This is a genomic window from Aeromicrobium sp. Leaf289, assembly GCF_001423335.1.
Classification (GTDB): domain Bacteria; phylum Actinomycetota; class Actinomycetes; order Propionibacteriales; family Nocardioidaceae; genus Aeromicrobium.
In genome coordinates this window covers 1,229,267-1,341,773 of the sequence record NZ_LMNK01000002.1, presented here as the reverse complement: position 1 = coordinate 1,341,773, position 112,507 = coordinate 1,229,267, and the positions used below count along the sequence as shown (strand labels likewise).

Genomic DNA, 112,507 nt, shown 5'->3' with positions numbered 1-112,507 from the left:
TCACCTGATGGGAATCACGAGCTCCCCCTGGTTCTTCCTCGCTGACCCTGGAGGGAACACCGAGGTGAGTGGGGGATTCCCATCACCTGATGGGAATCGTGGGACTGCTCAGACGAGGCCGGCGGCCTTCATGTCCTTGCGCAGCTCGGGCGGGAGGGCGAAGGTGAGGGTCTCGTCGGCGGTGCGGACGGCGGCGGCGTCGGGGTGGCCGTGCTCCGAGAGGTACGTCAGCACGTCCTGCACGAGGTCGTCGGGCACCGAGGCGCCGGACGTGACGCCCACGGTCTCGACGCCGTCGAGCCAGGCCTCGTCGAACTCGCTGATGTCGTCGATCCGGTACGACGCCTTGGCGCCGGCCTCGAGCGCGACCTCGACGAGGCGCACCGAGTTGGAGGAGTTCGACGAGCCGACGACGATGACCAGGTCGGCGTCCTTCGCGATCTCCTTGACCGCGACCTGACGGTTCTGGGTGGCGTAGCAGATGTCGTCGGACGGCGGGTCCTCCAGCTGCGGGAACTTCTCGCGCAGCCGGCGCACCGTCTCCATGGTCTCGTCGACGCTCAGGGTGGTCTGCGACAGCCACGACAGCTTGGTGCCCTCGGGGAACTCGAGGTCGTCGACGTCGGCCGGGCTCTGCACGAGCGTGATGTGCTCGGGAGCCTCGCCCGCGGTGCCCTCGACCTCCTCGTGGCCCTCGTGACCGATGAGCAGGATGCGGTAGTCGTCGGCGGCGAACCGACGCGCCTCGTGGTGCACCTTGGTGACCAGCGGACAGGTGGCGTCGATCGTCTTGAGGCTCCGCTCGGCCGCCTCGGCGTGCACCATCGGCGACACGCCGTGGGCGGAGAACACGACCGTGGCGCCCTCGGGCACCTCGTCGAGCTCCTCCACGAAGATCGCGCCACGGTCGGCCAGCGTGTTGACGACGTGCTTGTTGTGCACGATCTGCTTGCGCACGTACACGGGGGCGCCGTAGAGGTCGAGCGCCTTCTCGACCGTGATGACGGCGCGGTCGACGCCTGCGCAGTAGCCGCGCGGGTCGGCGAGGAGGACGCTCCCGCCGACGGGGGGCATGCCGAGGTGCACGTTGGTCGTCATGACCTCATCGTAACGACCGGGGGCAGACGTCGAGGACGTCCGCCGCCGCCTCCGGCCTCGGAGGTAGGTCTCGCACCTCATCGGCCGTCGACGAGGTGCGAGACCTACCTCCGGGCGAGCCGTTCGGTGCGTCACCTACCTCTGAGGGCTCGTTCGGTGCGTCACCTGCCTCCGACGGGCCGGGACGGGGAGGGCCGTGGGTGGCGCGGAGCGTCGGGGCGACCTCCTAGGGTGTGGGCCATGGCCCTGGACACGAGCGCGGACTCCCCCGCGCCGCTGCGCCAGGTCTCCACGCTCATCGGGCAGTGGGTCGGCCGGCTCGGGCCGGTGTGGGTCGAGGCCGAGGTCGCCCAGCTGACCCGTCGTCCCGGCATCTGCTTCCTCGTCCTGCGCGACCTGCGCGCCACTCTCTCGGTGCGCGCCACGTGCCACGCCTCGGTGCTCGACGCGTCTCCCGCCCCGGTCACCGAGGGCGCGCGGGTGGTCGTGCACGCCAAGCCGGAGTTCTACGAGCCCAACGGGTCGCTGACCCTGCAGATCCGCGAGATCCGGCCCGCCGGCGAGGGCGAGCTGCTCGCCCAGCTCGAGCGCCGCAAGCAGCTGCTGGCCGCCGAGGGCCTGTTCGACGCCCGGCTCAAGAAGCCGCTGCCGTTCCTGCCCGGCACCGTCGGCCTGGTCACCGGCCGCGCCTCGGCGGCCGAGCGCGACGTGCTCGAGAACGCCCGGCTGCGCTGGCCCGGGGTGCGGTTCGAGGTCCGGCACGCCCTCATGCAGGGCAGCGGCTCGGCCCGCGCCGTGGCCGCCGCCGTCGAGGAGCTCGCGTCGCAGGTCGACGTCATCGTGGTCGCGCGCGGCGGCGGGTCGCTCGAGGACCTCCTGCCGTTCTCCGACGAGGCCCTGGTGCGCACCGTCCACGCCTGCCGCGTGCCGGTGGTCAGCGCCATCGGCCACGAGCAGGACACACCGCTGCTCGACCTCGTGGCCGACGTCCGCGCGTCCACACCCACCGACGCCGCCAAGCGGGTGGTCCCCGACGCCGCCGAGGAGAACGACCGGCTCGCCGGTGTCCGCGCCCGCCTGCGCCGGGCCGTCTCGGGCTTCGTCGCGCACGAGGCGCACGCGCTGGCCCAGCTGCGCTCCCGGCCGGTGCTCGCCGCGCCACTCACGCTCGTCGACGCCCAGGAGGACGCCCTGGCGCACCTGCGCGAACGCACCCACCGGGCGCTCGGGCACCGGCTCGACCGCGAGCACGACGCCGTCGGCCACCACCTCGCGCGAGTGCGGGCCCTGTCGCCACTGGCCACGCTCGAGCGCGGCTACGCCGTGGCCCAGACCGCCGACGGGCACGTGCTCACGTCGGTCAACGACGTCCCCGACGCCTTCGTCGTGCGCCTGGCCGACGGCAGCGCCCACGTCACCACCGACCGCACCGAGGAGACCCGCCATGACGACTGACCCCGCCCCCGAGACGGAGCCCGACGGGCAGGAGCTCTCCTACGAGCAGGCCCGCGACGAGCTGGTCAGCGTCGTCCAGCGGCTCGAGAACGGTGGCGTCGGCCTGGAGGAGTCGCTCGCCCTGTGGGAGCGCGGCGAGCACCTGGCCGCCGTCTGCCAGCGGTGGCTCGACGGCGCCCGCGCGCGGCTCGACCGTGCCGCCGGCCACCACGACGACGAGGACGACGAGGCCTGACCGGGATCGACCGCCCGGCTCAGGCGAGGGACGCGAGGTACTGCTCGAGCGTCGCGCGGTCCACGTCGCTCGTCACGACGGCGGTGGTGCGCTGCTCGGGACCCTCCACCTCGCGCGAGTAGGTGCTCTCGCCGTCCGGTGAGGTCCAGCGGGTCCAGGTCTCGCCACCGACCTGCACGTCGTCCACCCGCTCGCTGCCCTCGGCGTACTCGTCGACGGCGGCGTCCTCGCCCTCGGGTGCCTGCGTGAGCCCGATGAAGTCGGTGTCGGACGTCAACGTCCCCAGGCTCCACACGCCGTCGCGCACCCGCGACGACGTGACCTTCCAGCCCTCCGGCAGCGACGTGGGCGCCAGCAGGTCGGCCCCGGTCTCGCGCTCGGCGCCCGGCAGCACGGCGGAGTAGTCGACCGCGGGCACGTCAGGCGTCTCGGGCGTGCTGCCGAACAGGAGCTGCGTCGCGGCCCAGACCAGCAGCAGGGCTGCGCCGAGGACCCCGACGGAGCGGAGGATGTCCCCCAGCTTGGGATTGCCTCGACTGGAACCGGCCATGCGTCCTCCGCTGCTCTGTCGTGCCGCACCTGCGGCTGGTTCGTCGGTGTTCCGCCGCGAGTGCGGCTAGGCTCCGGTCATGGTCGTGCACAGGCTCTCCGACGCCGCCGCGCTCGTCGGCGTCAGCGATGACACCCTACGACGCTGGCAGCAGCAGGGCCGGTTCAACCCGGTCGACGCCGACGGCCGGGCCGGCATCGAGGGGGTCGACCTCGCGAGGCTCGCCGCCGACCACGCGGCGACCCCCGACCACGGACCCGAGCACACGAGCGCGCGCAACCGGCTGCGCGGCATCGTCACGCGGGTCACGGCCGACACCGTGATGGCCCAGGTCGAGCTCGTCTGCGGGCCCTACCGCGTGGTCTCCCTCGTCAGTCGCGAGTCCGTCGACGCCCTCGGCCTCGAGCCCGGCGCCATCGCCTGGGCCACCGTCAAGTCCACCAACGTCTCGCTGGAGGTCACCCCGTGAAGCGTCTCGCCCTGCTCGTCCTGACCCTCCCCCTGGTCCTGTCCGGCTGCGGCAACAGCGACGCCGTGGACCCCCGGGCCGACGTCGACAGCACGCTCACCGTGTTCGCGGCGGCCTCGTTGAAGGGTTCGTTCACCGAGCTCGCCGACCGCTTCGAGGAGCAGAACGAGGGCGTGACCGTGGAGCTGAGCTTCGCCGGGTCGTCCGACCTCGCCGCGCAGATCGCCGAGGGCGCCCCGGCCGACGTGTTCGCCTCGGCCGACGAGAAGAACATGACGACGCTCGTCGACGAGGACCTCGTGGAGGGCGAGCCGCAGGACTTCGCCACCAACACGCTCGTCATCGTCACCCCACCGGACGACCCGGGCGACGTCACGTCGCTGGCCGACCTGGGCAACCCCGACCTCGACGTCGTGGTCTGCGCGCCCCAGGTGCCGTGCGGTGCCGCCTCCGAGAAGCTCGCGAAGAAGGACGGCGTCACGCTGGCTCCCGACAGCGAGGAGCAGTCGGTGACCGACGTGCTGGCCAAGGTCGCGGCCGGCGAGGCCGACGCAGGCCTCGTGTACGTGACGGACGCCGAGGCCGCGGGCGACGACGTCGAGACCGTCGAGGTCCCCGGCGCCGAGGACGTGGTCAACACCTACCCGATCGCAGCGCTCGCGGACGCCCGCCAGCCCGGGCTCGCACAGGACTGGGTCGAGTGGGTCACGAGCGACGAGGGTCAGAAGGTGCTGGACGACGCCGGCTTCGGCCCGCCGTGACCACGCCGACTCCCGCGCAGGCCCCCGCTGGGCGGCGCGGGGCAGGGGGGCGGGGGGCGGGCTGGCCCCGCGGGGACCGCTCCCCCACCTCCGGCGACCTGCCCGGCTGGATCTGGGTGCCCGCTGCGGCCGGCGCCGCCCTGGTGGTGCTGCCGCTCGTGGCCCTGCTGGCTCGCGTCGAGTGGACCGACCTGCCGTCGCTGCTGACGTCGGAGTCGGCGCGGTCGGCCCTCTGGCTGAGCCTGCGGACGGCGGCGGTGTCCACGGTGCTGTGCATCGTGCTGGGCGTGCCCATGGCCTTCGTGCTGGCGCGCGCCCGGTTCCCCGGCCAGGCGCTCCTGCGCGCGCTCGTCCTGCTCCCGCTGGTGCTGCCACCGGTCGTGGGAGGCATCGCGCTGCTGGCCACGTTCGGTCGGCGGGGGCTGCTGGGCGAGTCGCTGGACGTGCTGGGCGTCCAGGTGGCGTTCTCCACGACCGCGGTGGTGCTGGCGCAGACGTTCGTCGCTCTGCCGTTCCTGGTGATCAGTCTGGAGGGCAGCCTTCGCACGGCGGGTCGGCGCTACGAGGTGGTGGCCGCGACGCTCGGGGCCCGCCCCACCAGGGTCCTGCGCCGGGTCAGCATCCCCCTCGTGCTCCCGGGTCTGCTCTCCGGCGCCGTGCTGGCGTTCGCCCGCGCGCTGGGCGAGTTCGGCGCCACGATCACCTTCGCCGGCAGCCTGCAGGGGGTCACGCGCACGCTCCCGCTCGAGATCTACCTGCAGCGCGAGACCGATCCCGACGCCGCCGTCGCGCTGTCGCTGCTGCTCGTCGTCGCGGCGGTCGCCGTGATCGCGCTGGTCCGCGGACGGGGGTCCTCCCTGTGAGCGTGCAGCTGGTCGTCGACGCCCCCGACCGCGGCGTCATGCTCGAGCTCGACGTCGCGCCGGGCACCACGCTGGGCCTCGTGGGGCCCAACGGTGCCGGGAAGTCGACCGTGCTCGCCACGCTCGCCGGCACGCTGCGTCCGCAGCACGGTCGCGTGGTCGTCGACGGCGAGGTCCTGCTCGACACCGCCTCCGGCACGTGGTGCGCCCCGCACGAGCGCGGCGTCGGCCTGCTCGCGCAGGAACCGCTGCTGTTCCCGCACCTCGGCGTCCTCGACAACGTGGCCTTCGGCCCACGCAGCGCGGGCGCCTCGAGGGCCGCGGCACGGGAGACCGCTCGCGACCATCTCGACGAGCTGGGCTGCGCGGACCTGGCGGACCGTCGGCCCGGCACCCTGTCGGGCGGTCAGGCGGCTCGGGTCGCCCTGGCCAGGGCACTGGCCCCCGACCCACGTCTGCTGCTGCTCGACGAGCCGATGGCCGCCCTCGACGCGGGCACCGTCCCCCTGCTGCGCTCGGCGCTCGCGCAGGTGCTGCGCCGACGTCGGCAGGACGGCGGGACGGCCGTCCTGGTCACCCACGACGTGCTCGACGCCCTGCTGCTGACGGACCGGCTCGCGGTCGTCGAGAACGGCCGTCTGGTCGACGTCGGCCCCACCGCGCGCGTCCTGGAGCAGCCACGGAGCAGGTTCGCCGCCGACCTCGCCGGACTCAACCTGGTGCGCGGCACCGCGACCGGCCCGGGCCTGCACGGTGACGACGGACTGGTGGTGCACGCCGCCACGGCCGCGCTCCCCGACGGCAGCCCGGCCGTGGCCGTCCTGGACCCGGCGGCGGTCGCGGTGCACCTCGACGCCCCCGTCGGGAGCCCGCGCAACGTGTGGCCCGCCACCGTCACGTCGGTCGAGCCGCGCGGCCGGCGCGCGCTCGTGCGGACCGACGTCGTGAGCGCCGACGTGACCGTCGACGCCGTCGCCGAGCTGCGGCTGGAGCCCGGCCGACGCGTCCACCTGGTGGTCAAGGCGAGCGAGGTCCAGGTGCACGGGCTCTGAGCGACGCCCGTCGCCGGTAGGGTGCACTCGTGGACAGCCTGCAGCCCGCCGCCCAAGCCCCGGACCGCAACCTCGCCCTGGACCTCGTCCGAGTCACGGAGGCCGGCGCCATGGCCGCCGGCCGCTGGGTCGGACGCGGGGACAAGAACGGCGCCGACGGCGTGGCCGTCAACGCGATGCGGAGCCTCATCAACACCGTCGCGATGGACGGCGTCGTCGTCATCGGCGAGGGCGAGAAGGACGAGGCCCCGATGCTGTTCAACGGCGAGCACGTCGGCGACGGCACGGGCCCGGAGTGCGACGTGGCGGTCGACCCGATCGACGGCACGACGCTCTGCGCCAAGGGCATGCCCAACGCCATCGCGGTCATGGCCGTCGCGCCCCGCGGCTCCATGTACGACCCGTCGGCCGTCTTCTACATGGAGAAGCTCGTGGCCGGCCCCGAGGCCGCCGATGCCGTCGACATCCGGCTCCCCGTGGCCGAGAACATCGCCCGCGTGGCCAGGGCCAAGGGCATCAGCAACAGCGACGTCACGGTCTGCGTGCTCGACCGACCCCGCCACGCCGACCTCACGCAGCAGATCCGTGACGCGGGCGCGCGCATCAAGTTCATCAGCGACGGCGACGTCGCCGGGGCCATCGTGGCGGTGCAGCCCGACTCCGGGGTGGACCTGCTCGTCGGCACCGGCGGCACGCCCGAGGGCATCATCACCGCCTGCGCCATCAAGGCGATCGGCGGCGTGATCCAGGGCCGCCTCGCCCCCACCGACGACGACGAGCGTCAGCGTGCGATCGACGCCGGCCACGACCTCGACCGCGTGCTGCTCACCGACGACCTCGTGGTCGCCGACGACTGCTTCTTCGTGGCCACCGGCATCACCGACGGCGAGCTGCTGTCCGGGGTGCGCTACTCGGCCGGCAAGGCGTTCACCGAGTCGATCGTCATGCGCTCGCGCAGCGGCACGATCCGCAAGATCACCAGCGAGCACCAGCTCACGAAGCTCAAGGCGTACTCGTCGATCGACTACGAGCACTGAGCCTGCCCTGAACCGCCGCATGGCCGACGATCGGGGGATCCATGGAGACGTCTGACGAGGGACGCGCCCGTCACGTGCGCAGCGTCGACGACGTGCTGGCCCTCATGGACACCCTCTTCGACTCGACCGCCGACCGGTGGTCCGACGGGGCGGGCCGGTCCTGGTGGGACGACTTCTACACCGACCGGTCGCGCCCGGTGCCGTTCTTCGTCGACAAGCCCGACGAGAACCTCGTCGCGTGGCTCGACGCCGGGCTGGTGCCTCCGGGACGCGCGCTCGACCTGGGCTGCGGCGCAGGGCGCAACGCCCGTCACCTGGCGTCGCGCGGGTTCCAGGTCGACGGCATCGACCTGTCGCAGACCGCCGTCGCGTGGGCCCGCGAGCACGCACCCGCTCAGGAGCCAGCCCAGGAGCCGGCACCGCGCTTCCACGTCGGCGACGCACTCGGCGAGGCCGGCGCGACCCTGACGGGACCGTACGACCTGGTGTACGACTCGGGCTGCCTGCACCACCTGCCGCCGCACCGACGCATCGCCTACCTGCGCCTGATCGACCGCGTCCTCGCCCCGGGCGGCGTCCTCGGCATCGTCTGCTTCGCCGACGGGCAGATGGGCACGAGCGTCCCGGACGCCGAGCTGTACCTGCGCGGCGGGCTGGAGGGCGGGCTGGCGTTCACGCCGGAGTCGCTGCGCTGGATCTTCCAGGACCTCGAGCCCGTCGAGTCCCGGCCGATGCTGGCCCAGGACCCGGAGGCGACGCTCTTCGGCGAGGAGTTCCTCCTCACCGCGCTCTTCCGCCGCCCGTGAGGTGCCGTCAGCGCGGTCGGGGCAGGCCCGCGGCGGCGAAGATCCGCGCGTAGATCTCCCGCACCACCGTCTGCTTGCGTGCGTTGTACTGCATCACGTGCTCTCCCGCCTCGGCCGCGGCTGCCGCCGCCGCTCGCTTGGCCTCCGCGTACAGCTCTCGATCGTCGGGGTGGTTGCGCAGCCAGTCGCGGAACATCAGCATCCGCTCCGCCTCGGCCGAGTCGCGCTCGAGGACGTGCAGGTTGGTGCGCGGCCGGCCGTGGCGCAGCAGCCGGTGCCCGTGCCACCACGGCTCGCGCACCGTCAGGACGAAGCCCTGCTGCTCCAGCGCCGGGACGTAGGCGTCCTCGTCAGCGGGATCGGGCACCACCAGGAGAAGGTCGATGATCGGCTTGGCTGGGAGCCCGGGCACCGACGTGGACCCCACGTGCTCGAGGCTCACGACGTTCGGCCCGAGCGCGGCGCGCACGGTCGCGACCAGGCCGGCCGCCTGCTCCGGCCAGGTCGGGTCCGGGTCGACGACCGCCACCTCGCGGCCCGGTCCCGCACCACCGACCCAGGGGCTCGATCCCGGCGGCGGCTCGGCGTCGTCGAACCGGACGATCTCCTCGGAGGTGGCCATCGTCCGACCCTAGACCGCCGGACGGACGACCGGGCGACCGTCCGTTCCACGGGCCCGGCTGGTCCCGAAACCGTACGATCGGGTCCATGGCCGGTTCTGGAGAACAGTTCGCGCACCTGCCCTCGGGCATCGACCTCTGCTTCGAGACGTTCGGTGACCCGAGTGATCCACCCGTCCTGCTCGTCATGGGGCTGGGCGGGCCGATGGGCTGGTGGGACAGCGAGTTCTGCGAGCGTCTGGTGGCCCGTGGCTACTTCGTCGTCCGCTACGACAACCGCGACACCGGCCGCTCCACCAAGCTGCGCCAGCACCGGGTCAGCCGGATCGACATCCTCAAGGCGGTGGCGGGCCTGGCGAAGGCGCCGTACTCCATCGGCGACCTGGCCGCCGACGCCTTCGGCCTGCTCGACCACCTCGGCATCGACGCCGCGCACGTCGTGGGCGTGTCGATGGGCGGGATGATCGTGCAGACCATGGCCGTGGCCGAGCCCGACCGCGTGCTGTCGCTGACGTCGATCATGTCGACCACCGGCAAGCGCACCGTCGGGTACCAGAACCCCAAGATCCTGCCGGCCCTGCTGAGCAAGGCCGGGCACACCCGCGACGAGTACGTGGCCCGCTCGCTGCGCGGCACGTCGATGATCTCGTCCCCGGACTTCCCGACCGACGAGGAGTTCGCCCGCAACCGCGCCTACGAGACGTACGACCGCGGCTGGTCGGCCGGCGGCGTCACGCGCCAGCTCATGGCGATCCTCACGCAGCCGGACCGCACCACGGACCTCGAGGCGCTCGACGTGCCCTCCACCGTGATCCACGGCCTGAAGGACCCGCTCGTGCACCGCTCGGGCGGCCGCGCGACGGCCGCCGCGCTCAAGGGCTCGGAGCACCTCGAGATCGCCGGCATGGCCCACGACCTGCCCAGCCAGCTCTACGACACGATCATCGACGCGGTCGTGCGCACCACCGAGCGCGCCTCCGCGCGGCACTAGTCGTCCCAGGGCCGGGGCTCAGGACTCGCTCCACACCCCGAGCCGATTGCCCGCGGGATCGGTGAAGTGGAACCGCCGCCCACCGGGGAAGGCGAAGATGTCGTCGACCACCGAGCCGCCGGCGTCGAGGACCACCTGGCGCGTGGCCTCGAGGTCGGCCGACCACAGCTGCACGAGCGGGCCGCTCGTCCCCGGGGTCCCGGCCGGGTCGAGGCCGCCGACCTCACCCTCGCCGTCGAGCGCCTGGATGCCGACGTAGGCGGGGTCGTCTGCCGGGCCGTAGTCGGTGAAGGACCAGCCGAAGGCCGCGCCGTAGAAGGCCTTCGCGGCCTGCAGGTCCGGTGCCGGGAGCTCGACGTAGTCGATGCCGTGGTGGGTGTGCGTCATGGCGCGACGCTAGCCCCGACCACCGACACCCCTGCCCACGACGACCGTCCTAGGCTGGCCGAGTGGACGACGAGGTGGTGGTGCGGACGCGTGCCGACGGCGCCACGGAGCTGCGCGTCAACGGCGTCTTCGTGATGGACGACGTCGAGACCTCCTCCGAGCGGGTGCTCGCGGAGCACGCGCTCGACGCCGGAGCCCGCGAGGTGCTCGTCGGAGGCCTCGGACTCGGGTTCACCGCCCGTGCGCTGCTCGAGGCCGACGGTGGTCGACGCGTCGAGCGGCTGGTGGTGGCGGAGCTGCACGATGCCGTGCTCCGGGCGGTGCGCGAAGGAGCCGGCGCCGGTCCCGAGGTCCTCGACGACCCGCGCAGCACCGTGGTCGTCGGCGACGTGCTCGACGTCGTCGCGACCCAGCCCGCGGCGTCGCTCGACGCCGTGCTCCTCGACGTCGACAACGGACCGGACTTCCTCGTGCACGACGCCAACGCGGCCGTCTACGACTCCACCGGGGTGCGCGCGTGCGCCCGTGCGCTGAGGCCGGGCGGGACGCTGGCCGTGTGGTCGATGGCCGACTCCGAGACCCTGCGCGAGCGGCTCGGCGAGGTGCTGGACGACGTCCGCGCCCTCGCCGTGCCCGTCGACCTGCAGGGCCGCGCCGAGCACTACTGGGTCCTCACCGGCCACGCCCGCTGACCCGGAACGCTATGGTCGCCCCGTGGCAGCCGCAGACTTCCTCTACTCCGACCTGCTCCCGACCGGGCCCGACGAGACTCCCTACCGTCTCGTCACCACCGAGGGCGTCTCGACGTCCGAGGTCACCCTGCCGGACGGCAGCACCCGCACCTTCCTGCACGTGGAGCCCGAGGCGATCCGCCGGCTCACCGCGGAGGCGATGCACGACATCAGCCACTACCTGCGGCCCGCGCACCTCGCCCAGCTGCGGCGCATCATCGACGACCCGGAGGCCTCCGGCAACGACCGGTTCGTGGCGCTCGACCTGCTGAAGAACGTCAACATCTCCGCCGGCGGCGTGCTGCCCATGTGCCAGGACACCGGGACCGCGATCGTCATGGGCAAGAAGTCCGAGGGCGTCCTCACCGGCGCCGACGACGCCGAGGCCATCAGCCGGGGCGTGCACGACGCCTACACGACGCTCAACCTGCGGTACAGCCAGCTCGCTCCCCTCACCACGTACGAGGAGAAGAACACCGGCACCAACCTGCCGGCGCAGATCGAGCTGTACTCCACGCCCGGCACCAAGCCCACCCCCGAGTACTCGTTCCTGTTCATGGCCAAGGGCGGCGGGTCGGCCAACAAGTCGTTCCTGTACCAGGAGACGAAGGCGATCCTGAACCCCACGCGACTGCTGGAGTTCCTCGACGAGAAGATCAAGAGCCTCGGCACCGCCGCCTGTCCGCCGTACCACCTGGCGGTCGTCATCGGCGGCACGTCGGCGGAGTTCGCGCTCAAGACCGCCAAGTACGCCTCGGCGCACTACCTCGACGAGCTGCCCACCGAGGGCTCGATGAGCGCGCACGGCTTCCGCGACGTCGAGCTGGAGCAGCAGGTCTTCGAGCTGACGCAGTCGTTCGGCATCGGCGCCCAGTTCGGCGGCAAGTACTTCTGCCACGACGTCCGCGTCGTGCGCCTGCCCCGCCACGGCGCCTCCTGCCCCGTGGCCATCGCCGTGTCCTGCTCGGCCGACCGCCAGGCCCGCGCCAAGATCACCCCCGAGGGCGTGTTCCTCGAGCAGCTCGAGACCGACCCGGCGCAGTACATGCCCGACGCCGGCGTGGCCGAGGACATCAGCGGCGGCGAGGTCGTGCAGGTCGACCTCACGCGACCGATGGACGAGATCCGCGCGCAGCTGTCGCAGTACCCCGTCAAGACGCGGCTGTCCCTCACCGGTCCGCTCGTCGTGGCTCGCGACATCGCGCACGCCAAGATCGCCGAGCTGCTCGACGCCGGGAAGCCGATGCCGCAGTACATGAAGGACCACCCCGTCTACTACGCCGGACCGGCCAAGACGCCCGAAGGCATGGCGTCCGGGTCGTTCGGTCCCACGACGGCCGGCCGCATGGACTCCTACGTGCGCCGCTTCCAGGAGGCCGGTGGCTCCCTGGTCATGCTCGCCAAGGGCAACCGCAGCAAGCAGGTCACCGAGGCGTGCGACGCGTTCGGCGGCTTCTACCTGGGCTCCATCGGTGGCCCGGCCGCCCGTCTGGCCCAGGACTGCATCCGCAGCCAGGAGGTGCTGGAGTACCCCGAGCTGGGCATGGAGGCGGTCTGGAAGATCGAGGTCGAGGACTTCCCGGCGTTCATCGTGGTCGACGACAAGGGCAACGACTTCTTCACCGACCCGTCCGGTGCCGTCACCGTGCCGGTCACCGGGCTGCGCGTCCGCTCCGCCGAGTAGCCGTCCGACGGGCCCGCGCTAGCGTGGTCGCATGACCGAGACCGACACGACCTGGCGCATCGAGCACGACACCATGGGCGAGGTGAAGGTGCCCGCCGACGCCCTCTGGCGTGCGCAGACCCAGCGCGCCGTCGAGAACTTCCCGATCTCCGGCACCCCGATCGAGCCGGCCCAGATCAAGGCCCTGGCCCAGATCAAGGGCGCCTGCGCGAAGGCCAACGCCGAGCTGGGCATCCTCGACGCCGACGTCGCCGAGGCGATCGTCGCCGCCGCGGCCGAGGTCGCCACGGGCGCCCACGACACCCAGTTCCCGATCGACGTGTTCCAGACCGGGTCGGGCACGTCGAGCAACATGAACACCAACGAGGTCATCGCCACCCTCGCCACGCGCTCGCTCGGCAAGGACGTGCACCCGAACGACCACGTCAACGCGTCGCAGTCGAGCAACGACGTGTTCCCGACGTCGATCCACGTGGCGGCCACGGCCTCCACGGTCAACGAGCTGCTGCCCGACCTCGACCACCTCGCACAGGCCCTGGAGCGCAAGGCCGACGAGTTCGCCGAGGTCGTGAAGTCCGGCCGCACGCACCTGATGGACGCCACCCCCGTGACCCTCGGCCAGGAGTTCGCCGGGTACGCGGCCCAGGTGCGCAAGGGCATCGCCCGCATCGAGCGCGCCCTGCCGTCGGCCGCCGAGGTCCCTCTGGGCGGCACCGCCGTCGGCACGGGCATCAACACCCCGGTCGGGTTCCCGCAGCGGGTCATCGAGCTGCTCGCGGCCGACACGGGCCTGCCGATCACCGAGGCCACCGACCACTTCGAGGCCCAGGGCGCCCGCGACGGGATCGTCGAGCTGTCCGGGGCGCTGCGCACCGTCGCCGTCAGCCTCACCAAGATCTGCAACGACCTGCGCTGGATGGGCTCCGGACCCCGCACGGGTCTCGGCGAGATCAACCTGCCGGACCTGCAGCCCGGGTCGAGCATCATGCCCGGCAAGGTCAACCCGGTGCTGCCCGAGGCCACGCTCATGGTGTGCGCGCAGGTCATCGGCAACGACGCGACGATCACGTACGCGGGCGCGTCGGGGTCGTTCGAGCTGAACGTGCAGCTGCCGGTCATCGGCCGCAACGTCCTGGAGTCGATCCGGCTGCTGGGCAACACCTCGCGCGTCCTTGCCGACCGCTGCGTCGACGGCATCACGGCCAACGTCGAGCGGTGCCTCGAGCTCGCCGAGTCGAGCCCCTCGGTGGTCACGCCTCTCAACCGCCACATCGGCTACGAGAACGCTGCGGCCGTGGCCAAGAAGGCGGTCAAGGAGCGCAAGACGATCCGCGAGGTCGTGCTGGAGGAGGGCTACGTCGAGCGTGGCGACCTCTCCGAGGCCGACCTCGACGCCGCCCTCGACGTCATGAGCATGACCCACCCCTGACGGCGGTCATCTCGGGTCGTCCAGCGAGCCCTCGTCTTCTCGGCGTCGAGCGTCGGCAGGTCAGTCGCGTCGGGCCAGCTGGTAGCCGTCGGCGTCCCAGACGGTGACCCAGGAGCCGCCGAAGGTCTCCTCGGCGTAGGTGCGGGCGTCCGGCGGCGAGCCGACGCCGGCCAGCTGGTCGAGCAGCACGTACTGCGGGTCGCCGGCGGGCATCGGGCCGTTCCCGACCGTTCCCAGCCAGTACACGTCGCGGTCGGTCGCGAGGTGGGTGATGAGACCGATGTCGGTCACCACCGAGGCGCCGTCGGGCACCAGGTCGACGACCTGCTGGGCCACCTCGGCCCGAGGCGGGACCTCGTAGGTCTGCGGCTCGGTGAGCGCCCACAGGGCCGTCGACGGCAGCATCACCGCCGTGAACGCGAGGGCCGGCAGGGCGAGCCACCGAGCGACGGGGAACCGGCGCATGGTGTCGACCGCCGCGACGACGACGATGGTCATGAGCAGCAGCGAGTAGTGCCAGTCGGTGCCCCAGTAGAACGGGTTGTCGCCGACGAAGCGCCACGCGAACGTGGGCAGCACCAGCAGCACCCACGGCGACCCGAGCGCCGCGAAGCCGGTGACCGCGAGCGTGAGCACCACGGTCCAGGCCTTCCTGCCCGGCTCGTCGAGCAGCGTGGCGAGCACGCCACGGTCGCCGCCGACGCTGGACGCGTAGTCGTACACGCCGCCGGGGTTCACCGACGGCAGCACCACGAGCACCACGAGGGCCGCACCCACCACGCCGACGGCCGCGAGGAGCGTGCCTCGGCGGCGCTCCCCCGCCAGCATCAGCACGAGGCCGATCATGAGGACGGTGGCCCCCATGTCCTCCTTGACGAGCAGGAGCGGCAGCGACCACCCGACCACGGCCCGCCACCGACGGTCCACGTAGGCGGCTCCCGCGAGCGCCAGGAGCGGAGCCCCGAACGCGACCTCGTGGAAGTCCGACCTGACCGCCGCGGACACGCCGAAGGACAGCCCGTAGGCCACGGTGAGGGCCCCTGCCGCCCACGGCCCGACGTGGCGCGACGCCAGCCTGCCGACCACCAGCACCGAGACGCCGAGCAGCAGCGCCTGCCCCACGAGCAGCGTCTGCGCCGACGGGAACACGGCGTAGAAGGGCGCCAGCAGCGCGGTGATCGGCGAGAAGTGGTCGCCCAGGACGTTGAAGCCCGGCCCCTTGATGTCGACGATCGGCCAGCCCAGGCCGGCGTAGCCCCGCACCGCCTGCTCGAAGATCGCGTTGTCCCACGACGTCGGCTCGAACCGGCGGAACCGCAGCAGGGAGAGGGCGGCGTAGGCCGCGGTGCACCCGAGGGCCCACAGGACGGGCAGCACCCAGCCGCCCGGCGACAGGCCACGCACCGAGGCACCCCCACCCCCGGGCGCCGCCGAGGCCTTCGGTCCGTCGAGCGCCGGCTCCCGACGGTTGACGTCGTGGTCGGTCACGACGTACGGAGCCGGGCGCCGGTCTCGACGTCGAACAGCAGCACGCGCTCGCGCGGCACCACGAACCGCACGTCCTGGCCGGCGGAACGGCGGTCGGTCGAGGGCAGCTCGGCCACGAAGAAGTTCTGGAACAGGTCGAAGTCGAGCCGGTCCTCGATCTCCTCGAGCATCACCTCGACCTCCTCGTCGAGGTCGTAGCCCACGTACACGAGCTGGGTGCCGCCGCGCCACTCCGCGTCGTCGACGCGACCGGCCACCGTCACCTGTCGACCCGCCTCGGCCTGCGCGGCGATGGCGCCGGCCGTGAGGGGCTCGCCCGCCGACGCCGCAGCGGGGGCAGGATCGGTCGAGGGCTCCTGGCAGTGCTCGGGTCGGATGCCGACGATGACGGTGGCGCGCTCGCCGATCGCGGCCCGCAGGGCGTCGTCGAGCGGCACGGAGGCCACGGGCGTCTCCACGTGCGTGTCGCCGACCGTGGCCGGCAGCAGGTTCATGGGCGGCTGCCCGAGGAACGCGGCCACGAAGAGGTCGTCGGGATCGGCGTAGACCTCGTCGGGCGTGCCGGTCTGGTGGACGGTGCCGCGGTGCATGACGGCCACGCGGTCGGCCATGGTGAGGGCCTCGTCGGCGCGCGAGGTGGTGAACAGCGACGTGCGCTGCTCGTCGCGCTGCCACTGGGTGGTCACCGACCGCACGTGCGTGCGCACGCGGTCGGCCTGGGCGCTGAACGGGTCGTCGAACAGGTAGCCGAGGGCGTCGCGCACGAGCGCCCGGCCGATCGCCACCCGCTGGCGCTGGGCCGGCTCCAGGTCGGCCGGCTTCGCGTCGAGCATGGAGTCCAGCGCCAGGAAGGCCGCCACCTCGTCGATCCGCTCGGCCAGCTCGACCTTGTCGTGACCGCGGCGCAGACGGGTCGCGAAGGCCAGGTTGTCGTGCACGTCGAGGTGGGGGTGCAGCACGTAGTCCTGCAGCACCAGGGCGAGGTCGCGGGCCCGGGGGCCGACCGCGTTGACGACGATGTCGTCGAGGAGCACGTCGCCCTCCGTGTGCTCCTCCAGGCCCACCAGGACCCGCAGGACGGCCGACTTGCCGGCACCGGCCGGTCCGCACAGCACCGTCGTGCTGCCCTCGGGGACGACGAGGTCGAGCCCGTCGAGCACGGTCGTCCCGTCGGGGGCGTCCAGGTGGACGCCTCGCAGCTCCATGGAGGTCATCGGTGGTCCCTTCCGATCAGGCGACGGACGCGACGGGGTGCGATCGCGACGAGGGCGAGCACGGGCAGCAGCCACAGCAGCCCGATGGCGGCAGCCTGGGACGGCTCGACCGAGCCGAGCAGCAGTGTCGCCGGCAACGTGCGGGAGTCGTCGGTGGGCCCGAGCGCCGCGCCCAGGACGGCGTCCTGCGCAGCGACCACCCACACGAGGGCCGCGACGACGAGCAGGTCGGGCGCCAGCACGGGCACCACGAAGGCACGCAGCTCCTGGCGCCGGGTGGCGCCGTCGCTGCGGATCGAGTCGCGCAGCGACCACGGCGCGTCGCGCAGCACGGGGATGCTCAGCCAGACCGCCAGCGGCAGCGCCACGAGCAGCAGGACGGGCGCCACGCTCCAGCGCGAGCCGAGCACACCCAGGTCGGCCGCCGTCACGGACCACGGTCCGGCGAGGGCGACCAGCGGCGCAAGCAGCACGGCCACGAAGGAGACCACCACGACCCGACCTCCCCGCACCCGACGTCGGGTGAGGGCGTAGGCGGCCGGGACGGCGAGCAGCATGGCCACCGCGGTGGCGACGGTGGCGGCGGCGACGCTGGTGAGCGCGGCGTCGCGCAGGACCCCGGCCCCCAGCACGTCGCCGAACACCGACCACCGGGGGTCGGCCGGCAGGAGCGAGTCGGCCGTCGTGTCGGCGGGGGTGAGCGCGACGGCGAACGTCCACCACAGCGGCGCAAGGGTGGCCACGACGAACAGCTCGAAGCCGAGGACCGCCCAGAGCGAGAGTCGCCGTCCGGTGTCGGCCACGAGCACGCCGACGGCGCCGGTGATCATCAGCACCACGGCGGTGGCGAGCCACAGCCAGCGGTCCGCCCCGGTGATCAGCAGGATCCCGACGTTGGCGATGACGAAGCCGGCCACGAAGGCGGTGCCGGCGGCCCAGAGGCGTGAGCGGACGGTGGGTCTCATGCGTTCCTCCCGGGCCGGAGGACCGCGACGAGGGCGCCGGCCACGAGAGCGGCGAGCAGCAGGAGCAGGACGGCGACGGCCGATGCGAGCCCGACCTCGAACGCCCCGAACGTGGTGTCCCACAGCAGCACGGGCACGGTACGCAGCCCGTCCCTCGGGTCGGCCAGCAGCGGGCCCTCGAGGGCGCGCAGGGCGTCGAGCGAGCGGTAGAGCACGGCGACGGCCACGGCAGGACCGGCCGCGGGCCAGGTGACCCGACGCAGCCGCTGCCACCACGTCGCTCCGTCGGCGATCGCGGAGTCGAGCAGCACGCGGTCGACGCGCGAGAGGCCGACCAGCAGGATGAGCGCCGTGATGCCGGTCCCCCGCCACACCTCCGAGCCCACGACGGCCAGCGCCGACGCCGCGGTGGCGCCGCCGTCGTAGCCGAACCAGGCCGGTCCGACACCGGTGGTCAGCGCGTCACGCCAGATCGTCGCCGAGAGCACCGGCAGCAGCGCGAACGGGACGAGCAGGAGGACGGCCACGACCGCAGCCGGGACGGCGAGCCGTCGGACGGCGGCGGCGACGATCGAGCCGAGCAGCAGCTGCAGCAGGACGGCGGACGCCACGAGCAGCAGGGTGACCGAGACGGCGACCCACCACTGGCGGTCGCCGAGGAGTCCGGTCAGGTTGTCGAGCCCCACGAACGTGTCGTCCCGGACCGTCAGGGAGGAGCGCCGCAACGACGACCAGACCGCGAGTCCCAGCGGCCACAGCGTCAGGCCCAGCAGCACCACGAGCGACGGCGCGAGCATCGGCCAGCCCGAGCGTCGACGGCCGGGCGGCACGGCGCCCTGACGTCGACGACGGCGACGGCGGCTGGGCGGCGCTCCGATCGGCTCGAGGTCGTGGCCCTCGGGCTCCTCCGCGTCGTCCTGCACCACGTCACCGACCGCATCGTCGGCGGCGGTGTCGGGGTCGGTGTCGACGGGGTCGGTGTCGACGGGCTGCTCGGCGTCGGGCACGTCGGGGCCGGGACGGTCGGTGCTCACGGCAGACCTCCCGCGACGGCGGACCGCACGGCCTTCTGCGAGAGGTCCGGGGTGGAGGACCCGACCGCCGACAACGGGGTCCAGGTCTTCTCGAGCGCCGCCCTGACCCGCATCCAGTACGGCGTCTGGGGCAGCGCCAGCGCCGTCTCGAGGGCGGGTCGGGTGACGTCGGCCAGCGGGTAGCCGGCCACCACGTCCTGCGCGTCGTAGGTCGTGGCGCGCGCCGCGCTGTGCCCTGAGCCGGTCATGAGGGCCGCGAGCGAGTCGGCCGACGTCAGGCAGGAGACCGCCTCGTACGAGAGCGACGTGCTCGGCGCGTAGAGCGGCACGGCGAGCGCCGCCCCCGTGGCGGGGGCCGCGGGGGTGTCGGCCACCTGCGGGTACGGCGCCCACTGCAGGTCGCCCGCCACGGTGGCGACGTCGGGGTCGGAGACGAACGAGCTGGGCGCCACGACGAACCCGCCGCGTCGGGCCAGGCCCGCACCGGCCTCGGCGGTCGGGTCTCCGCCGAGGCGGGCCTCCGCGAGGTACTCGACGATGCCGGCGGCCTCCTCGCCCGCGGCGGAGTCGAGTCCGACGTCGGGCGAGCGGCCCTCACCCTCCAGCAGCGTGCCGCCGGCGCCGACGACGAGGGCGTTGACCCACGCGGCGAGACCTTCGCCGTCGGGGTCGTCCACGAGCACCTGACGGCCGCTCAGCTCCGCGCCCGCCAGCAGGTCGTCCCACGTGATCGGCTTGGTCGTGTCGAGCCCGGCCCGCTCGGCGGCGTTGCCCCGCCACCACAGCAGCCACGGGTCGAACGTCCACGGTGCGGCCACCAGCAGGCCGTCGACCGTGGTGGCCTCGAGCGCGGCGGGCACCACGTCCTGGGCGAAGGGCTGCTTGAGGTCCTCGGGCACCGGGGCGAGCACCTGCGCGGCGGCCAGCTCGGCACTCCAGGCCATGTCCATGCTGAACAGGTCGATCGAGTCGTCACGGGCCAGCAGCCGCCGCACCAGCTCGGCGTGCCGGTCCTCGACGTCGTCGGGAAGTCGCTCGATCTCGATGCGGTACCGCCCGCCCGAGGCGTCGGAGCACGACTCCGCGAGGGACTCGACGTCGGCGCGCTCGGGCCCGACGTACCAGCTCAGCGTCGTCGGCCCGGGCTCCTCCGCGGGACCGGCGCAGGCGGCGACGAGCAGCATCACGGCAGCGACGAACGCCGCGGACACTCCCCTCCTCGTCACGGGGTCACTCTGCCACAGCAGGGGGCGTGCCGGACGGTGTTCGCCGCGCGGCACGCCCCTCGCGACCGGGCCGTCGGACGACCCGGTCGGCGTCGCTCAGACGCCCACGTCCTCCAGCATCTCGGTGACGAGCGCCGCGACCGGCGACCGCTCCGAACGGGTGAGCGTGATGTGCGCGAACAGGGGGTGCCCCTTGAGCTTCTCGACGACGGCCACCACGCCGTCGTGCCGGCCGACCCGCAGGTTGTCGCGCTGGGCGACGTCGTGGGTGAGCACCACCTTGGAGTTGGCGCCGATGCGCGAGAGCACCGTGAGCAGCACGTTGCGCTCGAGCGACTGCGCCTCGTCGACGATCACGAACGCGTCGTGCAGCGAGCGTCCGCGGATGTGGGTCAGGGGCAGCACCTCGAGCATGCCGCGATCGACGATCTCGTCGACGACGTGCGGCGACGCCACCGCGCCGAGGGTGTCGAAGACCGCCTGCGCCCAGGGGCCCATCTTCTCGTCGGAGCTGCCGGGCAGGTAGCCGAGCTCCTGGCCGCCGACGGCGTAGAGCGGACGGAAGACGACGACCTTCTTGTGCTGGCGACGCTCCATCGTGGCTTCGAGGCCGGCGCAGATCGCGAGGGCGGACTTGCCGGTGCCGGCGCGGCCTCCGAGCGAGACGATGCCGATGTCGGGGTCGAGGAGCAGGTCGAGCGCGATCCGCTGCTCGGCCGAGCGGCCGTGCAGGCCGAAGGCGTCGCGGTCGCCCCGGATCAGCTGCACGCGCTTGTCCGCCGTCACCCGGCCGAGTCCGCTGCCCTTGTCCGAGAGCAGGACCAGGCCGGTGTGGCAGGGCAGGTCGCGGACGGTCTCGTCGTCGAGGAGCGCCACGTCGAGGCTGCCGTCCTCGTAGAGCGTGTCGAGGTCGACGGCGTCGACCTCGACCTCGCGCATGCCGGTCCACCCGGACTCCAGCGCCAGCTCGGCGCGGTACTCCTCGGCCGCCAGCCCGACGGCCGACGCCTTGACGCGCATCGGCAGGTCCTTGGACACGAGGGTGACGTCACGCCCCTCGTCGGCCAGGTTCTTCGCCACGGCGAGGATGCGGGTGTCGTTGTCGCCGAGCCGGAACCCGGCGGGCAGCGCCTCGGGGTTGGTGTGGTTGAGCTCCACCCGGATGCTGCCGCCCTCGTCGCCGATGGGCAGGGGGACGTCGAGCATGCCGTGCTTGACGCGCAGGTCGTCGAGGAAGCGCAGGGCCGTCCGGGCGAAGTAGCCGAGCTCGGGGTGGTGCCGCTTGCCCTCGAGCTCGGTGATCACCACGACGGGGATGACGACCTCGTGCTCGTGGAAGCGGGTGACCGCACCGGGGTCGGCCAGCAGGACGCTGGTGTCGAGGACGTAGGTGCGGACGTCGGCGTCGACCTCGGCCGACTCGTTCGCGGCGGACACGCTCTTCTTGACAGTCATGTCTGACTCCCTGCGAAGAACCCGCGCGCCCCTGCGCCGGCCCTTCCCTACTCGGTGGGGGTGGGGCGGCTGGGCTCCGGGGCGAGCATCAACACCCTCGCAACGTACGTCCGCCCCCGCCCCCGGGCGTGGCGACACGCGGGTGTGCGTGTAACGCCCAGATGAACTCTGCGAGGCCCTCGCGCTGCAGCGCTGCGCTGCGTCGGCCGGGGGCTCGTGTGGTGCTGTGCTGCTCCGGCTGGGCCTCGACCTGCGGCTGCGCTGCTCCGGGTGGGTCGTGCCTTGCGGCTGCGTCGCTGTGGCTGCGAGGCGACCTGCGCTCCGAAAGGGCCTCGACCGGCGGTCGGGTCTGGGCTCGGGTGAGTTCTCGGAGAGCGGGTCGGGGGACGCAAGGTTCTGCGTTCGTGCGTGAAGGGGCGAAGGATGCTGCGTTCGTGTTCGGATCCCGTCATCAACGCAGCATCGTTCGGGCTTCCGCGAGCGAAGGCAGAATCCTGCGTCCGCCGGGGGGTTCGGCGCGCGGTGGGTGGGCAGGGATTCTCCTTTTGCGTGGGACGGTCCACGCGAAGGAAGAACCGTGCGTAGATCACGCGCAGATGGAGAATCGTGGCCGCGCCCCGCAGACCCACCCGAGCCCAGACCCCCCGCTCCGGTCGAGGCCCTCTCGGAGACCACCTCGACTCGCAGCCACAGCGACGCAGCCGCAGGCGAGATCCCAGCCGCACCCCGCAGACCCACCCGAGACGAGACCCACCGTCCGGTCGAGGCCCCTTCGAAGACCACCCCGCTCGGGACCCGCGGCGACGCAGCAGCGAGCGAAGGCCCGGCCGGGAAGGAGCAGTCGTAGCGGAAGGCGACGCCTCAGGCGCCGAAGCGACGCTCACGCGCGGCGTAGGAGCGCATGGCACGCAGCAGGTCGACGCGGCGGAACGCGGGCCACAGCACGTCGGAGAAGTAGAACTCGCTGTGCACGCTCTGCCACAGCAGGAAGCCCGAGAGGCGCTGCTCCCCCGAGGTGCGGATGACGAGGTCGGGGTCGGGCTGGCCCTTCGTGTACAGGTGGTCGGCGATGTGGTCGACCTCGAGCGTCGAGGCGACCTCCTCGAGGGAGCGACCCTTGGCGGCCTCGGCCAGCAGCAGGGCGCGCATCGCGTCGGTCAGCTCCTGACGTCCGCCGTACCCCACGCACACGTTGACCTGCATGATCCCGTCCGTGTCGGGCGACGCGGCGGCCGCGCGCTGCAGGCGCGCCGACGAGTCGTCCGGCAGCAGCTGCAGGTTGCCGATGAGCCGCACGTGCCAGCGGCCGTCGTCGGCCAGCCGCCCCACGAGCGCCTCGACGGCGTCGAGGATGCTGGTCAGCTCGGCCTCGGGTCGCTGCAGGTTGTCGGTGGAGAGCACCCAGAAGGTGACGGTCCCGACGCCGAGCTCGTGGCACCAGTCGAGGAACTCGTCGACCTTCGCCGCACCCGCGCGGTATCCCTGCTCGAGGTCCATCCGGGCGTCCTTGGCCCAGCGCCGGTTCCCGTCGACGATGGCGCCGACGTGCCGCGGCATCCGGGACGGATCCAGGTGCTTGAGCAGTCGGCGCTCGTAGACGCCGTAGGCGACGTGGCTGAGCCCCATGATCCTCATCCCACCACACCCGGCCGGTCAGGTCGGGAGGGCTACTCTGTCCCCCATGTCCCGGACCGATCACGACTCGTCGACCGACGAGGTCACCGACCGCATCCGCGACAACCTCGTCGAGCTCAAGCCGAAGCTGCGCGGGTGGCTGCACGCTGCCACGGCGCCCCTGAGCTTCTTCTCGTTCCTCGTCATGCTGGTCATCGCCGACGACGTCGTCGTGCGCGCCGGCGTGGCCGTCTTCATGGTCTCGGCGCTGCTCCTGTTCGGCACGAGCGCGCTGTACCACACCCGCACGTGGTCCGACGAGGCTCGCGTGGTCTGGAAGCGGCTCGACCACGCCAACATCTTCCTGCTGATCGCCGGGTCCTACACGCCCTTCAGCCTGCTGCTGCTCGACACGAAGGAAGCGACGATCATGCTGTCGCTCGTGTGGGGTGGCGCCTTGGCCGGCGTGGCGTTCCGCGTGTTCTGGGTCGGCGCCCCGCGGTGGATCTACGTGCCGCTGTACATCCTGCTCGGCTGGGCAGCGGTCCTGTACTGGAGCGAGTTCGAGGAGAACGCCTCCACCGCGGTGCTCGCGCTCATGGTCATCGGTGGCGGGCTCTACACGATCGGCGCGCTCGTCTACGGCTTCAAGTGGCCCGACCCGTTCCCGCGCTGGTACGGCTTCCACGAGGTGTTCCACACGCTGACGATCGCGGCGTTCATCGTCCACTACATCGGCGTCAGCCTGCTCGCCTACCAGCAGCGGTGAGCCCGGGGCTGTCGGTTCCCGACGGGGCCTCGCCGGACGACGTCTTCGACGCGTTCGGCGCTTGGGTCGAGGGACGCGGCATCACGCTGTACCCAGCGCAGGAGGAGGCGGTGCTCGAGCTGCTCTCGGGCTCGAACGTGGTGCTCGCGACGCCCACCGGCTCGGGCAAGAGCCTGGTGGCCACCGCCGCCATCGCCGGCGCCCTGGCCCGCGACGAGTGCGCCGTGTACACCGCACCCATCAAGGCGCTGGTGAGCGAGAAGTTCTTCGACCTGTGCGACGTCTTCGGCGCCGAGAACGTGGGCATGCTCACCGGCGACGCGTCGGTGAACCCCGACGCGCCGGTGGTCGTGGCCACGGCCGAGGTGCTGGCCAACCTCGCCCTGCGCGAGGGCAGCGCCGCCGACGTCGGCCTGGTGGTGATGGACGAGTTCCACTTCTACGCCGACCCCGACCGCGGCTGGGCGTGGCAGGTGCCGCTCGTGGAGCTGCCACGGGCGCAGGTGCTGCTCATGTCGGCCACGCTGGGCGACACCACGACGCTGCGCGAGGACCTGGTCCGGCGCACGGGTCGCGAGACCGCGCTCGTGGCGTCGACCGAACGGCCGGTGCCGCTGGTCACGGAGTACGTCACGTCGCCGGTGCAGGAGGTCGTGACCGAGCTGGTGGAGACCGGCCAGTCCCCCGTCTACATCGTGCACTTCACGCAGGCGTCGGCGCTGGAACGGGCGCAGGCGCTCAGCAGCGTCGCGCTGGCGTCGCGGGCCGAGCGCGACCTGATCGCGGAGGCCATCGGTGGCTTCCGGTTCACGTCGGCGTTCGGCAAGACGCTGTCGCGCCTGGTCCGCATGGGCATCGGCGTGCACCACGCGGGCATGCTTCCGCGCTACCGCCGTCTGGTGGAACGGCTGGCGCAGCAGGGTCTGCTCAAGGTCGTGTGCGGCACCGACACGCTGGGCGTCGGCATCAACGTGCCCATCCGGACCGTGCTGTTCAGCGGGCTCACCAAGTACGACGGGCGTCGCCAGCGCCAGCTGCAGGTGCGCGAGTTCGCGCAGATCGCCGGGCGGGCGGGTCGGGCCGGCTACGACACCGTCGGGCACGTGGTGGTCCTGGCGCCGGAGCACGACATCGAGAACGCGAAGGCGATCGCCAAGGCAGGCGACGACCCGAAGAAGCTCCGCAAGGTGCAGCGCAAGAAGGCGCCCGAGGGCCACGTCTCGTGGAACGAGGCCGTGTTCGACAAGCTCGTGAACGGCACGCCGGAGCCGCTCGTGCCGCGCATGCACGTCACCCACGCGATGGTCCTCGACGTCGCGCAGCGTCCCGGCGACGCGATCGCCGCGCTCGACCGGCTGATCGAGGAGAGCGTGGTCCGTCCCGAGGACGTCGAGCGGCTGCAGACCCGGGTGCGCGACATCGTCGAGGCCCTCGTGGCAGGCGGGGTGGTCGAGAGGCTCGACCCACCCGACGCGGAGGGTCGCACCCTGGTCCTGACCATCGACCTGCAGCGCGACTTCGCCCTCAACCAGCCGCTGTCGCCGTTCGCGATCGCCACGCTCGAGCTGCTCGACGTGGAGTCCCCGGAGTACCACCTCGACGTCGTGTCGGTCGTCGAGGCGACGTTGGAGGACCCGCGGCCGATCATCTCCGCCCAGGTGTTCCGCGCGCGGGGCGAGGCGGTGGCGCAGATGAAGGCGGACGGCATCGAGTACGACGAGCGGATGGAGCTGCTCGACGAGGTCGAGCACCCGAAGCCGCTGCGCGACCTGCTGGAGGCGGCCTACGAGACGTACACCCAGGGACACCCGTGGGTGCGCGACCACGAGCTCCGCCCGAAGTCGGTGGTGCGCGAGATGGCCGAGCGGGCCATGACGTTCTCCGAGCTGGTCTCGGACTACGGGCTCGCGCGCTCGGAGGGCATGGTGCTGCGGTACCTGTCCGACGCGTACAAGGCGCTGGAGCGGACGGTGCCGGCGTCGGCGCGCACGGAGGAGCTGACCGACCTGACGGCCTGGCTGGGCGAGCTGGTGCGCCAGACCGACTCGAGCCTGCTCGACGAGTGGGAGAAGCTGGTGAACCCGGCCGACCCGGCGAGCCTGGACCGGGCGCAGGCCGTGGCCGACGGCGAGGAGACGATCCGCCCGGTCACCACCAACGAGCGCGCGTTCAGGGTGCTGGTGCGCAACGCGATGTTCCGTCGGGTGGAGCTGGCTGCGCTGGGCCGGTGGGACGCGCTGGGCGAGATGGACGGCGAGGACGGCTGGGACGCCGAGGCGTGGCGCGAGGCCATGGCGGCCTACCGCGAGGAGTACGACCACCTCGGCACCGGCCCGTCGGCCCGTGGCCCGGCCTTCATCGACCTGCAGGTCCAGGGGAGGACGTGGCACGTGCGCCAGACCTTCGAGGACCCGGAGGGCCACCGCGACTGGGGCATCTCCGCCACCGTCGACCTCGACGCCAGCGACGCCGCCGGCGAGGCCGTCCTCACCGTCACCTCCGTCGGCCCCGCCTGACCCCACCCTCCCCCCATCGGTGGATCCTCAACATCTGTCCCGCCATCGGTGGATCGTCAACGTCAGCGACGCTGCTGCGGTTGAGGATCCACCGATGCGGGGCCGGTTCAGAGCAGGGCGTGGTCGGTGACCGGCAACGCGCAGACGTGGTCTCGGCAGACGTAGGCGGTGGCGCGACCGTCGACGGCCACCCGGTCGGCGAGCAGCGGCACGGCAGGATCGGCCGACGCGGCCGCGACGACGACGGCCGGCGACGTGCGCAGCAGGGCGGCTCGATGCATCCCCGCGCGTGAGTCCGCGTCGGGTCCGACCACGGCGATCTCGTCGGGCCCGGCCACCAGGGCCTCGGCGGCGGCGAGGGTCCACCCGGCGAAGCGCGGCAGCTTCTCCCCCAGCTGCGCGGCCGAGCGCACCGCGCGCTCGGCGGCCTCGCGGTAGCGCGGGTCGGCGGTCACGGCCGCGGCGGCGACGAACGCGTGCGCGGCGGCCGACGTGCCCGACGGGTACGCGTTGTCCGACGCGTCCTGCGGACGGACCACCAGGTCGGACGCGTCGTCCGCGGTGTCGAAGAAGTCGTCGCCGTCGGATGCCGCGAAGTGGTCGAGCACGCGCTCGAGCACGGCCCGGGCACGCTCGAGCCACACCGCGTCGCCGGTCACGCCGAGCACCGCGACGAACGCCTCGGCCACCGTGGCGTGATCCTCCAGGACACCGTCGTGGACCCCTGCCACGCCGTCGCGCGACGCCCGCAGCACGCGGCCGCCGTCGCGCAGGTGCACCTCGGCGAGCAGCGTGGCAGCGCGCACGGCGGCGTCGGTGAACCGCGGCTCCTCCAGCAGCACCCCCGCCTCGGCGAGGGCGATGACCGCCAGGGCGTTCCAGGCGGCCACGACCTTGTCGTCACGTGCGGGTCGGGTGCGCTCGGAACGAGCCGCCAGGAGCGTCGTGCGCACCGACGCCCACCGCTCGGGGTCGTCGGGGTCCTCGCGCAGCTGCAACGTCGAGAACCCACGCTCGAACGTGCCCGGGCCGGTGACGCCCAGCAGCTGCGCCGCCCACGCCCCGTCGGAGACGCCGAGCAGCCGCATCAGCTGGTTGGGGTTCCACGCGTAGAACGCGCCCTCGTGGACCTCGCCGCGCGGGTCGGCGCTGTCGGCGTCGAGGGCCGACGCGAACCCGCCCTCCGGCGTGGCCAGCTCGGCCAGCAGGAACTCCGCCGTCTCGGTGGCGACGCGCCGTGCGAAGGCCTGCCGCGCGACGTCTCCGGTCGCCAGCTCGGCCCGCCACCAGTGCAGGTAGACCCGCAGCAGCTGGGCGTTGTCGTAGAGCATCTTCTCGAAGTGCGGCACCTGCCAGTAGCGGTCGACGCCGTAGCGGGCGAAGCCACCGGACAGCTGGTCGTACATCCCGCCGCGCGCCATCGCGTCGCAGGTGGTGCGGACCATCTCGAGGGAGCGTTCGGTGTCCGTGCGCGCCCAGTGCCGCAGGCACGCCTCGAGGACCATCGACGGCGGGAACTTGGGGCTTCCGGCGTAGCCGCCGGCCTCGTCGTCGTGCTGGCCCGACAGCACCGTCTGCGCCGCGTCCAGCGCCTCGGCGTCGAGCGCGGAGCCGCCCGCGTCCACCACGTCGCGCAGGTGCTCGAGGACGTCGGCACCGACCTTCGTCACCTCGTCGCGGCGGTTCTGCCAGGCGTCGGCGAGCGCCTGCAGGATCTGCGTGAACGCCGGCTGCCCCTGCCGCGGCTCGGGCGGGAAGTACGTACCGGCGAAGAACGGCTCGCCCGTCGGCGCGAGCACGACGGTCATGGGCCATCCGCCCTGGCCGGTCATCGCCTGCGTGGCGCGCATGTAGACCGCGTCGACGTCGGGCCGCTCCTCGCGGTCGACCTTGACGTTGACGAAGTGGTCGTTCATGAACTGCGCGGTGGTGGGGTCCTCGAACGACTCGTGCGCCATCACGTGGCACCAGTGGCACGCGGCGTACCCGACGCTCAGCAGGATCGGCCGGTCGAGCGACTGCGCGAGCGCGAGCGCCTCGTCACCCCACTCCCACCAGTCGACGGGGTTGTCGGCGTGCTGGAGCAGGTACGGGCTGGTCGCTGCGCTGAGTCGGTTCGGCACCCCTCCACCATGCCAGCCCGGCCGCGGGACGCTCGTCGGTCCGCCGTCCCGGCCGCTCATCGGACACACTGGCGCCATGAACCTGGTGGCCATCGCGTTCTCGACGGGCTGGGCGAGCGGGGTGAACGCCTACCTCGTCGTCCTGACGCTCGGGCTGGCCGACCGGCTCGGCGGGTTCGAGCAGATCCCCGACCAGCTGGCCCGGCGCGACGTGCTCGTGGCGGCCGGTCTGCTCTTCGCGATCGAGCTCGTCGTCGACAAGATTCCGTACCTCGACTCCACCTGGGACGTCGTGTCCACCGTGCTGCGCCCCACCGTGGGCGCGGCCCTCGGCGTCCTCATGGCGGGCGACGCAGGCGCCAGCGAGGCCGTCTACGGCACGATCAGCGGCGGCAGCGCGCTGGCAAGCCACCTGGTGAAGGCCGGCACACGCCTCGCGGTCAACGCCTCCCCGGAGCCGTTCACCAACATCGGGGTCAGTGTCGGCGAGGACGTCACCGTCCTGGGCGTCGTGGCACTGCTGCTCGCCAACCCGTGGCTGGCGTTCACGCTCACCGCGGTGCTGCTGGTCGCCGGGATCGCGATGCTCGTGCTCCTGGCGCGCCTCGTCCGACGAGGTCGGGCTCGATGGCGACGCCGACGGTCCGGGCCATCAGGGACGGTGAGCCCGTGACGCCACGGCAGTACTGGCGCGCGGTCCTCGGCTCGGCGGTGCTCGCCGTGGCTGTCGGCACCGGCGGTCTGTTCTTCGTGTTCTTGCTCGCGTACGGCTTCGCGGAGACCATCACACCGGTGCACCACGTCGCCTTCCTGCTCGGGACCGCGGCACTCATCCAGGTGTCGACGGTCCTGTCGGCCTCCGCGCTGCGCTCCGAGATCGTGGAGCCCGGCCTCACCCGCGGCCTGGCCAGGTCGGCGACGCTCGTCGTCCTGCTCCCGGCCCTCGCGGTGGGCGTGGTGGTCAGCCTGACGCACGAGGACCAGAACTCCGTGACCGCTGATCAGCCCGACGTCCCGTTCGTCGCGATCGTCGTGCTCTGCTCGTTGGCGGCGGTCGGCGCTGTCGTGTCGCTGGTCCGGACGTACCGGAACCGCGTCAGTCGCGGTTGACGCGCTCGTCGTCGGAGCGGTTCTGGAGCGGCGCGTCGTCGGCCTGGTCGCCCTCCCAGGGCTGGGCGGCCTTCTTGGTGTGCTTCGCGAAGGACTTGGCCAGGAAGAACACGGCCACCGCGAGGGCGGCGACGATGCCGAGCGCGAGCCAGCCGGGACGCACGATGTTCGGGTCGAGGCCACGCGGCCTCTCGGCCGTGACCAGGATCGTCAGGAGCTCACCCATGGCCCCAGCCTACGCCTGCGGTTCCGGGGTCCGCCGGTCGGCCGGGTCAGCGCAGACCGGCGAAGAGGTCGTCCTCGGGCAGCGACGTCTCGACCTTGGAGTCGACCAGCTGGTAGTCCTCGGTGGGCCACGCCTCGGCCTGGACCTCGTTGGGGATGGAGAAGAACCAGCCGTCGGGGTCGATCTGGGTGGCGTGGGCGAGCAGCGCGGCGTCGCGGACGTCGAAGTACTCGGCGCACTCCACCCGGGTGGTGAGCCGGGCCTCGTCCTCGGGCTTGCGCTCCCACTTCTCCATGCGCTCGGCGTAGGGGTTCTCGAGGCCGTGCCGCTCGACGGCCGCGGAGATCGCCTCGAGCTTCTTGAAGTTCCAGCCGAGGTGGTAGTAGAGCTTGCTGACCTGCCAGGCCTCGCCCAGCTCGGGGTGCCAGTCGGGGTCGGCCGCCTTCTCGTAGGCGAGGACGCTGACCTGGTGGCACATGATGTGGTCGGGGTGCGGGTAGCCGCCGTTCTCGTCGTACGTGGTGAGGACCTGCGGCTTGAACGAGCGGATGAGGCGCACGAGCGGGATCGCGCCCTCCTCGACCGGGACCAGGCCGAAGCACCCCTCGGGCAGCGGCGGCTTGGGGTCGCCCTCGGGCCAGCCGGAGTCGACGAAGCCGAGCCAGTCCTGGGTGACGCCGAGGATCTCGCGGGCGCGATCCATCTCCTCGCGACGGATCTCGGTGATCAGCTCGGGGTTGTCCTCGATGCCCGGGTGCTGGAACTGCGGGTTGAGGATGCTCCCGCGCTCACCCCCGGTGCACGTGACGACGTGCACGTCGACCCCCTCGGCGACGTACTTGGCGGTGGAGGCGGCACCCTTGCTCGACTCGTCGTCGGGGTGCGCGTGCACGTGCATGAGGCGCAGCTTCTCGGTCACCGCCCCAGTGTTCCACCGGTACGCACACCCGCACGGACGGGGTTCACCAGGCAGGACGCCACCGTCAGGACCGACCTGGGAGAATCGTGGCGTGAGCACCCTCGACGAGCGCTACGGCCGCCGCACCACGCGACGCTGGGTGTGGCCGACGATCACCGCCGTCGGGGTGGCCCTGGGCATCGTGTGGGCCGCCTGGGTGGCCCTCGACACCGAGCCGGTCACGGCGGAGGTCCACGGCTACGCGGTGGAGTCGCCCGCGCGGACCGTCGCGACCATCGAGGTCCGACGTCCGGAACCGGTCCCCGTCCGCTGCACCGTCTACGCCCAGGCCCTCGACCACTCCGTCGTGGGCGAGCGCACCGTCGACGTGCCCGCCGGCACCCGCGAGCGGACGCGCGTCGAGGTGCCGATCAGCACCGAGCGCGAGGCCGTCACTGCAGTGCTGAGGACGTGCCAACTCACCGACTGACTGCTAGGCTGCACGTTCGACCCCAGGCTCGATGCCTGGGGTTCCGCTTGTTTTCCAGGAGGTTCGAACATGTCTCAGTCCAGCACCGAGACCATCTGGGTCACCCAGGAGGCGTACGACCGTCTGAAGGTGGAGCTGGCGAATCTCAAGGACGTCGTCATGCCCGACATCACCGAGAAGATCGCCGCCGCCCGCGACGAGGGTGACCTCAAGGAGAACGGTGGCTACCACGCCGCCCGCGAGGAGCAGGGCAAGGCCAACGCCCGCATCCAGCAGCTCGAGGACATGCTGCGTCGCGCCGAGGTCGGCGAGAAGCCTGCCGACGACGGCATCGTCGAGGCCGGCATGGTCGTCGGCGTCACGTTCGCCGGCGACGACGACGTGGAGCGCTTCCTGCTCGGCTCGCGCGAGCTGCTGAGCCTCGACTCGGCCGTCGACCTCGACGTCTACTCCCCCACGTCGCCGCTCGGCGCAGCGATCTTGGGCAAGAAGGTCGGCGACGACGCCTCCTACGAGGCGCCCAACGGCAAGACGCTCACGGTCTCGATCGTGGAGGCCAAGCCCTTCTGAGCGACCGTTCCTGACGCGGCCCTCGAGTCCGCGGCACGAGGCATGACGAGGCCCCGGGACCCGATGGTCCCGGGGCCTCGTCGCGTCCGACGCTCAGACGAGCAGGTGGCCGAGCTCGCCCAGGCGCCGACGTGAGGCCTCGGCGTGGTCGGGTCCGCGGGTGGCCGCCTGGACCGCGACCTCGACCTCGCGCACCCCGAGCGACTCCGCGGAGCGGTCGTGGGCCACGTCGAGCACGTTGACCTGCAGGTCGGCGAGGTCGGTGAGCAGCCGCATCAGCTCGCCCGGGCGGTCGGAGAACCGGACCCGCAGCTGCATGAAGCGACCCGCGGCGGACAGGCCGTGGCGGATGACGTCGAGCAGGAGCAGCGCGTCGATGTTGCCGCCGGACAGCACGGGGACCACAGGGCCCTGGAACCGTCCGGGGTCGTCGAGCAGGGCAGCCACGCCGGCGGCACCCGACGGCTCGACGAGCATCTTGGCGCGCTCGAGCAGGCCGATGAGGGCCGCGCTCATGGCGTCCTCGCTGACGGTCACCACGTCGTCGAGCTGCTCGGCGATCACCTCGAAGGGGATGAGTCCCGGCTGGGCCACGGCGATGCCGTCGGCCATGGTCGGACCCATCACGCCGGTGACCGGGTGGCCCTCGGCGAGCGAGGTCGGGTAGGCGGCGGCGTCGGCGGCCTGCACGCCGACCACGGAGACGTCGGGTCGGCGTTCGCGCAGCAGGGCGATGCCCGCGGCGAGCCCACCGCCACCGAGAGGCACGAGCACGGTGCGCACGTCGGGCAGCTGCTCGATGATCTCGAGGCCGACGGTGCCCTGCCCGGCGAGGACGTCAGCGTGGTCGAAGGGGTGGATGAGCACGGCGCCGGTGCGCTCGGCGAACTCCTGGGCGTGCACGAGCGCCTCGGTGACGCCGGTGCCGGCAAACTCGATGTCGGCGCCGTAGCCGCGGGTGGCGGCGATCTTGGGCAGGGCCGCGCCGTCGGGCATGAAGATGGTCGCCTTCGCGCCGAGCAGCTGCGCGGCGAGGGCGACGCCCTGGGCGTGGTTGCCGGCGCTGGCGGCCACCACGCCACGCGCTCGCTCGGCGTCGCTCAGCCGCGCGATGCGCACGTAGGCGCCGCGGATCTTGAACGACCCGGTGCGCTGGAGGTTCTCGCACTTGAGGTGCACGTCGGTGCCGACCCGTTGGCTCAGCCACCGCGAGTGCGCCATGGGAGTGCGCTCGACCACCGGCGCGATCAGCTCACGCGCCGCCTCGACGTCTCGCAGGTCCACCACCCTGCTCACCCTAGACGGGCTCCCCCACGCTCCGCGTCCGCCGGTCGTGGCCGTGAGAGGTAGGTGGCGCGCGGAATGCCGTCGAGCGGTAGGACGCCCGCGGATTCGACCCGCGTATCCGCGGCACACCTACCGACGACCCGTGACGAAGCGCGGTGCACCTACCGCCGATGCAGCGCGCCGACGGTCTCAGGCCGGCTCGGGCTCGGCGTCGGAGTCGGCGTCGGGAGGTATGTCCTCGGGTAGTCCGTCCTCCTGCAGCGGCGCACCGGCCTCGGCGGCGAGGTGACGCACGATGCCGTTGAGGCAGGCCACGAGCGGGACGGCCACGAGGGCGCCGACGATGCCCGAGACCGTGATGCCGGCGGCGATGGCGATGATGATCGCGAGCGGGTGCACGGCCACGAACCGGCCCATGAGGAACGGCTGCAGCACGTGCGACTCCAGCTGCTGGACGGCCACGACGGCCGCGAGCATGAACAGGGCCACGATCGGACCCTGGGCCACGAGGGCCACGAGCACCGCCACGAGACCCGACAGCAGTGCGCCGATGATCGGGACGAACGCACCGAGGAACACCAGCACGCCGATCGCGAGGGCGAGGGGCACGCCCAGCAGCCAGGCGGCGACGGCGATGCCGATCGCGTCGGTGAGCGCAACGAGCACGGTGGCCCGGACGAAGCTGGTGAGGCTGTGCCAGGCGGTCTCGCCCGACGTGTGCACCTTCTCGCGCGCGGCCTGCGGGAACAGCGCCACGAAGAACGCCCAGATCCGGTTGCCCTCGTAGAGGAAGAAGAACGACGCGAAGAGCGCGATGAAGAAGCCGGTGACGAAGTGCGTCAGGGTGGTGCCGACAGCGGCCAGCTGGTCGACGGCGGCGGTCTCGCCGAACGTGCGGATCGCGTCCTGCACCTGGTCGACGTAGCGCGTCAGCTGGCTGTCGCTGAGTCCCAGCGGACCGTTCTGCGACCAGTCCTGCACCTGGGAGATGCCCTCGATGACCTGGGCCTTGAGGTCGTAGAACTGGGTGGAGAGCTGTTGGCCCACGAGCGCGATGAGCCCGAAGAACAACGAGAGCATGGTGAGCACGACGATGGCCGTGGCCAGCAGACGCGGCAGGCCCCTGCGCTCCAGGAAGTCGACGGAACCGATGGTCAGGGCGGTGCCGAGCAGCGCGATGGCGATCGGGACGGAGACCTCGGAGAAGAAGCTGAGCAGCCAGTACAGGCCGTAGCCGGCGGCCCCGATGACGAGGAGTCGCCAAGCCCACGCCGTCGCGATCTCGACGCCGACCGGAATCTCTGGACGCGTGCTCACCTGCGTGGTTCCCTCACTCGGACGACACTATCGGGAACAGCGCACCGCGCACGGTCGTTGACACGCGTGGACCCAAGGAGTGTGACCCGATGATCTTCGGAACCCGCAAGACCGAGCTCCCCGACGCGCAGAGCGCCCTGCCCGGCCGCGCCGATCGACCCTTCGCCGTGGGCACCACGCACCGCGTGCTCGGCACCCCCATCGAGACCCCGCTCGACGCGGGCGTCGTCCCCGACGGCTTCGAGGTGACCGTGGTCGGCCTCGGCTGCTTCTGGGGCGAGGAGAAGACCTTCTGGGAGGTGCCCGGCGTCTGGTCGACGTCGGTGGGCTACGCCGGTGGCATCACCCCGAACCCCAGCTACGAGGAGGTGTGCACCGGCCGCACCGGCCACGCCGAGGTCGTGCGGATCGTCTTCGACCCGTCGAAGGTCACGTACGCCGACCTGCTCAAGGTGTTCTGGGAGAACCACGACCCGACGCAGGGCATGCGCCAGGGCAACGACCGCGGCACCCAGTACCGCTCGGTCCTGCTCACCACCACCGACGAGCAGCAGCGCCAGGCCGAGGAGTCGCGCGACCGCTACCAGGAGCAGATGACCAAGGCCGGCTACGGCCGGATCACCACGGCCATCTCCCCCCTGGGCGAGTACTACTACGCCGAGGAACCGCACCAGCAGTACCTCGCGAAGAACCCCTTCGGCTACTGCCCGCTGCACGCGACGGGCGTCAGCTACGCCTGACCCGGCGCACGCCGGGAGCCCGTCGGACCACCGGTCCGGCGGGCTTCGTGTGTCACTCCTCGGTCCGGGCCGCCCTGTCGTCCGCCGAAATTGCCTCGGCATCCCGCATCCTGCGCCGCTCGATCTGCTTCAGCGTCGGGTTCTGTCGAAGCCAGATGAACGCGTTGGCGGCCAGGAAGATCGCGCAGGCAACGAGCAGCGCCACCGGCCTCGACAGGCCGGTGATGGCCGCAACGGAGCCTCCGGCGCCCATCAGCGCGAACACGGCCCAGACGCGATGACTCCTAGGCGCGTCCTTCATGTATTGCTCATAGGTCTTCATCGGTGCCGCCACATCAGTTCGTCCGTCCCGACAGCGTAAAGGTGCGCAGGCTCTTCCTCCCCGAGTGGACGAGGGACTCCTCACCCTCACGAGACATCCGGCTCGATCGTCGGTATCCCTTCCACACGCCGTCTTTTCCGCTGCGCATCGACCCTGACGCGGTGTAGAACGGCACCGTGTCAAGAGAGGACGTCGAGCGCCCGGGAGGCGGCGCGTCCTACTCGTCCTTTAACGAGCCCGTGCCGTTCGACCTCGAGGCGGAGGCTCGCGACGCGACGGGTGCGACGTGCCACGTCTGCGAAGCACCGGCGACCGTGATGGTCGAGGTGCTCCGGCGCACGGACAGGAACGGGAGCGCCGTGGTCCTGTGCGACGAGGATCATCGCCTGGCCTCGGGCGGAGAGCTCGAGGTGCTGGCCCAGCGCATGGCGCAGGACGGGATAGGTGACGTCGACGACCACCGCAGAGTCGCCCGGATCCTCGTCACCGACCTGGGCAGATCCACCCCGATCCCCCCGTAGCGGTTGGCGCTGACCAGCGGCCCGACCCAGCATGGTGTTCTGACGCATTCGCGTCGATCCATGCGCGAATAATCGTCGCCAACGCGTCAGAACGCGAATGGGGCCGGCGCGGTTCGCAAGGATGGGGAATGCAGACGCCACCGAAGGCGTTCGAAGCAGTGGTGCCGATGGACCCGTCCGCGCGCCGCGACCAGCCGCCCGAGAGCCGCGGAGGACACCGTGACCACCATCAAGCCGACCCAGCGCTGGGCGTTCGGCATGCTGCTCGCCCTCGTGGCCGTCGCGCTCGGCGTCTCGGGTGCACCCGCACCGCTCTACGCGCTGTACGCGCAGGAGTGGGGCTTCGAGCCCATCACCACCACCGTCGTCTTCGCGGTCTACGCCGTCGCCGCGCTCGGTTCCGTGCTGGTCACGGGGTCGATCTCCGACCGCTACGGACGCCGGCCCGTGCTCGTCGCCGCCGTCCTGCTCATCCTGGTGGGCCTCGGGCTCTTCATCGCGGCCGACTCCGTGGCCTGGCTGCTCGCGGCGCGGGTGGCGCACGGGCTCGGCGTCGGCGCCGTCGTGGTGGTCGCGTCGGCTGCGCTGCTCGACCTGCGACCCGACGACGGTGAACGCACCGGTCGCCTCACGGGCGTGGTGTTCAACGGCGGCATCGCCGTCACGCTCGTCGGTGTGGCCCTGATCGTCGACATGGGCCCCGCGCCGACCGTGCTGCCCTACGCGGTGCTCGTCGCCATCATGGCCGCGCTGCTGGTGGCCGTGCTGTGCATGCGCGAGCCGCACACCGACGACCGCGCCGTCACCCTCAACATCGCGCGACCGCGCGTGCCGGCCTCGATCGCCGGACACTTCCGGTTCTCCGCCCTCGGCGTCATGGCCGCGTGGTCGGTGCTCGGCGTGCTGCTGTCGCTGTACCCACGGATCGCGTCGGAGGCCATCGGGGCGACGTCGGTGCTGTTCGGCGGAGCGGTGGTCGGTGCGTCGGCGGCAGCGTCGGCGCTCAGCCAGGCGGTCGGTGGCCGCTGGCCCGCCCGACCGACCGCCATCGTCGGCGACCTGGGCACCGCGGTGTCGCTCGTGCTGTGCGTGCCCGCGGTGGCCTGGGGTCACGCCTGGGCGATCGCTGCGGCCTCGACGTTGGTGGGCCTGTTCTTCGGCCTCGCGTTCGGCGGGTCCCTGCGCCACCTGAGCCAGCACGTGCCCGCCGCGCACCGTGGCGAGGTCATGTCGGCGTTCTACGTGCTCGCCTACGGCGCCATGGCGGTGCCGACCGTGCTGGCCGGCTGGGCCGCCACCGTGTGGAGCCCCCAGACCATCTTCGCCCCGTTCATGGTGGCGGTGGCCGTGGCCTGCACCCTCGCGGCGCTCCTGGGGATGCGCACCCAGGAGGAGACCGTCGACGAGCCCGTCGCCGCCGCGTCGTGACCGAGCCGCTCGACGACCTGCCGGAGGTGCCCGACCTCGCAGGTCCCGGGATGCGGCTGCTCCTCGTCGGGATCAACCCCAGCCCCATGACGGCGCGCACCGGGTTGCACTTCGCGCACCCCGGCAACCGCTTCTACCCCGCGCTGCGCGTCGCCGGGATCTTGCCCGCCGACGCGACCACGCCCGAGCTCGCCGCGCCGGTGCTCGTGCAGCGAGGGGTGGGCATCACCAACCTGGCGCCTCGCCCCACCGCCCGCGCCGACGAGCTGACCGACGACGAGGTGCGCGCCGGGCGCGACCGTGTGGCGGCCGTGGTGCGTGCCCACCGTCCGCGCGTGGTGGCGGTCGCAGGGATCACCAGCTTCCGCACGGCCTTCGGCGACCGCCGTGCACGGGCCGGTCGGCAGCCGACCGACCTGGAGGGCGCGCAGCTGTGGGTCGTGCCCAACCCCAGCGGACTCAACGCGCACGCCACCGTCGAGACCCTCGCCCGCGACTACCTCGAGGTGGCCCTCACGGCCGGAGTGACCGTCGAGGACAGGGCGTGATTCGTTGTTCGCCGACGGCGAACTGACATACACTCACTCATGGGAATTGAGTCGACTAGACTCAGGTTTAACTGGATGTCCCGGTCGCGGTGGCCGGGCCGAACGATCCCCCAGGAGGACACCATGAGCAACGTTTCCGTCTTCACCCGTCGCGATCCCTTCGCCGAGTTCGACTCGCTCGTCCGGAACGCGTTCTCGCCCAGCGGCAGCACCTCGCGCCTCGACTTCACCCCCGCCGTCGAGACCGTCCGCGACGGTGACGACGTGGTCGTGCGTCTCGAGCTGCCCGGCATCGACGTCTCGAACGACGTCACGGTCGAGGTGACCAACGGCCGCCTCGTCGTCAAGGGCGAGCGGCGCGACGAGCGCGCGGAGAGCAAGGCCGGCGAGTCCGGCGAGCAGCCCACGCGTCGCATCAGCGAGATCCGCTACGGCTCCTTCGAGCGCAGCTTCGGGCTGCCGGGCCACGTGACCGCCGAGGCCGTCAGCGCCTCCTACGACGCCGGCATCCTCGCGGTCCGCGTCGCGGGCGTGTACGCGGGCACCGAGCCCACGCGCATCGAGATCAGCCAGGGCTGACCCGCACGACCACAGGGCCCCGTCACCCAGCGGTGACGGGGCCCTGTCGCGTCTCGGTCAGAGGCCGAACCGACGGCCGGCGGCGGCGAACACGCCCTGGTAGCGCGAGCCCAGGACCCGCACGGCCGCGTCGAGCACACGGGCGTCGTTGCCGATGAGGACGCGAGGGCGGCCCTTCTCGACACCGCGAAGGATCACCTGCGCAGCCTTCTCCGGCGACGTGCGGGCGAGCTTGTCGAACGAGCGAGCCAGCTCGTCGTGGTCGCGCCCCTCGGCCTGGTCGGCGTTGCGAGCGATGTTCGTGGCGATGCCGCCGGGGTGCACGCACGTGACCTTGACCGGGTGCTTGGCCAGGACCATCTCCTGACGCAGCGACTCGGTGAAACCACGGACCGCGAACTTGGCCGCGTTGTACGCGCTCTGCGACGGCATCGAGAAGATGCCGAAGATGCTCGAGACGTTGACGACGTGGCCGTCGCCCGACGCGATGAGGTGCGGCAGGAACGCCTTGGTGCCGTGCACGACGCCCCAGAAGTCGACGTCCATGACCTTCTCGACGTCCTTGTACGACATCTCCTCGACGTTGCCGGTGAAGGCGATGCCGGCGTTGTTGAACACCAGGTTCACGCGGCCCAGGTCGGTGGCCACCAGCTGCGCGTACTCCTCGACCCGCTCGCGCTCCGCGACGTCGATGACGTCGCCGCGCACCCGGGCGCCCGTGGCCTCCACGAGGCGCTGGGTCTCGGCCAGACCCGCGGTGTCGACGTCGCTGATGGCCAGGACGGCGCCCCGGCGGGCGAGCTCGACGGCGAGTGCGCGACCGATGCCCGAGCCGGCGCCGGTGACGACGGCGACCTTGTCGGTGAAGTGGGTCATGGGGGATCCTCTCGACGACTCAGATACCGACGGTATCCGAGTTGAGCGTAGAGCACGACGCTCGCTGGGACAAGACAATGCCTGCATTCCCCGCCGTCCCGGGACTTTCGCCCGTAGGCTCAGGGGCATGAAGACCCTCGTGCTGCCCTCCGGCGTGCGTGACGCGCGCCCCGAGGACGTGGGCACGATCGTCACGATGGTGCGAGAGCTGGCCGAGTACGAGCAGGCCGCCGAGCAGGCCACGATGACCGACGTGCAGCTGTACGAGGCACTGTTCGGCACCGACCCGCCGGCCTCCGCACTCGTGGTGGAGAACGGCCACGGGTCCGTGGTCGGCTTCGCACTCTGGTTCCGCACGTTCTCGACGTGGGACGGCGTGCCCGGCATCCACCTCGAGGACCTCTACGTGCGCGCGTCGCGCCGCGGCGCGGGCTTCGGCCGCCGCCTGCTCATCGGGCTGGCGCGCATCGCGACCGAGCGCGGGTACAGCCGCATCGAGTGGGACGTGCTGCGCTGGAACTCCCCCGCGATCCGGTTCTACGAGTCGCTCGACGCGACCCCGCAGGACGAGTGGCTGGCCTACCGGCTCACCGACAAGGCGATCGAGCTGCTCGCCGAACCCTGATCGACACCGCTCGGAGCGTGCCCTGCCCTCAGGTGCCCCGCTCTTGGTTGCCCGCCCTCAGGACAGCATGGCGGTGCGCAGGCGGTCGAGGGTGCCTGCGTCGCCGCCGACCGAGGAGTACCAGCCCTCGACGCCGCCGGGGTGGGCGTCCCACCGGTCGATGACGTGCTCGATCGCGTCGCGCGGGACCATGAGGAACGCGGCCGGCACCGGCGGGTGGTCGGAGCCGGGATGGCGAAGCCGGGCATCGATCTCGGCGGTGGCCCGCTCGGTGAGCATGTAGTCGGCGACGACGTCGGGGCGCTGCACCCCGAGCAGGCTGAGCACGAGCGCCACGGAGATGCCGGTGCGGTCCTTGCCCGCCGCGCAGTGGACGAGGGTGGACCCTCCCGTGGCGGCGGCCTGGGCGACCTCGTCGACCAGCTGCGCCAGCATCTCGCCGGCGGTGTCGAGCACCTCGCCGTACAGGTGCTTGAGGGTCGGGGTGTCCTCGTGCCAGCCGGGCCGCAGCGCCTGCAGCAGCGAGAGCGTGACGACCCTCGGACCCAGCGGGGTGAGCGGGTGCGGGCCACCGTGCTCGACGGCGGACCGCAGGTCGAGCACCAGGGAGGGCGGCCACGGGGTGCCGTCGGGCACGACGTCGGTGGGCTCGGGCACGCCGCTGCGCAGCAGCAGACCAGGCCGGACGGAGGCACCGTCGAGGCCGGTGACACCACCGACGTCACGGAAGTTGGGGATGACGACGCTCACGCCGCTCATCGTAGGTGTGAGGACCCACACTCCCTCCGGGCCGGTTCTGGGGCGGCCCTCTCAGGCGGGTGGATCTAGCATGGCGTCGTGAGAATCCCCCGCAAGATCGCGTCCCAGGCCGCGATCGGAGGGGCAGCCGCCGTCACCGGCTACTACGGCGTCATCTTCAGCGAGCTGATGGTCGCGAAGCGGGCGATCGGCATCACCGACGCGCGTCCACCGAGCGCCGACGGCCTGTACGGCGAAGAGCTGCCCCGTGAACCCGTGCGCTGCCTGGTCCTCGGCGACTCCGCAGCCGTCGGCTACGGCATGGCCCGTGCCGACGCGACTCCTCCTGCCATGCTCGGCATCGGCCTGGCGCACGTGCTCGACGCCCAGGTCGAGATCCGCTCCGAGGCCGTCGTGGGCGCGCAGACCCACGACCTGCGCGACCAGATCGAGGCAGCCGGCGACTTCGATCCCGACCTGGTCGTCATCGTTGTCGGCACCAACGACGTGACCCACCGCGTGCCCGCCTACCAGTCCACCCGGCTGCTCGGCTCGGCCGTGAAGAAGCTCGTCGACGGCGGCGCCCAGGTGGTGGTCGGCACGTGCCCCGACCTCGGGACCGTGCGACCCCTCCCCCAGCCGCTGCGCTGGATCGCCCGGCGCAAGAGCCGCTCGCTCGCCCGCAAGCAGACCGTGGCCACGGTCCGCGCCGGCGGTCGCGCCGTCTCGCTGGGCAGCCTGCTCGGCGTGCTGTTCACCGAGAAGTACGACGTGATGTTCGGCGAGGACCGGTTCCACCCCTCCGAGACCGGCTACGCCAACATGGTCTCGGTGCTCGTCCCGTCGCTGGCGGCCGCGTGGCGCGAGCGCGACCGCGACTTCGCCGTGGCGCACTTCGGCGGCTCCCCCGGCACGATGTCCCTCACCGACGCCGCAGAGAAGGCCGCGCTGCGCGAGGGCACCGAGGTCACCCGCGACGGCCGCTGGGCCCGCATCCTGCGCCGCCGCTGACCCACGATTCTCCCTTCGCGCGTCCGCGGACGAACGCTTCTTCCTTCTCGTGGACCGTTCCACGAGAAGGAAGAATCTCTGCCCCCATGGCCGGGGTCGCGGTCCAGCAACGACGACGGCCGGCCACCCCGTGAAGGGTGGCCGGCCGTCGTGTGGAGTGGTGTCAGTCCGAGCCGCGCAGGATCGCGAGGATGCGCAGGATCTCGATGTAGAGCCAGATCAGCGTGACCGTGAGGCCGAAGGCGGCGCGCCACGACTCACGCTCGGGCAGGCCGGCCTCGACGCCGCGCTCGACGAAGTCGAAGTCCATGATCAGCATGAACACGGCGAGCACCACGGCGATCGCGGAGACCACGAGGCCGAGGCCGTCCATGCCGCGCAGGCCGCCACCCTCGAGGACGCCGGTGATGCTGAGCACGAAGTTGACCAGCATGACGCCGACGAAGGCGAACATCGAGATCGTGACGATCTTGCGGAACTTGTCCGTGACCTGGATGTTGAAGAACTTGTAGGCCGCCAGCGTGGCGCCGAACGCGACCATGGTGGCCAGGACGGCCTGGAAGACGATCGTCGGGTCGCCGACCCAACCGGCCACGACCTTGGAGAAGGCGCCGACGAAGACGCCCTCGGCCACCGCGTAGGCGAGGACCAGCGCGGGGCTGATGACCTTCTTGAACGAGTTGACCAGCGAGAGGCCGAAGCCGACGATCGCACCCGCGAACGCGAAGCCGAAGGCCTTCTGCACCGCCGCCTGGTCGGTGGCGATGTCACCGATGAGGAACCATGCTGCCGCGGCGGTCGCGATGACGACGCCCAGGGTGAGGGCGGTCTTCTCGACCGTGGACTCGATGGTCATGACGCCCGTGCCACGTCCGGTGGACGTGTGCGTGGGGCCAGGCTGCGAGGTCGAGCCGTCGAGGTCGATCTTCCACTGCGAAGGATCGGTGGCGCGGGCCGTGCTGGTGCCACGGCCGTTGAACCCCTCGGATCGGTTGAAGACGGGGTTGTTGCTCTGCATGGTTCCCTCCGGGAATCAGTACTCAGCACTACTGAGGAAGTCGATGTGACCTCACCCTACATAACGTCCGAGAGGCGCGATTGTTTCCCGACACGGACTGGTTTCGCAGGGAAACCAGTCCGTGTCGGGTGGATCAGTCCGGCGCGTCGGTCGGGGCGGTCGACGGCGCTTCGGACGGGCTCGTCGACGCCTCGGGAGCAGGGGCCAGTGCCGGCACCTTGAGGAACGGGGCCTCGGGAACCTTCGCCTCCCCGATGACGGCCGACGAGGCCGAGCCGAGCTCGTCGAGCACGTGCTGCACGACGGACAGCGGGTAGACGTTCATGACGTCCTGGCCGGTCTCCAGCGTCGCCGGCGACCACGCGGTGCCGTCGGCGGCGATGCCGTCGGTGCAGCCGTTCGCGCACTCGTCGCGCACGGTGTTCAGAGCGGGGGCCAGCGCGCGACCGTCCTGGTCGAACAGCTGCACGCCACTGAGGGGGCGGCCCTGCGCGTCATAGGGGTAGATGTTCGTGATGCTGGAGCCGTCGAGGGACATCCCCGCCGGGTCCTCGGAGCCGACGTAGGTCATCTCGTAGGTGCTGGTCTCCCAGGACTGCGCCGTGGCCACCACCGGAAGGAGAGCGACGGCGGCGACGACGTTGCCGAGCACCAGGAGCGGGCCGATCCGTGGGGCACCCCAGAGGCCACGACCCCACTGGACGCTCACCGTCACGAAGGCGGCGAGGAGGATCCACGTGCCGAGCGTCGTGGGGGCGAAGCCGGACTCCCAGCCGAAGAACGCCGCGACCAGCCACGAGGCCAACCAGGCCCGGGTGACCCACCAGACCGGCTGCAGCACGGACAGGAAGTCGAGGACGCCCCGGCCGACCGGGCTCCGACGCAGGGCCAGGGTCACGTCGCGCCACGTCTCGCTCGCCCCCTGGCGCAACGAGTCGAGGCCGCCGGCCAGGCCGGAGCGCTGGTCCTCCTTGAGTGGCAGGCCGGCCGCGGCGCGCAGCTCGGCGGCGTAGGCCACGGGGTCGGGGAGCTCGCGGGCGAGGTCCTCGGCGTAGGCCTCGGCCAGGTCGGCCTCCAGGCCCTCGGTGAGCTCCTCGAGCTCGTCGGCGGGCAGGTCGGCCAGCTGGGCGCGCACGCGGGCGGCGAAGGCGCTGATCTCGGTCGGGATGGTGGTGCTCATGCGGCGTCCCCCGTCAGGAGTCGGTTCATGGTGTCGGCGAAGTCGGCCCAGACCTTGCGCTGGGCCGCGAGCATCGAGCGCCCCTCGGGCGTGACGCCGTAGTACTTGCGGTGCGGCCCCTCCTCGGAGGGCACCACGTACGACGTGAGCGCGCCGGCCGCGTAGAGGCGCCGCAGCGTCCCGTACACGGAGGCGTCGCCGACGTCCTCGAGCCCTCCGGCGCGCAGGCGGCGCACGACGTCGTAGCCGTACCCGTCCTCGGACTCCACGACGGCCAGCACGGCCACGTCGAGCACGCCCTTCAGCAGCTGCGTTGCATCCATGCGGTGGACAGTACCACGCACTGCGCAGTACCTCGCAGAGCACGACACCGGGTCCGCGTGTCGCGCTCCGACTAGCCGTCGACGTCGGCCAGGTGGTGCGCCACGTCGTGCCAGAAGTACTGGGCGAAGGTCTCGACGGTGAAGACCGAGCCGTCGCTGCGCAGGCCGACGCGGCCCCACGCGTCGGACGGGACGGCGTCGAAGGCTTCGGCCAACTGCTCCCCCGCCGCGGTCAGCTCGCGGGCCACGACGCCCGGGTCCTGCTCGGCGTAGCGCTGCTCGACGGCGGTCGCGTCCTGGTCCCAGTTGGCGAAGCGGGCCTCGCCCTCGTCGGCGGTGAGCATGAGCCGGAGCCGCTCGGCGAAGAGCACGAGGACGTCGCGCACGTGGCACGCGTACTCGAGGTCGGACCAGACGTCGGGGCGGCGCCGCACCGCCGCATCGGGACGAGCGAGCACCTGCTGCCAACGGGGCAGGCAGGCGCGCACCATGTCGGCCACCCCGCGCGGGTCGACGTCGTCGGCGCGGAACCCGCACTCGGCGCACGGCTCCTGCAGGACCCACGTCCAGTCCTTGTCGTCGGGGACGATGCTCTCGTCGACGGTGCTCATGCACCCGATCGTGGCCGACGATCTAGGGTTCGAGCCATGCCCGACGCTGCCGACCAGCCGCGAGATCCCGCCACCGCCGAGGACCCGCCCCGCTTCCGCCGTGAGCCGGTCTCGTTCACCCGTCGCGGAGGACGCCTGACCGAGAAGCAGCAGGACGCGTGGGACGCGATGGCCGAGACGTACGTGCTCGACGTCCCGCGGGCCGGGACCGACACGTCGGTGACCCCCGACTGGCGGGTGGAGCCGGAGCGCGTGTTCGAGCGCACCGCGCCGCTGGTGGTGGAGATCGGCAGCGGACGCGGCGAGAACGTGGTGGCCGCGGCCCAGCAGCACCCGGAGTGGGACTTCCTCGCGATCGAGGTGTGGGTGCCGGGCGTGGCGACGACGCTCCTGCAGGCGCGCGCGGCAGGCGTCACGAACATCCGGCTCGCGGTGGCCAACGCCACCGAGATGCTGGGAACGGCGCTCGAGCCGACGTCGGTGCACGAGCTGTGGACGTGGTTCCCCGACCCGTGGCACAAGAAGCGTCACACCAAGCGACGCCTGGTCACGGTGCCGTTCACCGAGCTCGTCGCGCGGGTTCTCGAGCCCGGCGGGACGTGGCGCCTGGCCACCGACTGGGCCGACTACGGCGAGCAGATGTCCGAGGTCATCGCGGCCAGCCCCCACGTGAGCGGCGGCCCCGTGGACCGGTTCGAGGGTCGCGTGCTGACCAAGTTCGAGCGCAAGGGCCTGGACAAGGGGCGCGTGATCCACGACTTCGCTGCGCAAGTTCTGCAGCACTGACGTCCTACACTGGCCGGATGGACGGCACCGCCACGGCAGACCTGCTCGGCATCACGGACGGCTTCCGCGTGTGGGTCGTCGGCGAGACCGTGGAGGAGCGCTCGCTGCTCGACCCGCTGCCCGAGGGCGTGGAGACGTTCGACGAGTACGTGCACTCCCTCGACGCCACCGTGGTGATCACCGACGACGTGACCGCGTTCGCCGAGCAGGTCGACGAGGTCTTCCCGCAGCTCGGTTCCGTGCCGCTCGTATGGGTGTGCTTCCCGCCGCACGACCTCTCGGCCGACGAGGTCGCCGAGGTGGTCCACGAGTTCGGCTGGGGCGCCACGCCGCCGGTGCTGCTCGACGACGCGTGGATGGCCATGCGGCTCGCGCAGGACTGAGCCCCCAGGCCTGATCGACACTCAGGCCGAGCCGGCCGCCTCACGTCGCTCGAGACGTCGACGATCGGCGTCGTGAGCATACTGCGCCAGCTCGATCGCTCGGTCGACCGTCTTCTCCCCCGGGTTCACGACGGACACCCAGCCGTACGCGCCGTAGATCGGGTGCGGGACGAACGTGTCCGTGGCGGCGTGGTCGACGTCGGCCACGCTGAGCTGGCCCGGCGGGTGGCCGAAGAGGTCGGCGTAGGCGTCGGCACCGACGTTGAGGTTCAGGCGCCAGCGGCCCGGCTCGTCGAGGTTCGAGACGGTGTCGTCGGGGTAGTTCTTCGTGACGATCGTCGTGTGCGGCTGCCGGTTGGTCGGCACCTCGCCGTTGGGGGCGTAGTAGAAGAAGTGGTCGCCCCACGAGATCTCGGGGTGGTTGCTGCCCTCCTCGGGCGCGAGCTCGAGCGCGCCGGGCAGGCTCCGCAGCGCGGTCAGGACGTCGTCGATGGCCATGCGGTCAGTCTGCACCCCGCGGGTCGCCACCGACCCGGTTTGGCGACCTCATCGCGGCACGATCAATGTGAGGCAGGCGTACAAGCTCGAGCGGCGCATCCAGGGCTCTGCCGTTAGCGTCTGAGCCATGTTCAAGCACGGGCCGAAGCACTACCGAGCGTTCTACCTGTCAGGCTTGTGGGCACTCGTGATGGTGCTGGTGGTGATGGTGCTGCAGTTCACGGGTCAGACGATGGCCGCGAACATCGCGTTCTCCATCGGAGCCGCGGGTTCCGTCCTCGGCCTGCTGATCACCGCGATGTACTACCGCCTCTCCAAGCGCGAGCGTCGCCCCAAGTGATCTCGGTCCTTCGGGCAATCGGTCACGGTCAGTCGGGACGCTGGGACGCGATGACCGCCCGGTAGGCCTTGAAGGAGTCCTTCGGCGTGCGCACGAGGGTGTCGTAGTCGACGTGCACGAGACCGAAGCGCTGGGAGTAGCCGGCGGCCCACTCGAAGTTGTCGAGCAGGGACCAGTGGAAGTAGCCGCGCACGTCGACCCCGGCGTCGCGGGCGTCGAGCACGGCGGCCAGGTGGTCGAACAGGTAGCGGGTGCGGCGCTCGTCGCGCACGTGGCCGTCGCTGCCGGGCGCGTCGGCGTAGGAGGCGCCGTTCTCGGTGACGTACACGGGCGGGAGCGCGTCGCCGTAGCGCCCCTTCAGGCCGACGAGCACCTCGGTGAGACCTTCGGCCACCACGGGCCAGCCGAAGTCGGTGCGCTCGCGGCCGTCGATCTCGTGCAGCGAGAACGGCAGGTCGGCCGGCAGCGGGAGCCCGTCGCTGGCGGCTTCGCTGCTGGCACCAGGGGGTCCGACGAGCTGCGGGTTGTAGTAGTTGACGCCGAAGAAGTCGAGCGGGGTGGCGATGACGGCGAGGTCGTCGTCGCGGTAGCCGCTGAACCCGGCCTCCATGCCCTCCCAGGGCCAGCGGCCGAGGAGCACGGGGTCGACGAAGAGGCGGTTGTAGAGGTCGTCGAAGAAGGTGGCGGCCTGCTCGGTCTCGTCGGTGTCGTCGAGGCGCCACACGGGCACGTGGTTGTTGACGATGCCGACGGGCCCGGTGCCGGCGGCGCGCAGGGCCTGCACGGCACGGCCGTGGGCGAGCAGCTGGTGGTAGGCCACGGGGAGGGCGTCGAAACCGAGGGTCTTGCCGGGGGCATGCACGCCGGCGCCGTGGCCGAGCAGGGTGACCACGACGGGCTCGTTGATCGTCATCCAGCGGGTCACGCGGTCGCCGAGACGGGCCGCGACGACGGACGTGTAGTCGGCGAAGCGCTCGGCGACGTCGCGGTTCTCCCACCCGCCGAGGTCCTCGAGCCACTGCGGGGTGTCCCAGTGGAAGAGGGTGGCCGACGGCTCGACGCCCGCGGTGAGCAGCGCGTCGACGAGCCGGTCGTAGAAGTCGAGGCCCTCGGGGTTCACGGCGCCACTGGGGTCGGGCTGGATGCGCGACCACGAGAGCGAGAAGCGGTAGGCGTCGACGCCGAGGGAACGCAGCAGGCCGACGTCCTCGAGGTAGCGGTGGTAGTGGTCGCAGGCCACCTCGCCGGTGTCGCCGTTCTCGACGCGACCGGGCTGCGCGGTGAACACGTCCCACGTGGACGGGGTGCGTCCGCCGACGTCGACGGCGCCCTCCACCTGGTACGAGGCGGTGGCCGTGCCCCACGTGAAGTCGGAGCCGAAGGCGCCGGCAAGGCGGCCGAGGGACAGGTCGATGGGGTCGGTGTCGCTCACCCGTCCAGTCTGCCCCTGGATCGGGTCGGTCGTCAGGTGCGGCGACGTCGGCTGAACGCCTCGGCGAGGTCGATCGCGCCGACGATGGCCAGCACCAAGCCGAACGGTCGGCCCTGGAACCAGAAGAGCTCGGTGTCGGAGAAGGCCAGCGCCAGCACCGCGCCGGCGACGACGAGCACGACGCCGAGGGCCAGCTGGAAGGTCGGGTTCATGCCCTCACGCTAGGCAGGCCCGCTCCCCCGCAGCATCGGCCGAAGGGATGAGCCGCGGGGTTCTTTCGACGTCGGCTCAGGGCGTCTGGCGCTGCTTCTCGATGAACGTCATGACGTGGAAGACCACGAGCGCGGCGATGGTGCCGAGCGCGATGCCGTTGAACACCATGTCGCCGACCTTCAGCTCGGGGTTGCCGATGCCGATCACCAGGGCGATGCCGGCGGTGAGCTGGTTGACCGGGAGGGCGAAGTCGACGTTGTTGTCGATCCAGATCTTGATGCCGACGATGCCGATGAGGCCGTAGAGGGCGATGGTGACGCCGCCGAGCACGCCGGTGGGGATGGTGTTGATGAGGGCGCCGATCTTCGGCGAGAACGACAGCAGGATCGCGATGGCACCGGCCACCCAGTAGGCGGCGGTGGAGTAGACGCGGGTGGCGGCCATGACGCCGATGTTCTCGCCGTAGGTGGTGGTGCCGGATCCTCCGCCGGCTCCGGCGATCGTCGTCGCGAGGCCGTCGGCGAACAGCGCCCGGCCGGTGCGCTCGTTGATGGACTCGTCGTCGGTCAGCTGCGCGACGCTGCGCACGTGGCCGACGTTCTCGGCGATGAGCACGAGCACGACGGGCAGGAAGGCGGGGATGAACACCCAGCTGATCTCGGGGGTGCTGAACGCGGGCAGGCCGAGCAGGTCGGCCTTGCCGACGGGGTCGAAGTCGAGCGCACCGGTGACCCCGGCGTAGACGTAGCCGGCGACGACGCCGACGATGATCGACAGCCGACCGATGAGGCCCTTGAACACGACGATGGTGAGCACGAGGACGACGAGCGTGATGACCGCCATCCACGGCCCGGCCTTCGCGTTGTTGACTGCCGTGGGCGCCAGGTTGAAGCCGATGAGCGCGACGATGGAGCCGGCCACCACCGGCGGCATGAGGGCGTTGATCCACCCGATGCCGGTCTTCATGACGATCGCGCCGACCGCCGCGAGGATCACGCCCGTGACGACGATGCCGAACATCGCCACCTCGATCGACGCCCCCGACGCCGCGACCGCGCCGATGGGCGCGAGGAACGCGAACGACGACCCGAGGTAGCTGGGCAGCCGGTTCTGCGTGAGGACGAGGAACAGGATCGTGCCCACGCCGGAGAAGAACAGCGTGGCGGTGACCGGGAACCCGGTGATCGTCGGCACCAGGAACGTCGCACCGAACATCGCCACCACGTGCTGCGCACCCAGCCCGATGGTCCGCGGCCACGTCAGCCGCTCCCCCGGTCGGACGATCTCGCCGTCCCGGATCGTCTTGCCGTCGTGGTGCAGGTTCCAGTTCAGGGGCATGGGGGGATTCTGGCGGAATCAAAACTCCCGGCAGACATCCGGTCCAAGAAGACCGGTGCCATCTCTTCCGGACACCCGACGAACGCGGAGCGCTGGACGACGCTCCCACAACCACAGAAACTCCCTCGTCCTCGTCCGCGGCTAAAGTATCGGCGTGGAGCCCCCAGTCACCGGTCCCGGCTCCAGGTCGGGCAGGTTCAGCACGCGCAACCACGGAAGTTTCTACACACCCGACTCGGTCGCCCGTGTGATGGCCGAGTGGGCGTCGCGCGCGCGCCCGCTCGGTACCTGCAAACTGTTGGACGCTGGCGCCGGCGGCGGCATCCTTGCCGAGACGGCACTGAATCTGATGACGCGGTCCTCCGACCTTGAAATACACCTGGTGGAGAGCGATCCTGTCATGGCGCGCCTGCTCGAAATTGATTCCCGCGACTGGTCGGGGGCTGAGCAAGCCCAGATCGTCACCCATGACAGGGACTTCTTCCGGTTTGCTTCCGAGATGCTCGATCGCGGCAGGCGCTTCGACATCGTCGTTACCAATCCGCCCTACCAGCAACTGAACTCCAGCTCAGCCGAGTGGAAATTCCTCCGATCGCTCGGAATCAAGGTATCGAATGCCTATGCCGCTTTTCTCTGGCTTTGCACAGATCTCCTTGCCGACGACGGAACTCTAATCGCACTTGTTCCACGCAGCTTCTTTAATGGAAAGCAGTTCGAGGCCTTGCGTAGACACATATTCAACAGAACCTCCCTTACTCGAGTCCACACGTTCGAGAGCAGGTCAGCCGTCTTTAAGCGCGACGATGTACTTCAAGAGACAGTGATAGTGGAGATCCGGAAGTCAATTCACTCACCGCCAACGATCAGACTCAGTTCGTCAAGCGGCCCCGACGTGAGTGATGATCAGGGCCGGCTGTTGCCAACGGATCAGGTCCTCTGGCCGAACGAGTACGGGCGAGTGATCGCAGTGCCCACTCAAACAGACCCTCCCGATCGCTCCTCATGGCCACTTCTTCCGAAGGCGTTTCCGACCCTATCGATCGCGACCGGCAGCGTCGTCGACTTCCGATTTCCACATGCCATCCGCCCCCATGGACAAGCAACAGACGGCTTCGTTCCCCTGATCGATGCCAACTTTGGGCATCTTAGAATCCGCGATAGTTCGCGGCGCCCACCCCGAGAGATCACCGTGAGCGACGAAACGCAACGCCACATTTTCCCCCCAGGCAACTACGTCGTCCTCAGGCGCTTCTCACCGAAGGAACAACGTCCGCGGTTGCGCCTGCAGGTGATTCGAGAATCTGACTGCTCGACCGAGGGCGTCGCCTTCGAGAACCATGTCAACGTGCTGCATTCGATGAAGCGGGGTCTGACCGATGAGACCCTGGAAGGGTTGCTCCCGTTTCTGCAAAGCGAGGACGCAAACTTGCAGTTTCAAGCAATCAGCGGATCGACGCAGGTCAACGTCAGCGACCTCAAGTTGCTTCGCGTGCCACCAAGAGATGGCAACATCTAACCACCAGTAGCGGACAAGGGAGCAGAGTGTGTCGGAGTCAGGGCAGACCAGGGTTGAGCGCAGGCCTACTACGCAGGACGTTTCTTGGTTCCTTGACTTGTCCCGGAACGGGCAATTGAACCTTGACCCGTCGTATCAGCGTCGAAGCGTTTGGACCGCCGGGGACCGCCGCTACTTTCTGGACACTATTTTCCGCAACTACCCTTCGCCAGCCATCTTCCTACATAAATCCATTAGCGACGACGGACAGGCCACATACCATGTCGTGGATGGGAAGCAGCGCCTGTCCACAATCCTTCAATTCGTCGCGAATAAAGTCTATCTGCCCAAAGATTTCGGTGACGACCGCCTGGATGGAAAGCGCTGGCGGGACCTCACGCCCGAACAGAAGAAAAGTTTGTGGGACTACCCAATCCCCGTGGAGCTTATCGATTCTATCGAGGCTCCGGTTATCAAAGATGTGTTCGCGCGACTCAACAAGAACTCGAGGAAACTGACGCGCCAGGAGCTGCGTCATGCTCGTTTCGACGGATGGTTCATCACTTTCGTCGAGGAGGAAGTCCGAGATGATCTATGGAAGGACCTGAAAGTTCGAACCAGCGCCAAAGAGAAGCGCATGATGGATGTACAGAACCTGAGCGAGCTTTGTGGCGTCGTTATCAAAAAGGACGTCACCGGTTTCGACCAATTTGCACTGGACGAGTTGTATGCCGACCACGAAGAGGCCGATGACGAGGCATCGAGTTTCGATCCCGAGGATTTCGGACACAAATTCCAGACCGCCAAAGATGCCCTTCGAGCACTCAATGAGCACGAACAGGCCGCGACTAGATGGGCGCAGCCGTTCGTTCACCTCTACTCTCTCTGGGCTCTCATCGTCCTCGAGCACATGTCGGACGATGATGCCCGCGCTTTCGCGCCGAAGTACGTCGCCTTCATGCAGCAGGTCGCGCAGTTCGAAATGCTGCCAGAGACTACCGTTGACTCACTCGTCGATGACGGATCCCTAGATCCCTCCCAAACTCACAGCGACGACGCGATCAGCTCTCTCCCCGAAGTTGCAGAGGGCCTGACAGGGGCGGATCTGAACGTGGCTCGATACAAGGCGTCCTCCGTCGGCGCATCGACAGAGCTTCCTCAGCGCCGAGAACGCCTCGAGACACTGCGACGGCTACTGAAGAGCTCGTGAAGGTAAGCCCGAAGATCCGGGCTGCGTTCGAGCAGCAGCACCGCATCAACAGCGAACTCGAGACACGCGTTTCGAGTGCGGTCGGGAGCCTAAAGGCCAAACACTGGCACTACGAGTCTCGGCTCAAGCAACTTGAGAGCTTCGCCGTGAAAGTGGAGTCAGGCATGGCCAAGGATCCGCTAGCGCTCGAAGATTTCCTAGCGTGTGTTCTGGTCGTGCCCAATTTGGCGGATCTTGCCGAAGCGGAGGAATTGATACTGGGTCGTTTCGAGCTTCGCGATCGACGTCCCACTGTGCACAATCGAACTTCGAAGAAACCTTCCGACTTCCCTTTCGACGACGTGCGGTTGTACCTTCGGTTCGGCACCGACGAAACGTTGCCTCCTACCGAAATGGACACGGTTGTATTTGAACTTCAGATCCGTACATTCCTGCAGCACGCTTGGACGGTGGCAACACACGATGTCGTCTATAAAACCGATAGATTGAGCTGGCCACGCGAACGGGTCGCCCACCAAGCGAAAGCCATGCTAGAGCACGTTGAGCTGGCGGTCACGAACCTCGAAGTGCTTGAGAATAGTCCGCCCTTCCCAGTAGACACCGACCATTTTGATGCCATCAACAGTATGATTGACGTGCTCGAAGAAAACTGGTCCGGCGATCAGTTGCCCACAGACAAAAAGCGATTGGCGACGTCACTCCTATCGACGGCGAAGAACGTTATCGGTGGGGATGATTTCGATGCCGTAACACGCACGTCCGAGATTCTCTCGACAGGCAGGGCCGCCCGCGGCGGAAGTCACAACCTTGATTGGTCTCCAGCACGCACTGTCCTCGAGTATCTGGCCGATGAAGAGTCGACCAAGTTGAAGAAGCGGTTGAAGAAGAACTCCCGCTCGAAGCTATACGTGCCAATCGATCTTCTTGAGCGACTGGGTCTGAGTCCTGCCGATGCCCCCGGGGCGACAACGATTGTCTGAAGGTCAGAAGTCGTGGCTTTCGTCGGCGGCGAACCGTCCTCAAAGACCTCCCCGTCATCCGCGATCGCACACAGTTGCGTCGCAAGACGGGAGCATGGGGGATGAGCGAGATGAATTCATCACGACACGTGGCTGCTCACCGTCCCCGGCCTCCCTTCTCGAGGCGTCGGGGTCACTAGGCACACTGCATACGTGTCTGACCCGCTCAACAGGCTGCTCGCCGCACCGCCCGACCTGCCGGTCGTCGCGGGACTGCCTGCGCTCGCCGACGCGCTCCGCAGCCGCGGGGTCGCGGTGGTCCAGGCTCCGCCGGGCACCGGCAAGACGACGTTGGTCCCGCCCGCGGTCGCTGTTGCCGTCGAGGGGAGGGTTGTCGTCACGCAGCCCAGCCGCATCGCCGCCCGCGCCGCTGCCCGTCGGTTGGCAAACCTGCTGGGCGAGCCCGTCGGGGAAACGGTCGGGTACTCCGTGCGCGGAGACCGGAAGACCAGCCGACGGACGCGCGTCGAGGTGGTCACCACCGGCCTGCTGCTCCGGCGGATCCAGCACGATCCCGAGCTGGCCGGCGTCGGGGCGGTCGTGCTCGACGAGGTGCACGAGCGCCACCTCGACGCGGACCTGACCCTGGCGCTGCTCATCGACATCCGCGCCAACCTGCGCGACGACCTGACGCTCGTCGCGATGTCGGCGACCATCGAGGCCGAGCGGACGGCTGCACTGCTCGATGACGAAAGCGCGGCGGCCCCGGTCATCGACGTCCCCGGCGCTCTTCACCCGGTCGAGTCGGTCTGGTGCCCGCTGCCTCCTGGCGCGCGCCGCACCGACGACCGCGGCATCACCCCGGCCTTCCACGACCACGTCGCGGCGACCGTCCGACGTGCGCTCGCCGAGCTCGAGGGCGACGTGCTGGTCTTCGTGCCGGGCGTGGGTGAGGTCGAGGCGACCATCCGACGTCTCCGAGATGTGCCAGCGGACGTGCACCCGCTCCATGGACGCCTGTCCGGCGCTGAGCAGGACCGGGCGCTCAGCGAGGGTCCGCGTCGTCGCGTGATCGTCTCGACCGCGGTCGCCGAGTCGTCGTTGACCGTGCCCGGCGTGCGGGTCGTGGTGGACGCCGGCTTCTCGCGCGAGCCGCGCACCGACCACCGCCGCGGGCTGTCGTCGCTGGTCACCGTCTCGGTGAGCAAGGCGGCCGCCGAGCAGCGGGCGGGACGAGCCGGCCGCCTGGGCCCTGGCGCCGTGCTGCGCTGTTGGTCGAAGGAGGAGCACGCGCACCTGGCCGACCACCCCGAACCCGAGATCGCCACCGCCGACCTGACGGCCTTCACCCTGGAGCTGGCGTGCTGGGGCAGCGACGACGTGCGCGACCTGGCGCTGCTCGACCAGCCGCCTGCCCATGCCCTGGAGACAGCGCGGCAGGTGCTCCTGGACTTGGGAGCGATCGACGAAGACGGACGGGCCACCCCACGCGGACGGGTGATGGCCGGCGTGCCGGTGGACCCACGGCTGGCACGGGCCCTCATCGACGGGGCCGGTCTCGTCGGGGCGAGGCGCGCGGCCGAGGTGGTGGGGATGCTCAGCGAGGACGTCCGCGCTCCCGGCGGAGACCTCGTCGCGGCACTCCGCTCGCTGCGCAACGGAGACCGGTCCGGCTCGTGGCGCACCCAGGTGAAGCGGCTCGAGGTGATTGCGAGAGAGCATCTCGACGGCAAGCGCGGTGGAGACGACGCACGAGCCCTCACGGACGACGTGGCGGTGGGCCTGGTGGTGGCCCTGGCCCACCCCGACCGGATCGCGCGCAAGCGCCCCGGCGGATCGAGCTACCTGATGACGGGCGGCACGGGCGCCGCCTTCGACCGCCGCGACTCCAGCTCTCTCGCCGGGCTCGAGTGGCTCGCCGTCGGCGACGCCGACCGTCGGTCCGGCGAGCGCGAGGCACGCATCCGGGCGGCGGCCCCGCTCACCGAGGACCTGGCGCTCGAAGCGGCCGGTTCACTGTGGACCGAGGTGGACGACGTCACCTGGTCCGACGGGCGAGTGCTGGCCCGACGACGCACGATGCTCGGCGCGATCGAGCTCGCGTCCGTCCCCATCACGAACCCGCCGACCGAGGCGGTCACCGCGGCCATCGGCGAGGCCCTGGAGAGCGAGGGCATCGGGCTCCTCAGGTGGTCGGAGGCGGCCACGGCGCTGCGCACCCGACTCGACTTCCTGCACCGTGCGCTCGGCGACCCCTGGCCCGACGTCAGCGACGAGGCCCTGACGACGAACCTCGACGCATGGCTGGGGCCGCAGCTCGCGCGGGTCCGCTCGGCGCAGGACCTCCGACGCATCGACGTCGGCGCGGCCCTCCGTGCTCTCCTGCCGTGGCCCGAAGCAGCCAGGCTCGACGAGCTGGCGCCCGAGCGGGTCGAGGTTCCCAGCGGCTCGAACGTGCGGATCGACTACGCCCAGGAGCAGCCCGTGCTCGCGGTCAGGCTGCAGGAGGTCTTCGGCTGGACCGCGGCGCCCACCCTCGCAGACGGCAGGGTCCCGCTCCTGCTGCACCTGCTCTCCCCCGCCCGACGGCCGGCCGCCGTCACGGCCGACCTGGACTCCTTCTGGGACAACGGCTACCCGGGGGTCAGGGCCGACCTGCGCGGTCGCTACCCGAAGCACGCGTGGCCCGACGACCCGCGCACGGCGCCGGCCACCCGACGGACCAACGCGTCCCGCGACCGACGACGATGAGACGTGAAGACATTCGTCCCAGTTTCACCCCCGGCGACCGCCGGGCTCGACTAGCCTGACCACGTCGACGCGCTCCATCGGGGACCGTGATTCGTCACGAACCCTGCACCACACGTCGACCTCCGCACGCACGATCGTGGGCCGAGGGCCGGTACCAACGATCGGAACCATGCATGAAGCAGCGCCGGGCAGTCTCCAGGACGGCCGCGCTCGCGGTCGCCGTCGTCACCTCGACCATGACGTGGATGGCGCCCGCCCAGGCCGCCCCAGCGCCACGACCTGTCGCAGCCGCCGTGGCCCCGGTGGCGGCCGTCCCGACCGCCAACCCCTGCGGCGCCACGGGCACCGACATGAACGGCACCGGATGCCGGTACGCCACGGTCGGCACCGACACCTTCAGGGCGCCGTACTACCAGCCGAACGTCACGTTCACGACGTACGGCGCAAGGTCGTCCGGCACCTTCCGCGAGTCCCGCGACTGGGGAGGCATGGCGCGGGGGACGCTGAGGCTGACGCCCGGCGCCGACTACCAGGTCAACGTCGGCGGACCCGCACGAGGTGACACGAAGCAGCTCGGCGGATTCAACGGCGGTGGCAACAGCGGTCGCACCTCCATCGAGTCCGGCTCACTCCTCACCGGCGCGCAAGGCGGAGGAGGCGCGTCCGACGTTCGCGAGGGCACCTACGGCCTGCTCGACCGCCTCATCGTCGCCGGCGGCGGAGGCGGCTTCAGCGGCTGCACGACCGAGGGATGCATCCAGGGCGGTGCCGGCGGCGGCGACAGAGGCTTCGACGGCGACAGCGGGGTCGGCTCGTCGGGCGGCGGGGGCGGCAGCCAGACACAGGCCGGCCGGTCCCCCGGCGCAGCAGGCAGCGCCGGTCGGGGCTTCGGTGGGTCGGGCGCCTCGGGACCGCTCGCGATCTCCGACCCTGGCGCCGGGGGAGGCGGCGGCTACTTCGGCGGCGGTGGAAGCGACGTGGTCTTCGCCGTCAACCCCTCGGGCGGCGGCGGAGGCAGCGGCTACATCACGCCGCGCGCCACCGACACCTCGTCCAAGACCGGTGGCCAGGTGGACGCCTATCCCCTCCCGACCGACCGTCTCGACATCCAGGGCGAGAAGGACGGCCGTGGCCTCGTGACCGCCACGTGGCCGGGCGGTCCGGTCTCGGCGAACGTCACGGTGACCGCGAGCCCCAGCGGTCCGGTCGACCCCGACACGATCGTGACGTTGACCACCACGGTGACGACCTCCACGGGCGTCACGCCGGTGGGCAACATCCGCTTCGTCGACTACACCAAGGCCAACGGATCGACGAGCCCCGACGCGCCCGGAGCCTGCCCGTGCTCCAACATCACCGGCGACTTCATCGACAGCACCCAGAACGGCACGTACGTCAAGCGCGTCCGGGCCGGTTCGCTGCCCTACGGCACCGACCACGCGATCGTCGCGATCTTCGACGACCGGTACGGCGAGATCCCGCAGACCAGGTCCGCCCCGGCCACCTACTCGGTCAACGTCCCCCCTCCCCCGGGCGTCGATCTCGGCCTGACGCTCACCGGAGCTCCCAACCCGGTGAAGTCCGGCTCCGACCTCACCTACACGCTCGACGTCAGCAACTACTCGACCACCGCGGCGACGTCGGTCAAGCCCGACGTGTTCGTGCGCAACGTCTTCGGCAACGACGTCGTCCTCGACCTCGCCAAGACCTCGTCGTTCTGCCGGACGACGATCGACGGCGCCACGGCCGTCACCTGCGACTTCGGCGACCTCGCCGCCGGCGCGACCGAGAGCGCGACCATCGTGGCGAGACCGCTGAAGGTCGGGGACCAGGTCGCCTCCGCGAGCCTCTTCCGGCCCGCTCAGACCGACCCGAACCCGGACAACGACTCCATCGAGATCTCGACCGTGGTCGAGGCGGCCGACCCGCCGCCGCCGACCGACCCCTCGGCCGACCTGTCGGTCTCCGTGCAGGCCCCCACCCGGGTGGACGACGGCGACGGCTTCCTCTACAAGATCGGCAGCTACAACGCCGGCCCCGACACCGCGAGCGACGTCACCATCACCGACGTCCTGCCCGACGGGGTCACCTTCGACCCCGACACGACCTCGCCGGAGTGCACGAACGACGCGGGCACCGTCACCTGCGACGCCGGTGACTACGAGCCCGGACGGATCAAGAACGTGACCATCGGCGTCACGGCCGACCAGGTCGGCACGGTGTCCAACACCGCGACGATCCAGGGCGACCTGGACGACCCGAGCTCGGCCAACAACTCCTCCACCGCGACCACGGTGGTCCGGACCCCGCCGCCGACGACGGACCTGTCCATCGTGAAGACCGCGCCGTCGCGGGTGGTGTATCGCGCCGACCTCGTCTACGAGATCGCCGTCACCAACAACGGGACGGATGCTGCGGCCGAGGTCGAGGCGACCGACGTGCTGCCGGAGGGGACGCGCTTCAAGTCCGCCGGGACGTCGTCGGCCTGCCAGCCTGACTTCCTGCAGCGGGTGGTGACGTGCGACTTCGGCACCGTCGCCGCCGGCGCGACCGAGACGGCCGAGATCGTCGTCGTCTCCGACGTGTTGCGTCGGGTCTCCAACACCGCGACGGTCGCTGGCGATACCGCCGACCCGGACCCGACGAACAACTCCTCCACGACGTCGACGCTCGTGCAGGACCCGAACTCCCCGGCCGACCTGTCCATCAGCAAGTCCGCGGGTGTGCTGCAGGCGGAGGTCGGCGACGACATCACGTACGAGCTCGAGGTCGGATACGCGGGGCCGGCCAACACGGCGGCCTTCAGGGTGACGGCGATCGACGAGCTCCCCGACGGGGTGACCTTCAAGCGCGAGGGCACGTCGGACGCCTGCACGGAGGTCTCGGGCACCGTGACCTGCGACCTGGGTCAGATCTTCGGCGGGACGTCGAAGATCGTCGAGATCGTCGTCACCGCCACCCGGGCGGGCACGGTGTCGAACACCGCCACCGTCGAGGGCCTCGGCGTCGACCCCGATCCGACGAACGACGAGGCGACGGCGGTCGTCCAGGTGACCGCACCGCCGGAGCCGGGCGCTCTCGGCTTCGCGACCTCGGACGTCGAGGTCGACGAGGGCGGCACCGCGACCGTCACCGTCGAGCGGACCGGCGGGACCGACGGCTCCGTGAGCGTCGACTACGCCACCAGCAACGGGACCGCCGGATCGAGCGACTACACCTCCTCCGCCGGCACCCTCACGTTTGCGGACGGTGAGACGACCAAGACCTTCACGGTCGCGACCACGCAGGACACGGCGGTCGAGTCCGACGAGACCGTCACCCTGACGCTGTTGAAGCCCACCGGGGGCGCCACCCTCGGCGGCGACGACGCGACCGTCACGATCATCGACGACGACGAGGAGCCCGAGCCCCCCGTGGAGCCGGGAACCGTCGGCTTCGCAGTCACCAACACCGACGTCGACGAGGGCGGCACCGCGACCGTCACCGTCGAGCGCACCGGCGGATCCGACGGCGAGGTGACCGTCGGCTACGCCACCAGCAACGGGACCGCAGGGTCCGGCGACTACACGTCGGCCTCGGGCACCCTGACCTTCGCCGACGGTGACACGACCAAGACCTTCACGGTCGCGACCACCCAGGACACCTCCGTCGAGTCCGACGAGACCGTGGACCTGGAGCTGCCGAACCCCGGCGGTGGCGCCACGCTCGGCGACGCCGATGCGACCGTCACCATCATCGACGACGACGAGGAGGAGCCCGAGCCCCCCGTGGAGCCGGGGACCGTCGGCTTCGCGGTCACCAACACCGATGTCGACGAGGGCGGCACCGCCACCGTCACCGTCGAGCGCATCGGTGGCACGGACGGCGACGTGACGGTCGACTACGCCACCAGCAACGGGACCGCCGACTCCGACGACTACACGTCGGCGTCCGACACGCTCGCCTTCGCGGACGGTGAGACGTCGAAGACCTTCGAGGTCGACACCACGCAGGACACCCGGGTGGAGGCCGACGAGACCGTCGACCTGACCCTGTCGAACCCCACCGGCGGCGCCACCATCGGCGACGGCGACGCGACCCTGACGATCACCGACGACGACGAGGAGGAGCCCGAGCCGCCGGCGGAGCCGGGAACCCTCGGCTTCTCGGCCCAGGACTACCCGGTCCAGGAGGGTGAGGCAGCCACGATCACCGTGACCCGCACCGGCGGGAGCGACGGCAGCGTCTCGCTCACCTACGCGACCGACGACCCGACCGCCGGGGCAGCTCGAGCCGCCGGGGCAGACGGGTACACCCCGACCACCGGCACCCTCACCTTCGCCGACGGCGTCACCTCGCGGACCTTCACGGTCCAAACGACCGATGACGACGTCGACGAGCCGGACGAGACCATCGAGCTCAGCCTGACGAACGCCACCGGCGGCGCCACCCTCGGTGACGCCGCCGCGACCATCACGATCACCGACGACGACCCCGCCGTCACCGATCCGGGCGACGGCACGGATCCCGGCGACGGCACGGATCCGGTTGACGGTGGCGACGGGACTGATGCTGGAGCCGGCGGTGCGGGCAGCGGCGTCGGCACTCGCGGCGACCCCGCCGCCTCGGCCCTCCCCGAGACCGGTGGCCCGAACGTCGCCCTCCCAGTTCTCGGCGCCCTGCTCATGCTCGCCGGAGCCGCCTTGACCGTCGGTCGACGTCGGCGGGACGCGTAGCCGACGGGTCCCACGCCGACTGCGGGCCCTGTGAGGGCCAGAGCTCGCTGAGCAGGAGCCGGGTCTCGGCCGTTCATCCCACCGCCGGCAGATCGTTGCCGGAAAGGACTTGCGCTCCGATGAAACATGTCCGTACCATCGAATGGAACGGTACCGTTCCGTTTCATCCATGTTTCGTCGCGCACCAGGAGCACCATGACCCCGGCAGAAGCCGCAGCCGCCGCCCGTCCGCGCGTGGAGGGCGAGCGTGAGCACGAGATCCTCGAGGCTGCGCTCGACGTCCTCGCCGACGTCGGCTACGACCGCCTGACCATGGACGCCGTGGCCTCGGCCGCTCGGGCATCGAAGGCCACGCTGTACCGCCGGTGGGAGACCAAGGCGAGCCTCGTCCTCGAGGCGGTCCTCGCCCAGAAGGGCCCTCTTCCCGCCCTTCCCGACACCGGCACCCTGCGCGGCGACCTCATCGCCTCGCACTGCGGCCGCGGAGGCCTGACCGACGAACGTCAGATCGCCATCTTCAGCGGGGTGCTCACGGCTCTCGGCCGCGACGCCGAGTTCGCCGACGGCTTCCGCACCCGGTTCCTCGGCCCCAAGGTCGAGGCGACCCAGGAGCTGTTCGCCCAGGCCCGCGAGCGCGGCGAGATCCGCGACGACGTCGACCTCGACATCGTCGGGTCGGCCCTCGCCGGCATCGTGCTGCACCGCGAGTTCGTCATGGGCGAAGTGCCCACCCCCGAGAGGATCACCGCCGTCATCGACCAGGTGATCCTCCCCGCCGTCCTGCGCCACTCCCCCATCCAGACCCCGAAGGACCCCTCATGACCGACACCACCCCCGACGCCGGGAATCACGTCACAGAACCGGAGGACCTCGCGCCTGAGACCAACCGCAGGCTGGGCTGGGCGCTGGTCATCATCTGCATCGCGCAGCTGATGGTCGTGCTCGACGCGACGATCGCCAACATCGCCCTGCCCTACATCGCAGCCGACCTGCGGATCGGCGAGGCGAACCTGCAGTGGATCGTGACGGGCTACGCCCTCGCATTCGGTGGCCTGCTGCTCCTCGGCGGCCGCCTGGCTGACCTCTACGGACGGCGCCGGATCTTCATCACCGGCCTCATCGTCTTCGCCGTCGCCTCGGCGCTCGGTGGCCTGGCCCAGAACGAGCCGATGCTGCTCGCGTCGCGTGGGCTGCAGGGCATCGGCGCGGCCATGGCCGCGCCCGCCGCCCTGGCCTTGATCACCACCACCTTCCCCGCCGGACCGCTGCGCAACCGGGCCTTCAGCGTCTACGCCGCTCTGTCGGGCGTGGGCGCGGCGATCGGCCTGATCCTCGGCGGCTGGCTGACCGGGCTGGAGCTGGGCAGCCTCGAGGGCTGGCGGCTGACGTTCCTCATCAACGTGCCGATCGGCCTCGTGGCCGCGTTCCTCGCGCCGCGGTTCCTGCCCGAGAGCAAGCCGCAGCGCCTCGCCCTCGACATCCCGGGCGCGCTCAGCGGCACCCTCGGCCTGGCCGCGCTGGTCTTCGGCCTCTCCCGGGCCGGCGACGAGCGCTACGGCTGGGGTGACACCTCGACCATCGTGTCGCTGGTCGTCGCGGCGGTACTGCTCGTCGGCTTCATCGTGATCGAGCGCTCCGTCAAGAGTCCGCTGCTGCCCCTGAGCATCTTCGCCAGCCGCGCCCGCTCGGTGGCGTTCGCCTCCATGATGATCACCCCGGCGGCCATGTTCGCGATGTTCTTCTTCCTGTCGCTGTTCGTGCAGAACGTGCTCGGCTACAGCCCGCTGCACACCGGCTTCGCGTTCCTGCCGTTCACGGTCGGCATCGTCTTCGGCGCCACGCTGTCGTCCAAGCTGATCGCCCGCATCGACCCCCGGTTCATCGCCGGAACCGGCACCGTCCTGGCTGGCATCGCCCTGTTCGGGTTCTCGCGGATCAGCGTCGACGACAGCCCCGCCAACCTGCTGCGCATCGCCGGCGGCAGCGGATCGCTGAGCGACGACGTGAACTACTGGACGGCCATCGCACCGTTCATCGTCCTGATGGCCTTCGGCATGGGCCTGGTGTTCGTGACCATGACCCTGGTGGCGGTGCACGGCATCCCGTCCGAAGAGTCGGGCATCGGCTCGGGGGTGCTCAACACCATGCAGCAGGTGGGTGGCGCCATCGGCCTGGCCGCCCTGTCGACGGTGGCCCTGCACTTCTCTACCAACCGTGGCGAGGAGATCGGCGGCGCCATCCAGGCAGCGTCCGGGTCGAGCGGCGCGCCGGCGCCCGACGTGGCGGAGCGCCTCAACGAGCTGATCGGACAGGCCGCCTTCACCGAGGGCGCGACGAACGCGTTCCTCGTGGGCGCCTTCATGATCTGGACCGCCTCGGCCATCATCTGGATCCTGCTCAACGTCAAGCACGACGAACTCGCCACGGACGGGCCGGAGGGCGTGGCGGTGTGAATCTCGGACGTAGGTCGATCTCAGACGAGGGCACATCGGTACTCCCGGTGCGTTTCGAACCTCACTGAGTCGGTCCCATGCCGCGCCGCGCGCCCCTCAACTTCATGCGCCGCGCACTTGGCGACCCCCAACCCAGCAAAAGCGATGAGGCACCGGCGCCCCGCGCCAGACCCAATCGGCGATCCGACACGCTCCGCCTAAGAAGACATAGCAATCTTTGCTGAGTCGACTAGGTCGAGCGGGCTTATAGGCTGCGTTGTCCCGCACTCGCGCCGCGCGCCGGAATGGGTGCCCCGCAGCCCAGCTACGACAGAGGAGGAGGCTTGGTCGCTTCTCGCTCAGCCTCGCGGGCTGGTCAGCAGGAACCTTTGAGCCCGATCCTGCAGCCGCTTACTGGTGAACGGATCTTTTGCCACGCGCTCGAAAAGAACCTCTCCTTTCCGCTCGGCCACGTACCGAAACTCTTCGCGAACTAGACTGAGCAGCTCTCGGAACCGACGGTCTGACGGGATTTCGAGCGATTCAGCGAGGTCCGAAGGCTTGGGAACCATCTTTCGCGTCATTGCGACTGCAGCGAACATCGCGAGATGGAAAACAAAGTTCTCCGAATCGGCCCGGGTATCGGGGGACGATTTGAGGAACTCTTCAGTTCTGCGCAAGAGTGTGATTGCGACCGAGTACATCTCGATGGGATGGTTGTTGTCAAAGACGGAGTAGTAAACCTCATCGGAGAAGATGCTTGAAACTTCGCCGCGAGCAATATGAGGGACTTGGACGAGTATCGACATCACTGCCTGCCCCATTTGATCAATCGATACAAGTTTGTTGAGCGGAATACTACGATTATGGTAGTAATTCTTCCGGCGCTCGTAATAGAGGCCCTGACTGCGAAGATGCTCCTCAATCTGCCGCTGCACCTTATCCGTGGCGCGCAGCGCACTTGTCCCCAGCGCTGTCTGACTGTTCGTCGCCTGAATGATCCGATCTCGAACACCGTCGTCGGCAGCTTGGATGACCTTGACGAGAGAACACTTCGATTCTCGGTGAATCCGTGAGCCCCGCCCCGCTTGAATATCTCGTGTGACGTCTGCAGACCGTTAACAACTTGAGGTGACTCGAGTTTCAGCAATTTGCTCGCAGGCTGAACCATGTCGGCAACGATGGTGACCCCATTGTTCAGCCACCAGAAGTCGACGTCCTTGTCTTCGTGTTCCAGCGTCGACTGAATACTACGATTGACCCCCGTCTCGCCTTCGTAGTCTCGAACGTTCGCCTCGAAAAGCGAGGCATCTAAACGCCCAGAGGGATCGGTGATGAATCGCTGATACTCGTCGAGCCTTACCACCCCGATGTACCCGCCAGCCGTATCCGTCGAAATCGGATTCTCAGCCAAAGCCAGCTCACGCGATGTTGGCACTCGCTCTCGAGCCATGTCTGCCACTTGCGCCGCCACGAGGAAATGCGCCGCGGGCGTGCACCCGCCGAAGCATTCAGTCAAGATCCTATTGAGCCGTTCACCCTTCTCCACGACATTCGGGTGAACTTCGTCAGCCTTCAACGATGCGAAACCGCAGTAAATGCTGAGACTGGGCATCTCAAGAGCGCGGTAAGCCGTCAGAAAGCGCCGCGTGATTTCGATAACGCGCCCATTAAATCGTCGAGCCAAGGCGGCCTCGTCGCGCTCGAACTCAAGCAGTTCAGGAAGATGAACGATCATCTTCTCCACCGCCGATTCGGAGAACCCGCGAGTGTTCTTGATCTGTAGAAGCACCAAATCCAGTTGCGCGTTCCTACCAAGCGCCGACAGATCCGTATCGTCGCGCACGCAGTACCCGTTCACGAAGATGTGGATCGAGTCCAGCCCGCCGTCATTCGCTCCGTCAACGATCCCCGCCAATAGATCATCGTGACTAGGACGATACTCACGAAGATAATGCTTCGCGACAAAGTAGGCCTCTTGAGAAGCATCGTCGAGTCCCGTTGATTCCGAGCGCGACCTGTCGATCATGTCTTGGAGTAGAACTACATCGTTCGATGCCATCAAATGCCCTCTCGTCACGAATTAAGCGAGCCTAACGGACGAGGAGCCCCGCGAACGCTCGGTTTCGCCATTACCGAAGCAGTGCTCCCGGTGGGGGTCGAACCCACACTGGGGCGGGTTTAAGCCGCCTGCCTCTGCCATTGGGCTACGGGAGCGCGGGGCCAGCCTAGGCGGGGGCGCGTCAGTCGACGCCGAGCCAGGCGAAGAACTCGTCGGCCGAGATCACCGGCTTGCCGTACTCGCGGGCCTTGCGCGCCTTGCCCGACTGGGTGCCGACCTCGGCGACCACGAGGAGGTCGCACTTCGTCTTGGTCACGTTGGCGACGGGTGCAAGTGCGGCATCGCGGGCAAGGCGCTCCATTGCGTCGCGCTCGTACATCCGACCCGACGGGGAGGTGGCCGTGCCGGTGAAGCAGACGCGGGCACCTGGCTGGAGCACGTCTGGCGCCGAGGGGTTCGCCTCTGCGACTGACGCGACGAGGTCGTCGACGAAGGACTCCCCCAGTAACGACTCCACGGTGCGGAGGCGCTCGACCAGAGCGTCGGAGAGCCGCGACGCCTTCGTGGCGACGTTGGCCAGCCGCGCCACCATCGCCTCGGCAACCACGGTCGGGGGCGAGCCGGCGCCTGAGTGGTCCGCGCCGTCGAGGAGGGCGGCGCTGATGCTCGTGCTTGCCTCCACCAGTGCCGAGAGCGTCGGGAGTCGGTCGGTCGAGGGCGGGGCGAGGCCGGGATCGCGGGTGAGCAGGTAGCTGGGGTCGGGCAGGCTCTCGGCCGGCTCGAAGGGCGTCGACGACGCGAGCGCGACGCCGGACTCCCGCAGCCGCACGAACGCCGCGAGCGTCGCGCGGGCGCGATCGGCAGCACAACCCGACGACTCCGCCATGCGCTCCTCCGACGACAGCGCGCCGTACGGCACCTCCACACCGAACGGCATGGGCACCACGTGCTGCAGCCGCTTGAGCTCGAAGTCGACCTTGGCCAGCGCGTCGTCGACCCGCACCCCCACCGGCGTCACGCCCTCGAGCAGCGGGGCGAGCACCGCCCACGCCTCGGGCAGAGTGGGCGCGAGCAGAACGTCGTCGGCGGTGATGCCAAATCTCGCACGCGCGTCGGCCAGGTCGCGTTCGGGGTTCACGAGCGTGCTCACCGCGGTGCCGTCGTCGAAGGCGACGGCCAGCTCGATCGGACGCGGCCGCGAGAACGTCCCCTCGTCGCCGACGAAGCAGACGCCCAGCCCGGCGAACCGGTCGGGTGCGGAGCGGGCCACTGAGCCCGACAGGAACCGCGTGACCCGGCGGTCGGTGCGCAGGTGGCGTGGCTCGATCGGCTTGCGCAGCACCAGACCCGCCATCGACGTCGCGCGGCTCAGCGCCACGTACACCTGGCCGGTGGCGAACACGCCGCCTGTGAGGTCGACGACGAGCCGGTCGAGCGTCTGCCCCTGGCTCTTGTGGATCGTGATCGCCCACGCCAGCCGGCACGGCAGCTGCGTGTAGGTGCCCACCACCTCGCGGCTCAGCGAGCCGCCGTCGACCACCGGGCGCGTGACCTCCCACGTGTACGCGCCGACCGTGACGACGGAGCCGTCGGCCAGCTCCACGTCCAGCTCGCGCTCACCGTCGACCACGGCCATGTCGACGACGCGCCCCAGCGTCCCGTTGACCCACCGGTCGCTCGGGTCGTTGGTGAGCAGCATGATCTGCGCGCCGACCTTGAGGTGCAGCACCGCGTCGGTGGGCGGGTCGAAGCCGCCGACGTCGCCGCTCTCCCGCGCGACGTGCGCGACGGCCTCCCCCGGCAGCCGCTCCAGGCGCTGGCGGTTGCGCGACGTGACGATCGAGTTCGACGGCGCGAGCGTCAGCCACAGCTCGTCCTCGGGCGGCTCGAAGTCGGCGTCGACACGGGTGTTCAGCTCCGCCCGCGCGGACTCCAGCAGCACGCCCTCCCGCACAGCGTTGAGCAGGGAGGTGAGGCGGTCGTCGCCCAGCTGACGGAAGACCGTGGTGAGCGCGACCGTCGGGAACGCGTCGCGCTCGAAGCAGTGCGCGGAGTAGAAGTACTCGGTCTCGTAGTGCGTGCGGAAGAACTCCGTCTCGCGGTCACCCACGATCGGTGGCAGCTGCAGGAGGTCGCCGACGAGCACGACCTGAACGCCACCGAACGGCTCGCCCTCGCAGGGACCGAAACGTCGGAGCGCCGCCTCCACCATGTCGAGGACGTCGGCCCGCACCATCGACGCCTCGTCGACCACCAGCGTCTGCAGACCCCGGATGGCCTTCGTGAACCGACCGGGCCGGTAGGTGCCGGAGCGCACGTCGTCGAGCGTCGTCGTCGGACGGAAGCCGAAGAGCCGGTGGATCGTGTAGCCCTCGACGTTCAGCGCCGCGATGCCCGTGGGCGCGGCCACCACCACGCGCCGCTCGGTGGTGGCGAGGAAGTGCCGCACCAACGTCGACTTGCCCGTCCCCGCCTTGCCGGTGAGGAACAGGTGACTGCCCGACTCGAGCAGCTCGAGCGCGCGCTCGATCTCCGGCGTGATGGTCAGGTCGGGCACGGGGTCAGGGTGTCATGGACCGGTCCTGGGCCCACCGATACTCGGTCAGCACTACCTACTGCTTCGCTCCCTGGCTGTAGCGAGCCACCTGCGCCTCCGCGAGCTCGATGGCGAGATCGGCGTCGGCGGACGCCAAACCACCACCACCCGCGGAGATCATCACCGGTCCCACGAGGACGAAGTTCTGCAGCAGCGTCGTGCCGTCGGTCTCGATCTTCACCCCCGCGGATGCGTCTCCGACCTTCGGTGCCGACATCGGCGTGTAGGTCAGCTCCGAGCCCTCGTAGACCTCGCTCTTGCAGGTCTTCAATGCCTTCACGAGCGCGTCCCACGACGCCTTGGCGTCCTCGACCGACTCGAACTGCCGGATGGCCACGCGTGCCAGCTCCGCCGACACGCCTCCACCCTTCGTGAAGTCCCGGCTTGCTCGGAACTTCTCCTCGGCCGGCGGGTCATAGTCGCAGAAGTACTTGTTGCCCTCGTCGGTCGGCGGGTCCTGGCTCCACCCGGCGGGGAGGTCGTCGATGCCGAGCAGGAGGTCCTCCAGCTCGTCCTTGGACTTCACCTTGTACGTCGGAGCAGCAGGCGATTCCGAGGCCGACGCGCTCGGCGTTGCCGACTTGTCTGCGCCTCCCTGCTCTGGCTCAGCGCTGCCGCTGCACGCAGCGAGCACCACGAAGATCGCGGCGGCGCCGAGCAGGCGAAGTCGGGGAACGCTCATCACGCTTCGTCGACGGTTCCGGCGGCCGGCGCGGCGGGCGGCGTCTCCTTGGCCAGGCTGAGCTGCCACGCCGCGCCCACGACCCAGGCCACGCCCGCCAGCAGAGTCAGGTAGAGACCGATGGCTGCTGCGCCGTTCATGTCCAGCAGCCCGATCAGCGCAACGAGGACCGCCAGCACCAGGAGGACGATCTGAGAGGCCTTGCCCGGCGTGCGGGGCTCACCGAAGAGACCTGTCGTCGCAGCGAGGATGCCCGCACCCGCGCCGGCCATCACCAGGGTGATGACACCGTCGCCCTCGATGCCGAGCGCACCGAACCCCATGATCGACACCCACGGCAGGAATGCAGCGATGAAGACGACCAGGATCGCGACGGCAGAGATGCGCTGAGGAGTAGAAAGCCGTTCAAGATTCATCTGCGCAGCCTAGGCACGGCCACGACGCACGTCTCGCGAACGGTGCGAGTCGGGACGAACGGCTCGACACGATCGATCGTTTCTGGCGCGCAGGCGAGCTGATGGTCGGGACCACTAGCCTCGCGGCATGGACTTCGCGTCATGGCTCAGTCTCGGCACGCTCGTCACCCTGGCCATCGGGCTCGGCGTCCTCGCCTGGCACGCTCGGGGGCAGAGACGGATGCGTCGAGCCGAGTACGGAAACGTCTACATCCAGCGCCACTGGCAGATCGAGGACGACGTGCTCGTCGCGGACGAGGGTTCCCCGCAGCACCAGATGCACCTGCAGCGCTACCTGCGCCTGCTCGAGGACGAGTTCGACGCCGCGACGCTTCGATTCCTCGACCTTCCTCAGTGGGCCGTGTGGCACGGCGTGCTCGACGACGATCGAGCACGGCAACGCGTCACCGAGGCCCTCCACGCGTGCGATCCGGCCGCGGGCGAGTTCCGACGTCTCAAGCGCTGCCTCGCCCAGCGCGAGAGGGACAGGGCCCGCCACGACATCTCGCGGTGCAAGGCGACCCAGGTGTACTCGGCGTAGTTCACAGCGGAGTCCGTTGCGCATCGAACGCCACCGCGCCGGGCCCGGGCGAGCCCCAAGGCGATGGACGCGACGCGGCCCCCGACCTGCGTGAGGTCGAGGGCCGCGTCGGGCTGTGCTTCGGGTCAGGCGCTGAGGCCGGACTCGATCGTCTGGAGCTCGTCGTCGGTGAGCTCCAGGTCGGCCGCCTCGGCGGAGTTCTTCGCCGACTCCGGACGCGCCGGGGATCGGGACGACGACGGGCGCCTGGGCGAGGTGCCAGGCGAGCGCGACCTGGTGAGGCCTCAGGCCTGGCCCCAGATCCTCGGACCCGCCTCGTGCGCGACCAGCTCACCGAACGCGACCTCCCGTGCATCTCCGTCGCCCTCGAGGCGATAGGGCAGGTGGACGACCAGGCTCGCGCCCTCGCTGTGCTCGAGCTCAACGCGGAGGGCGTCCGACCCGTCGAGCAGCACGTCGGCCACGAACGCGACGGCGCGCAGCTCGGCGGCGTTCGCCCCGGCTCCCGCATAGAGCGCCTCGAGCACGGACGTCGAGTCCGGGTGGTCGCCCTCGCCCGGGTCGGCGCCGAGCAGACGCTCCTCCCCCGTGCGGTCCAGTGCTGCCCCGAACGGGTACAGCTCGCCGTAGCGCTGCAAGGTCTGCTCGGCGAATCCCACCGCCCCGTTGAGCAGCCCGTTCAGCTCGTCCTGCGCGTCGTCGCTCCCTGAGGTCACCCGGCAACCCTCGCACCCGGCCATGCATCCGACAACCGTCCAGACGCGAAGCGGCCCCCGACCTGCGTGAGGTCGAGGGCCGCGTCGGGCTGTGCTCGGGTCAGGCGCTGAGGCCGGACTCGATCGTCTGGAGCTCGTCGTCGGTGAGCTCAAGGTCGGCCGCCTCGGCGGAGTTCTTCGCCGACTCCGGGCGCGAGGCGCCGGGGATCGGGACGACGACGGGCGCCTGGGCGAGGTGCCAGGCGAGCGCGACCTGGTGGGGGCTCACACCGCGGGCGTCGGCCACCTGCTGGAAGGCGGAGTGGTCCGAGCCGAAGTCGCCGGCCTTCTTGATGCCGCCGAACGGGCTCCACGGCAGGAACGCGACGCCGATCTCGGCGCAGTGCTTCAGCTCGTCACGGCTCGACAGGAACGCCGGGCTGAACTGGTTCTGCACCGACGCCAGCTTGCCGCCGAGCACCTGGTTGGCCTCGTCGATCTGCGCGACCGTCGCGTTCGAGATGCCCGCGTGCTGGATGACACCCTCGTCGAGCAGCTCCTTCAGCGCGCCCACGGACTCCGCGTACGGGACGTCCGGGTCGGGGCGGTGGAACTGGTAGAGGCCGATCGACTCGACGCCGAGCCGCTGTGCCGACGCCTTCGCCGCCTCCTTGAGGTACTCGGGGCGTCCGTTCTGCGTCCACGAGCCGTCGCCGGGGCGCAGGTGGCCGCCCTTCGTCGCGACGAGGACGTCCTGGCCGGACGAATGGCTCTTGAGCGCCTCGGCGATGAGCGACTCGTTGTGGCCGACCTCGCCGGCGTCGCGGTGGTAGGCGTCGGCGGTGTCGATGAAGTTCACGCCGGCGTCGAGCGAGGCGTGGATCGTGGCGATGGAGCGCTCGCGATCGGGCCGCCCCTCGATGGACATCGGCATGCCGCCGAGGCCGATCGCGCTGACGGTCACGGGTCCGATGGTGCGCTGCTGCACAGGTCCTCCTGAAGTCGATGGGAAGTGGTCAAACCTTCAATTTCCACCGTACGTCGGGATCCCAGGGACGCCAGCCGAGTGACGTCGGCGCGGGTCAGGAGCCGGAGACGTCCACCTGGTTCAGAAGCGGCTCCCCCGCGACGAGACGACGCACCTGCTCGCGCACGAGGGGCTCGATGCGCTCGAGGCGCGTGGCCACCGCACCGCCCACGTGGGGCGCGATGAAGACGCCGGGCGTGGTCCACAGCGGGTGGTCGTCGGGAAGCGGCTCGGGGTCCACCACGTCGAGCGCCAGCCGCACGTGGCCCGACGCGGCGTGCGTCACGAGCGCGTCGGTGTCGGCCACCTTGCCGCGCGCGACGTTCACCAGCAGCGCGCCGTCGCGCATGGCCGAGAGGAATGCGTCGTCGACGAGGTGGTGGGTGGAGTCGCCGTACGGCACGGCGACGATCACAACGTCCACGTCGGCCAGCAGGTCGTGCACCTCGTCGATGCCGTGCACGTGGCCACGCTCGTCGTCACGTGCACTCGACGCCACGCGCACCATCTCCACGCCGAAGCCGTCGAGCCGCGTCGCCACCTGCTCGCCGATGCCGCCGACGCCCAGCAGCATCACGCGCTTGCCGAGCAGACCGGGGCGCGCCTCGTCCTTGCTCCACCGTCCCTCGGAGCGGGTCGCGTTGCGCGCGAAGTCGTCGAGGCCACGCAGCGAGGCCAGGGTCATGGCCACCGCCAGCTCGGCCGTCGGCGCCTCGTGCACGTCGACCGCGTTGCACCAGGTGATGCCGTCGGGCACGTTGCCGATCGCGTCGTCGTAGCCGAGGGACTGCGCCTGCACCGCCTTCACCCGCCTGACGTCGAGCACCGACAGGTCGCCCGTGAGCTGGTACGGACGGACCGCGAGGTCGAGCACGACGTCGGCCGGAGGCTTCCCCGCGAAGTCCCACACATGCAGGGTGGCGGTGCCGTCGGACTCGAGGTCGGCGAAGAGGTCGCGGGTCGTCTCGTCGGGAAAGCTCAACTGCAGCGTCATGCCTCCGATCATGCCCGCCGTCCGCCCCGCGCCTTACCGTGGGTTCGTGAGCACCTGGGGCATCGTCGCGGCCGTCGTCGGAGGCCTCGTGCTGCTCTGGCTGGTGCTCGTCGTCGTGCTGTGGCTCGCCGCGCGCCGCGAATCCCGCGACGTCGACCTGCGCGACCTCGTCCGCCTCGTCCCCGACCTGGTGCGCCTGGTCCACCGCCTCGCCCGCGACCCCGCACTCCCCCGCGGCGTCCGCATCCGACTCGGCGCGCTGCTCGTCTACCTGGCCCTGCCCATCGACCTCGTGCCCGACGTCATCCCCGTGGTCGGGTACGCCGACGACGTCGTGGTCGTCGCGCTCGTCCTGCGGTCCGTCGTGCGGCACGCGGGGGCCGACGCCATCGAGCAGCACTGGCCCGGCAGCGACGCGGGGCTCGTCGCGGTGCTGCGCCTGGCCGGCGTCCGGCGCGAGGTGGCCTGACGTGGACCACCGCACCCGACTCGACGACGAGCGCCGGTCGCTCCTGCGCGCCATCGCCGTCCGCGACGCCGACGTGGCCGGCATCGTCGCCGCCCGCGAGGGCTCCAACGTCGACGACGAGCACGACCCCGAGGGTTCCACCATCGCCTTCGAGCGGACCCAGGCCGACCACGCCGCCGCCAACGCCCGACGTCGGCTCGCAGCGGTGGAGGCGGCGCTGGGTCGGCTCGACGACGGCACCTACGGCGTGTGCGAGGTCTGCGGTGAGCCGATCGCGGAGGGTCGATTGGAGGCATTGCCGGCCACCACACGGTGTGTGCGGTGCGCGTCGGGCCGGAAGTCCTGATCTCACTCGGACCTTGGTCACGTATTCGAACACATGCTTGTTTCTTGTCTGATCTACCCTCTAGAATGAAGGTAGACCAGCAGGAGGAAGCATGAGCGTCGCCGCACTCGACACCCATCCGGTGCCGTCGTGCGTGCGTTCCGCGCGTGAGTCGTTCTCCGCGGTCCCCACGAGTGCGTGGGACGGACTGGAGACCGGCGAGGTCCGCCGTCTGGTCGGTGAGCTGTCCCGGTTGGAGTCCCAGGTCGCGGCCCACAAGATGGCTGCCGCACGCGTGCTCGAGAAGGCGCGCACGGCCGCAGCCAACGGTGACGGACCACGGCCGGGAACCGGCACCTCGACCGGGGCAACGATCTCGATCGACTTCGGTGGGGACCGCAGTGGCGCCGACGCGTTGGTGAACACCGCGCAGCGGATCGAGGAGCAGACCACCCTCACCGAGAACGCGCTCGCCTCCGGCGTGATCAGCAGCAAGCAGGCCGACCTCATCTCCCGCGCCCTGGCCAAGCTGCCTGACGACGTGACCCCCGAGCAGCGTGAGCGGTGTGAAGAGACCCTCCTGAGGGACGCGCAGAGGCTCAGCCTGAAGGACCTGCGGCGCCGAGGGGATCGGATCACCCAGGCGTACAGAAAGAAGACCGACGAGGTCGACGCGGACGAAGACGCCATCCTCCGGAAGAAGGAAGAAGCTGCCCGGGCGAAGACGTCGTTCTCGATGTGGGACAACAACGACGGCACCGTCACCGGCCGGTTCACCCTCCCCGAGGCCCAGGGCGCGATGCTCAAGACCGCCCTGGATGCCCTCGCAGCACCGCACCAGAAGGTCGGGACCGTCAACGCCGCCACCGGCGAGCACGACGAAGTGGGGTTCGGGCAGACCTACCCCCAGCGCCTCGGCCACGCCTTCGCCACCCTGATCGAGCACCTCCCCGCCGACTCCCTGCCGTCCAACGGTGGCGTCAGCGCGGTCGTGACCGTGAACCTCGACCTCGACACCCTCATGGGCGGCGTCAAGGCCGCCGGAGGCGAGGCGACTGGCCTGCAGCGCCCAGATCGTCCCGATGGTCCTCAACGGCACCTCACTCCCGATCGACCTCGGCAGCGCGAACCGCTACTTCAACCGGTCATCCCGCCGGGCGATGGAGAAGAGAGACGGCGGATGCACCACACCAGGTTGCGACCGCGACTCACGGTGGACCGAAGCCCACCACCTCACCCCCTACTCCCTGAGCGGGACCACCGACGTCAACGACGGCGCACTCCTGTGCTCGTTCCACCACCACCGCGCCCACGAGCAGGGCTGGGTCGGGCGGATCAATCCCGATGACGGACACGTCGAGTGGAAGCTCCCCGGCAGCGACACCTGGCAACGCAACACCCGCTGGCGACCCTGAACCCTCACGCCCACGACACCCCGTCCACCCGGTCGGGGCACTTGTGCTGCCCAGGTTCGGTCGCGGTCGCCGAGGGGACGGTGCGGGCGGGACTACAGCCCCGCGGCGCCCCAGGCGATGCCGTCGAGGATGTCGTGCTCGCTCACGGTCACCGTGTCGGTGGCGAGGGGCACGGCGTCCAGCACCGCGTCGAGGATCATGGCGCCGGCGCCGATCACGTCGGCACGGCCGGGATGCATGAATGGCAGGGCCCGGCGGTCAGCCACCGACATGCGCAGCAGCGAGAGGCAGGCGGTGCGCATGTCGTCGACCGAGATCCGTGCCCCGTGGATGGCCGACGAGTCGTACGACGGCAGCTCCAGCGCGTGCGCAGCCACGGTGGTGATGGTGCCCGCCACACCGACGAGGGTGCTCACGGGCTCCAGCGAAGAGACCTGAGGGACGAGCAGCCCGTCGAGGTAGGCCTCGAGGGCCGTCACCTCGTCGATCGAGACCGGGTCGCTGGGCAGGAAGCGCTCGGTCAGCCGCACGGAACCGACGTCGAAGGAGTGCGACCACTGCACGTCGCCGTCGGCGCCGACCACCAGCTCGGTGGAGCCGCCGCCGATGTCGACGACGAGCGCCGAGCCGCTCGTCGAGCGGGTGGCGCCCAGGAACGAGGCGCGGGCCTCGTCCTCGCCGGTGAGGACCTCGGGGCGCACGCCGAGGATCGACTCCACGCCGTCGTTCAGCTCGTCGGCGTTCTCGGCGTCGCGTGCCGCCGACGTCGCGCAGAAGCGGATCCGCTGCGCACCCAGCACCGTGGCCAGCTCACCGAACTCGCGGGTGACGGCCAGCGTGCGGTCGAGGGCGTCGGGGTGGAAGCGGCCGGTCTCGTCGACCCCCTGGCCGAGGCGGACGACCCGCATCTCGCGGACCACGTCCCGCTTCTCCTCGCCCCTCACGTCCGTGACGAGCAGGCGCAGGGAGTTCGTCCCACAGTCCATGGCGGCCACGCGGAGGGCATCCGGCATGCCCCGACCCTACCGAGGCCGAAGGGCCCGGACGGTGCCCGGGCCCTTCGGCTCATCCCACCTGCTGCGAGGTCAGCGCGAGGTCTCGACCAGCTCCTCGTCCCCGCGCGGGGTGTAGCCGTGGTCGTCGTCGACCATGCTCGTCTCGTCGAACGGGTCGTTGCCGGCCAGCACCTGGTCCAGCTTCTCGCGGTCGAGCGAGTTGGTCCACGTGCCCACCAGCACCGTCGCCACGGCGTTGCCGGCGAAGTTGGTGAGGGCGCGCGCCTCGGACATGAACCGGTCGATGCCGACGATGAGGCCGACGCCGTCGACCAGGTCGGGGCGGTGCGACTGCAGACCACCGGCGAGCGTGGCCAGGCCGGCTCCGGTCACGCCGGCCGCACCCTTGGAGGCGATCATCATGAACAGCAGCAGCGAGAGCTGCTCGCCGAAGCTCAGCGGGTCGCCCGTGGCCGACGCGACGAACAGCGTGGCCATGGTCAGGTAGATCGCGGTTCCGTCGAGGTTGAACGAGTACCCGGTGGGCACCACGACGCCGACCGTGGACTGGTGCACACCGGCGTGCTCCATCTTGGCGATGAGGCGCGGCAGGGCCGACTCCGACGACGACGTGGACACGATGAGCAGGAACTCACGGCCCAGGTACTTCAGCAGGCTGAAGATGTTGATGCCGGTGACGACCTTGAGCAGCAGGCCCAGGATGCCGAACACGAACAGGAAGCACGTGATGTAGAAGCCGATCATGAGGACCGCCAGGCTGCGCAGGGCGTCCATGCCGGTCTCGCCGACGACGGCGGCGATGGCACCGAAGGCGCCGATGGGCGCCAGCCACATGATCATGGCCAGCACGCGGAACACGAGCTTCTGCAGGTGACCCACCCCCACCAGCACGGGCTCGCCGGCGCGGCCCATGGCCTGCAGGGCGAAGCCGACCAGCAGCGCGACGAAGAGCGCCTGCAGCACGTCACCGGACGTGAGCGAGGAGACCATGGTGTCGGGGATCATGTGCAGGATGAACTCGGCGGTCGTCTGCTTCTCCGAGCCGGCGGACTCGGCGGCCTTGGCCGCGCCCTCCTCGGTCAACTGCAGGCCCTCACCCGGGTGCAGGATGTTGCCGACGGCCAGGCCGATGGCCAGCGCGAACGTCGACATGGTGATGAAGTAGCCGAGCGCGAGCCCGCCGACCTTGCCCACCTGGGCGGCGCTGCGGACCGAGCCGACGCCGAGCACGATGGTGCAGAAGATGACCGGGCCGATCATCATCTTGATCAGCTTGACGAAGCCCTCGCCGAGCGGCTTGAGCTCCTTGGCGAAGTCGGGGGCGGCGAAGCCGACGCCGATGCCGGCGAGCACCGCGATGATGACGGCGATGTACAGGTAGTGGGTGCGGTCACGCTTGACGCGTGGCTGCGAGGTATCGGTGGCCATGGGGTTCCTCCTGGTGGGCTGACCTGCACACCGTGCCCTCCGACGTGACCCCGGTCACCGTTGCGTACATAGAGTTCGTGACCGCCATCACAGGAGGCTCCCGACTTCTGGGACGATGCCCCCTGTGTCCCGTGCCGCGTCCCGAGCTCCGTCCGTCGCTCGCCAGATCCTGCTCTGGCAGGTCGTGGTGGTGTGCGTGCTGGTGCTGGGCGGGGTCGCACTGGCCTGGTTCGACGCTCGCGCGGACGCCACGTCGTCGGCCCGGCAGCGGGCACTCGACCTCGCCGTCGCGGTGGCCGACACCCCCACCGTGCGCGACGCGGTGCGCACGTCGAGCCCGACGACCGTGCTGCAGCCGTTCGCCGAGCAGGTGCGTCGCGACAGCGGCACCGACTTCGTGGTGGTGATGTCGCGCGACGGCATCCGCTACTCCCACCCCGACGTGGACGTGATCGGCGAGCGGTTCATCGGGTCCATCGAGGAGGCACAGGCCGGCCGGACCCACACCGAGGAGTACGTCGGCACGCTTGGTCCGTCGGTGCGGGCCGTGGTGCCGGTCTTCGCCGAACCCGGCAGCCGCGACGTGGTGGCGCTCGTGTCGGTGGGCATCCGCACCGACAAGGTGCAGGACGAGGTCGTGGACGCCCTGCCGAGGATCCTGGGCGCGGCGGCACTGGCCGCGGTGGTGGGCATCGTCGGCGCCTGGCTGATCCACCGCCGGCTGCGACGTCAGACGCACGGGCTGGGCGAGCAGCAGATCACCCGGATGTACGAGTACTACGACGCGGTGCTGCGGGCGGTGCGCGAGGGCCTGGTGCTCGTGGACGCCGACGGTCGGGTGAGCCTGGTGAACCAGGAGGCCGAGCGCCTCCTCGACGTCGGGTCCGACCGCGTCCTGGGCGCCGACGTCGCGACCCTCGGGCTCGAGCCGTCGCTCACCGAGACCCTGCGGGCAGGACTGCCGCTCACCGACGAGGTGGTGGCGCTGGCCGACCGCGTGCTCATCGTGAACGCGGCGCCGGCGCAGTGGGAGGGCCGCGACGTGGGCACGGTGGTGACGATCCGCGACCGCACCGAGCTGCAGGGCGTGACGGCCGAGCTCGACACCGTGCGAAGCCTGGCCGACTCGCTGCGGGCGCAGAGCCACGAGACCGCGAACCGGTTGCACACGATGGTCTCGCTCGTGGAGATGGGCCGCAGCGAGGAGGCCGTGGAGTTCGCGACCCACGAGATGCAGCTGGCGCAGGGGCTGACCGACCACATGGTGGGGGCGGTGGAGGAGCCGGTGGTGGCGGCGCTGCTGCTGGGCAAGTCGGCGCAGGCGCACGAGCGAGGGGTCCGGCTCGACGTCGACCCGGCGTCGGTGGTCACGGGTCTGCCGGTCGGCGCGCACGACGCGGTGACGGTGCTGGGCAACCTGCTCGACAACGCCATCGACGCGGCGCAGGGCACGCCGGACGCGACCGTGGCGGTGCACCTGCACGCGAGCGAGCTGCACCTCGACGTGGTGGTGGAGGACTCCGGGCCGGGCATCCCTAGGGAGGCGCGGGAGCGCGTGTTCGAGCGAGGCTGGTCGACCAAGGTGGTGGAGCAGGCGCACGGGCGAGGGCTGGGGCTCGCGCTCGTGGGGCAGGTGGTGCGACGTCACGGCGGCACCGTGCGCGTGGGCACGGGTGCGCTGGGCGGAGCGCTCGTCGAGGTGGAGATCGGGGACGACGCGTGATCCGGACGCTGGTGGTCGAGGACGAGAAGGTGGCGGCGCAGGCGCACGCCCAGTACGTGCGGGAGGTGCCCGGCTTCGAGGTCGCAGCCGTCGCGATGTCGGCGCAGGAGGCCGCGCGGGTGCTGCGCGAGGAGGCGATCGACCTCGTCCTGCTGGACATGCACCTGCCCGACGGGCACGGCCTCGAGCTGCTGCGTCGGCTCCGGGCGGCCGGGAGCCGGGTCGACGTCATCGCGGTCACGTCGGCGCGCGACGTGGAGATCGTGCGCGACGCGGTGGCCCAGGGCGTGGTCGGCTACCTGATCAAGCCGTTCGCGTTCGGGGCGCTGCGCGAGCGGCTGACCGCGTACCGGACCTTCCACGAAGGGCTCCAGGGCGCCGACGACCTCGACCAGGGTGCGGTCGACCGGATGCTGGAGTCGCTCCGCCCGGTCACCCGCTCGGGGCTGCCGAAGGGGCTGGGCGTCGAGACGCTGCAGCAGGTGAAGGCGGTGCTCGCCGAGCACGGCGCCGCCTCGGCGGGCGAGCTGGCCGAGCACCTGGGGTCGTCGCGGGTCACGGCCCGGCGGTACCTGGAGCACCTCGCCGAGACCGGTGAGGTGGAGCGGGTCACCCGACTGGGGCGGGCGGGGCGCCCTGAGGTGGAGTACCGACCGCGCGTCTAGCGCTCATCCGTGCACGGTCACCGCGTAGCCGTCGGGGTCGGCGAAGGTGAAGGTGCGTCCGAACGGTCCGTCGACGGGCTGCTGGAGGATCTCGACACCGTGGGCGACCAGGTCGTCGTGGACCGCCTGGGCGTCGTCGCTCGCGAGCCACAGCGCGACCCCGGCGCCGGGGCGGGGCGAGACGGCCGCGACGTCGAGGCCGGGCAGCGGCTCGCGGACGGCGAAGGCGACCGGGCTGGTCGCGAAGACGACGGCGCCGGGCGGCGCGACCGGGGCACGCGTGAGGCCGAGCCGCTCCTCGTAGAAGGCGGCGGACGCCTCCAGGTCGGCGACCTGCAGGGCGACGAAGTCGGGTCCGGTGACGGTGGCCATGGGCGTATCCATTCTCTCGGGTGAATGTCAGGTTCCTGACACTCAACCGTATGTCAGAATACTGACATGACGCAACCCGGCATCGACGTCACGCGGTCCGTCGGCCTCGCGCTGAAGCGCACCGTCGCGACCCTGCGCTCCGTCATGGACGACGTCCTGCGCCCCCTCGACCTCTCGGTGTCGCAGTACGCGTGCCTGGAGCAGCTGTCTCAGCGACCGGGCCTGTCGGCAGCGGCCCTGGCGCGCCACACGTTCGTCACCCGGCAGTCCGCGCACACGCTGCTCCAGGGCCTGGAGGAGCGAGGCCTGCTCGAGCGGTCGCCGGCGCCGCCGTCAGGCCGGGCACTCCCCCTGCAGCTCACGCCGGCGGGGGCGGACCTGCTGCGGTCGGCCAGCAGTGCCGTCGCGGCGGTGGAGGCGCAGATGGTCTCGGCCGTCGACGCCGGCAGGATCGACCAGCTGCTCGCCGACCTGGACGCCTTCGCGTCGGCCCTCGATCAGTCGGTGGCGTCAGGCGCGGGCGCGCAGGAGGAGCTGCCCCAGTAGTCGCCGAGCAGGTCGACGGCCTCGTCGCCCAGGGGGTTGACCCCGCTGCCCTTGGCCAGGGAGTGCCCGACGAGCACGTGCAGGCACTTGACGCGGGTGGGCATCCCACCGGCGGTGATGCCGTCGACCTCGGGCACGTGCGCGATGGCCTCGCGCTCGGCCAGGTACTGCTCGTGCGCCCTCGCGTACTGGGCGGCGAGGTCGGCGTCGTGGACCAGGCGCTCGCTCATCTCGGCCATGAGGCCGGACGCCTCGAGCGTGCCGATGGCGCCGGCCAGGCGCGGGCACGTGACGTAGTAGAGCGTGGGGAACGGCGTGCCGTCGGGCAGCCGCGGCTCGGTGCGCACCACGTTGGGGTGGCCCGACGGGCAGCGCGAGGCGATCTCGAGCACGCCGCGGGCCGGACGGCCCAGCTGCTCGGCCACCGCCGCCAGGTCGGTCGGGTCCGGCTCAGTCATCGTTCTTCAGCACCTCGTCGGGGTCGGGCACGGGCGTCCTGGCCGACGGGGTGCGTCCCGACGCCTCGACACTGCCCCACAACGTGTCGTACCACTGCTTCTGGGTGGGGTCGGGCGGGTCGTCGAGCGTGGGGACGTCGCCCTGCACCGTGCCGTCGGACCCGATGACGCGGTAGCCGACCTCGCCGGGCATGACCCAGCCGAAGCGCTCGCGCGCCTGCTGGCGCACGTAGGCGGAGTCGTTCCAGCGGTCCTCGGTGTCGCCGAGGTCCTCGATGGACGCCTCACGCGTGGCGATCTCGGCCTTGAGCTGCTGGATCTCGCCGCGCTGCTGCCACCAGGCGTGCAGCGCCGACGTGTACGAGGCGAGCAGGAGCAGCAGCACCGCGAGCAGCAGCACGGCCCGGGTGGTGAAGCGCTGACCCATGCCGCGGGCCACCGCCGCACCGCTGCGCGGACGGGCAGCGCCGGGCCTGGTGGCCGGGCGGCCGGCCCCCCGACCCGAGCTCGGGCGCGCCGACCCCGCGGCACCGGACGAGCGACCCGAGGGTCGCCGCGCCGGGCCGCCCTTCGGTTTCGGTCGTCCAGGACCGCGGGAGCCGGCCACGGGTCAGAGCGCGAGCCGCGGGAAGGCCGAGGCGCCGGCGTACACGGCCGCCGAGCCGAGGGTCTCCTCGATGCGCAGCAGCTGGTTGTACTTGGCCACGCGGTCGGAGCGGGCCGGGGCACCGGTCTTGATCTGGCCGCAGTTCGTGGCGACGGCGAGGTCGGCGATCGTGACGTCCTCGGTCTCGCCCGAGCGGTGGCTCATCATGTTGCTGAAGCCGTGGCGGTGGGCCAGCTCGACGGCGTCGAGGGTCTCGGTGAGCGAGCCGATCTGGTTGACCTTGACCAGCATCGCGTTGGCGGCGCCCTGCTCGAGGCCGCGGGTGAGCCGCTCGACGTTGGTGACGAACAGGTCGTCGCCGACGATCTGCACCTGGTGGCCGATGCTCTCGGTGAGCGCGATCCAGCCGTCCCAGTCCTCCTCGTCGAGCGGGTCCTCGATCGAGACGATCGGGTACGCGCCCACGAGCTCGGCGTAGTAGTCGGCCATCTCGGCCGAGCTCTTCTTCGCGCCCTCGAACGTGTAGGAGCCCTTCTCGAAGAACTCCGAGCTGGCGACGTCGAGCGCGAGGGCGATGTCGGTGCCGAGCTTCAGGCCGGTCGTGTCGACGGCCTTGGCGATGAGGTCGAGCGCGGCACGGTTGGACGACAGGCTGGGCGCGAAGCCACCCTCGTCGCCGAGGCCGGTGGACAGGCCGTCCTTCTTGAGGACGGACTTGAGCGCGTGGTAGACCTCGGTGCCCTGGCGCAGCGCCTCGGCGAAGGTGGGCGCGCCGATGGGCGCGATCATGAACTCCTGCACGTCGACGTTGGAGTCGGCGTGGGCGCCGCCGTTGAGGATGTTCATCATCGGCACGGGCAGGACGTGGGCGTTGGGTCCGCCGACGTAGCGGAACAGCGGCAGGCCGGCCGAGTCGGCGGCGGCCTTCGCGAGGGCGAGCGAGACGCCGAGGATGGCGTTGGCGCCCAGCTCGGCCTTGTTCGGGGTGCCGTCGAGCGCGATCATCGCGGCGTCGACCGCCCGCTGGTCGTCGGCGTCGAAGCCCACGATCTCGGCGGCGATCGTGGTGTTCACGGCCTCGACGGCCTTGCGGACGCCCTTGCCGAGGTAGCGGTCGCCACCGTCGCGCAGCTCCACGGCCTCGAACTGGCCGGTGGACGCACCGGACGGCACGGCCGCACGACCGATCGTCCCGTCGTCGAGGGCGACCTCGACCTCGACGGTGGGGTTGCCGCGCGAGTCGAGGATCTCGCGCGCTCCGACGGCTTCGATGCTGGCCATGCTGCTCCTGCTGGTGAGGGGTTCAGGTGGTGCTGCGGTCTGCCCCCAGCCTAGTGCGGCCCGAACACGTCTCGCGCCAGGCGCGGGGCCACGCAGGATTCTGCCTTCGCGAGCGGAACGTCGAACGATGCTGCGTTCGTGACGGGATCCGGTGGCGAACGCAGCATCGATCGGCCGACCACGCACGAACGCAGGATCCTGCGTCCTCAGCCGAGGCGGGAGCGGACGGCCCGACGGAGGGCCTCCTCGGCGTCGACGCCCTGGGCGCGGGCCTCGGCGACCAGCTGCAGCAGGCGCGAGCCGACGTCGTCGCCGGAGGTGTCGAGGTCGGGCACGCGGTCGAGCACCTTGCGGGCCGTGGCCAGGGCGGGCAGGTCGCGGGCGATGCCCTCCAGCGGCGACTCACGCGGCTTCTCCTGCGCCTTGACCGCCTGCCAGGCGGCGTCGATCTCCTCGGGGGTGCGCGCGTCGCCGTCGGCGAAGACGTGCGGGTTGCGGCGCACGAGCTTGTCGGTGATGCCTGCGGCGACGTCGTCGACGTCCCACCCCTCCCCCGTGTCGGCGGCGACGGCGGCGTGGAACACCACCTGCATCAGCAGGTCGCCAAGCTCCTCGCGCAGCAGGTCGGAGTCACCCGCGTCGAGGGCCTCGAGGGTCTCGTACGTCTCCTCCAGCAGGTAGCGGCCGAGGGAGTCGTGGGTCTGGCCCTGCGTCCAGGCGCACTCGGCACGCAGACGGGCCATCACGTCGACCAGGTCGAGCAGGCGCTCGCCCGGCCGCTCACTCTCGGGCCGACTCACGAGCCCACCCTCACGACCAGGCCGCTCACGAACAGCGCTGCGTGGCCGGCGCGACGAGCGGGGCGTCCTCGTTGAGGACGTCGGAGGAGACCGAGAGCGAGCCGGTGGCCGCGACCTGCTGGCCGTCGTCGCCGAGGCCGAAGCGCGGGTCGATGCTCACGTCGGCGGCCTTCACGGCGTCGGCGAGCACGGCCCGGCCGGCCTGCTGGACGTCGTCGGCGTTCTGCTCGGTCACCTGCTCGCCGGTCTCGGCGACGCCCAGCTGCTCGGCGATCGCGTAGGTGCGCTGGCCGGCCTCGAGCACGCGGACGGCCTCGTCGAGGTCGACGTCGGGCAGGGCCTGCGCCACCTGGTCGCGCTGGGCGCGGGTGAACTCGTAGTCACTGGGCGAGATCGAGATGTCCTCGCGCTCTGCGAGCTCGTCGGCCACCACGCCGCTGACCAGCTCGGCCACCGCCTGGCGCCGGACGTCGGCGTTGTCGACCGTGCTCCCGCCGGCCTGGGCGCTGGAGAACAGCGAGACCTGGCAGAAGACCACGGCCGCGCGGTCGGCCTGGTCCATCGAGATGGTGGTGCCGTCGACGACCGCCGCCGCACCGGGACTGATGGAGCCGCCGCACCCGGCGAGCAGGAACCCGGCCAGGACGGCGGGCACGACCTTGGACGTGACGGGGATCACCGGACGCAACCTCATGGCGGCCACCTTAGCGAGCGCCGACGACCACGGGTCAGCGGTCGTACGCCTCGAGGATGAGGTCGGCGGCGCTGGCCGCGGCGAGCTCGCCCGACAGCACGGCCTCGCGCACCTCGTCGCGCACCCGGGCGACGTCCTCGTCGGTGCGCAGGCGCTGGTCCAGCTCGTCGCGCACGAGCGCCCAGGTGAACTCCAGCTGCTGCTGGGCGCGCTTCTCGCGCAGCCCCTTCTGGCCCAGGAACTCGCGGTGCCGCACGAGCCGGTTCCACACCGTGTCGATGCCGCGGTGCTCCAGCGCCGAGCACGTGACGACGGGCGGCACCCAGCCATGCGTGCCGGCGTAGACGAGACGCAGCGCCCCGGCGAGGTCCTTGGCGGTCACCTCGGCCTCCTGGGCGCGCTCGCCGTCGGCCTTGTTGACGGCGATCACGTCGGCGATCTCCAGGATCCCCTTCTTGATGCCCTGCAGCTGGTCACCGGTGCGCGCGATGGTGAGGAACAGGAAGGTGTCGACCATGCCGGCCACCGTGATCTCGGACTGGCCGACGCCCACGGTCTCGACGAGCACGACGTCGTAGCCGGCGGCCTCGAGGACGGTCATGGCCTGCGACGTGGCCCGCGCGACGCCGCCGAGGGTGCCGGCGCTCGGCGAGGGCCGGATGTAGGCCTGGGGGCTGACCGCCAGCTGGGCCATGCGCGTCTTGTCGCCCAGCACCGAGCCGCCGGTGCGCACGCTCGACGGGTCGACCGCCAGCACGCCCACGCGCTTGCCCTGCTCGACGAGGTGGGTGCCGAGGGCCTCGATGAACGTGCTCTTGCCGACGCCGGGCACGCCGGAGATGCCGACCCGCACCGCTCCCCCGGCGTTCGGGGTGAGGGCGGCGAGCAGCTCCCGCGACGCCGCCCGGTGGTCCGCGCGGCTGGACTCGACGAGCGTGATGGCCCGCGAGACCCCCGCGCGACGTCCGTCGAGGACGTCCGCGGCGAGCTTCTCGACGTCGGTCATGCGCGCCGCCGCCCGCTGTCAAGCCGTCCACAGGTTTCGTGCGGACGGGATCGACCGTGTCGCGGACCCCTGGAAAGATCGGCTCGGACGCACGACACTGAAGGGGTGATCGAGGTGAACGAGCCGCAGGTGTGGACGCTGATCGGCGTCTTCGGAACGGCCCTGTTCGGCATGCTCACGCTCATGTCGACCATGTTCGTCCGGATCCTGCGCACCGAGATCGGGTCCCTGCGCACCGAGATGCGCACCGAGATCGGGTCGCTGCGCAGCGAGATGGGCACCGAGCTCCGATCCGTGCGGGGCGAGATCGGGTCCCTGCGGACCGAGATGCAGGCCGAGTTCGCCTCGGTCCGCACCGAGATCAAGTACCTCGACCGCGACGTCCAGGCGTTGTCGCGTCGCGTGTTCGGCGACGACGCCGCCTGACCCGCCACGCGGCACCTCGACGAGCTCGGCGCACGCACCGGCATCAGGACCCGTCGCCGGTGCGCAGCCGGTCGAGCAGGCTGAGCGCGGAGTCGGCGATGACGGTGCCGGGCAGGAACACCTCGGCCGCCCCCATCTCCTTGAGCGTCGGGACGTCGTCGGGCGGGATGACGCCGCCCATGACGATCATGATGTCCTCACCACCCAGGTCGGCCAGCGCCTTCTTGAGCTCGGGCAGCAGCGCGAGGTGGCCGGCCGCGAGGCTCGACACGCCGACGATGTGCACGTCGGCGTCGACCGCCTGCTGCGCGACCTCCTCGGGCGTGGAGAACAGCGGTCCCACGTCGACGTCGAAGCCCATGTCGGCGAACGCCGTGACGATGACCTTCTGGCCGCGGTCGTGACCGTCCTGGCCCATCTTGGCCACGAGGATCCGGGGGCGTCGGCCCTCCGCCTTCTCGAAGGCGGCGGTGGCGTCGACGACCTTGCCGATGTTGCCGCCCTGGCCCGCCTCGGTCCTGTACACACCGGAGATCGTACGGATGACGGCCTGGTGCCGGCCGTAGACCTTCTCGAGCGCGTCGGAGATCTCGCCGACGGTGGCCTTGGCGCGGGCGGCGTCGACCGCGAGGGCCAGCAGGTTGCCGTCGAGCGAGCCGTCGCTGGACGACCCGCGCTCGGCGCTGGCGGTGAGTGCCGCGAGCGTGCGCTCGACCTCGGCGGGGTCGCGCTCGGCACGCAGCCGCTCCAGCTTGGCCACCTGCTGGGAGTAGACCGACGCGTTGTCGACCTTGAGCACGTCGAGCGGGTCCTCGTCGGCGAGCCGGTAGGTGTTCACGCCGATGACGGCCTGCTGGCCGGAGTCGATGCGGGCCTGCGTGCGCGCCGCGGCCTCCTCGATGCGCATCTTCGGGATGCCGGCCTCGATGGCCTTCGACATGCCGCCGGCCTTCTCGACCTCCTGGATGTGCGCCCAGGCACGGTTGGCCAGGTCGTGGGTCAGCTTCTCCACGTAGTAGGAGCCGCCCCACGGGTCGATGATCCCGGTGGTGCCGGACTCCTGCTGCAGCAGCAGCTGGGTGTTGCGGGCGATGCGTGCACTGAAGTCGGTGGGCAGCGCGATGGCCTCGTCGAGCGCGTTGGTGTGCAGGCTCTGGGTGTGGCCCTGCGTGGCCGCCATGGCCTCGATGCAGGTGCGCTGCACGTTGTTGAACACGTCCTGGGCGGTGAGGCTCCAGCCCGACGTCTGGCTGTGGGTGCGCAGGCTCAGGCTCTTGGGGTTCTTCGGGTCGAAGTCGCTCACGAGCCGCGCCCACAGGGCACGGGCCGCGCGCATCTTCGCGATCTCCATGTAGAAGTTCATGCCGATGGCCCAGAAGAAGCTCAGGCGCGGCGCGAAGGCGTCGATGTCGAGGCCGACGTCGAGACCGGCGCGGATGTACTCCACGCCGTCGGCCAGCGTGTACGCCAGCTCGAGGTCGTTCGTGGCCCCGGCCTCCTGGATGTGGTACCCGGAGATCGAGATGGAGTTGAACCGCGGCATCCGCTGCGCCGTGTACGCGAAGATGTCGGAGATGATCCGCATCGACGGCGCCGGCGGGTAGATGTAGGTGTTGCGGACCATGAACTCCTTGAGGATGTCGTTCTGGATGGTCCCCGAGAGCTGCTCCGGCTTCACCCCCTGCTCCTCGGCCGCGACGATGTAGAGCGCGAGGACCGGCAGCACCGCGCCGTTCATGGTCATCGACACGCTCATCTCGTCGAGCGGGATGCCGTCGAACAGCTCACGCGCGTCGTAGATGGAGTCGATGGCCACACCGGCCATGCCGACGTCGCCCTTCACCCGCGGGTGGTCGGAGTCGTACCCGCGGTGGGTGGCGAGGTCGAACGCGACCGACAGGCCCTTCTGGCCGGCCGCGAGGTTGCGGCGGTAGAAGGCGTTGGACTCCTGCGCCGTCGAGAACCCGGCGTACTGGCGGATGGTCCAGGGCTGCGTCGAGTACATGGCCGGGTACGGCCCGCGCAGGAAGGGCGCCAGGCCCGGGTAGGTGTCGAGGGCGTCGACGTCGGCGAGGTCGTCGGCGGTGTAGAGGTTCTTGACCGCGATGCCCTCGGGTGCGTCCCACGGCTCGGCGCCCTCGACGGCAGAGGCGTACGCGCCTGCGTCGGGGGCGGGTGGCTGCTCGGGGTCCAGCGGCTGTCCGGCGAACGAGGCGGGGATCGTCACGAGGCCAGCTCCTCTCGGGTGCGGCGCAGGAAGGCCAGGGCGTCGAGCCCGGCCGCGCAGGAGTCGTCGACGTCGGCGGAGACGGCGTCGGGCTTGCCGGCCACGACCACGTGGCGGGCACCGGCCTCGCGCAGGGCGGCGACCAGCTCGCCACCCCACTCGCCGTAGAGCGGGTCGGGTCCGGTCAGGCACACGACGGCGGGTGCGTCGGCCTGGCGGTACGCCTCCACGACGGCGTCCACCCCGTCGGTGGCGCCGGCCGTGACGGTCTCGATGCCACCGGCGGCGAACAGGTTGGCCGCGAACGTGGCGCGCGCGGTGTGCTGGGCCACCCGCCCCATCGTCGCGAGGAACACCGGCGCGGTGGCGCGGTCGTCGCGCATGGCCTCGAACTCGTGCGCGTAGCGGTGCACCGGCAGGGTGCGGCCGTACGGGCGACGCTCGGGCTGCTCCTCGTGCAGGTTCGGGAACTCCGAGACGCCCGTGACAGGACGCTGCCGTCGCGCCACCTGCAGGGCGCGGTCGGAGACGGTCGCCTCGACCCGGGTCCGGAGTGCGTCGAGGGCGGCTGCGAAGCCCGCCTCCCGGTCGGCGGAGTCGGCGACCACGGCGTCGAGCTCTCCGAACAGGTCCCAGGCCGCGCGCGCGACGTCGTCAGTGAGCTTCTCGACGGCGTGCGCACCCCCGGCGGGGTCGACGACGCGGGCCACGTGCGACTCGCTGATGAGCAGGCTCGAGGTGTTGCGGGCGATGCGCCGGCTGAACACCTCGGGCAGGCCGAGCGGCTCGTCGAACGGGAGCACCGTGACGCTGGAGGCGCCACCGACGCCGGCTGCGAAGGTGGCCACGCAGGTGCGGAGCATGTTCACGTAGGGGTCGTACGCCGCCATCATGGGCCGCGAGGTGACGACGTGCTGGCGCTGGCCGCGGCCGCTCTCGGCCACGCCGCTCAGCTCGAGCAGACGGGCCCACACCCGCCGGGCGGCGCGCAGCTTGGCGATGGTCGGGAACTGCTCGTCGGTGGCGGCGAGGCGCACGTCGAGCTGGTCGGCGGCGGCGTCGACGTCGAGACCGGCCTCGGTGAGCAGCCGCAGGTAGGCGGCTCCGGCGAGCAGGGAGTAGGCGAGCTCCTGCACGTCGGACGCGCCCGCGTCGTGCACGGCGGTGGCGTCGACGACGATGCCGCGGGCGCCGCGCCGCTGCGCGAGCCGGGCGACGTCGACGGCGACGGACGGGTCGGTGACCGCACCCTCGACCCCGATGCCGAGCGTGGTGCGGGCCAGGGACCCGAGGGGGTCGGCGCCGTAGCTCGTGCCGGGTGCCGGGTCGACGGCCTTGTCGTCGACGACGGCGTCGAGGGCCTGCGCCGCACCCAGCGGGTCGGTCGGGTCCTCGACCACCACGGGAGCCAGGTCCACGAAGACGGGCTCGAGGACGCGGGCCAGCGCGTCGGTCGGCACGGCACCGTCGCCCACGGCGATCCAGAGCGAGTTGACGCCGTTCTCGACGTCGGTGAGCACGTGCTGCGCGGTCAGGTCGGCGTCGGGGTCGGCGAACCAGGCCCGCACGTCCCAGCCGTCGAGCTCACGCGTGGCGGCAGAGCCTCGCGTGAAGGGGGCCTGGCCCGGCAGCCCGGTCGGCGCCACGTCGGCCGACAGGGCCGGCGTGCCGAGCGGGGCGACGCCGATGCCGTCGAGCGTCGAGCGGGTGAGCAGCGCCCACACGTCGGCGTCCGGAGCGTCGTCGGCGAGCTTCTTGGTCTTGCGCAGGACGGCGGCGGTGGCCTTCTCCCAGGCGTGGACGTCGGGCTCGACGCCTTCGGCCAGCGGGACGGCGACCGTCGCCTCCGGGCCCACGCCGGAGCCGGGGTCAGATGCCATAGGGGGCATCGTAGGGCGGGCCTGTGAGCCCGGCCACCCGGTGTGACGAAGCCGACGGGGGCGGGAGCGACGTCGCGCCCGGTGCGATCACGACACGGAGAAGGTGAGCTTCGCCCACGCCCCTGCGCCCTTGGCGTTGCGGGCCCGCACCATGGCCACGCGCTTGCCCTTGCCCAGCGCGCTGCGCGACACGGCGTACGAGCGCTGCGTGGCCGACCGCGTGGCGCTGCGCACCACCTTCGAGCCCGCCATGATCCGGACGTCGTAGCCCGTGACCGCCGTGAAGCCGTCGGCCGCCGGGGTGGACCAGGAGACGGTGCGCGTCCTCGACCTCGAGGTGCCGGAGACCCTGAGCGACCGAGGCGCGGACGGTGCCGTCGTCATGACCGCCGGCAGCACGTCGGTGGTGCTGTTGGAGATGTTGATGAGCGTGACCCGGCGGCGGGGGTCGACCGCGACGCCGTTCGGACCGTTCGGCCGCGACGCCACCCGCACCACCCGAGCGGGGGTCGCGTTCCCGTCGCTGCTCGGGGCGAAGACGACGACGTGTCGTGCGGCGTCGTTGTTGGTCACGTAGAGGTTGCCTCCCCCGTCGAACGCGAGGGCGGAGGGGTTGTTGAGCCGGCTTCGGCTCCCACCGAGCACCGAGACGGGTCCGGCGTCACCGCTCGAGCCGTAGGCGAAGGCCACCGCCGCGTCCGCCTCGGACGACACCACCCAGAGCAGGCTCCCCCGGCGGACGACGCCGCTGACGCCCGAGAGCTGGGTCCGCGGTCCGACGATGCGGTGCAGCGGTCGTGCGTTGCCCGACGCCGACGGAGCGAAGGTCGACACGGCGGACGCTCCGGCGTCGGCGACGTGGATGTAGCCGGCGGCGTCGACGTCGATGCCGCTCAGGCTGACGATGCCCGTCGAGGCGCCGGTGATGACCCGCTCCGGCGCCACGTCGCCGTTCGCGCCGGGCGCGAAGATGCGGATGGCGTCGTTGGAGCCGTCGATGACGTGCACCGAGCCGTCGGCGTCCACCGCGACACCGTTGGGGTAGCCGAACCCCGTGGCGGCGCCGGCGATCGTCTTGGTCGCGGTCGTCGACCCCACCGGGAAGTACCGGACCGCGTTGTTCGAGACGATCCAGCGCCCTCCGGAGGCGTCGACGTCGACACCGACGGGGTCGGTGCCGGCGAAGGAGCCGGACTGCACCGGCGTCACGGTCACGTCGTCGGCGTGGGCCGGGGCGCCCAGGCACGCCAGGACGACTGCGGTGGCCGTGCTGGCCGTGGTGGCGACGACCGTCGCGCGGACGTTGTTCCTCATGGACCGACCTCGGGTGCTGGGGCCCGACGGCGCGGGCGAGCGGTCCCCCGAACGTCCTCATCCTGGGACGTCCGGCCCCTCGGGGACAGGGGTGGTTCGACGTAATGTCCGGCGCTCACGGGGACGCTGCCAGACTGGTGGGGTGAAGATCCCCGCGAAGCTCCTGCCCCGCGACGGTCGCTTCGGGTCCGGCCCGTCCAAGGTCCGCCCGGAGGCGCTGGCCGCGCTCGCCGCCACCGGCTCCTCGCTGCTCGGCACGTCGCACCGCGCCGCACCGGTCAAGAACCTCGTCGGATCGGTCCGCTCGGGCCTCTCCACCCTGCTCGAGCTGCCCGACGGCTACGAGGTCGTGCTCGGCCTCGGGGGCACGCACGCCTTCTTCGACGCCGCCGTCCACGGGCTGGTCGAGCGACGCAGCCAGCACCTGGTGCACGGCGAGTTCTCGCGCAAGTTCGCGACCGCGGCCGCACGCGCGCCGTTCCTGCAGGACCCCGAGGTGCTCGAGTCGGCGCCGTCCACGCACCCGCTCCCCCGCGCGACGGCCGGCGTCGACGTGTACGCGTGGGCCCACAACGAGACCTCCACGGGCGTGATGGTGCCCGTGGAGCGGGTCCCCGACGCCGACCCCGACGCGCTCGTGCTGGTCGACGCGACGTCGGCCGCCGGTGGCCTGTCCGTCGACGTGTCGCAGACCGACGTCTACTACTTCGCGCCGCAGAAGTCGTTCGCCTCCGACGGTGGTCTGTGGCTGGCCGTCATGTCCCCGGCGGCGGTCGAGCGGGCGCAGCGCATCGCGGCCTCGGGCCGGTACGTGCCGTCGTTCCTGGACCTGCCGACCGCCATCGAGAACTCCCGCAAGGACCAGACCTACAACACGCCCGCGGTGGCCACCCTGGTGCTGCTCGACGAGCAGGTGCGGTGGCTGAACGAGCACGGCGGCATGGACTTCGCTGCCGGCCGCACCCGCGACTCCAGCGCCCGCCTGTACTCCTGGGCCGAGGCCTCGCCCTTCGCGTCGCCGTTCGTCACCGCCTCGGCGGAGCGGTCGTTCGTGGTGGGCACGATCGACCTCGACGCGTCGGTCCCGCAGCAGACCCTGACCGAGATCCTGCGGGAGAACGGCATCGTCGACGTCGACAGCTACCGCGGCCTGGGCCGCAACCAGCTGCGCATCGGCATGTTCCCGAGCGTCGAGCCCGACGACGTCAGTGCCCTCACCGCCTGCATCGACTGGGTCGTCGAGCGGCTCTGAGGCAGTCCGCCGCGGTCGTCAGTCGACGACCGTGGCGGAGCGGTGCAGCTCGCGGTGCTCCTCGTAGATGCGGGCGTTGCGGTGCAGGCCCTCCACCTCGTCGTCGCTCAGCTCGCGCCGCACCTTGGCCGGAACCCCGGCCACGAGGGAGCGCGGCGGCACCTGCATGCCGGCCGTCACGAGCGCTCCGGCCGCCACGAGGGACTCGCTGCCGATCACGGCACCGTTCATCACCACGGCCCCCATCCCGATGAGGCAGTGGTCCTCGACGACGGCACCGTGCACGACGGCGTTGTGGCCGACCGAGACCCCTTCGCCCAGGACGACCGGCTGACCCTTGTCGACGTGGAAGGCGCACCCGTCCTGCACGTTGGAGCGCGGACCGATCGTGATCGGCTCGTTGTCGGCACGCAGCACCGCGCCGTACCAGACGCTGGCGCCGTCCTCGAGCACGACGGACCCGGCCAGGGTGGCGTTGGGGGCCACGAAGGCGGACTCGGCCACGCGCGGACGTCGGTCGTCACCCAGGTCGATCTGCATGCGTCCGACCCTAGGTCACCGGCTCAGGTCAGCCAGCGCGTGATGGGGTCGATGGCGAAGTAGACGACGAACAGCACCGACACGACCCACATGAGCGCGTGGACCTCGGCGATCTTGCCGCGGGTGACCTTGAGCAGCACGTAGGCGATGAACCCCGCACCGATGCCGGCCGTGATGGAGTACGTGAACGGCATGAGCACGATCGTCAGGAACGCCGGGATCGCGATGTCCGGGTCGTCCCAGACGATGCCCGTCACCTGGGTCATCATCAGGAAGCCCACGAGCACCAGTGCCGGGACCGCCGCCTCGTTGGGGATGTGCTGCACGAGCGGGGCGAAGAACGTGGCCAGCAGGAACAGCAGGCCGGTCACGATGCTCGCGAGACCGGTGCGCGCGCCGTCGCCGACGCCGGACGCCGACTCGATGTAGGAGGTGTTCGACGAGACGCCCGCGGCGCCACCGGCTGCGGCGGCGATGGAGTCGACGACGAGGATGCGCTGCGCGCCCTCGGGCGAGCCGTTCTCGTCGTTGAGCCCGGCCTCGGCGCCGATGGCCGTCATCGTGCCCATCGTGTCGAAGAAGTCGGCCAGCAGGAGCGTGAAGACCAGCAGCGAGGCCGCCACGACGCCGACGCGCTCGAAGGAGCCGAACAGCGAGAACTGGCCGAGCAGGCCGAAGTCGGGCGTGGCGAAGAACGAGTCGGGCCACGACGGGACGTTGAGGTTCCAGCCCTTCGACGTCGGGTCGCCGTTGCTGCCGGGGGTGTCCGTGACGGCCTGCACGACGCCGGCGAGCACGGTCGTGGTCGCGATGCCGATGAGGATGGCCCCGGGGACGCCACGCGCGTGCAGGGCGATCATGAGCAGCAGGCCGATGCAGAAGACCAGCACGGGCCAGCCGGACAGCTCACCACCGATGCCGAGGCCGATCGGCGGGGCCGCGTTGCCCGTCGTGCGGACGAAGCCCGCGTCGACCAGGCCGATGAGCGTGATGAACAGGCCGATGCCGACCGCGATCGCGGTCTTCAGCTGGGCCGGCACCGCGTCGAACACGGCCTTCCGGAAGCCCGTGAGCACGAGCACCAGGATGATGAGGCCCTCCAGCACCACGAGCCCCATCGCGTCGGCCCAGGTCATCTGCGAGGCCACCGAGTACGCCACGAAGGCGTTGAGGCCGAGGCCCGTCGCGATCGCGAGCGGGAAGTTCGCCACGGCGCCCATCAGGATGCTGAGCACGCCCGCCGCGAGCGCGGTGCAGGCGGCGATCGTCGTGAAGCCCGATCCCGGTTCGGAGCCGCCGCCGAGGAACGAGCCGTCGGCGTCGGGGACGCCGGCGAGGATGATCGGGTTCAGGACGATGATGTAGGCCATCGTCAGGAAGGTCACCACGCCGCCGCGGACCTCCCTCGCCACGCTGGAACCGCGGTCGGTGATCTTGAAGTGGCGCTCGAGAACGGTCGTCATGGCACCGCAGCATGCCAGACCGTCCGGCGACGTTGATGTCGTGCCTGGGTCGATCGGGTTTCAGGACGCGTCGGCGCCGCGCGGCGGCATCGACAACGGGTCAGTCGTCGTCCTTGCGGGTGATCCAGACGCCGACGAGCGCCAGGAGCAGCACCGCGAGCCCACCGGAGACCACGACGAACCACGGCCGGCCGATCTCACCGGGCTGGTCCGCGGCGGTGGCCGACGGGGAGGCCGACGGCGTGGGGGTGGCGCTGGGTGCGGCCTGGCCCGCCTCTCCGGCCGAGAACCCGACCCGCACGAGCTCCCAGGGCGACCCCTCGCTGCCGATCAGGTAGGAGCCGCCCGACGGCTCGAACGCCACCGTCTCGCCCTGCGGCTGGTCCGGCAGTGCCTCGCTGCGCACGAGGCTCAGGTCGCTCGCGTCGAGCACGGCTGCCGCGATGTAGTTCCGCACCACCACGAAGCGTCCGTCGGGGCTGGTGGAGGCGTCGGTGGCCATGAGCAGGGTGGGCTCCCCCACGGGCTCGGGGACGTTGGTCTCGTCGGTCGACAGGTCGGCAGGCAGGCGCAGGATGCGACCGGCCAGGAGCTCCTTGGTGACCAGGAGGAAGCGACCGTCGGCGTCGACGGCCAGCGACTCCACGTCGGCCGGACCGTCGGAGTAGCCGACCGGGTACCGCGTGGAGCGGGCCGAGCCGTCGCCCGGACCGGGCTCGTCGATCGCGTAGAGGGCGGTGTCCTTGCGCTGCGCGAGGTTGTCGCCGACGTCGGCCACCCACAGCCTGCCGTCGTGGAGCATGAGCGCCTCGGTGTCCTGCCACGCCGTGCCGGTGACCGTGGTGGTGCCCACGACCTCGCCGGTCGAGACACGCACCGCGAAGACGACGTCGGCGTTGCCGGAGTCGTTGATCGTGTAGGCGAGGTCGTCGTGCACCGTGCTGACCGCCAGGCCGCTCGACTCGGCGATGCGGGAGTCGGTGACGGTGCTGACCACCCGCGAGTCGACCGGGCTGTCCTCGTCGTCGGCCCCCACGGCCGCGTCGGCATCGCGGGTGAACGACACGACGGCGGCCACCAGGATCAGGACGACCAGGAGGGCCGGGAACAGGAGCCGACGGCGACGGGGGTTCATCGGCACCATCCTCCCAGCGTCTCGCGCCCCGGGCCCGTCGAGGGTCGTCCCGGGCCGAGGGGCGCCACGGTCGACGAGCCCGCGCGACGAGCCGGGTACCCTGGGCCCTGTGAGCGACGAGTCGGAGTGGGCGGTCCGCGACGGCGACGGACCCGAGACGATCGAGCGCAAGCTCGGACACCGCGAGCGCGCCCGGCTGGAGCGTTCGGCCCGCCGTCACGAGCTCGGCCGCCCCGAGGTCACCGAGCTCGAGATCGGCCGCACCACCCACAAGGTCGCCCAGGTCGAGCCCATGGACCTCGACGGCGTCCGCACCATGACCGTCGGCACCATCCTCTGGGGCGTCGTCGCGCTCGCGCTCGTCCCGTTCCTCGGCACCCTGCAGGACGACGGCCGCACCTGGTGGCTGTGGACCGCCCTCGCCGGGTTCGGCCTCGGGCTCATCGGCATCGAGTACTGCCGGCTGCGCCGCAACGCCCTGCGCCACCAGCCCGGCCGTCGACGCTCCGAGTAGCGCCGGGCCCGCGCGCCCCTGCGGGACGGAGCCGGGTCAGCTGGTCTCGAGGCCGTCGACCGCGATGGTGTCCCACACCGGCGGCGGCAGCTTCTGCGGGCCGGCCGAACGGCTCAGCCTGGCACCGGAGTGCGCCCCGCAGCCGTGCTCGAAGGACACGACGCGGCCGTCGTCGTTCGCCGACCCGTTGGCACACACGCCGAAGCGGTCCGCGAGCGGTCCGGCCAGGCTCACCAGGAAGCCGCACGAGTGGCAGGTGCCGGGGGCCTGCTGGGCGAGCGGTGTGTCGGGGCCCTGGTCGCCGTCGTGCCAGCGCTGCGCCGCGAGGTCGCGGCCCTCGAGCGACAGGACCCAGGGGCGTCCCAGGCCGACCTCGCGCGCGAACGCGCGGTCGACGGTCTCGAGGTGGTCGCCGGCGGACCACGACGGCACGAGCCGCGCGTCGTCCTCCTCGGGGGGCAGCAGGTCGCCGGGGCTCAGGTCGCCGGGCTGGATGCGATCGCGGTAGGGCGTCCAGGCCGGCGCCACGACGGCGTCGTCGCCGGGCAGCAGCACCACGTCGTTGACGCTGACCGCACCGTCGTCGATCGCGGCCGAGAGGCTCACGGCCCACGTCCAGCCGCGGTATCCCGGTCCGGTGCAGGCGAACAGGTGGGTCGCGAGCCGCTCGCCGTCGTCGACGACCCGCAGGTGGTCTCCCACCGTGGACTCGTCGGTGGCCTCGAGCAGCGCGGTGCGAGCCACGTCGTGGGCGGCGGCCAGAACGGCGTCGGTCGTCATGTCCCCGATTGTCCCTCATCGACCCCACCTGCGGGCACCCACCCGGGACGGGCCCGGCTCGACGGCGAGCCTCGGGCGGTCGAGCCCCGCCGCGTGGGGCAGGATGACTCCATGGCCCAGACGAGCGACGGTGGAGACCGCGCTCCCGGTCCCGACTGGCCGGGTGCGCACCCGCACGGACCCACGGGACCCGACACCCTCGACGACCTCGACGCCGACCCCGACCCTGGTCCCGCCGGCGAGCCCGACCCGCCCGGTCGGCTGCCTCGCGCGGCCCGCATCTCCCAAGGGCTGCGCCGCACCGGGCGCACCGTGGCCCGTGGTGGCGTGGGCGCCTACTCCGGGGCGCGCCGCTTCACGCACGCCGGCGGCGCGGGCGAGTCGGGACTGTCACGCCTGCTCGAGCTGCACGCGTTCAACACCGCCGGCGACGCGGCCATCGCCGTCTCCCTCGCCGGGACCCTCTTCTTCACCGTCCCCACCGAGCAGGCGAGCGGCCAGGTGGCGCTGTTCCTGGTGCTCACGATGCTGCCGTTCGCTTTCGTGGCGCCCCTGATCGGCCCGTTCCTGGACCGCTTCCGCCGCGGCCGGCGGTGGGCCATCGGCAGCACCCTCGCCATCCGCGGGTTCTGCTGCTGGGTGCTCGCCGGTGCCGTCGCCGACGAGTCCGCGGCGTTCTACCTCGCGGCGCTCGGCTGCCTGGTGGCCTCGAAGGCCTACGGCGTCACCCGGGCGTCGGCCGTGCCGCGGCTCCTGCCCGAGGAGTTCACCCTGGTGAAGGCGAACTCGAGGATCTCGCTGACGGGCACCGCCGCCGCGGCGCTGTCGGCCCCGATCGCGATCGGTGCCGCGACCATCGGGGCCGAGTGGTCGTTGCGCTACGCGTTCGTCCTCTTCGTGATCGGCACGGTCCTGGCCATCCTGCTGCCGGCCCGGGTCGACTCCAGCGAGGGCGAGGAGCAGGTCGACCTCGCCGACCTCAGCGGCCGCACGCCGCGAGGCGGGATCGCCGTCTCCCGGCACGTGGTCGACGCGCTGCGCAGCAACGCGGGGCTGCGGCTCATCACCGGCTTCCTGACCATCTTCATGGCCTTCACCCTGCGCGAGCCGCCGGCGTCGCTCGGCTGGACCGGCAACGCCACCGTGCTGATGGGCCTCGTCATCGGGGCCGCCGGCGCGGGCAACACGCTCGGCGTGGTCATCGGGTCCTGGACCCGCTCGCGCAGCCCGCACCGCGTCGTGCTCGCCGTGCTGCTCGTCGACATCACGGTGCTCGTGGTCGCCGCGGCGTTCTTCCGCTGGCCGGTCGCGGCGCTGCTCGGCCTGACCGTCGGGCTGTGCCAGTCCCTGGGCAAGCTGAGCCTCGACGCCCTGATCCAGCGCGACATCCGTGAGGAGGTCCGCACGAGCATGTTCGCCCGGTCCGAGACCCTGCTCCAGCTGTCGTGGGTGATCGGCGGGCTCATCGGGATCGGGCTGTTCACCCTCGACACCGACGTGGCGCTGGCCATGTTCGTCACGGCCGGCATCGTCGTGGCCTGGGGCGTCTTCGTCCTGACCCGGGCGGTGCAGTCCCGCGAGCCGGTCGGCCCGGCCGTGCCACCTCACCCCTGAGGAGGTCGCACTGCCGAACCGCTCAGGCGGTCACGAAGCTGCGCATGCCGATCGAGCCCATGTCGACCGAGGTGTTGAAGAACCGGATCTCCTCGTCGTCCTCGAGCAGGCTGAGCGAGGCGACCATCGGGCGGTAGTGGTCGTCCGTGGGCACGGCCAGGCGGGCCTCGCGCCACGTCCCGTACGGGTCGAGCAGGGCGTCGACCCGACGTTCGACCAGCGCCTCGGCCGTGTCGGCGTCGAACTGCTCGGCCCAGTCCCAGGCCTCCGCCCCGGGCTCCCACCGGGCCCGGCCGAGGGCGTGGACGATGTTGCCGCTGCCGATGAACAGCACCCCCTGGTGCCGGAGCCGGCGCAGTCGGGCGTAGAGGTCGTGGAGCCGGGGCAGCGGCAGGGTGTCGTCGATGCTGATCTGCAGCACCGGCACCTGCGGCTCGGGCGCGAGGTACTTCAGGATCGACCAGGTCCCGTGGTCCAGCCCCCACTGCGCGTCGAGGGCGGCCTCGTACTCGACGAGCTGGTGGGCCAGCACCTGCGCGACCGCGTGGTCGCCCACGGAGTCGTAGCGCACCCGGTAGAGCTCGTCGGGGAAGCCACCGAAGTCGTAGATGACCCGGTTGCGCGGCGCGTCGGTGATGTGGGTGCGACCCGGCGTCAGCCAGTGTGCGCTGATCACGACGATCGCCTGGGCCTGCGGCAGCCGGCGACCCTCGTGCTCCCACGTGCGTGTGTAGTCGCTCTCGCGGATCGCGTGCATGGGGTTGCCGTGACCCACGAAGAGCACCGGCATCCGTTCGCTGGGGCTCAGGCGCGACTCGAGGTCGGCCACGGAGTAGGCGACGCCCGGGCCCGACGTCGAGGGGGTGCTGGTGGTCATGGTCGCTCCAGGTAGTAGATGCTTCAACTACCAGTGTACGCCCTGCTCCACCACTTCGAACGGATCGGCCCGACCGGTTCCGCCCGACCGCATCGGCCGGGACGACGACGGCCCACCCCGGACCCCTCGCGGGGCGGGATGGGCCGACGTGGACGGCGTCGGGCGCGAGACCTCCTCAGGCGTCGAGCTCGGTGGCCAGCGCACGCAGCAGCTGCGCCACCGGCTTCGCGGAACGCGAGTCGGGGTGGCGGCCGTGGCGGTAGCCCTCGCCGAGGTCGTCGAGCAGTCGGATGAGGTCCTCGACGATCGTCACCATCTCCTCGGGCTTCTTGCGCCGGGCCCGTGCCTGCGTGCGCGAGACCGGAGCCGTGCCCTCGAGCACCCGGACCTGCAGCGCCTGGTCACCGCGGCGCCCCTGCGCCACGCCGAACTCGACGCGTGTGCCGGACTTGAGCGCCGGGACGTCGGAGGGCAGCGCGTCGGAGTGGACGTAGACGTCGCCGCCCTCGTCGCTGCTGATGAAGCCGAAGCCCTTCTCGGTGTCGTACCACTTGACCTTGCCCGTGGGCATGCGCGTGTCCTTCTGTCAGGGGGGTGGAGCTCTCTGCGTCCAGCCTAGGCGGTGCCGGGGCGAGCCGACGCCGGCTCGGGCGGCGACGACGGTGGCACCGTCTCGTCACCTGCCCCGTCACCGGCCCCGTCGTCCTCGTCGTCGGGCTTCTCGAACCGGGCCTCGATGATCTCGAAGCCCTTGTGCCGCTGGGCCTTCGCGTAGGCGGTGTACGCCCGCTTGTCGGCATCGGTGAGGTCGACGTTGTCGGTGAACGGGGTCAGCAGCGCCCGCGGGTAGAGGTGTCGCCGCAGGACGACGTTGAGCTCCAGACCGAGCACGGTCATCACGGCGGCGACGAAGATGAAGGCCACCAGGCCGAGCACCAGCGCGAACGTCGGGTCGACGGTCCGGCTGGCCCGGTTGATCACGTTCGTGACGTACGTGTTGCCCGCCAGCTGCAGCAGCTGCCAGCCCACGGTGGCGAGCAGCGCCCCCGGCAGCACCGACCGGGTGGAGGCGCGTCCGGCGCTCACCAGCCGGAACAGGCCCACGAAGATGGCCGCCGTGAGGACGAAGCCGACGCCACGGACCAACGGGCCGGTCGCCGGCCCGACCGTGCCGCCGAACGCGTCGGGGTTCGCGAGCACCGACGTCGCGATCGCGAGCGCGAGGATGCCCAGGCCGGCGATGGCCAGGAAGATCAGGCTGCGCAGCCGCATCAGGAACGGGTTGGCGCGGCTGTTGCGCGGCACCGACCAGGCGATGTTCGCCGCGTTCTGCGCCGCCTGCCCCAGGCCCATCGCACCGTAGGTCGCGACGATCGAACCGACGACGATGGCCGACGTGCTGCCCTGCAGCCCCTGCTCGCTGGCGAGCTGGTCGCCCACGATCGGGAACTGGCTCAGCGCCGTGTCGAGCAGCCGGTCGCGCAGCTCGGGGTCCCCCTGCAGCACGAAGCCGAGGATGGAGGAGGAGATGAGCAGCAGCGGGAACACCGCGATGAAGGCGTAGTAGCTGATGATCGCGGCCAGGTACGGGCCCTGGTCGTCGAAGTACTTGTAGATGACCGCCAGCGGGAACGCCAGGACCGGGTGCCGACGCTGGAACCGGTCGATCGCGTCGATGATCTTCACGCGCGGCCCCGGCGGAGGTCGGGGAGGTGCTCGGAGGCGGCGGCCACCACGACACGGAAGCGCGGCTCGTCGAGCACGGCACCTTCGCGCCGCACGCCGTCGGGGTCGAGGTCGAGCAGCCTGTTCAGCCGCACCTCGCTCGGCCGGGCCTTCGGGTCCCACGGACCGGCGCCCAGGTCGTGCCAGAACCGTCCGGCCCGCGCCTCCTGCTCGGCGTCGCGGTCGTGGTCCTTCGAGGTGAGCATGAGGCCCACGAGGCGCTCTCCGTCGCGTCCGACCACGAGCACCGGCCGGTCCTTGCCCCGGGTCGGGTCGTCCTCGTACGGCACCCACGTCCAGACGACCTCACCCGGGTCCGGACGACCGTCCGGCCGCGGTGCGTACGTCAGATCCACGGCGCAAGCGTGCCACACGGGCCCCGCTGCGCTCGGCGAGACGCACGGGGCGCCGTCGGGTCGCACGACGATCGTCGCCCGACCGACGTCCGCCTCCGCGAGCGGGACGTGCCCCAGCTGCGCTCGGTCGGGGTCAGTCGAACTCGGGGAGCTCGCGCTTCATCACCTTGCCGGTGGGGTTGCGCGGCAGCTCGTCGAGGAACTGGAGGCGGCGCGGCACGGCGAACCGCGCCACCCGCTCCTTCGCGTACGCCACGACCTCGTCCTCGTCGAGCGACTCACCGTCCTTGACCACCACGTAGGCGGCCAGGCAGTGGCCCCAGTCGTCGTCGGGGATGCCGACGACGACCACGTCGGTGATCGCGGGGTGGCCGATGAGGGCGTCCTCGAGCTCGCGCGGGAACACGTTCTCGCCGCCGGAGATGACCATGTCGTCGTCGCGACCGGCCACGAACAGGCGCCCGTCCTCGTCGAAGTAGCCGAGGTCACCGGTGTGCATGAGCCCGTCGCGGAAGTCCTTGGTGTTGCCGTCGGTGTACCCGCCGAACTGCATCTCGTTGCCCACGTAGATCACGCCGGTCTCGCCCGGCGGCAGCTCGTTGCCGTCGGTGTCGAGCACCTTGACGACGGTGCGCCACGGGATGCGGCCCGCCGTGCCCGGCGCGGCACGCAGGTCCTCCGGCGAGGCGACGGAGACCCAGCCGGTCTCGGTGGCTCCGTAGAAGTTGTAGACCGAGTCGGTGAAGCGGTCCATGAAGTCGGTCGCGAGCTCGCCGGCGAGGGCCGAGCCGCTCGACGCGGTGATGCGCAGGCTCGACACGTCGTGGCGGTCGGCCTTCTCCCGGTCGAGGTTCACCAGGCGCTGGATCATCAGCGGCACCACGACGAGCACCTCCGCGCGGTGCTCGGCGATGTCCCGCAGCACCTGCTCGGGATCGAACTTGCGACGCAGCACGTACGTGGGGACCGTCGACAGGCCGAAGCCGAAGTTGAGCAGGCCCCACGAGTGGAACAGCGGCGCGGCCAGCACGACGGTGGTGTTGCCGCCGTACGGGATCGAGCCGAAGAAGGTGAGGAGCGGGTCGAGGTTCTCCGGCTCCTTGCGGTTGGCGCCCTTGGGCAGCCCGGTGGTGCCGGACGTGAAGATGACGATGCCGCCGGGCTTCTCGGGCTTCTTGTGGGCCTTGCCGGGGTGGCCCTGGGCGATCTGCGACAGCGTCGGCAGACCGTGGCTGTCGTCGTCGGACCACGCCACGACCACCATGTCGCGGTCGATCTCGGAGGTGACCTCGAGGAACTCCTGGTCGACGATCGCGAACTTGGTGTCCTCGCGCCGGGTGAGCTCGCCCAGCTGCGAGGCGCTCGCCATGGTGTTCAGCAGCAGGACCTTGGCGCCGATCTGCATGATCGAGACCATCGAGATGACCATCCAGCGATGGTTGCGCCCCATCAGGGCGACCGCGTCGCCCACCTGGACGCCCCGCTCCTTGAGCGCGGCGGTGGTGCGGTTGATCTCGTCGCTGAGCTCGGACCAGGTGATCTCGCCGGCGTCGTCGATGATGGCGGTCTGGTTCGGGTACCTCGCCGCGGCGGCCGCGACGGCCGCCGGGAAGCCCGGGCCCCAGGTGGCGAGCTTGACGCCCGCCTTGAGGAGCCGGTGCGGCAGCTGGGGCTTCAGCAGACCGATCTGACGCAGGACCTTCAGCTTGTAGGCGATGTCACTCATGCGGTCCGGCTACTCCTCGTGGTGCGGGTGCGGGGATGCGTCACAGTAACAGCGAGTGACAGTCGGGCGCGCGTTCAGAGAGCGCCGTCACGTGCCACCACGGCACGGACCGTCCGGAGCAGGATCTTGGCGTCGAGCCGCAGGCTCCAGGTGTTCACGTACTGCAGGTCGAGCCGGATCGACTCCTCCCAGCTGAGCTGCGAACGGCCGCTGACCTGCCAGAGTCCGGTGAGCCCTGGGCGGACGTGCAGGCGTCGCCAGACCCACTGGCTGTACTGCGCCGTCTCGCGCGGCAGGGCCGGACGCGGTCCCACGAGGGACATGTGTCCCAGCAGCACGTTCACCAGCTGGGGAAGCTCGTCGAGCGACGTGCGACGCAGCAGCCGACCCACCCGGGTGACGCGGGGGTCGTCGTCCAGCTTGAACAGCGGTCCGGCCCCCTCGTTGCGCAGGACGAGGTCGGCCAGACGCTCCTCGGCGTCGACGACCATCGTGCGGAACTTGAGCATGGTGAAGGGCTTGCCGTCTCGGCCGGTGCGCTCCTGGCGGAAGATGACCGGTCCGGGCGAGGACGCCTTCACGGCGACGGCGATCGCGAGCAGCACCGGTGACAGGACGAGGAGCCCGACCAGCGCCACGACGCGGTCGAAGACCGTCTTCGCCGCGACGGAGACGAGGTGCTCGTTGGGCGGGCGCATCGTGAGGGCCAGCTGGTCGGCCACGATCTGCGGGCGCATGTACTCGACGTGGTCCTCCATGTCGGCCAGCACGAGGCACTCGACGTCGGCGCGCTGCAGCGCCCACGCGAGGTGGCGCAGCGACGGGGTCGTGAGGGCGTGGTCGGACGCGATGACCACCGACCGCGCACGGGACCGGGCCACCGCCGCCAGCACGTCGGGGACGATGCGCGTGAGCGAGCCGGGCGAGCCGAGTGGGACCGACTCGGCCTCGCCGCGCCACACGCAGGACGAGACCACGTCGACGTCGCTGCGGTCGTGCCAGCGCTGGGTGAGGCGGCGGACCGTGCGCTCCTCGCCCACGAGCACGGTGGGGGTGCGTCGTCGAGCGACCCGGTGCACCGCGCCGTAGCCGACGAAGGTGGCCACGGCGAGCAGCGCGACGAGCAGGGCGCTGCGCAGCCCCACGGTGTTGTTCGCACCGAGCAGGAGAGCGACCACGAGCGTGGTGCCGACGAACGACAGGAAGCGCACCGCGGGCTTGAGCGACGTGGCGCGCTCGTAGGCGGCCTGGGCGAGCCAGCTGTAGACGAGCCACACGAGCACGCTGACGACCACGACCCGGCCCGACACGGGTCCCACGGCGAGCCGGCTGCTCAGCACCAGCGTGACCGCGAAGGTGAGCAGGTAGCCCAGCAGACCCTGTCGGACCGCGTCGGCGAGGATGCGGAACGGACCGCGCCGTCCCCGCTGCTCACGTGCGGCGAGGAACTCCTCGCCGGCCGGCAGCCGGTTGCTGCGCGGCAGGCCCAGCCGGGTGCGACCCTCGTCGTCGCGTCGGGCCTCGGGCAGCTCTCCGAGCAGGCGGACGGCCTCGACGACGCCGGGCGTCGGCTCGATCTGGCCGCTGCGGGTCGCGACGGTCCCGTCGGCCGCGCCGTCGAGCAGGGCGTGCAGCTGCTCACGCGTCTCGGCGACGTGGACCAGACCCATCTCGGCCAGGCGGCGCGCCAGCACCACCTGGTGGTCGTCGACCACCTCGTGGCCCACGGGCACGCGGGGCACGACGATCGGGATGCGCCCGGCGCGACGGGCGTCCATCACGCCGCCGGCGCCACCCTGCAGCACCACGACGTCGGCGCGCCGGTAGTGCTCGAGCAGCTCGTCCGGCGCCATCATCGTCAGGTTGGTCGCGCCCTCGATCGGGCGCGTGGACCCGTGCTGGAACACGACCTGGGCGCCGCGCTCGTCCGTCCACGGCTCCAGCCAGTCGACGAACCGGTCGAACGGGTGGTGGTACGTCCCGACGCTCGCCACGAGGGTGAGGTCGTCGGTCACAGCACGAGCCCCACGGTCTGGGCCCGCGGGAGCTTCTCGCTCAGCTGGTCCCACTGGGTGAGGTACTCGTCGACGAAGGGGTACACGAGCCGGCCCGTCAGCGACGGCTTCTCGATGCGGTCGATCGTCTCGAGGAAGATCGACCGCGCCCCGACGCGACGCGCCTGGCGCAGGAAGGGGACGGCGACGGCCGCCCCGGTGCTGAACACGACGTCGGGACGCCACTCGTCGATGACGCGGCGGGCCAGCATCATGTTGCGGGCCAGGTTGGGCAGGTTGCGCTGCGTGGGCCAGGCGCACTCGATGACGCGCTCGTCCCGCAGCTTGAGCCGGGCGTCCTCGGTCGGCCCGGTGACCCAGAGCCGCTCGTGCTGGCCCCACCAGGGCTCGAGCGCCAGGGCCTGGGCGAGGTGCCCTCCGGAGGAGCAGGCGATGAGGATGCGCATGTCAGATCCCCTTTCCGAAGCGTCGGGCCACGGTCACGACGGCGCCGGTGGTCGCCAGGCGCAGGCCGATGACGAGCGCGAGCCAGGCGCGAAGGTTGGTGCGGCGCAGGGCGATGGCGCGGCGGGCGTGTCGCCGACCTGCCGCTCGCTGGCCGGACGAGACCTCGCCGAACGCGATCTGCGAGAGCATGCGGGAGTGCGCGGCGTCGTCGCCGGCGAACTCCGGGTGCTTGGCCAGGAGGTAGGTGAGCGCCGCCGCGTAGTCGGCCCAGCGCCCGAAGAAGTAGGACTGGCCCTGCCAGCGCACCCGCACGAGGGGCTCGTTGACCAGCCGGACCGGCGCGAGGCGCGAGGCGCCGAGCAGGACGTCGGTGTCCTCGGCGTAGCCACGGGGCAGGTCCTCGTCGATCATGCCGATCTCGTGGACCAGCGCCTCGCGGCGGAACACGAAGCTGCTCGAGTGCAGGCCGCCGAACCGCTCGCGCACGAGCTCGGCGTGGGAGACGACGTCGCTCGGGACGAGACGGTCGGTGAGCCGCTCACCGTCGTCGACCTGCATGGCGGTGGCCACGAGGCGGACGTCGGGGTGGTCGCGGAAGAGGGGCATCTGCGCGGCGAGCTTGCCGGCCAGCCAGGTGTCGTCGTCGTCGAGGAACGCGACGAAGTCGTGGGAGGCGGCGAGGATGCCGCTGTTGCGGGCGCCGGCCAGGCCTCGGGTGCGCTCGTTCACGACGGCGCGCAGCGTCTGCGTCGGACCGGTGACCACGTCGGGGAGCACGGGGTCGCAGGCGTCGAAGACGACGACGACCTCGAGCGGACCTGCGTACTCCTGGTTCAGCACGCTGCGGACGGCCTCGGCCATCAGCTGCGGCCGGTCGTGCGTGGGCACGACCACGGTGACGGCCGGGGCGTACCCGGCCGCGTCGGCGTCGACGGCGCCGTCGGTGGTCCGACGGTCGACCTGCGAGGCCTGGACGGTCGGCACGCTCACAGCTGGCCCTCGAGCTCGGCGCCGGTGAGGTGGGCGCGCAGGATCGTGCTGGAGGTCTGGCGGGTGTACGGGTAGTAGACGACGTCGACGCCGATCTCACCCATCGACCGCTCGAGGCGGTAGCCCTTCGGCGTCCCCTGCCAGTCGTCACCCTTGAAGATGACGTCGAACGGCCGCTGGTCCCAGACCATCTTCTTGTCCTCGGAGCGGTCGATGACGACCTCGTCGACGATCCCGAGGGCCGAGATGATGTCGATGCGCTCGTCGCACGGGACGACCGGGGGCCGACCCTTCAGCAGCTCGACGTACTCGTCGCTGGCGACGCCCACCACGAGGTGGTGGCAACGGTGCCGCGCACGGCGCAGCAGGTTGAGGTGGCCCACGTGGAACATGTCGAACACGCCGCTGGCGTACCCCACGTCATAGGTCTTCCGGTCGATGGTCACCCTGTCTCCGATCCCCTGGATGTGACACTCATCCAGAAGGAGCAGCGAGGGTGTGTTCCGTGACGCCGGATGGAGGACCGGTTCTGGTGGCGCTCGTCACGGTCGCCGCAGCGGAGCCGCAGGACGCCTCAGGAGCGCGGCCGGAAGACCCGGACGTGGTCGACCTCGAGCGTGGCCGGGAGGCGGGTGGACCCGGGCTGCTCCGGGTCCAGGCGCCCCCAGTACCGTCCGCCGACCTGGAGGTTGAGCCGGATGTTCATCTCGTCGTCGAGGGCTGCGGCCAGGCGCGGCTCCTGGTCCAGGTCGACGTGACCGGTCGTGCGACCGTCGAGGGAGAAGCGCAGGCAACCGGGCACCCAGTCGACGGCGAAGACGTGGAAGTCGTCGGCCAGCGGCCCGGCGGCCGAGCCCCATCCACCCACGCGTCGGTATCCCTGCGGGGCGTCGGTGTCCTCGTGCACCGTCCAGGCGTACTGCGACGCCATGTCGTCGCGCGGGCGCGCCGCAGGCGTCCCCCAGGCCTCCACCACGTCGATCTCGCCCGGCAGGTCGTCGGCCCTCAGCCAGAACGCCGGCCAGAGGCCGCGCGACTCCCCGGGTGCCACGGGCAGCCGGGCCCGCACCTCCCACCGGCCGTACCGCTGCGAGAAGTGGCCGATGGTGTCGACGTACCCGGTCGTGACCGGGCGGAGGCCGCTCGGGTCGCCGGCGGCGTCGTCGCGCGCGGTGATCCGCAGCGTGCCGTCGGCCACGGACACGTTGTCGGCGCGGATCCTAGCCTGGTCGAACGACAGGGTGGTCGCGTCGCGCACGGTCCAGCGCTGCGGGTCGAGACCCGCGCGGCCCTGTCCTGCTCCGTCGAACTCCTCGGACCAGGTCGGCTCGCCCTGGTCCGGGTCGGACAGGTCGAGCGCGTCGACGTCGCCGGCGGAGCAGCGCACCGAGGCGTCGACCGACCGACCGCCTGACCCGTCGTCGCGCACCACGAGCACCCCCGCGGCGACGGCCGCGACCGCGACCGCCGCACCGACGACCAGCGGACCGCGTCTCACCGGTGGGACGACGCGGTCAGGCGCGCGCTGCGGCGACGACCGCGGCGGCGGTGACGATCCCCGCCGTCGCCCCGGCCATCGTGCTCAGGCCGTCGGCGACCCCGGTCGTGCCGGTGGGGGCGACCACGCGTGCGTTGACGTCCTCGATCTCGAGGTAGCTGGCCATGCACGCCGGGCAGGTCTCGAGGTGGGCGTGGATGCGCTTCTGCTCGCGCATGCCGGCCGTGCGCCGCACGAGCGAGGCCAGGCGGGGTCGCACACGACGACACTCCTCGGTCTCGGACGCGGTGTCGACGGAGACGTGCTGGGCGAGGTAGGCCTCGCGCAGCCCGGCCCGGGCCCGGTAGACGAGCGCTGACACGCTGTTGGGCTTGAGGTCGAGCCGCTCGGCGATCTCGTGCGGCTTGAGGCCCTCGACGTCGAGGTACCACAGCACGGTCCGCCAGCGCTCCGGGAGCGACTCGAACGCCGTGCGGACGAGGTCGCGCTCGAAGCTGTCGAGCTGGCCGTTGCCGAACGGGACCGCCGTGTCGATCTTGGCGAGGTCGTCGGTGGGCTGGACGCGCTGACGCAGCCGACCCCGACGTCCGGCCTCGTGGCGCACCGAGGTGAGGACGTAGGCGCGGAAGGCGTGGTCGGGACCGTTGCCACGACGCAGCTGGCCGAGCACCTGGGCGAAGGCCTCGGACACGGTGTCCTCGGCGTCGCCGTGCGAGGACAGACGTCTGGCGAGACGAAGGGCCACCGGTCGGTAGCGGCGGAAGAGCTCGGCATAGGCGTCGTCGTGACCGTCTCTGGCGAGCCCGAGCAGATGCGCGTCGTCCAACGTCGAGGTGGACGCGCGCACGGATGTGCACGAGTTTTCAGACATGTATTTCCCCTGGATGAGTTCCAGCCGTCGCTCGAGGTGACGAGCTCTCGGCCGGACCACCTGCGCTTTTTGACACAGGCGGTTACAACGAGCCCCATACTAGCGGCAGACCCGTGAGGGTCAATGACACACGTCACAGGGGTACGCGTCGGTACCCCGGCGTCATGAACGCCGGCCTCGGCACTCCTCTTGCATGATGTCCCGGTCCCAAGGAGCAAGTCCCATGCAGCCCGCACCGCCCCAGCCCGTCCAGCTCAGCGAGCTCGCGGGGTCGTTGCGCCGTCGCTGGCGCGTCCTCGCCCTCGGCGCCGCCGTCGGCCTGCTGCTCGGCGTCCTCGCCTGGGCGGTCCTCCCCGTGACCTACACGGCCACCACATCGGTCCGGGTCTCCTCGGTCGACGTGCCCTCGTCCTCGGGCTCGAGCGCCACCGCCGCCCTCGACGTCGCCACGGCCGCGCAGCTCGTGACCTCCGGCGACGTGCTCGCTGCCGCAGCCGACGACCTCGGCACCACCCGCGGCGAGCTGAAGGACGGCGTGGGCGTGGAGAACCCGCCCGACACCGCCGTGCTGAACATCACCTACACCGCCTCCTCCGCCGACGCCGCCGCCACCGGGTCGCGCGCCGTGGCCGAGGCCTTCCTCGGCGTGCGCGGCAAGACCGCGGCCGACGAGGTGCAGGCCCAGCAGGAGGCGACCTGGGACCGCGTCTCCATGCTCGAGCGCTCGGCGCAGCGCTACCCGGCCGGCTCCCCCGCCAAGGCCTCGATCCTGCGCCAGGCCGAGTCGCTGGGCGACCGTGCCGCCGAGCTCGCCACCGCCGACACCACCCCCGGCCAGATCCTCGGGGCCACCGCCACGCCGTCGGGCCCGTCCTCGCTCGGCGTCCTGCCGCTCGGCGTGGCCGGGCTGGCCCTCGGCCTGCTCGTCGCGGTGCCGGTCGCCCTGACCCGTCGCACCGCCCCGAGCGCCGGCATCGGCGACGTGGGCGGGCTCGGCTCGATCAACGAGGCGGCCGTCCTCGACGGAACCCGTGACCCGCGGCCGCAGGACACGTGGGACATCGCGGCGCTCATGCTCAAGCTCCCGAGCGAGGTGCCGGCCGACACCGGCTACACGCTCGTCGTCGACGGGTCGGTGGGCACCCAGCCCGGGACGGCCCTCGCCGAGGCGCTGCGCCGTCGCGGTCGCGTCGTGCGTCACGTCGACGCCGCCGTCATCAACGAGGGCAAGCTGGCCCGTGGGTGGCCCACCCAGCGCAAGCAGTCGACCTGGGGCGGCGAGGTGGTCGTCATCGACTCCTCCGAGCTCACGTCCGACGCGCTCAAGGTCACCCTCGCCACCCGGTGCGACCAGGTCGTGCTGGCTCGGTCCGTCGACGACGACGCGCTCGCCGCGCGCCGCCTCCGCGGGCTGCTGCGCGCCCAGGGTGTCGACGTCGCGCTCACCGTGCTGCTCCCGCAGCGCGGCGAGCGGCCGTGACGGGGCCGACGGCGACGGGGCGTCTCAGGCTCCGCGGAGCCTGACCAGGTCCAGCAGGCCCAGCCGTCGGCGCAGCAGGGCTCCGACGGTCAGGTAGACGACGGCGAGGGCCGCGGTCGTGGCCGCGGCCACCGCCGCACCGGTTCCCCACGTGGCGGCCACCAGCACGCTCGGCACCAGCACCATGACCACGGGGAGGGCCGCAGCCCACAGGATCGGGCCCCACGGCGGCCGCACGCCCATGAGGACCTGCACCTGGTAGCCCACGACCGCGGTGTCGACGACGATCGTGACCGCCCAGGCGATCGCGGCGCCCTCGATGCCCCAGTGCGGGACCAGCACGAGCAGCAGCACGACGTCGAGGGCGAGCGCGCCGGTCTTGTCGGCGAGCTGCCAGCTGCTGCGCCCGGCCATGAGGAGCACGCTCTGCACCGCGCCCGCCGCGGTGGCGACCGCCATGGCCGCCGCCAGCACGCGCAGGGACGGGGCACCGGAGTCGAACCCGTCGCCGAAGATGCCCAGCACCGGCTCCGCGAACACCGCCAGGACGGCGTAGAAGGGCCAGGCCGCCCACACCATGGCTGCGGTGACGACGCCGTACAGACGACCCACCAGGGCGTGGTCGCCCCGGGCCGACGCCGCACTGATGGCCGGACCGACGGCGATGCGCGCCGCCTGCTGCACCACCTCGCCGGCTCGTGCGCACCGCGTGACCACCGCGTACACGCCGGCCTCGGCCGGAGAGGCGAAGACCCCGACGATCACCACGTCGACCCACTCGAGCACGATCTCGACGCACGCCGTCGCACCACGCGCGGCACTGAACCGCCAGAAGCCGGGGTAGGCCGTCCGTGACCGGCCCTCGGGCCGGGCGCCACCCGTGACGTGACGCGCGGCGAGCGCGGCCGCGACGACCAGCACGAGGGGCACCGGCAGGAGCCAGGCCGCGACGACCTCGCTGACGCCCCAGCCGGCCAGCACCGCCACGCCGACGGCCACCATTCGACCGGCCGGCAGCAGGATGTTCTGCACCAGCGGGAACGCGAGCGGGTCGCCCGCCCCCCGGGTGATGCCCAGCGCCAGGGCCGTGAGGGAGGCCAGCACGGTGAGCGGGACGGCAGCCACGGCCACGACCGGCGAGAGACCCGACGGCGCGACCGTGAGGGCCAGGGGGATGCCGAGAGCCACCACGACCGCCCCGCCCACCAGGACGGGGACCACGGCGGTCCGGACGATCTGCGGCGTGTCCTGAGGTCGGCCCAGCGCCCGGGTGGCCGCGACGAACCGCACCAGCCCCGTGTCGGCACCGAGCTCGGCGCTGTTGGCGACGATCAGGAAGACGGCGACGACCAGGAAGTAGACACCCGATCCCTCGGTCCCCAGGTGCCGGCCGACCAGCGCGGCCAGCACGAGGTTGACCATCGCCCCGAGGGCGCCCCCCACGAGGTTCGCGACGGCTGCCGTGCCGAGGCCCGACCGAGCGGAGGTGACCTCAGTCGTCATCGTCGAGGCCGTAGCGACGTCTCAGCAGGATCGCCGCCACGAGCGCGATGGCGAGGAGCTGGATGATGTCGAGGCCGTACACGATGATCGCGAGGCTCGAGACGACGAGCGTCGCGTGCAGGGCCACGTCGACGTCGTCGCGGCAGTACCGGGTGCGCCAGGTGGAGCCCCAGAGGAACGCGAGGAACAGCGCCAGCCCGACGAAGCCGAAGCTGAACATGAGCGTCCAGATGTAGCCCTGCGTGCCGACCGAGAGCGCCTGCTCGGCGGAGGGCCGGGGCGCGCCGTACCCCAGGAGCGGCGAGGCCAGGGTGCGCTGGATCGTCTCGGCGTAGAGCGTGAAGCGGGCCCCGTTGGACTGGCCGTACTCCTGACGTACCTCGAACTGGGTGAACAGGCCCTGCCAGACCAGCACCGCTCCGGCGACCAGCCCGAGCAGGGTGAGCGTGATGACCGGTGCCGCCCGGTCGCGCAG

General features: G+C 71.2%; 109 protein-coding genes, 1 tRNA gene and 2 pseudogenes (1 of these 112 only partly in view). 47 read left to right on the top strand and 65 right to left on the bottom strand.

Annotated features, from left to right (window positions below):
- Positions 1-108: 108 nt before the first annotated feature.
- On the bottom strand, positions 109-1,098 hold the full coding sequence (locus ASF37_RS10515) for a 4-hydroxy-3-methylbut-2-enyl diphosphate reductase (protein WP_055964747.1): 990 nt from the start codon (positions 1,096-1,098) through the stop codon (positions 109-111).
- Between the two features lie 240 nt (positions 1,099-1,338).
- Here ASF37_RS10515 and xseA point away from each other — a divergent pair, with 240 nt between their 5' ends.
- Positions 1,339-2,553: an exodeoxyribonuclease VII large subunit gene (gene xseA / locus ASF37_RS10510; protein ID WP_056580284.1), complete on the top strand. Its 1,215-nt coding sequence runs from the start codon at positions 1,339-1,341 to the stop codon at positions 2,551-2,553.
- Positions 2,543-2,788 (top strand): exodeoxyribonuclease VII small subunit, encoded by a 246-nt coding sequence (locus ASF37_RS10505; RefSeq protein ID WP_056580282.1) that lies wholly within the window; start codon positions 2,543-2,545, stop codon positions 2,786-2,788. The genes xseA and ASF37_RS10505 overlap by 11 nt, the downstream gene beginning before the upstream one ends.
- Positions 2,789-2,807: 19 nt before the next feature.
- Here ASF37_RS10505 and ASF37_RS10500 read toward each other — a convergent pair whose 3' ends face one another.
- Entirely contained in the window at positions 2,808-3,338 is a 531-nt protein-coding gene (locus ASF37_RS10500; protein WP_056580280.1) for a DUF4245 domain-containing protein, read from the bottom strand.
- A 79-nt stretch (positions 3,339-3,417) separates the two neighbouring features.
- Between ASF37_RS10500 and ASF37_RS10495 the strand changes: the two genes are divergently transcribed.
- The 6 genes from ASF37_RS10495 (at position 3,418) to ASF37_RS10470 (ending at position 8,326) form a co-directional block, all read left to right on the top strand.
- Positions 3,418-3,807 carry a molybdopterin-binding protein gene (locus tag ASF37_RS10495; RefSeq protein ID WP_055964735.1) on the top strand — a complete coding sequence of 130 codons (390 nt, stop codon included), beginning with the start codon at positions 3,418-3,420 and terminating at the stop codon, positions 3,805-3,807.
- A complete protein-coding gene (gene modA, locus ASF37_RS10490; RefSeq protein WP_055964732.1) occupies positions 3,804-4,568 on the top strand; it encodes a molybdate ABC transporter substrate-binding protein in 765 nt (254 codons plus the stop codon). The genes ASF37_RS10495 and modA overlap by 4 nt, the downstream gene beginning before the upstream one ends.
- Positions 4,569-4,684: 116 nt before the next feature.
- Positions 4,685-5,431, top strand: coding sequence for an ABC transporter permease (locus ASF37_RS10485; protein WP_369815229.1), 747 nt, complete (start codon positions 4,685-4,687; stop codon positions 5,429-5,431).
- Positions 5,428-6,483, top strand: coding sequence for a sulfate/molybdate ABC transporter ATP-binding protein (locus tag ASF37_RS10480; RefSeq protein WP_235499977.1), 1,056 nt, complete (start codon positions 5,428-5,430; stop codon positions 6,481-6,483). The genes ASF37_RS10485 and ASF37_RS10480 overlap by 4 nt, the downstream gene beginning before the upstream one ends.
- A 29-nt stretch (positions 6,484-6,512) precedes the next feature.
- Positions 6,513-7,520: a class II fructose-bisphosphatase gene (gene glpX, locus ASF37_RS10475; protein WP_055964729.1), complete on the top strand. Its 1,008-nt coding sequence runs from the start codon at positions 6,513-6,515 to the stop codon at positions 7,518-7,520.
- A gap of 41 nt (positions 7,521-7,561) precedes the next feature.
- A complete protein-coding gene (locus ASF37_RS10470) occupies positions 7,562-8,326 on the top strand; it encodes a class I SAM-dependent methyltransferase (protein WP_055964726.1) in 765 nt (254 codons plus the stop codon).
- Between the two features lie 7 nt (positions 8,327-8,333).
- Here the strand turns inward: ASF37_RS10470 and ASF37_RS10465 are convergent, their stop codons facing one another.
- On the bottom strand, positions 8,334-8,948 hold the full coding sequence (locus ASF37_RS10465) for a GrpB family protein (protein WP_056553237.1): 615 nt from the start codon (positions 8,946-8,948) through the stop codon (positions 8,334-8,336).
- 86 nt (positions 8,949-9,034) lie between these two features.
- Between ASF37_RS10465 and ASF37_RS10460 the strand changes: the two genes are divergently transcribed.
- On the top strand, positions 9,035-9,937 hold the full coding sequence (locus tag ASF37_RS10460; protein ID WP_056580278.1) for an alpha/beta fold hydrolase: 903 nt from the start codon (positions 9,035-9,037) through the stop codon (positions 9,935-9,937).
- Positions 9,938-9,955: 18 nt separating this feature from the next.
- On the opposite strand, the gene ASF37_RS10455 is transcribed toward ASF37_RS10460, so the two are convergent.
- On the bottom strand, positions 9,956-10,324 hold the full coding sequence (locus tag ASF37_RS10455; protein WP_056580275.1) for a VOC family protein: 369 nt from the start codon (positions 10,322-10,324) through the stop codon (positions 9,956-9,958).
- Positions 10,325-10,386: 62 nt separating this feature from the next.
- Here ASF37_RS10455 and ASF37_RS10450 point away from each other — a divergent pair, with 62 nt between their 5' ends.
- From ASF37_RS10450 to ASF37_RS10440, 3 genes are read left to right on the top strand one after another with little or no spacing between them, the layout of a single operon-like run.
- A complete protein-coding gene (locus ASF37_RS10450; protein WP_056580273.1) occupies positions 10,387-11,016 on the top strand; it encodes a hypothetical protein in 630 nt (209 codons plus the stop codon).
- 22 nt (positions 11,017-11,038) lie between these two features.
- Positions 11,039-12,739 carry a fumarate hydratase gene (locus ASF37_RS10445; RefSeq protein ID WP_056580271.1) on the top strand — a complete coding sequence of 567 codons (1,701 nt, stop codon included), beginning with the start codon at positions 11,039-11,041 and terminating at the stop codon, positions 12,737-12,739.
- A gap of 31 nt (positions 12,740-12,770) precedes the next feature.
- Positions 12,771-14,168 (top strand): aspartate ammonia-lyase, encoded by a 1,398-nt coding sequence (locus tag ASF37_RS10440; protein WP_055964708.1) that lies wholly within the window; start codon positions 12,771-12,773, stop codon positions 14,166-14,168.
- A gap of 60 nt (positions 14,169-14,228) precedes the next feature.
- Here ASF37_RS10440 and ASF37_RS10435 read toward each other — a convergent pair whose 3' ends face one another.
- The 7 genes from ASF37_RS10435 to ASF37_RS10405 form a co-directional block, all read right to left on the bottom strand.
- Complete coding sequence (locus ASF37_RS10435; protein ID WP_056580269.1) at positions 14,229-15,656, bottom strand: DUF2079 domain-containing protein; 1,428 nt, start codon at positions 15,654-15,656, stop codon at positions 14,229-14,231.
- Complete coding sequence (locus ASF37_RS10430; protein WP_082481735.1) at positions 15,653-16,870, bottom strand: ABC transporter ATP-binding protein; 1,218 nt, start codon at positions 16,868-16,870, stop codon at positions 15,653-15,655. The genes ASF37_RS10435 and ASF37_RS10430 overlap by 4 nt, the downstream gene beginning before the upstream one ends.
- Complete coding sequence (locus tag ASF37_RS10425; RefSeq protein ID WP_056553254.1) at positions 16,867-17,835, bottom strand: hypothetical protein; 969 nt, start codon at positions 17,833-17,835, stop codon at positions 16,867-16,869. Before ASF37_RS10425 ends, ASF37_RS10430 begins: the two co-directional genes overlap by 4 nt.
- The gene (locus ASF37_RS10420; protein ID WP_056580267.1) at positions 17,832-18,869 is read right to left on the bottom strand and encodes a carbohydrate ABC transporter permease; all 1,038 of its coding nucleotides are present in this window, start codon (positions 18,867-18,869) and stop codon (positions 17,832-17,834) included. Before ASF37_RS10420 ends, ASF37_RS10425 begins: the two co-directional genes overlap by 4 nt.
- A complete protein-coding gene (locus ASF37_RS10415) occupies positions 18,866-20,095 on the bottom strand; it encodes an extracellular solute-binding protein (RefSeq protein WP_156368165.1) in 1,230 nt (409 codons plus the stop codon). Before ASF37_RS10415 ends, ASF37_RS10420 begins: the two co-directional genes overlap by 4 nt.
- A 96-nt stretch (positions 20,096-20,191) precedes the next feature.
- Positions 20,192-21,550 carry a PhoH family protein gene (locus tag ASF37_RS10410; protein WP_056553264.1) on the bottom strand — a complete coding sequence of 453 codons (1,359 nt, stop codon included), beginning with the start codon at positions 21,548-21,550 and terminating at the stop codon, positions 20,192-20,194.
- Positions 21,551-22,411: 861 nt separating this feature from the next.
- Entirely contained in the window at positions 22,412-23,176 is a 765-nt protein-coding gene (locus tag ASF37_RS10405) for an isoprenyl transferase (protein WP_055964688.1), read from the bottom strand.
- A gap of 55 nt (positions 23,177-23,231) precedes the next feature.
- On the opposite strand from ASF37_RS10405, the gene ASF37_RS10400 reads away from it, so the two are divergent.
- Both ASF37_RS10400 and ASF37_RS10395 read left to right on the top strand, forming a co-directional pair.
- Positions 23,232-23,933, top strand: coding sequence for a hemolysin III family protein (locus tag ASF37_RS10400; protein ID WP_055964684.1), 702 nt, complete (start codon positions 23,232-23,234; stop codon positions 23,931-23,933).
- Positions 23,930-26,449, top strand: coding sequence for an RNA helicase (locus ASF37_RS10395; protein ID WP_056580264.1), 2,520 nt, complete (start codon positions 23,930-23,932; stop codon positions 26,447-26,449). The genes ASF37_RS10400 and ASF37_RS10395 overlap by 4 nt, the downstream gene beginning before the upstream one ends.
- A gap of 107 nt (positions 26,450-26,556) precedes the next feature.
- Here ASF37_RS10395 and ASF37_RS10390 read toward each other — a convergent pair whose 3' ends face one another.
- Positions 26,557-28,572, bottom strand: a complete 2,016-nt coding sequence (locus ASF37_RS10390; protein ID WP_056580262.1) for a thioredoxin domain-containing protein — start codon at positions 28,570-28,572, stop codon at positions 26,557-26,559.
- Between the two features lie 76 nt (positions 28,573-28,648).
- Here ASF37_RS10390 and ASF37_RS10385 point away from each other — a divergent pair, with 76 nt between their 5' ends.
- Together ASF37_RS10385 and ASF37_RS10380 are read left to right on the top strand one after the other, a co-directional pair.
- Positions 28,649-29,245: a DUF4126 domain-containing protein gene (locus ASF37_RS10385; RefSeq protein ID WP_056580260.1), complete on the top strand. Its 597-nt coding sequence runs from the start codon at positions 28,649-28,651 to the stop codon at positions 29,243-29,245.
- Complete coding sequence (locus ASF37_RS10380) at positions 29,242-29,682, top strand: hypothetical protein (RefSeq protein WP_156368164.1); 441 nt, start codon at positions 29,242-29,244, stop codon at positions 29,680-29,682. The genes ASF37_RS10385 and ASF37_RS10380 overlap by 4 nt, the downstream gene beginning before the upstream one ends.
- Here the strand turns inward: ASF37_RS10380 and ASF37_RS10375 are convergent.
- Positions 29,669-29,908: a hypothetical protein gene (locus ASF37_RS10375; protein WP_055964671.1), complete on the bottom strand. Its 240-nt coding sequence runs from the start codon at positions 29,906-29,908 to the stop codon at positions 29,669-29,671. The genes ASF37_RS10380 and ASF37_RS10375 overlap by 14 nt on opposite strands.
- 46 nt (positions 29,909-29,954) lie before the next feature.
- Positions 29,955-30,827, bottom strand: coding sequence for a mycothiol conjugate amidase Mca (gene mca, locus ASF37_RS10370; RefSeq protein WP_055964668.1), 873 nt, complete (start codon positions 30,825-30,827; stop codon positions 29,955-29,957).
- A gap of 91 nt (positions 30,828-30,918) precedes the next feature.
- On the opposite strand from mca, the gene ASF37_RS10365 reads away from it, so the two are divergent.
- Positions 30,919-31,296 (top strand): DUF4307 domain-containing protein, encoded by a 378-nt coding sequence (locus ASF37_RS10365; protein ID WP_056580257.1) that lies wholly within the window; start codon positions 30,919-30,921, stop codon positions 31,294-31,296.
- Between the two features lie 69 nt (positions 31,297-31,365).
- Positions 31,366-31,866 carry a transcription elongation factor GreA gene (greA, locus tag ASF37_RS10360; protein ID WP_055964662.1) on the top strand — a complete coding sequence of 167 codons (501 nt, stop codon included), beginning with the start codon at positions 31,366-31,368 and terminating at the stop codon, positions 31,864-31,866.
- A gap of 93 nt (positions 31,867-31,959) precedes the next feature.
- Here greA and ilvA read toward each other — a convergent pair whose 3' ends face one another.
- Entirely contained in the window at positions 31,960-33,153 is a 1,194-nt protein-coding gene (ilvA, locus tag ASF37_RS10355) for a threonine ammonia-lyase (protein ID WP_056580580.1), read from the bottom strand.
- A gap of 189 nt (positions 33,154-33,342) precedes the next feature.
- Positions 33,343-34,470, bottom strand: coding sequence for an AI-2E family transporter (locus ASF37_RS10350; protein ID WP_055964660.1), 1,128 nt, complete (start codon positions 34,468-34,470; stop codon positions 33,343-33,345).
- 89 nt (positions 34,471-34,559) lie between these two features.
- On the opposite strand from ASF37_RS10350, the gene msrA reads away from it, so the two are divergent.
- The gene (msrA, locus tag ASF37_RS10345; RefSeq protein ID WP_056553286.1) at positions 34,560-35,210 is read left to right on the top strand and encodes a peptide-methionine (S)-S-oxide reductase MsrA; all 651 of its coding nucleotides are present in this window, start codon (positions 34,560-34,562) and stop codon (positions 35,208-35,210) included.
- Positions 35,211-35,262: 52 nt separating this feature from the next.
- On the opposite strand, the gene ASF37_RS10340 is transcribed toward msrA, so the two are convergent.
- A complete protein-coding gene (locus tag ASF37_RS10340; RefSeq protein WP_055964649.1) occupies positions 35,263-35,532 on the bottom strand; it encodes a hypothetical protein in 270 nt (89 codons plus the stop codon).
- A 176-nt stretch (positions 35,533-35,708) separates the two neighbouring features.
- Here ASF37_RS10340 and ASF37_RS10335 point away from each other — a divergent pair, with 176 nt between their 5' ends.
- The 4 genes from ASF37_RS10335 to ASF37_RS10320 all read left to right on the top strand — a co-directional run bounded on the left by ASF37_RS10335 (position 35,709) and on the right by ASF37_RS10320 (position 38,608).
- Entirely contained in the window at positions 35,709-36,053 is a 345-nt protein-coding gene (locus ASF37_RS10335; protein WP_156368163.1) for a hypothetical protein, read from the top strand.
- Between the two features lie 219 nt (positions 36,054-36,272).
- Positions 36,273-37,481: an MFS transporter gene (locus ASF37_RS10330; RefSeq protein WP_235499976.1), complete on the top strand. Its 1,209-nt coding sequence runs from the start codon at positions 36,273-36,275 to the stop codon at positions 37,479-37,481.
- Positions 37,478-38,029 carry a mismatch-specific DNA-glycosylase gene (locus ASF37_RS10325; RefSeq protein WP_056580255.1) on the top strand — a complete coding sequence of 184 codons (552 nt, stop codon included), beginning with the start codon at positions 37,478-37,480 and terminating at the stop codon, positions 38,027-38,029. Before ASF37_RS10330 ends, ASF37_RS10325 begins: the two co-directional genes overlap by 4 nt.
- 123 nt (positions 38,030-38,152) lie before the next feature.
- Positions 38,153-38,608 (top strand): Hsp20/alpha crystallin family protein, encoded by a 456-nt coding sequence (locus ASF37_RS10320; protein WP_055964640.1) that lies wholly within the window; start codon positions 38,153-38,155, stop codon positions 38,606-38,608.
- A gap of 57 nt (positions 38,609-38,665) precedes the next feature.
- Here ASF37_RS10320 and ASF37_RS10315 read toward each other — a convergent pair whose 3' ends face one another.
- Complete coding sequence (locus tag ASF37_RS10315) at positions 38,666-39,484, bottom strand: SDR family oxidoreductase (RefSeq protein ID WP_056553296.1); 819 nt, start codon at positions 39,482-39,484, stop codon at positions 38,666-38,668.
- A gap of 127 nt (positions 39,485-39,611) precedes the next feature.
- Between ASF37_RS10315 and ASF37_RS10310 the strand changes: the two genes are divergently transcribed.
- Positions 39,612-40,109, top strand: coding sequence for a GNAT family N-acetyltransferase (locus ASF37_RS10310; RefSeq protein ID WP_055964634.1), 498 nt, complete (start codon positions 39,612-39,614; stop codon positions 40,107-40,109).
- 57 nt (positions 40,110-40,166) lie between these two features.
- Here ASF37_RS10310 and ASF37_RS10305 read toward each other — a convergent pair whose 3' ends face one another.
- The gene (locus ASF37_RS10305) at positions 40,167-40,859 is read right to left on the bottom strand and encodes a tyrosine-protein phosphatase (protein ID WP_056580254.1); all 693 of its coding nucleotides are present in this window, start codon (positions 40,857-40,859) and stop codon (positions 40,167-40,169) included.
- An 87-nt stretch (positions 40,860-40,946) separates the two neighbouring features.
- On the opposite strand from ASF37_RS10305, the gene ASF37_RS10300 reads away from it, so the two are divergent.
- Positions 40,947-41,858: an SGNH/GDSL hydrolase family protein gene (locus ASF37_RS10300; RefSeq protein WP_056580252.1), complete on the top strand. Its 912-nt coding sequence runs from the start codon at positions 40,947-40,949 to the stop codon at positions 41,856-41,858.
- Positions 41,859-42,021: 163 nt separating this feature from the next.
- On the opposite strand, the gene ASF37_RS10295 is transcribed toward ASF37_RS10300, so the two are convergent.
- The 4 genes from ASF37_RS10295 to ASF37_RS10280 form a co-directional block, all read right to left on the bottom strand.
- Complete coding sequence (locus tag ASF37_RS10295; protein WP_055964625.1) at positions 42,022-42,876, bottom strand: Bax inhibitor-1/YccA family protein; 855 nt, start codon at positions 42,874-42,876, stop codon at positions 42,022-42,024.
- 133 nt (positions 42,877-43,009) lie between these two features.
- Positions 43,010-44,056: a hypothetical protein gene (locus ASF37_RS10290; protein ID WP_056580250.1), complete on the bottom strand. Its 1,047-nt coding sequence runs from the start codon at positions 44,054-44,056 to the stop codon at positions 43,010-43,012.
- Positions 44,053-44,379, bottom strand: coding sequence for a PadR family transcriptional regulator (locus ASF37_RS10285; RefSeq protein ID WP_055964618.1), 327 nt, complete (start codon positions 44,377-44,379; stop codon positions 44,053-44,055). Before ASF37_RS10285 ends, ASF37_RS10290 begins: the two co-directional genes overlap by 4 nt.
- 71 nt (positions 44,380-44,450) lie before the next feature.
- A complete protein-coding gene (locus ASF37_RS10280; protein WP_056580248.1) occupies positions 44,451-44,990 on the bottom strand; it encodes a DinB family protein in 540 nt (179 codons plus the stop codon).
- A 36-nt stretch (positions 44,991-45,026) separates the two neighbouring features.
- On the opposite strand from ASF37_RS10280, the gene trmB reads away from it, so the two are divergent.
- Positions 45,027-45,776, top strand: coding sequence for a tRNA (guanosine(46)-N7)-methyltransferase TrmB (gene trmB, locus ASF37_RS10275; protein ID WP_056580246.1), 750 nt, complete (start codon positions 45,027-45,029; stop codon positions 45,774-45,776).
- A 17-nt stretch (positions 45,777-45,793) separates the two neighbouring features.
- Positions 45,794-46,159, top strand: coding sequence for a hypothetical protein (locus ASF37_RS10270; protein ID WP_055964608.1), 366 nt, complete (start codon positions 45,794-45,796; stop codon positions 46,157-46,159).
- A 21-nt stretch (positions 46,160-46,180) separates the two neighbouring features.
- Here ASF37_RS10270 and ASF37_RS10265 read toward each other — a convergent pair whose 3' ends face one another.
- Positions 46,181-46,657: a DUF6194 family protein gene (locus ASF37_RS10265; protein WP_056580573.1), complete on the bottom strand. Its 477-nt coding sequence runs from the start codon at positions 46,655-46,657 to the stop codon at positions 46,181-46,183.
- A gap of 127 nt (positions 46,658-46,784) precedes the next feature.
- Between ASF37_RS10265 and ASF37_RS10260 the strand changes: the two genes are divergently transcribed.
- Complete coding sequence (locus ASF37_RS10260) at positions 46,785-46,997, top strand: hypothetical protein (protein ID WP_056580244.1); 213 nt, start codon at positions 46,785-46,787, stop codon at positions 46,995-46,997.
- Positions 46,998-47,025: 28 nt separating this feature from the next.
- Here the strand turns inward: ASF37_RS10260 and ASF37_RS10255 are convergent, their stop codons facing one another.
- The 3 genes from ASF37_RS10255 to ASF37_RS10245 all read right to left on the bottom strand — a co-directional run bounded on the left by ASF37_RS10255 (position 47,026) and on the right by ASF37_RS10245 (position 49,980).
- Positions 47,026-48,429, bottom strand: a complete 1,404-nt coding sequence (locus ASF37_RS10255) for a GH1 family beta-glucosidase (protein ID WP_235499975.1) — start codon at positions 48,427-48,429, stop codon at positions 47,026-47,028.
- Between the two features lie 32 nt (positions 48,430-48,461).
- A complete protein-coding gene (locus tag ASF37_RS10250; protein ID WP_056580242.1) occupies positions 48,462-48,641 on the bottom strand; it encodes a hypothetical protein in 180 nt (59 codons plus the stop codon).
- Positions 48,642-48,717: 76 nt separating this feature from the next.
- Positions 48,718-49,980, bottom strand: a complete 1,263-nt coding sequence (locus tag ASF37_RS10245; protein WP_056580240.1) for a uracil-xanthine permease family protein — start codon at positions 49,978-49,980, stop codon at positions 48,718-48,720.
- Positions 49,981-50,134: 154 nt separating this feature from the next.
- Here ASF37_RS10245 and ASF37_RS16880 point away from each other — a divergent pair, with 154 nt between their 5' ends.
- The 7 genes from ASF37_RS16880 to ASF37_RS10215 all read left to right on the top strand — a co-directional run bounded on the left by ASF37_RS16880 (position 50,135) and on the right by ASF37_RS10215 (position 63,563).
- Complete coding sequence (locus tag ASF37_RS16880) at positions 50,135-51,496, top strand: N-6 DNA methylase (protein WP_162239954.1); 1,362 nt, start codon at positions 50,135-50,137, stop codon at positions 51,494-51,496.
- Between the two features lie 28 nt (positions 51,497-51,524).
- On the top strand, positions 51,525-52,685 hold the full coding sequence (locus tag ASF37_RS10235) for a DUF262 domain-containing protein (RefSeq protein ID WP_082506469.1): 1,161 nt from the start codon (positions 51,525-51,527) through the stop codon (positions 52,683-52,685).
- Positions 52,682-53,665: a hypothetical protein gene (locus ASF37_RS16875; protein ID WP_162239952.1), complete on the top strand. Its 984-nt coding sequence runs from the start codon at positions 52,682-52,684 to the stop codon at positions 53,663-53,665. Before ASF37_RS10235 ends, ASF37_RS16875 begins: the two co-directional genes overlap by 4 nt.
- A gap of 192 nt (positions 53,666-53,857) precedes the next feature.
- Positions 53,858-56,395, top strand: coding sequence for an ATP-dependent helicase HrpB (gene hrpB, locus ASF37_RS10230; RefSeq protein ID WP_235499974.1), 2,538 nt, complete (start codon positions 53,858-53,860; stop codon positions 56,393-56,395).
- A 173-nt stretch (positions 56,396-56,568) separates the two neighbouring features.
- On the top strand, positions 56,569-61,110 hold the full coding sequence (locus ASF37_RS10225; RefSeq protein WP_056580234.1) for a Calx-beta domain-containing protein: 4,542 nt from the start codon (positions 56,569-56,571) through the stop codon (positions 61,108-61,110).
- 195 nt (positions 61,111-61,305) lie between these two features.
- The gene (locus tag ASF37_RS10220; protein ID WP_056580232.1) at positions 61,306-61,932 is read left to right on the top strand and encodes a TetR/AcrR family transcriptional regulator; all 627 of its coding nucleotides are present in this window, start codon (positions 61,306-61,308) and stop codon (positions 61,930-61,932) included.
- Positions 61,929-63,563, top strand: a complete 1,635-nt coding sequence (locus ASF37_RS10215) for an MFS transporter (protein WP_056580230.1) — start codon at positions 61,929-61,931, stop codon at positions 63,561-63,563. Before ASF37_RS10220 ends, ASF37_RS10215 begins: the two co-directional genes overlap by 4 nt.
- A gap of 338 nt (positions 63,564-63,901) precedes the next feature.
- Here the strand turns inward: ASF37_RS10215 and ASF37_RS17660 are convergent, their stop codons facing one another.
- The 6 genes and pseudogenes from ASF37_RS17660 to ASF37_RS10190 all read right to left on the bottom strand — a co-directional run bounded on the left by ASF37_RS17660 (position 63,902) and on the right by ASF37_RS10190 (position 69,298).
- Positions 63,902-64,540, bottom strand: a complete 639-nt coding sequence (locus ASF37_RS17660) for an AIPR family protein (protein WP_369815234.1) — start codon at positions 64,538-64,540, stop codon at positions 63,902-63,904.
- A gap of 98 nt (positions 64,541-64,638) precedes the next feature.
- Positions 64,639-64,995: pseudogene (locus ASF37_RS17655) on the bottom strand (AIPR family protein); the annotation flags it as partial.
- Between the two features lie 691 nt (positions 64,996-65,686).
- A tRNA-Leu gene (locus ASF37_RS10205) sits at positions 65,687-65,759 on the bottom strand.
- A 26-nt stretch (positions 65,760-65,785) separates the two neighbouring features.
- On the bottom strand, positions 65,786-68,161 hold the full coding sequence (locus ASF37_RS10200) for an AAA family ATPase (RefSeq protein ID WP_156368162.1): 2,376 nt from the start codon (positions 68,159-68,161) through the stop codon (positions 65,786-65,788).
- A 55-nt stretch (positions 68,162-68,216) separates the two neighbouring features.
- The gene (locus tag ASF37_RS10195; protein ID WP_056580226.1) at positions 68,217-68,726 is read right to left on the bottom strand and encodes a hypothetical protein; all 510 of its coding nucleotides are present in this window, start codon (positions 68,724-68,726) and stop codon (positions 68,217-68,219) included.
- A 155-nt stretch (positions 68,727-68,881) separates the two neighbouring features.
- A complete protein-coding gene (locus ASF37_RS10190) occupies positions 68,882-69,298 on the bottom strand; it encodes a hypothetical protein (RefSeq protein WP_156368161.1) in 417 nt (138 codons plus the stop codon).
- 127 nt (positions 69,299-69,425) lie between these two features.
- On the opposite strand from ASF37_RS10190, the gene ASF37_RS10185 reads away from it, so the two are divergent.
- Positions 69,426-69,878 (top strand): hypothetical protein, encoded by a 453-nt coding sequence (locus ASF37_RS10185; RefSeq protein WP_056580221.1) that lies wholly within the window; start codon positions 69,426-69,428, stop codon positions 69,876-69,878.
- A gap of 284 nt (positions 69,879-70,162) precedes the next feature.
- On the opposite strand, the gene ASF37_RS10180 is transcribed toward ASF37_RS10185, so the two are convergent.
- From ASF37_RS10180 to ASF37_RS10170, 3 genes are all read right to left on the bottom strand, one after another.
- Positions 70,163-70,594 carry a hypothetical protein gene (locus tag ASF37_RS10180; RefSeq protein WP_056580220.1) on the bottom strand — a complete coding sequence of 144 codons (432 nt, stop codon included), beginning with the start codon at positions 70,592-70,594 and terminating at the stop codon, positions 70,163-70,165.
- 100 nt (positions 70,595-70,694) lie between these two features.
- Positions 70,695-71,561, bottom strand: coding sequence for an aldo/keto reductase (locus tag ASF37_RS10175; protein ID WP_056580218.1), 867 nt, complete (start codon positions 71,559-71,561; stop codon positions 70,695-70,697).
- Between the two features lie 94 nt (positions 71,562-71,655).
- Positions 71,656-72,594, bottom strand: a complete 939-nt coding sequence (locus ASF37_RS10170; RefSeq protein WP_056580215.1) for an NAD(P)-dependent oxidoreductase — start codon at positions 72,592-72,594, stop codon at positions 71,656-71,658.
- A gap of 46 nt (positions 72,595-72,640) precedes the next feature.
- Here ASF37_RS10170 and ASF37_RS10165 point away from each other — a divergent pair, with 46 nt between their 5' ends.
- From ASF37_RS10165 to ASF37_RS10155, 3 genes are all read left to right on the top strand, one after another.
- Entirely contained in the window at positions 72,641-73,063 is a 423-nt protein-coding gene (locus ASF37_RS10165; protein WP_235499973.1) for a YkvA family protein, read from the top strand.
- 1 nt (position 73,064) lies between these two features.
- Positions 73,065-73,409, top strand: coding sequence for a TraR/DksA C4-type zinc finger protein (locus ASF37_RS10160; RefSeq protein WP_056580213.1), 345 nt, complete (start codon positions 73,065-73,067; stop codon positions 73,407-73,409).
- A gap of 91 nt (positions 73,410-73,500) precedes the next feature.
- Positions 73,501-74,736, top strand: coding sequence for a DUF222 domain-containing protein (locus ASF37_RS10155; protein WP_056580210.1), 1,236 nt, complete (start codon positions 73,501-73,503; stop codon positions 74,734-74,736).
- A 159-nt stretch (positions 74,737-74,895) separates the two neighbouring features.
- Here ASF37_RS10155 and ASF37_RS10150 read toward each other — a convergent pair whose 3' ends face one another.
- Together ASF37_RS10150 and ASF37_RS10145 are read right to left on the bottom strand one after the other, a co-directional pair.
- The gene (locus ASF37_RS10150) at positions 74,896-75,816 is read right to left on the bottom strand and encodes a Ppx/GppA phosphatase family protein (protein ID WP_056580208.1); all 921 of its coding nucleotides are present in this window, start codon (positions 75,814-75,816) and stop codon (positions 74,896-74,898) included.
- A 72-nt stretch (positions 75,817-75,888) separates the two neighbouring features.
- Complete coding sequence (locus ASF37_RS10145; RefSeq protein WP_056580206.1) at positions 75,889-77,247, bottom strand: cation:dicarboxylate symporter family transporter; 1,359 nt, start codon at positions 77,245-77,247, stop codon at positions 75,889-75,891.
- A 115-nt stretch (positions 77,248-77,362) separates the two neighbouring features.
- Here ASF37_RS10145 and ASF37_RS10140 point away from each other — a divergent pair, with 115 nt between their 5' ends.
- A complete protein-coding gene (locus ASF37_RS10140; RefSeq protein ID WP_056580203.1) occupies positions 77,363-78,970 on the top strand; it encodes a sensor histidine kinase in 1,608 nt (535 codons plus the stop codon).
- Positions 78,967-79,635, top strand: a complete 669-nt coding sequence (locus tag ASF37_RS10135) for a response regulator (RefSeq protein ID WP_056580201.1) — start codon at positions 78,967-78,969, stop codon at positions 79,633-79,635. Before ASF37_RS10140 ends, ASF37_RS10135 begins: the two co-directional genes overlap by 4 nt.
- A gap of 3 nt (positions 79,636-79,638) precedes the next feature.
- On the opposite strand, the gene ASF37_RS10130 is transcribed toward ASF37_RS10135, so the two are convergent.
- Complete coding sequence (locus ASF37_RS10130) at positions 79,639-80,007, bottom strand: VOC family protein (RefSeq protein ID WP_082506464.1); 369 nt, start codon at positions 80,005-80,007, stop codon at positions 79,639-79,641.
- Positions 80,008-80,073: 66 nt separating this feature from the next.
- On the opposite strand from ASF37_RS10130, the gene ASF37_RS10125 reads away from it, so the two are divergent.
- Positions 80,074-80,553: a MarR family winged helix-turn-helix transcriptional regulator gene (locus tag ASF37_RS10125; protein ID WP_055964545.1), complete on the top strand. Its 480-nt coding sequence runs from the start codon at positions 80,074-80,076 to the stop codon at positions 80,551-80,553.
- On the opposite strand, the gene ASF37_RS10120 is transcribed toward ASF37_RS10125, so the two are convergent.
- From ASF37_RS10120 to meaB, 6 genes are all read right to left on the bottom strand, one after another.
- Complete coding sequence (locus ASF37_RS10120) at positions 80,505-81,011, bottom strand: DUF501 domain-containing protein (RefSeq protein ID WP_056580197.1); 507 nt, start codon at positions 81,009-81,011, stop codon at positions 80,505-80,507. The genes ASF37_RS10125 and ASF37_RS10120 overlap by 49 nt on opposite strands.
- Entirely contained in the window at positions 81,004-81,438 is a 435-nt protein-coding gene (locus tag ASF37_RS10115) for a septum formation initiator family protein (RefSeq protein ID WP_156366888.1), read from the bottom strand. The genes ASF37_RS10120 and ASF37_RS10115 overlap by 8 nt, the downstream gene beginning before the upstream one ends.
- A 183-nt stretch (positions 81,439-81,621) precedes the next feature.
- Positions 81,622-82,899 (bottom strand): phosphopyruvate hydratase, encoded by a 1,278-nt coding sequence (eno, locus tag ASF37_RS10110; protein WP_056580195.1) that lies wholly within the window; start codon positions 82,897-82,899, stop codon positions 81,622-81,624.
- A gap of 206 nt (positions 82,900-83,105) precedes the next feature.
- Entirely contained in the window at positions 83,106-83,699 is a 594-nt protein-coding gene (locus tag ASF37_RS10105) for a MazG family protein (RefSeq protein WP_056580193.1), read from the bottom strand.
- Positions 83,700-83,724: 25 nt separating this feature from the next.
- Positions 83,725-84,393 (bottom strand): hypothetical protein, encoded by a 669-nt coding sequence (locus tag ASF37_RS10100; RefSeq protein WP_156367973.1) that lies wholly within the window; start codon positions 84,391-84,393, stop codon positions 83,725-83,727.
- A 34-nt stretch (positions 84,394-84,427) separates the two neighbouring features.
- A complete protein-coding gene (gene meaB / locus ASF37_RS10095; protein WP_055964527.1) occupies positions 84,428-85,399 on the bottom strand; it encodes a methylmalonyl Co-A mutase-associated GTPase MeaB in 972 nt (323 codons plus the stop codon).
- Between the two features lie 105 nt (positions 85,400-85,504).
- On the opposite strand from meaB, the gene ASF37_RS10090 reads away from it, so the two are divergent.
- A complete protein-coding gene (locus ASF37_RS10090) occupies positions 85,505-85,825 on the top strand; it encodes a hypothetical protein (protein ID WP_200914497.1) in 321 nt (106 codons plus the stop codon).
- A gap of 43 nt (positions 85,826-85,868) precedes the next feature.
- Here the strand turns inward: ASF37_RS10090 and scpA are convergent.
- The 3 genes and pseudogenes from scpA to ASF37_RS10075 all read right to left on the bottom strand — a co-directional run.
- Positions 85,869-87,962, bottom strand: a pseudogene (gene scpA / locus ASF37_RS10085) (methylmalonyl-CoA mutase); the annotation flags it as partial.
- Between the two features lie 86 nt (positions 87,963-88,048).
- Positions 88,049-89,932 carry a methylmalonyl-CoA mutase family protein gene (locus ASF37_RS10080; protein WP_056580190.1) on the bottom strand — a complete coding sequence of 628 codons (1,884 nt, stop codon included), beginning with the start codon at positions 89,930-89,932 and terminating at the stop codon, positions 88,049-88,051.
- An 87-nt stretch (positions 89,933-90,019) separates the two neighbouring features.
- A complete protein-coding gene (locus ASF37_RS10075; protein ID WP_056580045.1) occupies positions 90,020-91,246 on the bottom strand; it encodes a hypothetical protein in 1,227 nt (408 codons plus the stop codon).
- A gap of 142 nt (positions 91,247-91,388) precedes the next feature.
- Here ASF37_RS10075 and serC point away from each other — a divergent pair, with 142 nt between their 5' ends.
- Entirely contained in the window at positions 91,389-92,498 is a 1,110-nt protein-coding gene (serC, locus tag ASF37_RS10070) for a phosphoserine transaminase (RefSeq protein ID WP_055964513.1), read from the top strand.
- 18 nt (positions 92,499-92,516) lie between these two features.
- On the opposite strand, the gene ASF37_RS10065 is transcribed toward serC, so the two are convergent.
- The 3 genes from ASF37_RS10065 to ASF37_RS10055 form a co-directional block, all read right to left on the bottom strand.
- Positions 92,517-93,038 (bottom strand): gamma carbonic anhydrase family protein, encoded by a 522-nt coding sequence (locus ASF37_RS10065; RefSeq protein WP_055964509.1) that lies wholly within the window; start codon positions 93,036-93,038, stop codon positions 92,517-92,519.
- A 23-nt stretch (positions 93,039-93,061) separates the two neighbouring features.
- Entirely contained in the window at positions 93,062-94,501 is a 1,440-nt protein-coding gene (locus ASF37_RS10060; RefSeq protein ID WP_056575544.1) for an NCS2 family permease, read from the bottom strand.
- Positions 94,502-94,601: 100 nt separating this feature from the next.
- Positions 94,602-95,636, bottom strand: a complete 1,035-nt coding sequence (locus ASF37_RS10055; protein WP_156368160.1) for a hypothetical protein — start codon at positions 95,634-95,636, stop codon at positions 94,602-94,604.
- 109 nt (positions 95,637-95,745) lie between these two features.
- Here ASF37_RS10055 and ASF37_RS17590 point away from each other — a divergent pair, with 109 nt between their 5' ends.
- Complete coding sequence (locus tag ASF37_RS17590) at positions 95,746-96,150, top strand: DUF2530 domain-containing protein (RefSeq protein WP_235492910.1); 405 nt, start codon at positions 95,746-95,748, stop codon at positions 96,148-96,150.
- A 36-nt stretch (positions 96,151-96,186) separates the two neighbouring features.
- On the opposite strand, the gene ASF37_RS10045 is transcribed toward ASF37_RS17590, so the two are convergent.
- Positions 96,187-96,930: a DUF3027 domain-containing protein gene (locus ASF37_RS10045; protein WP_055964501.1), complete on the bottom strand. Its 744-nt coding sequence runs from the start codon at positions 96,928-96,930 to the stop codon at positions 96,187-96,189.
- Positions 96,931-97,041: 111 nt separating this feature from the next.
- Between ASF37_RS10045 and ASF37_RS10040 the strand changes: the two genes are divergently transcribed.
- Positions 97,042-98,544, top strand: coding sequence for an MFS transporter (locus ASF37_RS10040; protein ID WP_082506463.1), 1,503 nt, complete (start codon positions 97,042-97,044; stop codon positions 98,542-98,544).
- 22 nt (positions 98,545-98,566) lie between these two features.
- Here the strand turns inward: ASF37_RS10040 and ASF37_RS10035 are convergent, their stop codons facing one another.
- From ASF37_RS10035 to ASF37_RS09985, 11 genes are all read right to left on the bottom strand, one after another.
- A complete protein-coding gene (locus ASF37_RS10035) occupies positions 98,567-99,421 on the bottom strand; it encodes a dioxygenase (RefSeq protein WP_056580041.1) in 855 nt (284 codons plus the stop codon).
- Positions 99,422-99,596: 175 nt separating this feature from the next.
- Positions 99,597-99,992 carry a cold-shock protein gene (locus ASF37_RS10030; protein ID WP_055964495.1) on the bottom strand — a complete coding sequence of 132 codons (396 nt, stop codon included), beginning with the start codon at positions 99,990-99,992 and terminating at the stop codon, positions 99,597-99,599.
- Between the two features lie 44 nt (positions 99,993-100,036).
- Positions 100,037-101,107, bottom strand: coding sequence for a YihY/virulence factor BrkB family protein (locus ASF37_RS10025; protein WP_200914496.1), 1,071 nt, complete (start codon positions 101,105-101,107; stop codon positions 100,037-100,039).
- The gene (locus tag ASF37_RS10020; RefSeq protein ID WP_235499972.1) at positions 101,104-101,502 is read right to left on the bottom strand and encodes a type II toxin-antitoxin system PemK/MazF family toxin; all 399 of its coding nucleotides are present in this window, start codon (positions 101,500-101,502) and stop codon (positions 101,104-101,106) included. The genes ASF37_RS10025 and ASF37_RS10020 overlap by 4 nt, the downstream gene beginning before the upstream one ends.
- A gap of 133 nt (positions 101,503-101,635) precedes the next feature.
- Positions 101,636-103,228: an AMP-binding protein gene (locus ASF37_RS10015; protein ID WP_056580038.1), complete on the bottom strand. Its 1,593-nt coding sequence runs from the start codon at positions 103,226-103,228 to the stop codon at positions 101,636-101,638.
- Between the two features lie 74 nt (positions 103,229-103,302).
- Positions 103,303-105,243: an exopolysaccharide biosynthesis polyprenyl glycosylphosphotransferase gene (locus ASF37_RS10010; RefSeq protein ID WP_056575535.1), complete on the bottom strand. Its 1,941-nt coding sequence runs from the start codon at positions 105,241-105,243 to the stop codon at positions 103,303-103,305.
- A complete protein-coding gene (locus ASF37_RS10005) occupies positions 105,240-105,689 on the bottom strand; it encodes a hypothetical protein (protein WP_056553414.1) in 450 nt (149 codons plus the stop codon). Before ASF37_RS10005 ends, ASF37_RS10010 begins: the two co-directional genes overlap by 4 nt.
- Before the next feature lies 1 nt (position 105,690).
- Complete coding sequence (locus ASF37_RS10000; RefSeq protein ID WP_056575532.1) at positions 105,691-106,680, bottom strand: glycosyltransferase family 2 protein; 990 nt, start codon at positions 106,678-106,680, stop codon at positions 105,691-105,693.
- Complete coding sequence (locus ASF37_RS09995; RefSeq protein WP_235492913.1) at positions 106,677-107,126, bottom strand: adenylyltransferase/cytidyltransferase family protein; 450 nt, start codon at positions 107,124-107,126, stop codon at positions 106,677-106,679. The genes ASF37_RS10000 and ASF37_RS09995 overlap by 4 nt, the downstream gene beginning before the upstream one ends.
- Positions 107,127-107,254: 128 nt before the next feature.
- Entirely contained in the window at positions 107,255-108,178 is a 924-nt protein-coding gene (locus ASF37_RS09990) for a family 16 glycosylhydrolase (RefSeq protein ID WP_056575530.1), read from the bottom strand.
- A 16-nt stretch (positions 108,179-108,194) separates the two neighbouring features.
- Entirely contained in the window at positions 108,195-109,004 is an 810-nt protein-coding gene (locus ASF37_RS09985; protein WP_162237338.1) for a sigma-70 family RNA polymerase sigma factor, read from the bottom strand.
- Between the two features lie 268 nt (positions 109,005-109,272).
- Here ASF37_RS09985 and ASF37_RS09980 point away from each other — a divergent pair, with 268 nt between their 5' ends.
- Positions 109,273-110,529, top strand: a complete 1,257-nt coding sequence (locus tag ASF37_RS09980) for a Wzz/FepE/Etk N-terminal domain-containing protein (RefSeq protein ID WP_056575527.1) — start codon at positions 109,273-109,275, stop codon at positions 110,527-110,529.
- Between the two features lie 24 nt (positions 110,530-110,553).
- Here ASF37_RS09980 and ASF37_RS09975 read toward each other — a convergent pair whose 3' ends face one another.
- Complete coding sequence (locus ASF37_RS09975; protein WP_056575524.1) at positions 110,554-112,032, bottom strand: lipopolysaccharide biosynthesis protein; 1,479 nt, start codon at positions 112,030-112,032, stop codon at positions 110,554-110,556.
- Positions 112,022-112,507 carry the 3' end of an O-antigen ligase family protein gene (locus tag ASF37_RS09970; protein WP_369815233.1) on the bottom strand. The gene runs 807 nt beyond the window's last position, so only the last 486 of its 1,293 coding nucleotides appear in the window; its start codon lies beyond the right edge, outside the window — the gene reads right to left on this strand; its stop codon occupies positions 112,022-112,024. Before ASF37_RS09970 ends, ASF37_RS09975 begins: the two co-directional genes overlap by 11 nt.

Coding starts and splice junctions, on each gene's coding strand:
- ASF37_RS10515 (WP_055964747.1), bottom strand. CDS start 1,098: ATGACGACCAACGTGCACCTCGGCATGCCCCCCGTCGGCGGGAGCGTC.
- xseA (WP_056580284.1), top strand. CDS start 1,339: ATGGCCCTGGACACGAGCGCGGACTCCCCCGCGCCGCTGCGCCAGGTC.
- ASF37_RS10505 (WP_056580282.1), top strand. CDS start 2,543: ATGACGACTGACCCCGCCCCCGAGACGGAGCCCGACGGGCAGGAGCTC.
- ASF37_RS10500 (WP_056580280.1), bottom strand. CDS start 3,338: ATGGCCGGTTCCAGTCGAGGCAATCCCAAGCTGGGGGACATCCTCCGC.
- ASF37_RS10495 (WP_055964735.1), top strand. CDS start 3,418: ATGGTCGTGCACAGGCTCTCCGACGCCGCCGCGCTCGTCGGCGTCAGC.
- ASF37_RS10470 (WP_055964726.1), top strand. CDS start 7,562: ATGGAGACGTCTGACGAGGGACGCGCCCGTCACGTGCGCAGCGTCGAC.
- ASF37_RS10465 (WP_056553237.1), bottom strand. CDS start 8,948: ATGGCCACCTCCGAGGAGATCGTCCGGTTCGACGACGCCGAGCCGCCG.
- ASF37_RS10460 (WP_056580278.1), top strand. CDS start 9,035: ATGGCCGGTTCTGGAGAACAGTTCGCGCACCTGCCCTCGGGCATCGAC.
- ASF37_RS10455 (WP_056580275.1), bottom strand. CDS start 10,324: ATGACGCACACCCACCACGGCATCGACTACGTCGAGCTCCCGGCACCG.
- ASF37_RS10440 (WP_055964708.1), top strand. CDS start 12,771: ATGACCGAGACCGACACGACCTGGCGCATCGAGCACGACACCATGGGC.
- ASF37_RS10430 (WP_082481735.1), bottom strand. CDS start 16,870: ATGACCTCCATGGAGCTGCGAGGCGTCCACCTGGACGCCCCCGACGGG.
- ASF37_RS10425 (WP_056553254.1), bottom strand. CDS start 17,835: ATGAGACCCACCGTCCGCTCACGCCTCTGGGCCGCCGGCACCGCCTTC.
- ASF37_RS10410 (WP_056553264.1), bottom strand. CDS start 21,550: ATGACTGTCAAGAAGAGCGTGTCCGCCGCGAACGAGTCGGCCGAGGTC.
- ASF37_RS10405 (WP_055964688.1), bottom strand. CDS start 23,176: ATGGGGCTCAGCCACGTCGCCTACGGCGTCTACGAGCGCCGACTGCTC.
- ASF37_RS10400 (WP_055964684.1), top strand. CDS start 23,232: ATGTCCCGGACCGATCACGACTCGTCGACCGACGAGGTCACCGACCGC.
- ASF37_RS10385 (WP_056580260.1), top strand. CDS start 28,649: ATGAACCTGGTGGCCATCGCGTTCTCGACGGGCTGGGCGAGCGGGGTG.
- ASF37_RS10375 (WP_055964671.1), bottom strand. CDS start 29,908: ATGGGTGAGCTCCTGACGATCCTGGTCACGGCCGAGAGGCCGCGTGGC.
- greA (WP_055964662.1), top strand. CDS start 31,366: ATGTCTCAGTCCAGCACCGAGACCATCTGGGTCACCCAGGAGGCGTAC.
- msrA (WP_056553286.1), top strand. CDS start 34,560: ATGATCTTCGGAACCCGCAAGACCGAGCTCCCCGACGCGCAGAGCGCC.
- ASF37_RS10340 (WP_055964649.1), bottom strand. CDS start 35,532: ATGAAGACCTATGAGCAATACATGAAGGACGCGCCTAGGAGTCATCGC.
- ASF37_RS10320 (WP_055964640.1), top strand. CDS start 38,153: ATGAGCAACGTTTCCGTCTTCACCCGTCGCGATCCCTTCGCCGAGTTC.
- ASF37_RS10315 (WP_056553296.1), bottom strand. CDS start 39,484: ATGACCCACTTCACCGACAAGGTCGCCGTCGTCACCGGCGCCGGCTCG.
- ASF37_RS10310 (WP_055964634.1), top strand. CDS start 39,612: ATGAAGACCCTCGTGCTGCCCTCCGGCGTGCGTGACGCGCGCCCCGAG.
- ASF37_RS10295 (WP_055964625.1), bottom strand. CDS start 42,876: ATGCAGAGCAACAACCCCGTCTTCAACCGATCCGAGGGGTTCAACGGC.
- ASF37_RS10290 (WP_056580250.1), bottom strand. CDS start 44,056: ATGAGCACCACCATCCCGACCGAGATCAGCGCCTTCGCCGCCCGCGTG.
- ASF37_RS10285 (WP_055964618.1), bottom strand. CDS start 44,379: ATGGATGCAACGCAGCTGCTGAAGGGCGTGCTCGACGTGGCCGTGCTG.
- ASF37_RS10280 (WP_056580248.1), bottom strand. CDS start 44,990: ATGAGCACCGTCGACGAGAGCATCGTCCCCGACGACAAGGACTGGACG.
- trmB (WP_056580246.1), top strand. CDS start 45,027: ATGCCCGACGCTGCCGACCAGCCGCGAGATCCCGCCACCGCCGAGGAC.
- ASF37_RS10270 (WP_055964608.1), top strand. CDS start 45,794: ATGGACGGCACCGCCACGGCAGACCTGCTCGGCATCACGGACGGCTTC.
- ASF37_RS10265 (WP_056580573.1), bottom strand. CDS start 46,657: ATGGCCATCGACGACGTCCTGACCGCGCTGCGGAGCCTGCCCGGCGCG.
- ASF37_RS10260 (WP_056580244.1), top strand. CDS start 46,785: ATGTTCAAGCACGGGCCGAAGCACTACCGAGCGTTCTACCTGTCAGGC.
- ASF37_RS10250 (WP_056580242.1), bottom strand. CDS start 48,641: ATGAACCCGACCTTCCAGCTGGCCCTCGGCGTCGTGCTCGTCGTCGCC.
- ASF37_RS10245 (WP_056580240.1), bottom strand. CDS start 49,980: ATGCCCCTGAACTGGAACCTGCACCACGACGGCAAGACGATCCGGGAC.
- ASF37_RS10225 (WP_056580234.1), top strand. CDS start 56,569: ATGAAGCAGCGCCGGGCAGTCTCCAGGACGGCCGCGCTCGCGGTCGCC.
- ASF37_RS10220 (WP_056580232.1), top strand. CDS start 61,306: ATGACCCCGGCAGAAGCCGCAGCCGCCGCCCGTCCGCGCGTGGAGGGC.
- ASF37_RS10215 (WP_056580230.1), top strand. CDS start 61,929: ATGACCGACACCACCCCCGACGCCGGGAATCACGTCACAGAACCGGAG.
- ASF37_RS10190 (WP_156368161.1), bottom strand. CDS start 69,298: ATGAATCTTGAACGGCTTTCTACTCCTCAGCGCATCTCTGCCGTCGCG.
- ASF37_RS10185 (WP_056580221.1), top strand. CDS start 69,426: ATGGACTTCGCGTCATGGCTCAGTCTCGGCACGCTCGTCACCCTGGCC.
- ASF37_RS10170 (WP_056580215.1), bottom strand. CDS start 72,594: ATGACGCTGCAGTTGAGCTTTCCCGACGAGACGACCCGCGACCTCTTC.
- ASF37_RS10155 (WP_056580210.1), top strand. CDS start 73,501: ATGAGCGTCGCCGCACTCGACACCCATCCGGTGCCGTCGTGCGTGCGT.
- ASF37_RS10150 (WP_056580208.1), bottom strand. CDS start 75,816: ATGCCGGATGCCCTCCGCGTGGCCGCCATGGACTGTGGGACGAACTCC.
- ASF37_RS10145 (WP_056580206.1), bottom strand. CDS start 77,247: ATGGCCACCGATACCTCGCAGCCACGCGTCAAGCGTGACCGCACCCAC.
- ASF37_RS10140 (WP_056580203.1), top strand. CDS start 77,363: ATGCCCCCTGTGTCCCGTGCCGCGTCCCGAGCTCCGTCCGTCGCTCGC.
- ASF37_RS10130 (WP_082506464.1), bottom strand. CDS start 80,007: ATGGCCACCGTCACCGGACCCGACTTCGTCGCCCTGCAGGTCGCCGAC.
- ASF37_RS10125 (WP_055964545.1), top strand. CDS start 80,074: ATGACGCAACCCGGCATCGACGTCACGCGGTCCGTCGGCCTCGCGCTG.
- ASF37_RS10120 (WP_056580197.1), bottom strand. CDS start 81,011: ATGACTGAGCCGGACCCGACCGACCTGGCGGCGGTGGCCGAGCAGCTG.
- ASF37_RS10115 (WP_156366888.1), bottom strand. CDS start 81,438: ATGGGTCAGCGCTTCACCACCCGGGCCGTGCTGCTGCTCGCGGTGCTG.
- eno (WP_056580195.1), bottom strand. CDS start 82,899: ATGGCCAGCATCGAAGCCGTCGGAGCGCGCGAGATCCTCGACTCGCGC.
- ASF37_RS10100 (WP_156367973.1), bottom strand. CDS start 84,393: ATGAGGTTGCGTCCGGTGATCCCCGTCACGTCCAAGGTCGTGCCCGCC.
- meaB (WP_055964527.1), bottom strand. CDS start 85,399: ATGACCGACGTCGAGAAGCTCGCCGCGGACGTCCTCGACGGACGTCGC.
- ASF37_RS10080 (WP_056580190.1), bottom strand. CDS start 89,932: ATGGCATCTGACCCCGGCTCCGGCGTGGGCCCGGAGGCGACGGTCGCC.
- ASF37_RS10075 (WP_056580045.1), bottom strand. CDS start 91,246: ATGAGGAACAACGTCCGCGCGACGGTCGTCGCCACCACGGCCAGCACG.
- ASF37_RS10065 (WP_055964509.1), bottom strand. CDS start 93,038: ATGCAGATCGACCTGGGTGACGACCGACGTCCGCGCGTGGCCGAGTCC.
- ASF37_RS10060 (WP_056575544.1), bottom strand. CDS start 94,501: ATGACGACCGTTCTCGAGCGCCACTTCAAGATCACCGACCGCGGTTCC.
- ASF37_RS10055 (WP_156368160.1), bottom strand. CDS start 95,636: ATGAACCCCCGTCGCCGTCGGCTCCTGTTCCCGGCCCTCCTGGTCGTC.
- ASF37_RS10045 (WP_055964501.1), bottom strand. CDS start 96,930: ATGACGACCGACGCCGTTCTGGCCGCCGCCCACGACGTGGCTCGCACC.
- ASF37_RS10040 (WP_082506463.1), top strand. CDS start 97,042: ATGGCCCAGACGAGCGACGGTGGAGACCGCGCTCCCGGTCCCGACTGG.
- ASF37_RS10035 (WP_056580041.1), bottom strand. CDS start 99,421: ATGACCACCAGCACCCCCTCGACGTCGGGCCCGGGCGTCGCCTACTCC.
- ASF37_RS10030 (WP_055964495.1), bottom strand. CDS start 99,992: ATGCCCACGGGCAAGGTCAAGTGGTACGACACCGAGAAGGGCTTCGGC.
- ASF37_RS10015 (WP_056580038.1), bottom strand. CDS start 103,228: ATGAGTGACATCGCCTACAAGCTGAAGGTCCTGCGTCAGATCGGTCTG.
- ASF37_RS10005 (WP_056553414.1), bottom strand. CDS start 105,689: ATGCGCATCCTCATCGCCTGCTCCTCCGGAGGGCACCTCGCCCAGGCC.
- ASF37_RS09980 (WP_056575527.1), top strand. CDS start 109,273: ATGCAGCCCGCACCGCCCCAGCCCGTCCAGCTCAGCGAGCTCGCGGGG.
- ASF37_RS09975 (WP_056575524.1), bottom strand. CDS start 112,032: ATGACGACTGAGGTCACCTCCGCTCGGTCGGGCCTCGGCACGGCAGCC.